At 63.3% G+C, this 111,806-nt stretch carries 105 protein-coding genes, 3 tRNA genes and 1 riboswitch (2 of these 109 only partly in view); of the genes, 61 read left to right on the top strand and 47 right to left on the bottom strand.

What is annotated here, in order from left to right; genetic code table 11:
- Nucleotides 1-118, bottom strand: the 5' end (the start) of a protein-coding gene (locus MNR02_RS15785; RefSeq protein WP_241947452.1) for a pyrimidine 5'-nucleotidase. It extends 578 nt beyond the left edge of the window; only the first 118 of its 696 coding nucleotides appear in the window; its start codon is at nucleotides 116-118; its stop codon lies off the left edge, out of view.
- 101 nt (nucleotides 119-219) lie between these two features.
- Here MNR02_RS15785 and MNR02_RS15780 point away from each other — a divergent pair, with 101 nt between their 5' ends.
- A complete protein-coding gene (locus tag MNR02_RS15780; RefSeq protein ID WP_241947451.1) occupies nucleotides 220-1,122 on the top strand; it encodes a DMT family transporter in 903 nt (300 codons plus the stop codon).
- Between the two features lie 32 nt (nucleotides 1,123-1,154).
- Here MNR02_RS15780 and argB read toward each other — a convergent pair whose 3' ends face one another.
- Entirely contained in the window at nucleotides 1,155-2,042 is an 888-nt protein-coding gene (gene argB, locus MNR02_RS15775; RefSeq protein ID WP_241599909.1) for an acetylglutamate kinase, read from the bottom strand.
- Between the two features lie 251 nt (nucleotides 2,043-2,293).
- Here argB and MNR02_RS15770 point away from each other — a divergent pair, with 251 nt between their 5' ends.
- Entirely contained in the window at nucleotides 2,294-2,926 is a 633-nt protein-coding gene (locus tag MNR02_RS15770; protein ID WP_241947450.1) for an anti-sigma factor domain-containing protein, read from the top strand.
- A gap of 27 nt (nucleotides 2,927-2,953) precedes the next feature.
- On the opposite strand, the gene MNR02_RS15765 is transcribed toward MNR02_RS15770, so the two are convergent.
- Nucleotides 2,954-4,981, bottom strand: coding sequence for a methyl-accepting chemotaxis protein (locus MNR02_RS15765; protein WP_305854489.1), 2,028 nt, complete (start codon nucleotides 4,979-4,981; stop codon nucleotides 2,954-2,956).
- A gap of 153 nt (nucleotides 4,982-5,134) precedes the next feature.
- Here MNR02_RS15765 and MNR02_RS15755 point away from each other — a divergent pair, with 153 nt between their 5' ends.
- Nucleotides 5,135-5,860 carry a sulfate transporter family protein gene (locus MNR02_RS15755; protein ID WP_241947449.1) on the top strand — a complete coding sequence of 242 codons (726 nt, stop codon included), beginning with the start codon at nucleotides 5,135-5,137 and terminating at the stop codon, nucleotides 5,858-5,860.
- Nucleotides 5,861-5,919: 59 nt separating this feature from the next.
- Here MNR02_RS15755 and MNR02_RS15750 read toward each other — a convergent pair whose 3' ends face one another.
- A complete protein-coding gene (locus MNR02_RS15750; protein ID WP_241947448.1) occupies nucleotides 5,920-7,233 on the bottom strand; it encodes a glutamine synthetase family protein in 1,314 nt (437 codons plus the stop codon).
- Complete coding sequence (locus tag MNR02_RS15745) at nucleotides 7,223-8,125, bottom strand: MurR/RpiR family transcriptional regulator (RefSeq protein WP_241947447.1); 903 nt, start codon at nucleotides 8,123-8,125, stop codon at nucleotides 7,223-7,225. The genes MNR02_RS15750 and MNR02_RS15745 overlap by 11 nt, the downstream gene beginning before the upstream one ends.
- Before the next feature lie 156 nt (nucleotides 8,126-8,281).
- Here MNR02_RS15745 and MNR02_RS15740 point away from each other — a divergent pair, with 156 nt between their 5' ends.
- From MNR02_RS15740 to MNR02_RS15700, 9 genes are all read left to right on the top strand, one after another.
- The gene (locus MNR02_RS15740; protein WP_241947446.1) at nucleotides 8,282-9,097 is read left to right on the top strand and encodes an N-formylglutamate amidohydrolase; all 816 of its coding nucleotides are present in this window, start codon (nucleotides 8,282-8,284) and stop codon (nucleotides 9,095-9,097) included.
- Nucleotides 9,087-9,737: an isochorismatase family cysteine hydrolase gene (locus MNR02_RS15735; RefSeq protein WP_241599920.1), complete on the top strand. Its 651-nt coding sequence runs from the start codon at nucleotides 9,087-9,089 to the stop codon at nucleotides 9,735-9,737. Before MNR02_RS15740 ends, MNR02_RS15735 begins: the two co-directional genes overlap by 11 nt.
- A 123-nt stretch (nucleotides 9,738-9,860) precedes the next feature.
- Nucleotides 9,861-11,030 (top strand): ABC transporter substrate-binding protein, encoded by a 1,170-nt coding sequence (locus MNR02_RS15730; RefSeq protein ID WP_241947445.1) that lies wholly within the window; start codon nucleotides 9,861-9,863, stop codon nucleotides 11,028-11,030.
- 52 nt (nucleotides 11,031-11,082) lie between these two features.
- Nucleotides 11,083-11,817, top strand: a complete 735-nt coding sequence (locus tag MNR02_RS15725; protein WP_241599924.1) for an ABC transporter ATP-binding protein — start codon at nucleotides 11,083-11,085, stop codon at nucleotides 11,815-11,817.
- Nucleotides 11,810-12,517 carry an ABC transporter ATP-binding protein gene (locus MNR02_RS15720; protein ID WP_241947444.1) on the top strand — a complete coding sequence of 236 codons (708 nt, stop codon included), beginning with the start codon at nucleotides 11,810-11,812 and terminating at the stop codon, nucleotides 12,515-12,517. The genes MNR02_RS15725 and MNR02_RS15720 overlap by 8 nt, the downstream gene beginning before the upstream one ends.
- Nucleotides 12,518-12,520: 3 nt before the next feature.
- Nucleotides 12,521-13,411, top strand: coding sequence for a branched-chain amino acid ABC transporter permease (locus MNR02_RS15715; RefSeq protein WP_241947443.1), 891 nt, complete (start codon nucleotides 12,521-12,523; stop codon nucleotides 13,409-13,411).
- A 12-nt stretch (nucleotides 13,412-13,423) separates the two neighbouring features.
- Nucleotides 13,424-14,452 (top strand): branched-chain amino acid ABC transporter permease, encoded by a 1,029-nt coding sequence (locus MNR02_RS15710; RefSeq protein ID WP_241947442.1) that lies wholly within the window; start codon nucleotides 13,424-13,426, stop codon nucleotides 14,450-14,452.
- The gene (locus MNR02_RS15705; RefSeq protein ID WP_241947441.1) at nucleotides 14,449-15,120 is read left to right on the top strand and encodes a cysteine hydrolase family protein; all 672 of its coding nucleotides are present in this window, start codon (nucleotides 14,449-14,451) and stop codon (nucleotides 15,118-15,120) included. Before MNR02_RS15710 ends, MNR02_RS15705 begins: the two co-directional genes overlap by 4 nt.
- 11 nt (nucleotides 15,121-15,131) lie before the next feature.
- The gene (locus MNR02_RS15700; protein WP_241947440.1) at nucleotides 15,132-16,445 is read left to right on the top strand and encodes an aspartate aminotransferase family protein; all 1,314 of its coding nucleotides are present in this window, start codon (nucleotides 15,132-15,134) and stop codon (nucleotides 16,443-16,445) included.
- 15 nt (nucleotides 16,446-16,460) lie between these two features.
- Here MNR02_RS15700 and nth read toward each other — a convergent pair whose 3' ends face one another.
- Entirely contained in the window at nucleotides 16,461-17,225 is a 765-nt protein-coding gene (gene nth, locus MNR02_RS15695) for an endonuclease III (RefSeq protein WP_241947439.1), read from the bottom strand.
- A gap of 22 nt (nucleotides 17,226-17,247) precedes the next feature.
- Between nth and MNR02_RS15690 the strand changes: the two genes are divergently transcribed.
- The 3 genes from MNR02_RS15690 (at nucleotide 17,248) to MNR02_RS15680 (ending at nucleotide 19,483) form a co-directional block, all read left to right on the top strand.
- Complete coding sequence (locus tag MNR02_RS15690) at nucleotides 17,248-17,763, top strand: DUF2244 domain-containing protein (RefSeq protein WP_241599937.1); 516 nt, start codon at nucleotides 17,248-17,250, stop codon at nucleotides 17,761-17,763.
- Between the two features lie 67 nt (nucleotides 17,764-17,830).
- Nucleotides 17,831-18,703: a bifunctional helix-turn-helix domain-containing protein/methylated-DNA--[protein]-cysteine S-methyltransferase gene (locus MNR02_RS15685; protein WP_241947438.1), complete on the top strand. Its 873-nt coding sequence runs from the start codon at nucleotides 17,831-17,833 to the stop codon at nucleotides 18,701-18,703.
- 114 nt (nucleotides 18,704-18,817) lie between these two features.
- A complete protein-coding gene (locus MNR02_RS15680) occupies nucleotides 18,818-19,483 on the top strand; it encodes an OmpA family protein (RefSeq protein ID WP_134647933.1) in 666 nt (221 codons plus the stop codon).
- A 6-nt stretch (nucleotides 19,484-19,489) separates the two neighbouring features.
- Here the strand turns inward: MNR02_RS15680 and MNR02_RS15675 are convergent, their stop codons facing one another.
- Entirely contained in the window at nucleotides 19,490-19,957 is a 468-nt protein-coding gene (locus MNR02_RS15675; protein WP_241948895.1) for a group III truncated hemoglobin, read from the bottom strand.
- Between the two features lie 58 nt (nucleotides 19,958-20,015).
- Nucleotides 20,016-20,840, bottom strand: a complete 825-nt coding sequence (locus MNR02_RS15670; protein ID WP_241947437.1) for a lipo-like protein — start codon at nucleotides 20,838-20,840, stop codon at nucleotides 20,016-20,018.
- 119 nt (nucleotides 20,841-20,959) lie between these two features.
- Between MNR02_RS15670 and mbfA the strand changes: the two genes are divergently transcribed.
- Nucleotides 20,960-21,943, top strand: a complete 984-nt coding sequence (mbfA, locus tag MNR02_RS15665) for an iron exporter MbfA (RefSeq protein ID WP_241599947.1) — start codon at nucleotides 20,960-20,962, stop codon at nucleotides 21,941-21,943.
- A 264-nt stretch (nucleotides 21,944-22,207) separates the two neighbouring features.
- On the opposite strand, the gene pheT is transcribed toward mbfA, so the two are convergent.
- From pheT to infC, 6 genes are all read right to left on the bottom strand, one after another.
- Nucleotides 22,208-24,634 (bottom strand): phenylalanine--tRNA ligase subunit beta, encoded by a 2,427-nt coding sequence (pheT, locus tag MNR02_RS15660; RefSeq protein ID WP_241947436.1) that lies wholly within the window; start codon nucleotides 24,632-24,634, stop codon nucleotides 22,208-22,210.
- Between the two features lie 24 nt (nucleotides 24,635-24,658).
- Nucleotides 24,659-25,744 (bottom strand): phenylalanine--tRNA ligase subunit alpha, encoded by a 1,086-nt coding sequence (gene pheS, locus MNR02_RS15655; RefSeq protein ID WP_241947435.1) that lies wholly within the window; start codon nucleotides 25,742-25,744, stop codon nucleotides 24,659-24,661.
- Nucleotides 25,737-26,600, bottom strand: a complete 864-nt coding sequence (locus MNR02_RS15650) for a lipopolysaccharide kinase InaA family protein (RefSeq protein ID WP_241947434.1) — start codon at nucleotides 26,598-26,600, stop codon at nucleotides 25,737-25,739. Before MNR02_RS15650 ends, pheS begins: the two co-directional genes overlap by 8 nt.
- A gap of 86 nt (nucleotides 26,601-26,686) precedes the next feature.
- Complete coding sequence (gene rplT, locus MNR02_RS15645) at nucleotides 26,687-27,091, bottom strand: 50S ribosomal protein L20 (protein ID WP_069060325.1); 405 nt, start codon at nucleotides 27,089-27,091, stop codon at nucleotides 26,687-26,689.
- Nucleotides 27,092-27,130: 39 nt separating this feature from the next.
- Entirely contained in the window at nucleotides 27,131-27,334 is a 204-nt protein-coding gene (gene rpmI, locus MNR02_RS15640; RefSeq protein WP_134647921.1) for a 50S ribosomal protein L35, read from the bottom strand.
- Nucleotides 27,335-27,563: 229 nt separating this feature from the next.
- Nucleotides 27,564-28,100, bottom strand: a complete 537-nt coding sequence (infC, locus tag MNR02_RS15635) for a translation initiation factor IF-3 (RefSeq protein WP_241600696.1) — start codon at nucleotides 28,098-28,100, stop codon at nucleotides 27,564-27,566.
- 237 nt (nucleotides 28,101-28,337) lie between these two features.
- On the opposite strand from infC, the gene MNR02_RS15630 reads away from it, so the two are divergent.
- Entirely contained in the window at nucleotides 28,338-29,156 is an 819-nt protein-coding gene (locus tag MNR02_RS15630; protein ID WP_241599955.1) for a carboxylesterase, read from the top strand.
- 115 nt (nucleotides 29,157-29,271) lie between these two features.
- Nucleotides 29,272-29,889 (top strand): transglutaminase-like cysteine peptidase, encoded by a 618-nt coding sequence (locus tag MNR02_RS15625; protein ID WP_241947433.1) that lies wholly within the window; start codon nucleotides 29,272-29,274, stop codon nucleotides 29,887-29,889.
- 81 nt (nucleotides 29,890-29,970) lie between these two features.
- Here MNR02_RS15625 and MNR02_RS15620 read toward each other — a convergent pair whose 3' ends face one another.
- Together MNR02_RS15620 and MNR02_RS15615 are read right to left on the bottom strand one after the other, a co-directional pair.
- Complete coding sequence (locus tag MNR02_RS15620) at nucleotides 29,971-30,630, bottom strand: peroxiredoxin (protein WP_160870173.1); 660 nt, start codon at nucleotides 30,628-30,630, stop codon at nucleotides 29,971-29,973.
- A gap of 257 nt (nucleotides 30,631-30,887) precedes the next feature.
- On the bottom strand, nucleotides 30,888-31,469 hold the full coding sequence (locus MNR02_RS15615) for a YigZ family protein (protein ID WP_241947432.1): 582 nt from the start codon (nucleotides 31,467-31,469) through the stop codon (nucleotides 30,888-30,890).
- Between the two features lie 151 nt (nucleotides 31,470-31,620).
- Here MNR02_RS15615 and MNR02_RS15610 point away from each other — a divergent pair, with 151 nt between their 5' ends.
- A complete protein-coding gene (locus tag MNR02_RS15610) occupies nucleotides 31,621-31,824 on the top strand; it encodes a hypothetical protein (protein ID WP_241947431.1) in 204 nt (67 codons plus the stop codon).
- Nucleotides 31,825-31,833: 9 nt separating this feature from the next.
- Here MNR02_RS15610 and MNR02_RS15605 read toward each other — a convergent pair whose 3' ends face one another.
- Entirely contained in the window at nucleotides 31,834-32,835 is a 1,002-nt protein-coding gene (locus MNR02_RS15605; protein WP_241599964.1) for a glycoside hydrolase family 5 protein, read from the bottom strand.
- 216 nt (nucleotides 32,836-33,051) lie between these two features.
- Here MNR02_RS15605 and MNR02_RS15600 point away from each other — a divergent pair, with 216 nt between their 5' ends.
- Complete coding sequence (locus tag MNR02_RS15600; RefSeq protein WP_241947430.1) at nucleotides 33,052-34,860, top strand: ABC transporter ATP-binding protein; 1,809 nt, start codon at nucleotides 33,052-33,054, stop codon at nucleotides 34,858-34,860.
- An 82-nt stretch (nucleotides 34,861-34,942) separates the two neighbouring features.
- Here MNR02_RS15600 and polA read toward each other — a convergent pair whose 3' ends face one another.
- The gene (polA, locus tag MNR02_RS15595) at nucleotides 34,943-37,930 is read right to left on the bottom strand and encodes a DNA polymerase I (protein WP_241599969.1); all 2,988 of its coding nucleotides are present in this window, start codon (nucleotides 37,928-37,930) and stop codon (nucleotides 34,943-34,945) included.
- A gap of 376 nt (nucleotides 37,931-38,306) precedes the next feature.
- Between polA and MNR02_RS15590 the strand changes: the two genes are divergently transcribed.
- The 5 genes from MNR02_RS15590 (at nucleotide 38,307) to MNR02_RS15570 (ending at nucleotide 44,359) form a co-directional block, all read left to right on the top strand.
- Complete coding sequence (locus MNR02_RS15590; RefSeq protein WP_241947429.1) at nucleotides 38,307-38,747, top strand: MarR family winged helix-turn-helix transcriptional regulator; 441 nt, start codon at nucleotides 38,307-38,309, stop codon at nucleotides 38,745-38,747.
- A 132-nt stretch (nucleotides 38,748-38,879) separates the two neighbouring features.
- The gene (locus MNR02_RS15585) at nucleotides 38,880-40,271 is read left to right on the top strand and encodes a dipeptidase (RefSeq protein ID WP_241947428.1); all 1,392 of its coding nucleotides are present in this window, start codon (nucleotides 38,880-38,882) and stop codon (nucleotides 40,269-40,271) included.
- Between the two features lie 191 nt (nucleotides 40,272-40,462).
- Nucleotides 40,463-41,410 carry a lysylphosphatidylglycerol synthase domain-containing protein gene (locus MNR02_RS15580; protein WP_241599975.1) on the top strand — a complete coding sequence of 316 codons (948 nt, stop codon included), beginning with the start codon at nucleotides 40,463-40,465 and terminating at the stop codon, nucleotides 41,408-41,410.
- 98 nt (nucleotides 41,411-41,508) lie between these two features.
- Nucleotides 41,509-41,976, top strand: a complete 468-nt coding sequence (locus tag MNR02_RS15575) for a BA14K family protein (RefSeq protein WP_241947427.1) — start codon at nucleotides 41,509-41,511, stop codon at nucleotides 41,974-41,976.
- Nucleotides 41,977-42,133: 157 nt separating this feature from the next.
- Nucleotides 42,134-44,359 (top strand): transglycosylase domain-containing protein, encoded by a 2,226-nt coding sequence (locus MNR02_RS15570; protein WP_241947426.1) that lies wholly within the window; start codon nucleotides 42,134-42,136, stop codon nucleotides 44,357-44,359.
- 15 nt (nucleotides 44,360-44,374) lie between these two features.
- On the opposite strand, the gene MNR02_RS15565 is transcribed toward MNR02_RS15570, so the two are convergent.
- On the bottom strand, nucleotides 44,375-44,971 hold the full coding sequence (locus tag MNR02_RS15565) for a hypothetical protein (protein ID WP_241947425.1): 597 nt from the start codon (nucleotides 44,969-44,971) through the stop codon (nucleotides 44,375-44,377).
- A gap of 188 nt (nucleotides 44,972-45,159) precedes the next feature.
- Here MNR02_RS15565 and dnaK point away from each other — a divergent pair, with 188 nt between their 5' ends.
- Complete coding sequence (gene dnaK, locus MNR02_RS15560) at nucleotides 45,160-47,061, top strand: molecular chaperone DnaK (protein ID WP_241599990.1); 1,902 nt, start codon at nucleotides 45,160-45,162, stop codon at nucleotides 47,059-47,061.
- A 241-nt stretch (nucleotides 47,062-47,302) separates the two neighbouring features.
- The gene (dnaJ, locus tag MNR02_RS15555) at nucleotides 47,303-48,436 is read left to right on the top strand and encodes a molecular chaperone DnaJ (RefSeq protein WP_241599992.1); all 1,134 of its coding nucleotides are present in this window, start codon (nucleotides 47,303-47,305) and stop codon (nucleotides 48,434-48,436) included.
- A 52-nt stretch (nucleotides 48,437-48,488) separates the two neighbouring features.
- Here the strand turns inward: dnaJ and MNR02_RS15550 are convergent, their stop codons facing one another.
- Nucleotides 48,489-48,725, bottom strand: a complete 237-nt coding sequence (locus MNR02_RS15550) for a hypothetical protein (RefSeq protein WP_241600000.1) — start codon at nucleotides 48,723-48,725, stop codon at nucleotides 48,489-48,491.
- Between the two features lie 97 nt (nucleotides 48,726-48,822).
- Here MNR02_RS15550 and MNR02_RS15545 point away from each other — a divergent pair, with 97 nt between their 5' ends.
- Complete coding sequence (locus MNR02_RS15545) at nucleotides 48,823-49,434, top strand: TetR/AcrR family transcriptional regulator (RefSeq protein ID WP_241947424.1); 612 nt, start codon at nucleotides 48,823-48,825, stop codon at nucleotides 49,432-49,434.
- 4 nt (nucleotides 49,435-49,438) lie between these two features.
- On the opposite strand, the gene MNR02_RS15540 is transcribed toward MNR02_RS15545, so the two are convergent.
- Complete coding sequence (locus tag MNR02_RS15540; RefSeq protein WP_241948894.1) at nucleotides 49,439-50,059, bottom strand: HAD-IA family hydrolase; 621 nt, start codon at nucleotides 50,057-50,059, stop codon at nucleotides 49,439-49,441.
- A gap of 46 nt (nucleotides 50,060-50,105) precedes the next feature.
- Between MNR02_RS15540 and MNR02_RS15535 the strand changes: the two genes are divergently transcribed.
- The 3 genes from MNR02_RS15535 to MNR02_RS15525 are packed head-to-tail and all read left to right on the top strand — an operon-like array spanning nucleotide 50,106 to nucleotide 52,198.
- Complete coding sequence (locus tag MNR02_RS15535; RefSeq protein WP_241947423.1) at nucleotides 50,106-50,282, top strand: hypothetical protein; 177 nt, start codon at nucleotides 50,106-50,108, stop codon at nucleotides 50,280-50,282.
- A gap of 36 nt (nucleotides 50,283-50,318) precedes the next feature.
- Nucleotides 50,319-51,443 (top strand): DNA replication/repair protein RecF, encoded by a 1,125-nt coding sequence (recF, locus tag MNR02_RS15530; protein WP_241947422.1) that lies wholly within the window; start codon nucleotides 50,319-50,321, stop codon nucleotides 51,441-51,443.
- Nucleotides 51,440-52,198 (top strand): molybdopterin-synthase adenylyltransferase MoeB, encoded by a 759-nt coding sequence (locus tag MNR02_RS15525; RefSeq protein ID WP_241947421.1) that lies wholly within the window; start codon nucleotides 51,440-51,442, stop codon nucleotides 52,196-52,198. The genes recF and MNR02_RS15525 overlap by 4 nt, the downstream gene beginning before the upstream one ends.
- A gap of 3 nt (nucleotides 52,199-52,201) precedes the next feature.
- On the opposite strand, the gene MNR02_RS15520 is transcribed toward MNR02_RS15525, so the two are convergent.
- The gene (locus MNR02_RS15520) at nucleotides 52,202-53,206 is read right to left on the bottom strand and encodes a D-glycerate dehydrogenase (protein ID WP_241947420.1); all 1,005 of its coding nucleotides are present in this window, start codon (nucleotides 53,204-53,206) and stop codon (nucleotides 52,202-52,204) included.
- 195 nt (nucleotides 53,207-53,401) lie between these two features.
- Between MNR02_RS15520 and MNR02_RS15515 the strand changes: the two genes are divergently transcribed.
- Nucleotides 53,402-53,926, top strand: a complete 525-nt coding sequence (locus tag MNR02_RS15515; protein ID WP_370879939.1) for an SH3 domain-containing protein — start codon at nucleotides 53,402-53,404, stop codon at nucleotides 53,924-53,926.
- Here the strand turns inward: MNR02_RS15515 and MNR02_RS15510 are convergent.
- Nucleotides 53,919-54,911 carry an adenosine kinase gene (locus MNR02_RS15510; RefSeq protein WP_241947419.1) on the bottom strand — a complete coding sequence of 331 codons (993 nt, stop codon included), beginning with the start codon at nucleotides 54,909-54,911 and terminating at the stop codon, nucleotides 53,919-53,921. The genes MNR02_RS15515 and MNR02_RS15510 overlap by 8 nt on opposite strands.
- A 119-nt stretch (nucleotides 54,912-55,030) precedes the next feature.
- Nucleotides 55,031-55,600, bottom strand: a complete 570-nt coding sequence (gene efp / locus MNR02_RS15505) for an elongation factor P (protein ID WP_241600026.1) — start codon at nucleotides 55,598-55,600, stop codon at nucleotides 55,031-55,033.
- 163 nt (nucleotides 55,601-55,763) lie between these two features.
- Here efp and epmA point away from each other — a divergent pair, with 163 nt between their 5' ends.
- Nucleotides 55,764-56,819 (top strand): EF-P lysine aminoacylase EpmA, encoded by a 1,056-nt coding sequence (epmA, locus tag MNR02_RS15500; protein ID WP_241947418.1) that lies wholly within the window; start codon nucleotides 55,764-55,766, stop codon nucleotides 56,817-56,819.
- Nucleotides 56,816-57,871 carry a lysine-2,3-aminomutase-like protein gene (locus tag MNR02_RS15495; protein WP_241947417.1) on the top strand — a complete coding sequence of 352 codons (1,056 nt, stop codon included), beginning with the start codon at nucleotides 56,816-56,818 and terminating at the stop codon, nucleotides 57,869-57,871. The genes epmA and MNR02_RS15495 overlap by 4 nt, the downstream gene beginning before the upstream one ends.
- Nucleotides 57,872-57,890: 19 nt before the next feature.
- Here the strand turns inward: MNR02_RS15495 and yihA are convergent, their stop codons facing one another.
- From yihA to rpmH, 4 genes are all read right to left on the bottom strand, one after another.
- Nucleotides 57,891-58,544 (bottom strand): ribosome biogenesis GTP-binding protein YihA/YsxC, encoded by a 654-nt coding sequence (gene yihA, locus MNR02_RS15490; RefSeq protein ID WP_241600041.1) that lies wholly within the window; start codon nucleotides 58,542-58,544, stop codon nucleotides 57,891-57,893.
- Nucleotides 58,545-58,704: 160 nt separating this feature from the next.
- Nucleotides 58,705-60,504, bottom strand: a complete 1,800-nt coding sequence (gene yidC / locus MNR02_RS15485; protein ID WP_241947416.1) for a membrane protein insertase YidC — start codon at nucleotides 60,502-60,504, stop codon at nucleotides 58,705-58,707.
- Nucleotides 60,504-60,896, bottom strand: a complete 393-nt coding sequence (gene rnpA / locus MNR02_RS15480) for a ribonuclease P protein component (RefSeq protein ID WP_241600056.1) — start codon at nucleotides 60,894-60,896, stop codon at nucleotides 60,504-60,506. The genes yidC and rnpA overlap by 1 nt, the downstream gene beginning before the upstream one ends.
- A gap of 32 nt (nucleotides 60,897-60,928) precedes the next feature.
- Nucleotides 60,929-61,066, bottom strand: a complete 138-nt coding sequence (rpmH, locus tag MNR02_RS15475) for a 50S ribosomal protein L34 (RefSeq protein ID WP_037405882.1) — start codon at nucleotides 61,064-61,066, stop codon at nucleotides 60,929-60,931.
- 410 nt (nucleotides 61,067-61,476) lie between these two features.
- Between rpmH and MNR02_RS15470 the strand changes: the two genes are divergently transcribed.
- From MNR02_RS15470 to MNR02_RS15455, 4 genes are all read left to right on the top strand, one after another.
- A complete protein-coding gene (locus tag MNR02_RS15470; RefSeq protein WP_241600059.1) occupies nucleotides 61,477-63,480 on the top strand; it encodes a methyl-accepting chemotaxis protein in 2,004 nt (667 codons plus the stop codon).
- Nucleotides 63,481-63,668: 188 nt separating this feature from the next.
- Nucleotides 63,669-65,138, top strand: a complete 1,470-nt coding sequence (locus tag MNR02_RS15465) for a sensor histidine kinase (protein ID WP_371746683.1) — start codon at nucleotides 63,669-63,671, stop codon at nucleotides 65,136-65,138.
- Nucleotides 65,139-65,261: 123 nt separating this feature from the next.
- Nucleotides 65,262-65,338, top strand: a tRNA-Arg gene (locus MNR02_RS15460).
- 227 nt (nucleotides 65,339-65,565) lie between these two features.
- Nucleotides 65,566-66,822 carry an alpha/beta hydrolase gene (locus MNR02_RS15455; protein WP_241947415.1) on the top strand — a complete coding sequence of 419 codons (1,257 nt, stop codon included), beginning with the start codon at nucleotides 65,566-65,568 and terminating at the stop codon, nucleotides 66,820-66,822.
- Nucleotides 66,823-66,862: 40 nt separating this feature from the next.
- On the opposite strand, the gene MNR02_RS15450 is transcribed toward MNR02_RS15455, so the two are convergent.
- Nucleotides 66,863-67,669, bottom strand: a complete 807-nt coding sequence (locus tag MNR02_RS15450) for a phosphodiesterase (RefSeq protein ID WP_241947414.1) — start codon at nucleotides 67,667-67,669, stop codon at nucleotides 66,863-66,865.
- A gap of 130 nt (nucleotides 67,670-67,799) precedes the next feature.
- Here MNR02_RS15450 and MNR02_RS15445 point away from each other — a divergent pair, with 130 nt between their 5' ends.
- Entirely contained in the window at nucleotides 67,800-68,834 is a 1,035-nt protein-coding gene (locus MNR02_RS15445; protein ID WP_241947413.1) for a proline racemase family protein, read from the top strand.
- A 166-nt stretch (nucleotides 68,835-69,000) separates the two neighbouring features.
- Nucleotides 69,001-69,642, top strand: coding sequence for a FecR domain-containing protein (locus MNR02_RS15440; RefSeq protein WP_241947412.1), 642 nt, complete (start codon nucleotides 69,001-69,003; stop codon nucleotides 69,640-69,642).
- Nucleotides 69,643-69,661: 19 nt separating this feature from the next.
- Here MNR02_RS15440 and MNR02_RS15435 read toward each other — a convergent pair whose 3' ends face one another.
- From MNR02_RS15435 to MNR02_RS15425, 3 genes are all read right to left on the bottom strand, one after another.
- Entirely contained in the window at nucleotides 69,662-71,503 is a 1,842-nt protein-coding gene (locus MNR02_RS15435) for a CHASE2 domain-containing protein (protein ID WP_371746754.1), read from the bottom strand.
- Nucleotides 71,504-71,519: 16 nt separating this feature from the next.
- Complete coding sequence (locus MNR02_RS15430) at nucleotides 71,520-72,224, bottom strand: Crp/Fnr family transcriptional regulator (protein ID WP_241947410.1); 705 nt, start codon at nucleotides 72,222-72,224, stop codon at nucleotides 71,520-71,522.
- A 98-nt stretch (nucleotides 72,225-72,322) separates the two neighbouring features.
- Entirely contained in the window at nucleotides 72,323-72,511 is a 189-nt protein-coding gene (locus tag MNR02_RS15425; protein WP_241600074.1) for a hypothetical protein, read from the bottom strand.
- A gap of 188 nt (nucleotides 72,512-72,699) precedes the next feature.
- Between MNR02_RS15425 and MNR02_RS15420 the strand changes: the two genes are divergently transcribed.
- From MNR02_RS15420 to MNR02_RS15405, 4 genes are all read left to right on the top strand, one after another.
- Entirely contained in the window at nucleotides 72,700-73,125 is a 426-nt protein-coding gene (locus MNR02_RS15420) for a DoxX family protein (protein ID WP_241947409.1), read from the top strand.
- Nucleotides 73,126-73,255: 130 nt separating this feature from the next.
- A complete protein-coding gene (locus MNR02_RS15415) occupies nucleotides 73,256-73,954 on the top strand; it encodes an orotate phosphoribosyltransferase (protein WP_241600078.1) in 699 nt (232 codons plus the stop codon).
- Nucleotides 73,955-74,017: 63 nt separating this feature from the next.
- Nucleotides 74,018-74,947, top strand: a complete 930-nt coding sequence (locus tag MNR02_RS15410; RefSeq protein WP_241947408.1) for a carbohydrate kinase — start codon at nucleotides 74,018-74,020, stop codon at nucleotides 74,945-74,947.
- Nucleotides 74,948-75,020: 73 nt separating this feature from the next.
- Entirely contained in the window at nucleotides 75,021-76,106 is a 1,086-nt protein-coding gene (locus MNR02_RS15405) for a glycosyltransferase family 1 protein (RefSeq protein ID WP_241947407.1), read from the top strand.
- A 62-nt stretch (nucleotides 76,107-76,168) separates the two neighbouring features.
- Here MNR02_RS15405 and pgi read toward each other — a convergent pair whose 3' ends face one another.
- Both pgi and MNR02_RS15395 read right to left on the bottom strand, forming a co-directional pair.
- Nucleotides 76,169-77,794, bottom strand: coding sequence for a glucose-6-phosphate isomerase (gene pgi, locus MNR02_RS15400; protein ID WP_241947406.1), 1,626 nt, complete (start codon nucleotides 77,792-77,794; stop codon nucleotides 76,169-76,171).
- 117 nt (nucleotides 77,795-77,911) lie between these two features.
- Nucleotides 77,912-79,612, bottom strand: a complete 1,701-nt coding sequence (locus MNR02_RS15395; protein WP_241947405.1) for a long-chain-fatty-acid--CoA ligase — start codon at nucleotides 79,610-79,612, stop codon at nucleotides 77,912-77,914.
- Nucleotides 79,613-79,956: 344 nt separating this feature from the next.
- Here MNR02_RS15395 and MNR02_RS15390 point away from each other — a divergent pair, with 344 nt between their 5' ends.
- Nucleotides 79,957-81,102: an AI-2E family transporter gene (locus MNR02_RS15390; RefSeq protein ID WP_241947404.1), complete on the top strand. Its 1,146-nt coding sequence runs from the start codon at nucleotides 79,957-79,959 to the stop codon at nucleotides 81,100-81,102.
- Nucleotides 81,103-81,124: 22 nt separating this feature from the next.
- Here the strand turns inward: MNR02_RS15390 and MNR02_RS15385 are convergent, their stop codons facing one another.
- The 4 genes from MNR02_RS15385 to MNR02_RS15370 all read right to left on the bottom strand — a co-directional run bounded on the left by MNR02_RS15385 (nucleotide 81,125) and on the right by MNR02_RS15370 (nucleotide 83,539).
- Entirely contained in the window at nucleotides 81,125-81,847 is a 723-nt protein-coding gene (locus MNR02_RS15385; protein WP_241947403.1) for a 3-keto-5-aminohexanoate cleavage protein, read from the bottom strand.
- A 76-nt stretch (nucleotides 81,848-81,923) separates the two neighbouring features.
- The gene (locus tag MNR02_RS15380) at nucleotides 81,924-82,265 is read right to left on the bottom strand and encodes a hypothetical protein (protein WP_241947402.1); all 342 of its coding nucleotides are present in this window, start codon (nucleotides 82,263-82,265) and stop codon (nucleotides 81,924-81,926) included.
- Nucleotides 82,266-82,377: 112 nt separating this feature from the next.
- Nucleotides 82,378-82,453: transfer RNA gene (locus MNR02_RS15375), tRNA-Thr, on the bottom strand.
- A gap of 123 nt (nucleotides 82,454-82,576) precedes the next feature.
- Entirely contained in the window at nucleotides 82,577-83,539 is a 963-nt protein-coding gene (locus MNR02_RS15370) for a nitronate monooxygenase family protein (RefSeq protein WP_241947401.1), read from the bottom strand.
- 434 nt (nucleotides 83,540-83,973) lie between these two features.
- On the opposite strand from MNR02_RS15370, the gene MNR02_RS15365 reads away from it, so the two are divergent.
- A complete protein-coding gene (locus tag MNR02_RS15365) occupies nucleotides 83,974-85,107 on the top strand; it encodes a biotin transporter BioY (protein ID WP_241947400.1) in 1,134 nt (377 codons plus the stop codon).
- Between the two features lie 62 nt (nucleotides 85,108-85,169).
- Here the strand turns inward: MNR02_RS15365 and ppk2 are convergent, their stop codons facing one another.
- Entirely contained in the window at nucleotides 85,170-86,051 is an 882-nt protein-coding gene (ppk2, locus tag MNR02_RS15360; RefSeq protein ID WP_241947399.1) for a polyphosphate kinase 2, read from the bottom strand.
- Between the two features lie 144 nt (nucleotides 86,052-86,195).
- Here ppk2 and phoR point away from each other — a divergent pair, with 144 nt between their 5' ends.
- The 8 genes from phoR (at nucleotide 86,196) to phoB (ending at nucleotide 94,004) form a co-directional block, all read left to right on the top strand.
- Nucleotides 86,196-87,494, top strand: coding sequence for a phosphate regulon sensor histidine kinase PhoR (gene phoR, locus MNR02_RS15355; protein WP_371746682.1), 1,299 nt, complete (start codon nucleotides 86,196-86,198; stop codon nucleotides 87,492-87,494).
- 189 nt (nucleotides 87,495-87,683) lie between these two features.
- A complete protein-coding gene (locus tag MNR02_RS15350) occupies nucleotides 87,684-88,718 on the top strand; it encodes a PstS family phosphate ABC transporter substrate-binding protein (RefSeq protein WP_241947398.1) in 1,035 nt (344 codons plus the stop codon).
- A complete protein-coding gene (locus MNR02_RS15345) occupies nucleotides 88,718-88,882 on the top strand; it encodes a hypothetical protein (protein WP_241947397.1) in 165 nt (54 codons plus the stop codon). Before MNR02_RS15350 ends, MNR02_RS15345 begins: the two co-directional genes overlap by 1 nt.
- A gap of 1 nt (nucleotide 88,883) precedes the next feature.
- Nucleotides 88,884-90,368, top strand: a complete 1,485-nt coding sequence (gene pstC, locus MNR02_RS15340) for a phosphate ABC transporter permease subunit PstC (RefSeq protein ID WP_241947396.1) — start codon at nucleotides 88,884-88,886, stop codon at nucleotides 90,366-90,368.
- Nucleotides 90,365-91,693, top strand: coding sequence for a phosphate ABC transporter permease PstA (gene pstA, locus MNR02_RS15335; protein WP_241947395.1), 1,329 nt, complete (start codon nucleotides 90,365-90,367; stop codon nucleotides 91,691-91,693). Before pstC ends, pstA begins: the two co-directional genes overlap by 4 nt.
- A gap of 13 nt (nucleotides 91,694-91,706) precedes the next feature.
- Nucleotides 91,707-92,522 (top strand): phosphate ABC transporter ATP-binding protein PstB, encoded by an 816-nt coding sequence (pstB, locus tag MNR02_RS15330; protein ID WP_241600110.1) that lies wholly within the window; start codon nucleotides 91,707-91,709, stop codon nucleotides 92,520-92,522.
- Nucleotides 92,523-92,572: 50 nt separating this feature from the next.
- On the top strand, nucleotides 92,573-93,301 hold the full coding sequence (gene phoU, locus MNR02_RS15325; RefSeq protein ID WP_134647811.1) for a phosphate signaling complex protein PhoU: 729 nt from the start codon (nucleotides 92,573-92,575) through the stop codon (nucleotides 93,299-93,301).
- Nucleotides 93,302-93,320: 19 nt separating this feature from the next.
- Nucleotides 93,321-94,004 carry a phosphate regulon transcriptional regulator PhoB gene (gene phoB, locus MNR02_RS15320; RefSeq protein WP_134647809.1) on the top strand — a complete coding sequence of 228 codons (684 nt, stop codon included), beginning with the start codon at nucleotides 93,321-93,323 and terminating at the stop codon, nucleotides 94,002-94,004.
- Between the two features lie 126 nt (nucleotides 94,005-94,130).
- Here phoB and MNR02_RS15315 read toward each other — a convergent pair whose 3' ends face one another.
- Nucleotides 94,131-94,670, bottom strand: coding sequence for a GcrA family cell cycle regulator (locus tag MNR02_RS15315; protein ID WP_241947394.1), 540 nt, complete (start codon nucleotides 94,668-94,670; stop codon nucleotides 94,131-94,133).
- Nucleotides 94,671-95,094: 424 nt separating this feature from the next.
- Between MNR02_RS15315 and MNR02_RS15310 the strand changes: the two genes are divergently transcribed.
- The 3 genes from MNR02_RS15310 (at nucleotide 95,095) to MNR02_RS15300 (ending at nucleotide 98,415) form a co-directional block, all read left to right on the top strand.
- Nucleotides 95,095-96,285: an aspartate aminotransferase family protein gene (locus MNR02_RS15310; RefSeq protein ID WP_241947393.1), complete on the top strand. Its 1,191-nt coding sequence runs from the start codon at nucleotides 95,095-95,097 to the stop codon at nucleotides 96,283-96,285.
- 29 nt (nucleotides 96,286-96,314) lie between these two features.
- On the top strand, nucleotides 96,315-97,226 hold the full coding sequence (argF, locus tag MNR02_RS15305) for an ornithine carbamoyltransferase (protein ID WP_241947392.1): 912 nt from the start codon (nucleotides 96,315-96,317) through the stop codon (nucleotides 97,224-97,226).
- Between the two features lie 196 nt (nucleotides 97,227-97,422).
- Nucleotides 97,423-98,415 (top strand): Hsp33 family molecular chaperone, encoded by a 993-nt coding sequence (locus MNR02_RS15300; RefSeq protein WP_241947391.1) that lies wholly within the window; start codon nucleotides 97,423-97,425, stop codon nucleotides 98,413-98,415.
- A gap of 94 nt (nucleotides 98,416-98,509) precedes the next feature.
- Here MNR02_RS15300 and apaG read toward each other — a convergent pair whose 3' ends face one another.
- A complete protein-coding gene (apaG, locus tag MNR02_RS15295; protein WP_134647799.1) occupies nucleotides 98,510-98,902 on the bottom strand; it encodes a Co2+/Mg2+ efflux protein ApaG in 393 nt (130 codons plus the stop codon).
- Between the two features lie 121 nt (nucleotides 98,903-99,023).
- Nucleotides 99,024-100,208 carry an O-succinylhomoserine sulfhydrylase gene (locus tag MNR02_RS15290; protein WP_241947390.1) on the bottom strand — a complete coding sequence of 395 codons (1,185 nt, stop codon included), beginning with the start codon at nucleotides 100,206-100,208 and terminating at the stop codon, nucleotides 99,024-99,026.
- A gap of 43 nt (nucleotides 100,209-100,251) precedes the next feature.
- Nucleotides 100,252-100,330: riboswitch (SAM riboswitch) on the bottom strand.
- 78 nt (nucleotides 100,331-100,408) lie between these two features.
- Between MNR02_RS15290 and MNR02_RS15285 the strand changes: the two genes are divergently transcribed.
- A complete protein-coding gene (locus MNR02_RS15285) occupies nucleotides 100,409-101,515 on the top strand; it encodes a 2'-deoxycytidine 5'-triphosphate deaminase (RefSeq protein WP_241948891.1) in 1,107 nt (368 codons plus the stop codon).
- Nucleotides 101,516-101,536: 21 nt separating this feature from the next.
- On the opposite strand, the gene MNR02_RS15280 is transcribed toward MNR02_RS15285, so the two are convergent.
- Both MNR02_RS15280 and MNR02_RS15275 read right to left on the bottom strand, forming a co-directional pair.
- Nucleotides 101,537-102,739 (bottom strand): cytochrome-c peroxidase, encoded by a 1,203-nt coding sequence (locus MNR02_RS15280; RefSeq protein WP_241947389.1) that lies wholly within the window; start codon nucleotides 102,737-102,739, stop codon nucleotides 101,537-101,539.
- Entirely contained in the window at nucleotides 102,739-105,399 is a 2,661-nt protein-coding gene (locus MNR02_RS15275; protein ID WP_241947388.1) for a hypothetical protein, read from the bottom strand. The genes MNR02_RS15280 and MNR02_RS15275 overlap by 1 nt, the downstream gene beginning before the upstream one ends.
- Before the next feature lie 320 nt (nucleotides 105,400-105,719).
- Here MNR02_RS15275 and MNR02_RS15270 point away from each other — a divergent pair.
- Nucleotides 105,720-105,793 (top strand) — tRNA-Gly (locus MNR02_RS15270).
- Nucleotides 105,794-105,824: 31 nt separating this feature from the next.
- Here the strand turns inward: MNR02_RS15270 and MNR02_RS15265 are convergent.
- Nucleotides 105,825-107,768 carry a glycosyltransferase family 2 protein gene (locus MNR02_RS15265; protein ID WP_241947387.1) on the bottom strand — a complete coding sequence of 648 codons (1,944 nt, stop codon included), beginning with the start codon at nucleotides 107,766-107,768 and terminating at the stop codon, nucleotides 105,825-105,827.
- Between the two features lie 56 nt (nucleotides 107,769-107,824).
- On the opposite strand from MNR02_RS15265, the gene MNR02_RS15260 reads away from it, so the two are divergent.
- Nucleotides 107,825-108,706, top strand: coding sequence for a transporter substrate-binding domain-containing protein (locus MNR02_RS15260; RefSeq protein WP_371746681.1), 882 nt, complete (start codon nucleotides 107,825-107,827; stop codon nucleotides 108,704-108,706).
- An 8-nt stretch (nucleotides 108,707-108,714) separates the two neighbouring features.
- On the opposite strand, the gene MNR02_RS15255 is transcribed toward MNR02_RS15260, so the two are convergent.
- Entirely contained in the window at nucleotides 108,715-109,377 is a 663-nt protein-coding gene (locus MNR02_RS15255) for a helix-turn-helix transcriptional regulator (protein ID WP_241947386.1), read from the bottom strand.
- A gap of 94 nt (nucleotides 109,378-109,471) precedes the next feature.
- Nucleotides 109,472-110,377, bottom strand: coding sequence for a DMT family transporter (locus MNR02_RS15250; RefSeq protein WP_241947385.1), 906 nt, complete (start codon nucleotides 110,375-110,377; stop codon nucleotides 109,472-109,474).
- 255 nt (nucleotides 110,378-110,632) lie between these two features.
- Here MNR02_RS15250 and MNR02_RS15245 point away from each other — a divergent pair, with 255 nt between their 5' ends.
- On the top strand, nucleotides 110,633-111,806 hold the 5' portion of the coding sequence (locus MNR02_RS15245; RefSeq protein ID WP_241600132.1) for a CHASE3 domain-containing protein. 323 nt of this gene lie beyond the right edge of the window; the window shows 1,174 of its 1,497 coding nt (coding positions 1-1,174); its start codon is at nucleotides 110,633-110,635; the stop codon falls past the right edge of the window.

The raw sequence follows: 111,806 nt of genomic DNA, 5'->3' as shown, positions 1-111,806 counted from the left end.
TCATGTTCTTGTCGATCTGGGCGAAGAGATCGACGTGATGCGGATAGAGCGTGTTGTCGAGGTCGAAGACCCAGTCACGCACATGGGCGAAGTCGGCTTTGTTCGGAAGATCGGTCATGGCTGCCTTATGCCATGGGCCCGCGCGGCGGCAAACGGAAATTTCAGGCACCGCTTTCGCCGGAGATGGATTTGCCGAAACCGCCGTGCTAGCGGCAGTGCATGGAACTCTGGATCCCCATCACCATCGCCGCCGCCTTCCTGCAAAACCTGCGCTCGGCCCTGCAGAAGCATCTTCAGGGCTCGCTTGGTACGCGCGGCGCGAGCTTCGTGCGGTTCGGCTATGGTTTCCCGCTGGCAATCCTCTATGCGCTTTCGTTGCACTGGATCGCCGGCCTGGCGTTTCCGGCGCTCAACTGGACCTTTGCGGTCTGGGCGGTGATCGGCGGCCTCGCGCAGATCTTCGCGACGATGCTGCTCGTCTATCTGTTCTCGCTGAGGAATTTCGCCGTCGGCACGGCCTATTCCAAGACGGAGCCGGTCCAGGCGGCGATCTTCGGTTTCATCCTGCTCGGCGAGCGCATCACGCCCGGCGCAGTCGTCGCCATCATCGTCGGGGTTATCGGGGTCATGCTGATCTCGGTCGCCCGGTCGCCGCTGTCCTGGCGCAACACTTTCGCGGCGCTGACCGGCCGCACCGCCCTGATCGGCATCGCCTCGGGCGGTGTCTTCGGCGTGTCGGCAGTCGCCTATCGCAGCGCCGCCCTCTCGCTGGACGGGCCGGGGCCTATCATGAACGCGGCCGTGACGCTCGCCTGCGTGACGACCTTCCAGACGGCCTTCATGCTGATCTGGATGCTGTGGAAGGACAAGAACGAGATCGTTCAGGTGCTGAAGAGCTGGCGCTCCTCGTCGCTGGTCGGCATTACCGGCGTCATGGGCTCGGCCTGCTGGTTCACGGCCATGAGCCTGCAACAGGTGGCCTATGTGCGCGCACTCGGCCAGATCGAGCTGGTCTTCACCTTCATGGCCTCCTACTTCCTTTTCCATGAGCGGGTGAACCGCACGGAAGTGGCGGGATGCCTTCTCATCGTCTGCGGCATCCTCGGCCTGCTCTTCTGGTAGACCCGGCGGCGCGTTGCCGCCGGTGAGAGCCGTCAGGGCACGATCAGCGTGCCGGCGCCATGCTCGGTGAAGAGTTCGAGAAGCACCGAATGGGCCGTTTTGCCGTTGAGGATGACCACGCCCTGGACACCGGCCTTGATGGCATCGATGCAGGTCTCGACCTTCGGGATCATGCCGCCGGAAATGGTGCCGTCCTTGATGAGCGCGCGGGCCTGCGCCACCGACAGTTCCTTGATGAGCTGGCCATCCTTGTCGAGCACGCCGGGAACGTCCGTCAGGAAGAGCAGGCGCGTGGCGTTCAGCGAGCCGGCGATGGCGCCCGCGAAGGTATCGGCGTTGATGTTGTAGGTATGGCCGTCGCGGCCGGGGGCAACAGGCGCGATGACCGGGATCATCTCTGACTTGGCAAGCAGGTCGATCAGCGTGCGGTCGACTTCCACCACCTCGCCGACGAAGCCGAGGTCCAGAACGCGTTCGATATTGCTGTCGGGATCGGTGACGGTCTTCTTGGCCTTTTCGGCGAAAACCATGTTGCCGTCCTTGCCGCACAGGCCGATCGCCCATTCGCCGGTCTGGTTGATGAGCGCGACGATCTCCTTGTTGATCGAGCCGGCCAGCACCATCTCGACAATCTCGACCGTCCTCTGGTCGGTGACGCGCAGGCCGCCTTCGAACTTCGATTCGATGCCCATCTTGGTCAGCATGGCGCCAATCTGCGGGCCGCCGCCGTGCACGACGATCGGGTTGACGCCGGACTGCTTGAGAAGCGCGATGTCGCTGGCGAAAGCCTTGCCGAGCTCCGGGTTGCCCATGGCGTGGCCGCCATATTTCACCACGATGGTCTTGTTCTCGTAGCGCTGCATGTAGGGCAGGGCCTGAACGAGCAGGCGGGCTTGGTTTTCGCTTTCGGATTGGGACATGGCGGCCTCTCGGGAATGGGTGGGCGCCTGTTTAACGCATGTTTTGTGACGATGGAATGATCCTCTTTTCACAATGCGGCGGCGGGCGCGAGAAAGCGCCTTTCACAGCTGCGGCGTCGATGGCGCAATGGCGATGGGAAGATTATGATGTCCATGCGTGTCTGCTATGGGAAAATGCATCCGCGCGTTCCTATATGAGAGAAAACCACCGTTGCGCGCCATCCGCGCGAACCGAGAGAGTGCAGGAAGCGATGACGGCATTCGGCCGAGATATGGGAGAGACCCGCTGCGACGAAGTGATCGCCGGTGAATATGTGCTCGGCGCGCTTTCCCAGGAGGATTGCCGCAAGGTCGAGGCGCGGCTGGCATCCGACCGCCGCTTTGCCGCAATGGTCGGCCGCTGGCAAGAAACGCTCTTGACCTTCAGCGACGACACGCCGCCGCATACCGCGCCCGATGGCGGCCTCGGCGGTCACCGGCAGGTGCTGCATATGGGCCCGTGCGATGCGGTGTTCACCGGCAAGGTTTCGGGTGGGTGCTGGAATTCCCTCGGCTTCTGGCGCGGACTTGCCTTCGCGGGCCTTGCTGTTGCGGCCGGCCTCGTCCTGTCCCTCGGGGGCTTGCTCACGCAACGGCCCGTCGGTGCCGGCCGGCTCGTTTCCGACGCGGCCGGCGAGGGAGCCGCAATCGACCATTTCGTGCATTATGAAGAAACCAACGGCGCGCTCCGCCTCACGCCGGTTTCCGATGCGAATGAGAAAAAGCGTGCGCTCGAAGTCTGGCTGAAGAAGGAAGGCGAGGCGCCAGTGTCGCTGGGCGTTCTGCCTCATAAGGCCGGAAGCGCGCTCATCCTGTCACGATCCGGCGAGCCGCCTGAAAAGTGAGATGGGGACGGTGGATCGCCGGACTTCTCAGAACTCTTCCCAATCCGCATCCGATCTCTTCTCCTGATGTGCGCCGAATGCGCCGGCGAGCTTCTCGCTGAGTGCGAGCGCGGGAGAGGTGACGGGACGGGACTGGCTGGAAGCCGCCTTGACGTTCCATTGGCCCGGGGATTTGCGAACCGCCGCAGGCTGGGGTGTGACAGGCATCGACGGCGTCGTGGGGACGACGTGAAGATGCGGTGCCTGCACGGTTCGGCTTGACGCCGCCGCGCCGCCGACATTGAAGCGGCCGATCAGAGCGTTGAGTGCCTGCACTTCGGCGGCTAGGCCGTGGCTTGCGGCCGTGGTCTCCTCGACCATGGCAGCATTCTTTTGTGTGCCCTGGTCCATGCTGTTGACGGCTGTGTTGATTTCCTGAAGGCCCACCGACTGTTCGCGCGCCGCCTCGACGATGGCCGCAACGTGGCTGTTGATCTCCTGCACTTCGGTGACGATGGTCTGCAATGCGCGACCGGTGTCGCCGACCAGGGAGACGCCGGTGCGGACCTGCTCGCCCGAAGTGGTTATCAGCGACTTGATTTCCTTGGCGGCCTTGGCCGACCGCTGGGCCAGTTCGCGTACTTCCTGCGCCACGACTGCAAAGCCCTTGCCGGCCTCGCCTGCGCGGGCGGCTTCCACGCCGGCGTTCAGCGCCAGAAGGTTGGTCTGGAAGGCGATATCGTCGATCACGCCGATGATGCTGGTGATCTCGCTGGAGGATTTCTCGATTTCATGCATGGCCGCGACAGCGCGGCGCACGATTTCGCCAGATTTTTCCGCGCCCGTGCGCGTTCGCGAAACGAGGTCTCCGGCTTCTTCCGCACGCCGGGTCGAATCCTTGACAGTGGTCGTGATCTCTTCCAGCGCGGCGGCGGTCTCCTCGACGGAAGCGGCCTGCTGTTCCGTGCGGCGCGACAGGTCGTCGGCCGCCGAGCGGATCTGGCTTGCGCCCGCATCGATGGCTGCGGCGTTCTCGCCCACTTCGCGCAGTGCATCGCTGAGGCGCGAGACGGAGGCGTTGAAGTCCGCCCGCAGCCGGTCGAGGTCGCCCTCGAAGGGCACGTCGATGCGGCAGGTCATGTCTCCGGCGGCGAGCTTGCCTAAAGCGTCTGCAAGGCTTGCGACCGCCTGCTGGACCTGACCGCTGTCACGGGTGCGTTCCGCCTCGCGTGCCTGTCGCTCGCTGTCGGCGCGGTGGCGGTCGTCTTCGGCCTGGCGCTCGAGACGCTGGCGCTCGGCGGCATTGTCGCGGAAGACGGCGACGGTGCCGGCCATGTCGCCGATCTCGTCCTTGCGGCCGGCGCTGGGGATGGTGACGACCGTATCGCCTTCCGCCAGCCGCTTCATTGCGCCGGCAAGGCCGTTGAGCGGTCGCACAACGCGTCGGTTGACGAGGAAAATGGCAGCGATGGCGAGGCCCATCGCGGCGGCGAGCGAGGCCCAGGTCAGCGCGAAGGCGGAACCTTCCTCGCCGCGTGCGGTCTCGATCGTCTCGTCCGTCACGCTCTGGGTGTGCGCCACGAGCGCGTTGAGCGCTGCGGTGATCGCATCGGCACTTGCCTTCATCGACCCCTTGTAGATGTCGAGCGCCGGTCCCTTCGCGCCGATTGCGGAGAACTGCACGAGCTTGCCGGCTTCTTCGAGATAGGTCGTCAGCGTCGCCTTGATGGTGTCGATCCCGGCGATTGCCGCGGCGTCGCCGCTGTTGTCGGCCGCATGGGTCTTCACCATGGCATCGAAGGCTGCGGTGCGTTCCTTGATACGCGCCTCGATGCGGCCGATCTCGTCCGGGTCCATCGAAAGCAGATGTTCTGCGTAGATCGCGTTGAGATCGGAGAAGGCGTGGCTCAGCTGCAGGATCGCGCTCAACTGCGGCATGCGGTCGGTGCCGATGCGCTCGATATGGCCGGTCATCGCCGATAGCGAGCGGAAGGCAACCGCGCCTTGCAGCGCCCCCAGAACGACCATCAGAAGGAAGAGCGCCGGCAGGAGCCTGCTGATCCGGACATTGTGCATGACAGTTCCCTGGTTTTCTCGAAGACGCGCTTTGTGCGGTTGCGCGAAAGTCTAGGGCCCGTCCTTTAACGCGGCCTTAATGGAGCGTTCTCATCTCCTGCCTTGCCGGCCGGTTTTCCCCACCCTACATGCGAGGTCGAACAGGAGTTTTCGATGATCCTCGACGCCGCGCGGCTTGCGCTTGCCAACCTCTTCGCCCCCGAAACGCGTAGCGTCTTCTGGAAGGTTCTGGGCCTGACACTCCTCGCCCTCATCGTCGTGTGGTTCGGGCTGCGCGAAAGCTTCATCGCCTTCGCCTGGCCATGGCTGCAAGGCGCGTTCATGCCTGACCTGCCGCAATGGGCCGGCTGGCTCACTTTCGTGTTCGGCATCGTCGCCAGCATCGGGCTTGCGCTCGGCCTGGCGCTGCTGCTGGCCCCAGTGACCGCCATCATCGCCGGCTTCTTCCTCGACGACGTCGCCGAGGTCATCGAGAAGCGGGACTATCCAAACGAAACGCCGGGCGTTCCCTTACCGATGGGGCAGGCGATTGCCGGCTCGGTCAAATTCCTCGGCATCGTTCTCGTCGGCAATCTCATCGCGCTGTTTCTGCTGTTCATCCCGGGCGTCAATCTCATTGCCTTCTTCGCTGTCAACGGCTACCTGCTCGGCCGGGAATTCTTCGAGTTTGCCGCCATGCGCTATCGCTCGCCCCAGGAGGCGCGGCTGTTCCGGGAAAAGCACTTTTCCACGGTGCTGATCGCCGGCCTGCTGGTCGCGGCTTTCCTGGCGATCCCGATCGTCAACCTTTTGACCCCGCTTTTCGCCGCCGGCCTCATGGTGCACCTGCACAAGGCTTTGAGCCGCAAGGACCCCGGCTTCGCGCTTCCGCAGGCATGATAAAGGAAAAGCCGGCACAGGATCGTGCCGGCTTTTCGATCGTCAGATGGCGGTTCGGCTCAGTAGGCGTCTTCGTACGCCGCGCAGATCTCCGCCTGGGTCTTGCCCGCGAGATAGGCGATCTCGCCCTCCTTGTGCTTGACATAGACGTCCGCGAAGCCCTCCGGGAACCAGCCGCAAACGGTCTCGTTGCCGCGGAACCTCTGCAAAGCCGCTTCCAGCGTCTGCGGCAGGCGGACATAGCCACGGGCGGCAAGTGCATCCGTGCCGAGAAGTGAAAGATCTTCCTGCGTTGCCTCCGGCACGGCAAGGCCTTCCTCGATGCCCTGCACGCCGGCATGGACGATGGCGGCAAGCGCCAGATGCGGGTTTGCCGCACCGTCCGCCGCACGGAATTCGAAGTTGAACTGCGCGGCGCGGGCGATATCGCTGATATCGGAGACCGGGCAGATGCGCACCGAGGCCTCGCGATCGCGGAAGCCGAGATTGTTGAAGGCAGCACTCCAGCGATGCGGCGTCAGCCGCAGGTAGGAAACGACGCTCGGTGCGGTGATCGCGATGATCGAATCGAGATATTTCAGGATGCCGGCGACGAACTTGCCCGCGACATCCGAGAGCTCGTGCTTGCCAGCGGGATCGTAGGTCACGGGATTGCCGGACGCGTCCAGCATGCTCATGTGGACATGCACGCCATTGCCGACGCCGGCCGGATCGCGGATCGGCGTGAAGGTCGGATCGTAGCCGAGCTCGCGCGCGACGAGGCCGACGATCTCCCGCGTGATGATGGAATGGTCGGCGATGGTCACGCCCTTCTGCGGGCCCATCGTCACCTCGAACTGCCCGGCGCCGAACTCCTTGAGGATCGTGTCGGGCGTCACGCCGGCCGTGCGCATGCCGGCGATGATCGCCTCGCAGAAATGACGCTCCCGCTGGAAGCCGCCCAGCGTGAAGGCGCCGCCGACCTCTGACACCAGATGCTTGATCTGGAATTCATGTTCGAAGGCGCCGTAGAGCGTCACGCCCGCCACCTTTTGCAGGCGCTCGAGCGCGCCTTCGAGGATGGAGCGCGTGCAGAATTCCCACGGCCTGCCGTCGGTATAGCGGATGTTGCCGAGCACGAAGTTCTCGTTCGGCGCGCCTTCCTCGCTTTCGATGCTGACGCTGGTTGCCGGATCGGGAATGAGCACGAGGTCGCCCAGCGAGCCGAAGGGGCTTTCGGCGATGGCGTCGAAGCAGGTGATCTGGACATTGGTCGGCGTCCAGCCCACGCCGCGCTTCAGGCGCTTTTCCATCTGCGCCAGCGGAAAGGCCTTGCCCCGCACCTTGCCGGAAAGGTCGCCGCAGCAGGCAACCATCATTTCTTCACGTTTCATCGTCGTCCCCGTTGATCGTATCCTGGTCGTAGCCCGGCATGGAGAAGCGTACGCCGTCCCAATCCCTGATGCGTTTCTGTGTCGCCTCCCAATCCGCCTCGGAGACGCGCACGATCAGCGCCTCGACGAGAACGATTGCGGCCGCCACCGTATCCCAGGCCGTGCCGGCCTCGATCGGCAGGGCGACGATGTGGTCGGCGCTGCGGGCGGCCGGCGACATCCACTTGTCGGTGATCACGACGATGGTGGCGCCACGCGCCTGCGCGATCGTTTCGGCAAGGCGTGCGAGGCTGAGCTGGTAGCGCCGGAAATCGAACAGCAGCACGACATCCTTCTTGCGCATGCGCAACACATGTTCCGGCCAGAACTCCGGATTGTCGGACATGTGGTAGATGCCGCTGCGGATCTGCCGCAGATGGATCGACAGGAAGGACGCGACATTGTCGCTGACACGGCCGCCGAGCAGGAAGATGTTGCGCGAGGGATCGGCGATCAGGTCGGCGAGGATATCGAACTGCGCCTGCGAGACGGTTGCCGCCATCTCCTGCGCGACGGAGGCGATGCGCCGTACATATTCCGACAGGAATTCCGAATGGCCGACCGGCGTTTGCCGCGTCTTCAGGTCGAGCGGTGAACGCTGCCCTTCCTTCAGCTCGGCGATGAGCTGACGTTGCAGATCCTGGAAGCCGCTGCAGCCGATCTTGCTCACGAAGCGGGTGATCGAGGGCGCGCTGACGCCGGTTTTCGCCGCCAGTTCCTGAATGTTCTCGAGCCCCGTGAAGGGGTAGTCGGCAAGGATGGCATTGGCGATCTTGCGCTCGCTGGCGGTCAGCTGCCCGGCCGCCTCCCGGATCCGCGTGCGGACCGTCGTCGACGATTTCCCATCGCTCATAAGTGTGTTCCCGTTATTGGGGCCGGATATTTGCGCCGTGAAAAAAATTAGTCAAATGGAAAAATCGGATTGACTATGATTGGAAAATTTCTTTGACTGGCTGTCATCGAAGCTCACGTTTCGGCCCAAGCCGATACGTTCGACGGATACCATTTCATGCTCAGTCTTGCAGATAGCGACATGTCCAGATTGCTGAATGCTGGCGACCCGGACCCCGTGGAATGGATCAACGCGACCGGGCGTTCGCCCATCTTCCTGACCTGCGAGCATGCCGGCCGCGCCGTGCCGGCCGCACTTGGCGATCTCGGTGTCGCGTCCGCGGAAATGGACCGGCACATCGCCTACGATGTCGGGGCCGAGGGCCTTGCCCGTCGGCTTGCGGAACGGCTCGATGCCGCTCTCATCCTCCAGCGCTACAGCCGTCTGGTGATCGACTGCAACCGCCCGTTCGAAGCGGAAGACTGCGTTCTCAAGCAGAGCGACGGCACGCTCATTCCGGCCAATGCCAATGTTTCCGACGCCCAGCGGCGCGGCCGTTTCGTGGAAATCCACCAGCCTCTGCATGAGGCAATCTCCGTTGCGCTGGAACGGCGGCAGGCGGCTGGCGGGCCGCTTGTCCTCGTTTCGGTGCACAGCTTCACGCCCGTCATGCGCGCCACCGGCGCGGTCCGCGATTTCGAACTTGGCCTGCTCTACAACAGGGATGCGCGCTTTGCCGAACGGCTTGCGGAAACCTTCAGCGCAGCGAATGCCGACGTGACGGTCAAGCTCAACGCGCCGTATCACGTTGACGATGTCTCCGACTACACCATCCCGGTGCACGGTGAACGACGCGGCATTCCGCATGTGCTCATCGAAGTGCGCAACGACCTCATCCAAGACGCGAGCGGTCAGGAGGCATGGGCCGAGCGCCTTGCCGGTCCGCTTCTCCTCGCAGCCCAAAGCCTTGAAGGATCTTCCGATGGCCGCTGACCATCCCTCCACCCGCAACCTGCCGCTCGATCCGGCCGCGTCCGCCATCCTCTTCATCGACGTGCAGAACTTCTCCGTGCGCCGTGACGGCGGCGAGTTCAAGGACGTCTCCGACGCCGATATCGAGGGCAAGTACGGCTACTATTTCAAGCGCATCCATGAGGTCGCCATCCCGAACATGCAGCGCCTGCTTGCCGGCTTCCGCAAGGCCGGCATCGAAGTGCTGCACACGACGATCGAAAGCCTGACGAAGGACGGCCGCGACCGCAGCCTCGATTACAAGATCACCGGCTTCAACGTGCCGAAGGGCTCGTGGGACGGCAAGGTCATCGACGAGCTGGAGCCGCTGGAGGACGAGATTGTCTTGCCGAAGAGCTCGTCGAGCGTGTTCGTCTCCACCCATGTCGATTACATCCTGCGCAATCTCGGCGTGCGGCAGATCGTGCTCTGCGGTCTCCTGACCGACCAGTGCGTGGAATCGGCGGTGCGCGATGCCTGCGACCTCAACTACCTCGTGACGCTCGTGCCCGATGCCTGCGGCACCTATTCGCAGGAGCGGCACGACTTCTCGATCAATGCGATCAAGGGCTATTGCCGGCAGATTTCGACCGACGATCTGCTCAAGGAAATCGGGCAGTAAGCGGCCCGGCACAGTTACGCGACGGGATCAACCAAGGAGCTTTCAGGCGGGCCGCACAAAACAAGAAAAAGGCCGGACCGCATGCCATTCACAGCCGCAAGGCATTCATCAAGGGGAACGATCATGATGAAAACATCCAAATTGCTTCTGGCGGCGGGCCTCGTGCTTGCCTCTTCCTCTGCATTTGCAGACGACGACAAGATCGTCATCGGCGGCGCGCTTTCGATGACGGGTATCCAGGCCCCGCTCGACACGCCCGGCTTCAACGGCGCGCAGGTCGCAGTCAAATACCTGAACGACAATGGCGGCGTGCTCGGCAAGAAGATCGAGTTCATTAACATTGACGGCAAGTCCGACCCGGTCACGGTCGGCAACGTCGCCGTCGAACTGATCGACAAGGGTGCCCAGGTGATCGTCGCACCCTGCGATTTCGATTTCGGATCACCGGCCAGCCGTGAAGCGCAGTCCGCCGATATCGTCGGCATTTCGACCTGCGCCTCCGATCCGCTTTATTCCTCGTGGTCGCTCGGCGACAAGCAGTTCACGCTCTCCATGTGGAACACCACGATGGGCGCGACGGCTGCCGATTTCGCGTTTAAGGAAAAGGGCTGGAAGACGGCTTATGTCGTGACCGATCAGTTCATTGCCTACACCAAGTCGCTCTCCAAGTACTTCGTCGAGCAGTTCAAGGCTGACGGCGGCGAAATCCTGCTGGAAGACACCTATACGAACGGCGACAACAACTTCTCCGCCCAGCTTTCGCGCCTCCAGGCGCTCGGCAAGAAGCCCGACGTCATCTTCGTTTCGTCCTACGGCACGGATATCGGCGTGATCATCCGCGCTTTGCGTGAAGTCGGCTACGATGCGCCGGTTCTCGGTGGTGACGCCTATGACGATCCGGCCATGCACGAAGCGCTCGGCGAGAAGTTCGGCAACGACGTCTATTTCGTCACCCACACCTGGATGGGCGCAGGCGCCGATCCGGAGATGGAAAAGTTCATCGGCCTCTACAAGGAGATGTTCGGCAAGGACCCGGATACTTCCTTCGTTTCGACGGGCTGGGACACGATCATGATGATCGCTCAGGCCATTACGGCGGCCGGCACGACAGAAGGTGCCGCACTGGCCAAGGCGCTTGAAGACGGCAATTTCAAGCTGCTCACCGGCGAACTTGACTATGGCACGGCCGAAGAGGGACACGTCCCGAACAAGGCCGCCGCGGTGATCGAACTCAAGGCCGGCAAGCCGAGCTTCGTTGGCTGGCGCAAGCCGGAATCCCTGCCGAAGCCCTGATCCCTGCCGTTCGGGCCGGCGCATCAGCCGGCCCATACTTTTCGGAAAAGCCATGTCTGAAGCACGTCTCGCGGTAAATGACGTGTCGGTGGAATTCACCGGCCTCCGCGCTCTCGACCATGTCTCGCTGTCCGTCGCCACCGGCGAGGTTCTCGGCCTCATCGGGCCGAACGGATCCGGCAAGACGACGATGATCAATGCGATCACCGGACAGGTGAAGCTCGCCGGCGGCACGATCACCGCCGGCGACGTCACGCTGTCGGGTCTGTCGCCGCGCGATATTGCGCTGGCCGGCGTCAGCCGCTCGTTCCAGATCGTGCGCCTGTTCAACGGCATGACGGTGCTGGAGAATGTGGAGGCCGCGGCCCTCGCCAAGGGTGTTTCCCGCGCCGTCAGCACCGAGCGCGCGGTCAGGTTGCTCGATGAACTCGGCCTGACGGACAAGGCGGATGAGCTCGGCGAGAGCCTGAGCTACGGCGACAAGCGTCGCGTCGAGATCGCCCGGGCGCTGGCCGCCGAGCCGCGCTTCCTGCTGCTCGACGAACCGGCTGCCGGCATGAACGATACCGAAACCGAGACATTGCTGCACACATTGTCCGAGCTGCCGAAGACCCGAGGCCTTGGCCTCATCATCATCGACCATGACATGGGTCTCATCATGCGACTCTGCCACCGCCTGCACGTCCTGGCCTCCGGCCGCACCATCGCCGAAGGAGACGCCGCACACGTGCGCAGTCATCCGGCTGTTGTGGAAGCCTATCTCGGAAAGGGGGCGGCCCATGCTTGATGTGCGCGAGCTCTCCGTCAGCTATGGCACGATTCGCGCGGTGCGCGGCATCAGCTTCACCGTGGGCAAGGGCGAACTCGTCAGCCTGCTCGGCGCAAACGGCGCGGGAAAGTCATCCACCATCAAGGCGATCGCCGGCGCGCTGAAGACCTCCGGCGGCGCAGTCACGCTCGAAGGCAAAGACATCACCTCGGCCAATCCCGAGCAGGTCATCCGTGCGGGGCTTGCCACCGTACCGGAAACCCGCGACGTCTTCCCGGACCTGACCGTCGCCGAGAACCTGATGCTCGGTGCCTATATCCATCGCCGCGACCACGCCGGCAACCGCCAGAACCTCGACAGGCTGCACACGCTCTTCCCGCGCCTTTCCGAGCGCGCTTCTCAGGCGGCGGGCACGCTGTCCGGCGGCGAACAGCAGATGCTGGTCATCGCCCGCGCGCTCATGGCGCGCCCGAGCGTGCTGCTTCTCGACGAACCCTCGCTCGGTCTGGCACCCGCCATCGTCGAACGCATCTTCGAGATGATCGAGACGCTGAAAAAATCCGGCCTGACCATCCTGCTCGTCGAGCAGAACGTGAACCAGGCGCTCGCCGTCGCCGATCGTGCCTATGTCATGCGACTTGGCGCGATCGTCGCGTCCGGCACGGCAGACGAGATCCGCTCCACCAGCGATCTCAGCGCACATTACCTGGGAGGCTGATCCATGGCTTTCGCGATCCAGTTCCTCATCGACGTGCTCAGCCTCGGCGGCGCCTATGCGCTGATGGCGCTTGGTCTTGTCATCATCTACGGCATCCTGCGGCTGGTGAACTTCGCCTATGGCGAACTCATCATGGTCGCCGGCTATACCATGTTCCTGACGAGCGGCTCCGGTCTGCCCTGGCTGCTCATGGCGGTTCTCGCCGTTGCGATGGCGGTCGTCTTCGGCATCCTCACCGACTACGTCGCCTTCCGCCCGGTACGCGCGAAATCGGTGACGGCGGTGCTGATCACCTCTTTCGCTTTCTCGAACCTGTTGCAGAACGCGGCCCTGCTCTTCATCTCACCGCGTCCGCGCAATGTGCCGCTGCCCGACATCTTCTCGCAGACGGTCTCGATCGGTGGGGCAATCACGCCGGTGCGCAATCTCATCACCATCGCCGCCTCCATCGTACTGCTTGCCGCCGTTGCCTTCCTGATGCGCAAGACGACGCTCGGCATCGCGATGCGCGCGGCCGCCACGAACTTCACCATGGCACGCATGCTGGGCGTTCCGGCCAACCTCATTATCTCGTCGGCTTTCGCGCTGTCGGGTTTCCTGGCCGGCGTCGTCGGTCTGCTGTGGATCGGGCGTATCGGCACGGTCGTGCCAGGAGTCGGTCTCGAGCCGCTGCTCGTCGCCTTCATCGCCACCGTCATCGGCGGAATGCGCAGCCTGCCGGGTGCGGTGGTCGGCGGCTTCCTTCTGGCGCTGATCGACACCACGCTCAACTACACCCTGTCGCAGGACCTCCTGAAGTTCCGCGATGCCTTCACCTTCAGCCTTGTGATCCTGATCCTGCTTTGGCGGCCCGAGGGCCTCATCAAGGGTCCGGCCAGCGGCCAGCGGACCTGAGGAGCGGAACCCATGAAACAGTCCTATCTCACCGCCCTCATCCTGATCGCCGTCATCGCCGTGATTGCCGTCGGCAGCCAGATGCTCGGCATCAGGCTTTACGACCGCATCGCCACAAACCTCCTGATTTCGCTTGTTCTGGTCGTCGGCCTGCAAACCTTCATGGGCAATTCCGGCCTGCTATCCTTCGCCCATATCGGCTTCATGGGGCTCGGCGCCTACACGTCGGCGGTGCTGACGATCCCGGCCCAGATGAAGGGCATGGCGCTGCCGGATCTCTATGAGTTCATGAAGGTCGTTGAAATCTCGCCGATGCTCGCCATGCTGGCCGCCGGCGTGGTCGCGGCCCTCGTTGCCGCCGTCGTCGCCTATCCTCTGATGCGGCTTTCGGATGCGGCCGCCGTCATCACCTCCTTCGCACTCCTCGTCGTGCTCTACACGGTCATGAACAACTGGAGCGCGCTCACCAACGGCCCACGCACGCTGTTCGGCCTGCCCAAGACGACGGAGATGCCGATTGCCGCGATCGTGGCCGCGATCGTGGTGGTGGTCGCACTGGCCTTCAAGGAATCGCGCACAGGCAAGCTGCTGCGCGCCTCGCGCGAAGACGAGGTCGCTGCGGCCGCGCTTGGCGCGAACATTCCGCACCTGCGCTGGCGCGCCTTCATCCTGGCGGCCTTCATCGCCGGTATCGGCGGTGCGCTGTGGGGGCATTTCATCACGTCCTTCGCGCCCAAGGCCTTCTATCTCAAGGAGACCTTCCTCATCATCACCATGCTGGTGATCGGCGGCGCCAACACCGTCACCGGCGCGGTTGCCGGCACGGTCCTCATCACAGTCGCCTATGAGGGGCTGCGCGGCACGGAAGCGGCGCTCAATGCCGGGTCCTCAGGTTCCGGCCAGGTCATCGGCCTGACGGAGATCGTGCTCGCGCTCGCGATGATCGCGGTAATGATCGTCCGGCCGGGCGGTCTCTTCCCGAACCGCGAGATCGGCCACATCCTCACCCGCAGCCGCCGAAAGAAGGAGAAGACTGCATGACCTGGAAAACCGCCTATCGCTCCTTCTACTATGCGAATGCCGAAGAGCCCGACGATATCGTGCTCGATCCGGAAACGACGGCGCTGCTCGTCATCGACATCCAGAACACCTATCTCGATCCCAAGGACACGCCCGAGGAAACCGCGCGCTGGCAGCCGTTCTACGACCGCATGCGCCAGACGGTCATCCCAAACACGGCCCGCCTGATCGATGAGTGCCGCAAGCGCAAGGTGGAGGTGATCTTCGCGCGCATCGCCTGCCTGAAGCCCGATGGCCGCGACCGTTCGCTGAGCCAGAAGAAGCCCGGCTTCAACTACCTGCTACTACCCAAGGATCTGCCCCAGGGGCAGGTGGTGCCGGAACTTGAGCCGCGCGCGGACGAGATCGTCATCACCAAGACGACGGACAGCGCCCTGACCGGCACGAACCTGCGGCTTATCCTGCACAATATGGGCATCAAGGATGTCATCTGCTGTGGCATCTTCACCGACCAGTGCGTCTCCTCGACCGTGCGCAGCCTCGCCGACGAGAGCTTCGGCGTCGTCGTCGTGGACGATTGCGGTGCGGCCGCGACCAACGAACTGCACAAGCGCGAGCTTGAGATCATCAACATGATCTACTGCCACGTCGTCCAGCTCGACGAGGTCCTGACCTTCTTCAAGAAGTAAAGGGAAAGCCCATGTCCGGCCTCTATGCGCGTGAACGTCAGTCGGTTTCCTGCATGGCGCATCTGCGGTTCTTCCCGCAGGCGGTCGTCGGGGGAAGCGGTGCGTATCTCACGGCAGACGACGGGCGGAGGCTTCTCGATTTCGCCGCATCCTGGGGTGCCGCGAGCCTCGGGCATTCCCACCCGGCGGTGCGGGCTGCGGTCGACCGTGCGCTCTCCGATCAGGCGGGAGCGAGCTACCTTTCGTCGGCGAACGAAGCCTGCGTGCTGCTTGCCGAAAAGCTCCTGTCGCTGGTGCCGGAGCGCGCGCGTGGCCGCGTCTGGTTCGGCCATTCCGGCTCTGATGCCAACGAGACCGTCGCGCGCATGGTGGTCGCGGCAACCGGCCGGTCCCGCATTCTCGCCTTCGACGGCGCCTATCACGGCGGCACGGTCGGCTCCATGGCGGTCTCGGGGCACCCGGCGCAACAGGGCACCCGCGCTGACGGCCTGACGCTCGTTCCCTATCCCAACAGCTATGCCGCGGATACGCCGCAGGCCGCGAGCGAGGCAGCCCTTGCCCATCTCGACCGGCTTTTCGAAACCGAGGTCGCGCCGGACGAGATCGCAGCCTTCTTCATCGAACCCATCCAGTCCGACGGCGGCATGCTGGTGCCGCCGGACGGTTTCTTCAGGGCCGTCGAGGAGCGTTGCCGCAGGCACGGCATCCTCATCATCTCGGACGAGGTGAAGGTGGGGCTTGGCCGCTCGGGGCGCTTCAACGCCTTCGAACATTCCGGCATCGAACCCGACATCGTCGTCTTCGGCAAGGGCCTTGGCGGCGGTTTGCCGATCTCCGCCGTCGTCGGGCCGGAAGCGATCATGAATCACGATGTGGCATTCTCGCTCCAGACCGTGCACGGCAATCCGGTCTGCGCGGCGGCCGCACTTGCCGTGCTGGAGACCATCCAGCGCGAACGCCTGACTGAGAATGCCGCCAGAACCGGTCGCGTGCTGCGCGACGGTCTGGATGCGCTCTCCCGGCGCCACGCCTTGATCGGCGATGTCCGCGGGCATGGCCTTGCGCTCGGCGTGGAACTGGTCGGCGATCGCGCCAGCCGCGCGCCTGCAACGCGGGAGACCGCCCTGACGGTCTACCGCGCCTTCCAGCTTGGGCTCGTGCTCTATTATGTCGGTGTGCGGTCGAATGTGCTGGAATTCACGCCGCCGCTCACGCTGACGGAGAGCGAGGCGCGCGAAGGCCTCGCCATTCTCGACCAGGCCCTCGCCGATGTCGCTGCGGGGCGGGTTGACGACACCTTGCTTGCGGATTTCTCGGGCTGGTAGCGTCCCTCTCCGCGATTAAGGCGTGGGGCCGTATAGCTGGGGCGGCAGTTCCACGAGCGGGGCCGGAACGTCGCAGGTCTTTTCAGGAGCCTTGCACAGATCAGCGATGACGCAGCGCTCGCATTCGGGCTTGCGCGCCTTGCAACAGTAACGTCCGTGCAGGATCAGCCAGTGATGGGCGTGGTAGAGATACTCGTCCGGGATGAGACGAACGAGCTTGTCCTCCACCTCGTCGGGCGTCTTGCCGGGCGCAAGGCGCAGGCGGTTGGCGATGCGGAAGATATGCGTGTCGACCGCCATGGTCGATTGCCCGAAAGCCATGGACAGCACGACATTGGCCGTCTTGCGTCCCACACCCGGCAGCATCACCAGTTCCTCGCGGGTGCGCGGCACGTCGCCGCCGAAGCGATCTATCAGCATCTGGCTGAGCGCGATCACGTTCTTGGCTTTGTTGCGATAGAGACCGATCGTCTTGATGTATTCGCGCAGCTTCTCCTCGCCCAGCGCCAGCATCTTCTGCGGCGTATCGGCCACCTTGAAAAGCGCGCGTGTCGCCTTGTTGACGCCGGCATCGGTGGCCTGTGCGGAGAGTGCGACGGCGACCACCAGCGTGAACGGGTTCACATGCTCGAGTTCACCCTTCGGCTCCGGCCGCTGGATGGAAAAGCGGCGAAATATTTCGCGCAGTTCGTCCTGCGAATAAAGGCTCTTCGGCCGTGCGGGCACTTTGCGGCGGGCAGGGGCGGGGGCTCTCGATTTTTTGATCTTTCCGTTTTCCATGATGCTTCTATAGTCATGCGCCATGACACAAGGCAACGCCGACACGAGCATGGCCGACATGAGCATGAACGAGCGCCCGGTCTTCTCGGCCGAGCTTCATCCCTATCGTTCGCTCGGCCGCCACGGGCATCGCATCTTCTTCCTCATCGCCGGCGTTCTCAGCCTTGCGCATGTGGCCGTCTTCCTGATTTCGGGCGCGTGGCCGGTCGCCCTGTTCTTCGGCCTCGATTTCCTCGTTCTCTTCGGCGCCTTCTGGCTCAACAACCGGGCGGCGAAGGCGCGCGAACTGGTGTCGCTGTCACGCACCAGCATCTCCATCCGCAAGATCAGCGCGTCCGGCCGCGAGACGCAATATGCCTTCAACCCGTTCTGGGCGCGCTTCCTCGTTTCCCGCAAACCGAAGATAGGCATCACGGCCATGCATGTGCGCGGCAATGGGCGCGAGACCGATGTCGGCACCTTCCTGCCGCTCGATGACCGCGAGCGCTTCGCCTCGGCCTTTTCGGGTGCGCTCGCCCGCGTGAAGCGCGGTTACTGACCGGTCGGCAGGAAACGGGTGGCGGCCACGCTAACGGCGTGCTTTTCTGGCGGCACAGGAGAAGACCATGAACATTGCCGCGACCTTGCAAACCGATATCACGCCCGATGGCCAGGACTACGCGACCGTCCGACAGGTCATCGAGATGATCACCGAGGACTACCGTCAACAGCCGGGTCTGGAAGACATTGCCGCCCGTCTCGGCCAGTCGCCGAGCCAGCTGCAGAAGACCTTCACGCGCTGGGCGGGCCTTTCGCCCAAGGCCTTTCTCCAGGCTGTGACACTCGATCATGCCAAGCGCCTGCTGCGCCAGGAGGCGCTGCCGCTGCTCGAAACGAGCTTCGAAGTCGGCCTGTCCGGCCCCGGACGGCTGCACGACCTCTTCGTCACGCATGAAGCCATGTCGCCGGGCGAGTGGAAGGCGCGGGGCGCGGGGCTAACGATCCGCTACGGCCTGCATCCGTCGCCCTTCGGCACAGCGCTCGTAATGATCACCGACCGCGGACTTGCTGGCCTTGCCTTCACCGACGAGGCGGGCGGCACAGATGCCTTCGAGGATATGTCGTCCCGCTGGCCGAATGCTCATTATGTCGAGGATGCCGAGGCAACGGCGGCGTATGCGGCCCGCATCTTCGATCCCGCGCGCTGGAACCCGGAGGAGCCGCTGCGGGTCGTGCTGATCGGTTCTGATTTCCAGGTTCGCGTCTGGGAGGCGCTGCTGCGTATCCCGATGGGTTGCGCCGTCACCTATTCGTCGATCGCCGAAAAGCTCGGCCAGCCGACGGCCTCGCGCGCCGTGGGTGCCGCGGTGGGCCGCAACCCGATCTCTTTCGTCGTGCCCTGCCACCGCGCGCTCGGCAAGAGCGGCGCGCTGACCGGCTATCACTGGGGCCTGACACGCAAGCGCGCGATGCTCGGCTGGGAATCGGGCCGGGCCTGACGGCGACCGCGAAGGGTGATGTCTGCCCGAAATGGCGCGACGGCCGCCCCTCTTTCATGTTCCCGCCGCAATCGTTAGGTTGAAGCAGAATCATCGAAGTCTCCGGGGACCCACATGTACAAAAAGGCTCTGCTTGTCGCACTTGCCGCGACTTATCTTTCCGCCTGCACGACGACCGATCCCTATACGGGCGAGCAGAAGGTTTCCAATACGGCGGGCGGTGCGGCCATCGGCGCCGGCATGGGCGCCGTCGCCGGCCTCCTCGTCGGCAACAATCCGGTGCAGCGCCGCAACGCGGCCCTGATCGGCGCCGGTATCGGCGCGCTGGCCGGCGGTGCCATCGGCAATTACATGGACACGCAGGAATCCGAGCTGCGTGCGCAGCTCCAGGGCACCGGCGTTTCGGTCACGCGTAACGGCGACCGCATCATCCTGAACATGCCCTCGAACGTGACCTTCGCGACGGACCAGGATCAGGTCATCCCGCCGTTCTACCCGACGCTCGATTCGGTTGCGACCGTGCTGCGCAAGTTCGACAAGACGCTGATCGACGTCGACGGCCATACCGACTCTGTCGGCAATGCCGGTTACAATCAGGATCTGTCCGAACGCCGCGCCAATTCGGTGGCCAACTACCTGGCCGCACGCGGCGTCGATCCCCGCCGCATGTCGGCCATGGGCTACGGCCTTACGCGTCCGATCGCCTCCAACGCATCGGAAATGGGCCGCGCGCAAAACCGTCGCGTCGAAATCTCGATCTCCCCGCTTCGTCAGGGTTAAAGGGCGTCAGGCGCGCCTGAGCGCCGGATCGTCGTCGGCCGGGTTGTAGAAGAGCGAGAGCACCAGGCTCTTTGCGATTCGCTCGGCCGTCGCCATGAACCAGGCCTTCGCCTGGGGCGAGGGCGCGATGTCGTCGAGCGTGGCGGAGAACAGGCCGAGCCAGGTTTGGAAAAGCGGCGGGTTCATGCCCGCAACGCCCTGATGCGCCATGACAGGCTTGCCGCCATAGCCGCCGTCCTTGAAGGCGACGGCAGACCAGAAACGGTTCATCTTTTCCATATGCTCCGGCCAGCGACCGGCAAGCGGCCCGTCGAAGACCGGGCCAAGCTCCGGATGAGCCCGCACGCGGCCATAGAACGTGTCTACCAGCAGCGGAATGAAATCGGCGGTGATGCCAATGGCATGCATCTCGGTTTCCGCGCGGGCCCGGATGGCGGCGAAATGGGACTGGCGGTCGGATTTTTGCTCTGTCATGTCGGCAAGATAGGTGCCGCGCGCGACCTTCGCAATCCGGCCGATCGCCGCAGAAGGTTCAGGGTCCTTCGCGTCCCGGCGCCCATTCCAGCCGTTTGTAATCGAAACCATATTTCAATGTCGGCTTCACGATCTCGAAATAGGGTGAGAGGTCGAAGTCGCGCGGCGTATAGAGCGAGTGGTGGCGGATATGCAGGATTTCTTCCCTGGAATAGGGTGAGGTCGCCGCCGCCCGGCCGGGCGCCCGCGTGACCTCCGGCAGGATCGGATAGCGGATCGACTCGAAAGCCTGTGCGATCAGCGTCGAGCAGATCGCCCGCGTCGGATCTCCCGAGCCGAAGGCGATCATGCGGCGACGCCAGCGCACCGGCACGGGCGGCGTCGGCAAGAAATAGCGCAGCATGTCGGTGATGTTCTTCAGGTCGTATTTGAGCCCGAGACGCGAGATCATGAAGCCGACCAGCGTATCGCGGTCGTCGGGCGTCAGCCCCACCGGGCGACAGATGCGCGTGTTGTAGGTTCGGTACTTGGTGAGCGGCACCGCCACGCAGCCTTCGCCGATATTGACCTCGATAAGCTGCGGCCGTTCCATCGCCGGCCGCGCCGCCTGGTCGAGCGTCAGCGGGATCTCGTCGCCGACGAAGAGCGCCGCATGGGACCAGGTCGACTGTGTCAGATACTTGATCGCCGCCGAGACCTTCTGGTTGCCCTCGACCAGAAGCACGTCGCCGGGGCGCAGCGTGCGCGACAGCGTTTCGGGATCGGAAGGCGTGTAGGGCTCATAGCCTGATGTCTGGCTTTGAAGCCGGTCGGCGACATGGCGGCCGAGACGATCGAGCAGCGTGTCGCGGCTTGTGGAAAGCGGCTTCAATCCGGCGGTCACGTCTCGTCCCTTACTGTCATACCGGCGCCACTCTAGCCCCTGGCCTGACCGCATGTCGAGCTTGACGCCGATATGGCAATTCCTATATTTAGAATAATTCTAAACTGGAATGACCGCCGATGTTCTCCCGTCTCCTCCGCCCTGGAAAACGCAGTCTCGAATCGCTCAGCGAGCAGGAAATCCTGGCACTCGCCATCTCCTCGGAAGAGGATGACGGGCGCATCTACCTCGCCTATGCCGATGCCCTGCGCGAAGCCTATCCCCACTCGGCCCGCGTCTTCGAGGAGATGTCGGCCGAGGAAAGCCATCACCGCCAGATGCTGATCGATCGTCACATCTCCCGCTTCGGCGACCGCATCCCCCTGGTACGTCGCGAGTTCGTGCGCGACTTCCCGGAGCGAAAGCCGGACTGGTTGATCGGCAACATGTCGCTGGACGCCATCCGCGCGCAGGCGGAAGCCATGGAGGCATCCGCGCATCAATTCTACCTGACGGCCGCCGCCCGCACGCAGGATGCCGCCACGCGCAAGCTGCTGGGCGATCTGGCGCTGGCGGAGAAGTCGCATGAATCGCTTGCGCGGCGGCTCGGCGAACAGCACACGCCGGCCGATGTGAAGACGCAGGAAGACCAGACGGCACGCCGGCAATTCATCCTGACCTATGTGCAGCCCGGCCTGGCCGGGCTGATGGACGGATCGGTCTCGACGCTTGCGCCGATATTCGCCGCCGCCTTCGCCACGCAGGACACCTGGCAGACTTTCCTTGTCGGCCTGTCGGCATCCGTCGGTGCGGGTATTTCGATGGGCTTCACGGAAGCCGCCCATGACGACGGCAAATTGTCGGGACGTGGTTCGCCGATCAAGCGCGGCTTGGCCTCAGGCATCATGACGGCGCTGGGCGGTCTCGGCCACGCGCTGCCCTACCTGATCCCGAACTTCATGCTGGCGACGAGCATTGCCGTCCTGGTGGTGTTCGTGGAGTTGTGGACCATCGCCTTCATTCAGAACCGTTATATGGAGACCCCGTTCCTGCGCGCGGCGATGCAGGTGGTGCTAGGCGGCAGTCTCGTTCTGGCAGCCGGTATCCTTATTGGAAATGCATAGGGACAAGAGCCGCCTTCAGCGGCGCGTCGTCCGGTTCATGTCGCGCACGACCCAGCGGTAGAAGAGATAAACGCCGAAGGCCATCAGGGCCAGCGGCAGAAGATTGGCTACAGAATCCATTTCGACCTCAATTTACCTCCCTGCGAGGCAATTAAGCGGTCGTTAACCAGACTGCAATGCCGAAAACGGCGATAGAGCGTTCACAAAACGCGACTATCGTTCATGAAACGCAAAACGGGGCGTTGCCGCCCCGTTTTGTTGTCATCAGGCACGCAACGTGCCGCCGGTGGTTTTCACCACATTGCCGACGATCCTTGTCGTCAGCGCCTCGAAATCCTCGTCCGTCAGCGTCTTGTCGACCGGCTGAATGACGACCTCGATGGCGACGGACTTCTTGCCCTCGCCAAGCGAAGCGCCCTCGAACACGTCGAAGACATTGACCGCGGCGATCAGCTTGCGATCGGCGCCCGTCGCGGCGCGCACGATGGCGCCCGCTTCCACCGTCTTGTCGACGACGAAGGCAAAGTCGCGCTTCACGGCCTGGAACGGCGAGAGGTCGAGTGCGGGCTTGGTGCGCGTCGCCTTCTTTTTCGGTTCCGGCATGGCATCGACAAAGATCTCGAAGCCGCAAAGCGCGCCGGAGACGTCGAGCGCGCCGAGGGTCTTCGGATGGAACTCGCCGAAATAGCCGAGCACGATCTTCGGACCCATCTTGATGGTTCCCGATCGGCCCGGATGGTACCAGCCCGGCGCGCCCGGCTCGATCTGCACATTGCCCATCGGCAGGCCGCAGGCCTCGATCACGGCAAGAGCGTCGGCCTTTGCGTCGAAGACATCGACCGGCTTGCCGCCGCCCTTGGCGGCATTCGACCATAGGCGGCCGGAACCGGCGAGCGTCGCCGTGCCGCGCCGCACACCGCCGGCCACGCGGCGCTGGCCCTCGGGGCGGTCGTTCTCATAGGTACCCGAGACTTCGAACAGTGCGACGTCCCCGTAACCCTTGTCGGCATTGCGCTGGGCGGCTGCGAGCAGGCCCGGCAGCAGCGAGGGACGCATGTCGGACATATCCGATGCGATCGGGTTCGACAGCGCCAGCGACGGCGCGCCGCCGCCGAACAGCTCGGCATGGGCCTTCGGAATGAAGGACCATGTGACGGCTTCCAGCATGCCGCGTGCGGCAAGCGCCCGCTTGGCGAGGCGCGTGCGGATTTGCAGCGTGGTCAGGATACGGCCGTTGACCGCGGCATGGCTTTCGAGCGGCGCCGGCTTGATGTTGTCGACGCCGTGGATGCGCATGACCTCTTCGACAAGGTCCGCCTTGCCATCGACATCCGGGCGCCAGGAGGGGACGGCGACCGAAACACGCTCGCCCGCGCCGGTCACTGTGAAGCCGAGACGGGTGAGGATGTTGGTGCTTTCGGCTTCCGAGACGTCGAGGCCCGTCAGGCGCTTCACTTCCGAGAAGGGAAAGTCCACGACCTTGGCGGTGTAGCCCTTGTAACCGACGACATCGGTCCTGGCCGGCGTGCCGCCGCACAGTTCCAGCACCAGTTCGGTAGCGCGCTCGAGGCCGGGTACCATGTATTCCGGGTCCACGCCGCGCTCGAAGCGATAGCGGGCATCGGTGATGATGCCGTGCGAACGGCCGGTCTTGGCGATGTTCATCGGATCCCAGAGGGCCGATTCGATCAGCACATCCACCGTGTTTTCATCGCAGCCCGAATGCTCGCCGCCCATGATGCCGCCGATGGATTCGACGCCGTTGTCATCGGAAATGACGACATTAGCCGGATTCAGCGTGTATTCGCGCGTGTCGAGCGCCATCACTTTCTCGCCCTCGGCGGCGCGGCGAACGACGAGATCGCCCTTCACCTTGGCCGCGTCGAAGACGTGCAGCGGGCGACCCTGGTCGAAGGTCATGTAATTGGTAATGTCGACGAGCGCGTTGATCGGGCGGAGGCCGATGGCGATAAGCCGCTGCTGCATCCAGCGCGGGCTTGGCCCGTTCTTGACGCCGCGCACGAGGCGCAGCGCAAAGCCGGGGCACAGATGGTCATCACCGCCAAGCTCCAGCTTCACCTTCACCGGCGTCTCGCCTTCGACCTTGAAGGACGGTGCCTTCGCTGTCTTGAGGGTGCCGAGGCCGGCAGCGGCGAGGTCGCGGGCGATGCCGTAGATGCTTGTGCAGTCCGGACGGTTCGGCGTCAGGTTGATCTCGATGACTGGATCGTCAAGGCCGGCATAGCCGGCATAGCTCTGACCCACAGGCGCATCCGCCGGAAGCTCGATGATGCCGTCGTGGTTGTCGGAAATCTCAAGTTCCTTTTCCGAGCACATCATGCCGCGGCTTTCGACGCCGCGGATGTTGCCGACGGAAAGCGTGACATCGATGCCGGGCACATAGGTGCCGGGCGCGGCGAAGGCGCCGATCAGTCCGGCGCGTGCGTTCGGCGCACCGCAGACGACCTGGATCGGATCGCCCTTGCCTGTATCGACCATCAGCACGCGCAGCTTGTCGGCGTTGGGATGCTGTTCAGCCGAAACGACCTTGGCGATGACAAAGGGCTTGAACGCCGCCTTGTCGTCGACCTCTTCCACTTCAAGGCCGATCGCCGTCAGCTTCTCGCAGATTTCGTCGAGCGAGGCATCGGTGTCGAGGTGGTCCTTCAGCCAGGAGAGCGTGAATTTCATGGTTGGTTTCTCCTTGGATGCCGGTTACGCGCTCAGGCCGCCGAACAAAGTCGGCATGTCGAGCGGACGGAAACCGTAGTGGCTGAGCCAGCGAACATCGGCGTTGAAGAAGTCGCGCAGGTCGGGCATGCCGTATTTCAGCATGGCGATGCGGTCGAGGCCCATGCCCCAGGCAAAGCCCTGGTATTCGTCCGGGTCGAGACCGCCGGCGCGCAGCACGTTCGGGTGAACCATGCCGCAGCCGAGGATTTCCATCCAGTCGGTGCCTTCGCCGAACTTGACGATCGGGCCCGAAGAGCGGTCGCACTGGATATCGACCTCGAATGATGGCTCGGTGAAGGGGAAGAACGACGGGCGGAAGCGCATGGTGACGCTGTCCACCTCGAAGAAGGCCTTGCAGAACTCTTCCAGCACCCAGCGCATGTTGGCGACATTCGCCTTCCTGTCGACCACCAGGCCTTCGACCTGGTGGAACATCGGCGAATGGGTCGCGTCACTGTCCTGGCGGTAGGTCTTGCCGGGGATGATGATGCGGATCGGCGGCTTTTGCGCTTCCATCGTGCGTATCTGCACGGGCGAGGTGTGCGTGCGCAGCACCTTGCGATCGCCGTTCTCGTCCGCCGGGAAGAAGAACGTGTCATGCATCTCGCGGGCCGGGTGGCCCTCGGGGAAGTTCAGCGCCGTGAAATTGTAGTAGTCGGTCTCGACATCGGGGCCCTCGGCAATCGAGAAGCCCATGTCGCCGAAGATAGCGGTGATCTCGTCGACGATCTGGCTGATCGGATGGATGCGGCCGCGCTCGGCGGGCGACGAGCGGACCGGCAGGCTGACATCGACGGTCTCGGCCTTGAGGCGTGCGTCGATGGCTGCGTCACGCAGCGCTGTCTTGCGCTCGTTGATCGCGTCGGTCACACGCGTTTTCAACGCGTTGATGGCCGCGCCGCGCGTCTGGCGCTCTTCCGGCGACATGGTGCCGAGCGTCTTCAGGAGTTCGGAGACGGAGCCTTTCTTGCCAAGTGCGGCCACGCGCACGGCTTCGATAGCCCCTTCGTCGGAGGCGGCTGCGACATCGGCCAGAAGCCCGGATTCCAGTGTTTCGAGTTCAGTCATCTTTACCTGCTTTGCTTGCATCGGCCGCGCGAGGGGCCAGGAGAACCTCGGACAGATAGCCGGTTGCGGCGAGGAAGCGCCGCAGATCACTACCCATGTGAACGCGCCCGATCAATCGGGTCGGCGACAAAAACTTGGCCAGGAACCGCATCATCGTCGCAAGCGCCGCCTCGGTTTCAGGCGGTGCGGTGGCGCGCCACGCGGCATAGGCCTGCCGGGCCGTCGCTTCGCCCAGACGGGCGCGATCCGTCAGCTGGAGAAACAACAGCCACAGGTCACGGGCCTGGGCATCGGCAAGCGGCATTGCGGCCTCCGGCTCTTCCTCGAAATCCATGAAGCCGATGCCATCGCCCGCCACGAAGAAATCGCGGGGGTGGGGCCGGCCGTGGCACAGGCCCTTGGCGTGCAGTGCGCCGAGATCGGCGGCGCATCGCACGAGCAGCGCATCGTGGGCGGCGGGGTCGGTGTCGCGCAAGGCATCCAGGCGCGCCGTCACGGTCGGCGCGACGTCGGACAGCACCAGCGCATTGCCGGAGGCGTAAAGCACCTGCGGCACCGGTACGCCGTGAGCGGCGAAAGTCTCGATGCGGCGGATCTCACGGGCGATCATGCCCTTGCTGTCGAGCGCGGGGGAGGGGCGCAGGAAGGGCAGGCGGAACAGGTTCGCCAAGCTCGTCTGTGCCTTCGTCCAGATGGGCGGCCGTTCCGTGCCGTAACGCTTGATCCAGACGGCGCCGAACGACAGGTCGACGCGCTCTACCCGGCGTGTCTCGCGGGTCAGCGCGGCAAGCAGCACCTCGATGTCCCCATCGGTCATATGGGGGATATTGCCGAGCGCGGTATGCCTGCCATCCATGGTTAGAATCCTGCGGTCCAAAGAAAAACCCGCACCGGTTCCCCGGCGCGGGTTTCACAACGAATGAAAGTGGTTGTGAGCGCCGGTTAGTTTACGGCGGCCTCAAACTCGTTCTTCGTGCCGGCGTCCTTGAGGTATTCCAGAGCCTTCTTGGAGGCAGCGACGAGCGCGCCGAAAGCTTCGGTCTCATGGATCGCCATGTCGGACAGGACCTTGCGGTCAACTTCGATGCCAGCCTTGTTCAGGCCGTCGATGAAGCGGCCATAGGTCAGGCCATGCTCGCGGACGGCAGCGTTGATGCGCTGGATCCAGAGAGCGCGGAAGTTGCGCTTGTTGACCTTGCGGTCGCGGTAGGCGAACTGCTTCGAACGATCAACCGCAGCCTTGGCGGCGCGGATGGTGTTCTTGCGGCGGCCGTAGAAACCCTTGGCGGCCTTCAGCGTCTTCTTGTGCTTGGCGTGCGAGGTGACGCCGCGTTTTACACGTGCCATGTCATGATCTCCTTAACGTATCAAATTGCTCGAGAAGTCTCAGAGACCGTTCGGCAGGTAGTTCTTGATGACCTTCTTGCCATCGGCTTCGGCCAGCACCATGGTGCCGCGCGCGTCGCGAATGAACTTGTTGGTACGCTTGATCATGCCGTGGCGCTTGCCGGCTGCGGCGGCCAGGACCTTGCCCGATGCGGTGATCTTGAACCGCTTCTTGGCAGACGATTTCGTCTTCATCTTGGGCATTTTGCTACTCCATTCTTCTTGAATTCGAGCCGCGTGACGATGCACGGCTCCAGCGTAAAGAACGGCCACGGCATGCCCTGCCGGACCGTTCGGACGGCGGCTTGTAACCGATGTCCTTTAAAAGCGCAACCGGAATCCGCTCATGCTGCGGGTCCGGCGGCGCAGAAATGGAAAAGCCGCCCCGGAGGGCGGCTTTGATCCGTTCAGCGCGGCGCGCCGAGGAAGGGGCTCACCGCGGGGCGAGCACCATCATCATCTGGCGTCCCTCGAGCTTCGGCTCGGCTTCGACCTTTGCGATCGTCAGCGTGTCTTCCTTGACCTGCTGGAGAAGCTTCATGCCAAGTTCCTGGTGGGCCATTTCACGGCCGCGGAACTTGAGCGTCACCTTCACCTTGTCGCCTTCTTCGAAGAAGCGGTTCATCGCCTTCATCTTCACGTCATAGTCGTGCGTGTCGATGTTCGGGCGCATCTTGATTTCTTTGATCTCGACGATCTTCTGCTTCTTGCGCGCTTCGGCAGCCTTCTTCTGGTTGGCGTATTTCAGCTTGCCGAGGTCAAGGATCTTGCAGACGGGCGGTTCGGAGTTCGGCGCGATCTCCACGAGATCGAGGCCGGCCTCTTCAGCCATACGGAGCGCCTGATCGGTGGGGACGGTGCCGTGGTTCTGGCCTTCGGCATCGATGAGCTGGACGCGGGGAACCCGAATTTCCCTGTTGGAACGCGGCCCGTCCTTGACGGGGGCTTCCGCTTTGAATGGTCTGCGAATGGTCGTGTTCTCCTCGAACTGTTTCGAAAGGGTATGAATCTGCGCGTCGACCAGGACATTTGCCCGCCTGCCGGCGTTTTCTCGGCAATGTGTTGATCGCGCTTATGAAGTCAATAGCACGGCGCGTGGAAAAAATCACCACCTGTCCTTGCGCTTGCGAATCTGGTCTAGGTCTGGCGCAAGGGCCGGTTTCGGGGGTGGTTTTTCGCAGCCGGGGCGCAAGAACGGGAGATAGGCATGACGGGCACGAACGACAATGGGCAGGCGGCGGAATTCATCACGGTCGGCACCGGTGAAGCGGAACGACACATCGCCATAGCCCTCCAGTCGCCCGCTGCGGGCAACGGCCTCGCGCACTTCGTCTGGCTCGGCGGCTACCGGTCGGACATGTCCGGCACCAAGGCTGTCGAGCTCGCCGGCCTTGCCGCCCGCCTCGGCACCGGCTGCCTGCGCTTCGACTATTCCGGCCACGGCGCATCCGGCGGCGCCTTCGTCGACGGCACGATTTCGCGCTGGCTGGAGGAATCGCTGGCGGCCATAAGGCACGCGGCCGGCGCCATCGGTGCCCGGCGCATCGTTCTCGTCGGCTCGTCGATGGGCGGCTGGATCGCGCTGCGCGCCGTCGCCGAGCTTGCCCGGCAGAGTGACATCGAGATCACCGGCCTCGTGCTGATCGCGCCGGCGCCGGATTTCACCTCGGAACTGATAGAGCCGAACCTGACAGACACCGAGCGGACGGCGCTGGCAGAGCGCGGCCAGTTCGAGGAGCCGACACCCTATGGCCCCGATCCGAACATCTACACGCTCAAGCTTATAGAGGACGGCAGGAAGAACCGCGTTCTGACGGGCGCCATCGAGACCGGCTGCCCGGTCCATATCCTGCAGGGCATGGCGGACCCTGATGTGCCCTATTCCCATGCCGTACGCCTGATGGAGCATCTGTCCGGCGATGATGTCGTCCTGACGATGATACGTGATGGCGACCACCGCCTGTCGCGGCCGCAGGATATCGCCAAGATCCTGGAGGCTGCCGAAACGCTGGCACGCGGGCAATAGCCGCCGGCGTGTCGCGCCGGTCACATCTTAACCATATTCCAGCATCGCCAATTCTGATGATTGACGAGAGGGCCGACTGACCGTTAACTCTTTATTAACGATAAGGGGACGGTTCATGGCACGAATGATTGGTGCAAAGGCTGGGACTGCGGCGTTTCTGGCGCTTCTCGTTTCTTCTTCCTCGGCCTTTACGGCGCCGGCATCGGCGCTCTCCATGAAGACAGGCGGCGTAACCTCCCAGCCGATCGGCCATTACGAATTCTGTCAGAGCCACAAATCCGAATGCCGCGCCGGCGCGCGTAACCAGGCGCCCGCCAAGGCCACGGAGTTCGGTTGGGCGACGGTCCGCCAGATCAATGCCCGCGTCAACCGCGACATCACGCCGATGACGGACAAGGAACTCTACGGCAAGGACGAGTTCTGGACCTATCCCGGCGACGCCGGTGACTGCGAGGACTTCGTGCTCCTCAAGCGCCGCATGCTCATGGAAAAGGGTTTCGCGGCGGGGGACCTGCTGATCACCGTGGTGCGCAAGCCCGATGGCGAGGGGCATGCCGTTCTGACCCTGCGCACCACGCAGGGCGATTTCATCCTCGACAATCTCAACAACGACGTGAAGCTCTGGACCGAGACGTCCTACCGCTATCTGAAGCGTCAGGCCTCGTTCCACGCCGGCCGCTGGGTCTCCATCGAAAATGGCGACGCCGTCATGGTCTCGTCGGTCGGCCAATAAGACCGTTCGTTTCAAAGTATCCCGAAAAGAAAAAACCCGCCGTTCAGGCGGGGTTTTTCGTATTGCGGTGACGGCCCGATATCAGGCGGCGGGCTGCTTGGTCTTGCGCAGGTAGGGCAGCACCGTGTCGAAGGAGCCGAAGCGCGCGATGGCATCCTCGTTCGAGACAGCCGCGGTGATAATTACATCGTCGCCCTGCTGCCAGTTGGCCGGGGTGGCGACCTGGTGCTTGCTGGTGAGCTGGATCGAATCGATGGCGCGCAGGATTTCGGGGAAGTTGCGGCCCGTCGTCATCGGGTAGGTGAGGATCAGCTTGATCTTCTTGTCGGGACCGATGACGAAGACCGAGCGGACCGTGGCGTTGTCGGCGGGCGTGCGGCCTTCCGAGCTCTCGCCGGCAGCAGCGGGCAGCATGTCGTAGAGCTTGGCGACGGCCAGATCCTTGTCGCCGATCAGCGGATAATCCACGTCAAAGCCGGTGGCGGTGCGGATATCGGCCTTCCACTTGGCATGGCTTTCGACCGGATCGACGGAGATGCCGATGATCTTGACGCCGCGCTTGCGGAATTCGCCCTCGATGCCGGCCATTGCACCCAGTTCGGTGGTGCAGACGGGCGTGAAATTCTTCGGGTGCGAGAAGAGAACCGCCCAGCCGTCGCCGATCCACTCATGGAAATTGATGGTGCCGGCAGTGGTTTCGGCGGTGAAGTCCGGAGCGATATCGTTGATGCGAAGGCTCATGTCTCGTCCTCTTTGTCTTGCGGGATCGCAGGCGCAGGCCCGCGAAAGTGTAACCGTGGCGGTAGATAGACCGAAAAATCGCGATTGCCTATAGCGGTATCACGTCATTCTGGCCGTGCCGGGGGCCGGAACTTTTCGTCATTTCAAGTGGTTGGAAGAAGGCTTTCGGCGAGACACGGCCGACGCGCCAAACCTTTCCACCAGGCTAGCCTTCGGTGGAAAGGCGATTTTATTTTGCCTTTTGGATCAGATGGCGCTCAGGCGTCAAATTCGGCCCGGCCGCTCGTCAGGTCGATGACGAGGCGACTCGTTTCCTCGGCCTGTTCGGCCGGGACACGGAAGAGAAGCGTTGCGCCGCTCTCATGAAACACTTCATCGTCCATCAGGACCCCCGGCAGGGCGGCAAGCCGGGCCTTGACGAGCGCAAGATCGGAGAAGCCGAGCGAGACGGCAAGGGCAGCGCGTTCGACATATTCCGTCTTGGCAGCCGCGCGCAGGCAGAGCGCCGCCGTGCCGCCATAGGCGCGGATGAGGCCGCCGCTGCCGAGAAGGATGCCGCCGAACCAGCGCGTCACCACGACCAGCGTCCTGTCCAGCGCCTGTCCGTCGATGGCCTGCAGGATCGGTTTTCCGGCCGTGCCGCTCGGTTCGCCGTCGTCGCTGAAGCGGTAGGCCTGGCCGATGCGCCAGGCCCAGCAATTGTGGTTGGCGGAGGGATCGGAAACCTCGGCCAGCCGCGCCTTCGCTTCCGCCTCGGTGTCGACCGGGCAGGCAATGGCGAGGAACCGGCTCTTGCGGATGTCCTGCTCGAAGCGTTCGGTCTGGTCCAGAGTGTACAAACGGTGGTTTCCGGTGGCGTTCGCCGTCTCGTAACGCTTGGCGGCATGCGGCATCAAGGGCTGAATAGATTACAAATTTTATGGACTATTGACAGCCGCCACGTTTTTGCCATGATGATGACCGGATCTTAACCAGAACGGAAGCGATGGCATGATGTATCTCGGTGGCGTGACGCTCGGCTACTTCAACCTCTATCCGGTCGGCTTTCAGCCGAAGACCGAGGATGCGCGGTATGCCGCCAATCCCGGCGAGAAAGACGCTGCCGATGGAATGCAGGAGCCCCTGCCGCTCGAAGGCAGCCGCCTTTCCTCGTCCCGTCGTCCGGTGCATTGGCCGACCCACGTCTTCTTCTGAGAGCCATCTTCAGGGAAGCGACGGGCAGGTTCCCGGTTTTGCGGGCAGCGCACCGCCGCTCATGAGGGCAGCCAGCTGCGGGCGGTCGCCATCGGCGGTGGGTTGGATATTGAGCGGCTCGCTGGCCGGCCACCAATCTCCCGCCGCCCAATAGGTCCAGCCGGTCCATACGGCGTTTTCGCGATGGACCAGCGCGGTCATACGGGCGAGACCGTCAAGGCAGGCCGGCTCGGCCGATCCGCCGAATTCTCCCAGAAAGCCGCGCTTGCCGTTGCGCTTCAGCCAGTCGGTGAAGCGCTCCAGCGCCTTCACGGCATCGTCGGCGCGCTCGCAGGTGCTCGCCTTGCCGGAGAAATCGCCATCCAGATATTGGTGGACCTCGTAAGCGTTGTTGTCGGCCGGGTCCTGGATGCCGAGCATGACCGTGCCGTTGGCGCCGCCGTCCCGTTCCTCTTCCCAGCTGTGCGCGCCACTCCAGATCGTGCCGGGCACCAGCACGAGGTTGGTCGCGCCGGTTTCGCGGATCGCGGCGATGGCTGCGTTCGCGGAAGCCAGCCATTGAGTTGCCGGCACGTCGTGCGGCTCGTTCATCAGCCCGAACTGGACGCCCGCATCCTGCTTGTAGTCTACCGCGAGTCGGCTCCAGAAATCGGCGAAGGCGCTATCAGGCACGGCGGCCGAGCCGATCTGCTGGTCACCGTAATAGGCATAGTTGTGCGGGTCGAGGATAACGGTCATGCCGGCCTTGCGCAGGGCCTTCACCGTATCGGACAGGCGCTTGCGCTCCGCCTTGTCGAAGTTTCGGTTGAGCCGCGGCTGAAGGCGTTCCCATTTGAACGGCAGGCGCGCGGCATTGAAGCCCTTGTCCGCGAAATAGGTGATCGTCTCGTCCGACGGATAGGCGTAGTCCTTGCCGTAGGTGCCGCGCCCCTGGCCGAATTCCGCGCCCGCGAGGTTGACGCCCGAAAGGCAGGCCGCGTTCGCCTGAAGGGGAATTGCAATTGCCGTCATAGCAGCCACCAACCGAAGAACCGGCGTTGTACCGGATGGGGATCGCATGCCTTTTCTCCGTGCCATTCGTCGCGGGGATAACACTCCGATGGCCTTAAGGCGACGTTAAGGCGCGCGGCGTGCCGGCAAACAGGATTAAGAGATTGCAACCGCCGGTCCGCCCGGTTAGAGGCGGAAGCCTCCACGCCTCGTCCGTTGCCGACAACAGGTTGCCTTATGTCCGTTTCCCCGCCCTCAGCACCATTCTCCTCCGGCAAACGCCATCCGCTGCGGGTGCTGCTTTCGCTCGTCAGCGAGGAGAAGGGCCGCGTCGTCAGGGCGGTTGCCGCGTCGGTCATCAACAAGATCTTCGACGTGATGCCGGAAATCCTCATCGGCATCGCGCTGGACGTTGTGGTGCGCGGCAAGGATTCCTTCGTGGCGCAGGTCGGCATCACCGATCCCGTACATCAGCTGACGCTGCTCGGCATTGCCACCTTCCTGATCTGGTTCGGGGAATCGCTCTTCGAATATTTTTACCAGATCCTGTGGCGCGGCCTGGCGCAGGACGTGCAGCATCGCCTGCGTATCCTATGCTACGACCATGCCCAGCATCTGCCCACGAGCTTCTATGAGGAGAACCGGTCGGGCGATCTGGTGGCCGTCTTGAACGACGATATCAACCAGCTCGAGCGCTTCCTCGACCGTGGCGCCAACGAGCTGATCCAGACCTTTGCCGCTGTCGTCCTCGTCGGCGCGGTGTTCTTCATCATCAGCCCGCTGATCGCCGTCGTCGCGTTCACCCCGGTTCCGGCAATCATTGCCGGGGCCTTCTGGTTCCAGCGCCGCGCGCAGGCGCGTTACGATGCGGTGCGCGCGCGCGCCGGCGGTCTTGGCGCGCGGCTCACCACCAACCTGCAAGGTCTCCAGACCATTCGCGCCTTCGGTGCCGAGGCCCGCGAGACCGCGGCCTTGAGCAAAGAAAGCCGGGCTTATGTCGACGCCAACCGGGCGGCGATCCGCGTCTCCTCCGCCTTCATCCCGATCATCCGCATGGCGATCCTCTCGGGTTTCCTCGCCACCTTCCTCATCGGCGGCTGGCTGACGCTGACCGGCCAGATGCAGGTGGGCGCCTATGGCCTCCTCGTCTTCCTCACCCAGCGCCTGCTCTGGCCGATGACCCATCTCGCCGAAATCGCCGATCTCTACGAGCGCGCCATGGCCTCGACGCGCCGCATCCTGCGCCTGCTCGATGAACCGCGCGGCGAGCCCCACGGCGCGCACGACGCTTCGGTTTCCGGCCGCTTTGAACTGGAAGGCGTCGGCTTCCGCTATGCGACGAGCCCGGGCGGCGTCACCGATATCAATCTTGCGATCCGGGCGGGCGAAACGGTCGCGCTGGTCGGGCCGACTGGCAGCGGAAAGTCGACACTCATCAAGCTGCTCGGCCTGTTCATCCGCCCGCAGAAGGGCGCGATCCGCCTCGATGGCGTGCCGCTTGCGGACTGGTCGGGCGAGCGCCTGCGCAGGAGCATGGCCTGGGTGCCGCAGGAGGTGACGTTGTTCTCCGGCTCCATCGCCGACAACATCGCCTATGGTAAGCCGTCAGCGAGCCGCGAGGAGGTCGAGGCAGCCGCCCGGCTTGCCGAGGCCGACGGCTTCATCCGTGCGCTGCCGGACGGCTATGAAAGCCAGATCGGCGAATATGGCCAGAAGCTCTCTGGCGGCCAGCGCCAGCGCATCGCGCTTGCCCGCGCATTGCTGATCGATCCCGCCATTCTGATCCTCGACGAGGCCACGAGCGCGGTCGACAACGAGACCGAGGCGGCGATCCAGCGCTCGCTCGCCAAGATGAAGGGCAAGCGCACCGTCATTCTCGTGGCGCACCGGCTGAGCACGGTGGTCCATGCCGACGCCATCCATGTGATGGACGACGGCCGCATCATCCAGTCCGGCCCGCACGACCGGCTCGTCGAATGCCCCGGGCTTTACCGCACGCTCTGGAACATCCAGACAGGGCACGCCGAGATGAACGAGACGGCCTGATAATCCCCACCCCGCTGCGGCGACCTTCGCTCCGCTTGCGGGGGAGACGGAGCCGGCAGGCGGATGAGGGGCAACCGTCCCTTCAGTGCGCCTCGTCCCAGTTATGGGCCGCGCGCGCATCCACCTTCAGCGGCACCTTCATGGAAAGCGCCGGCATCGAGGCGTTCTCCATGACGTCGACGACGACGGGGATCGTCTTTTCGACTTCGCCGTCCTCGACTTCGAAGATCAGTTCGTCGTGTACCTGCAGCAGCATGCGGGCCGAAAGGCCGGCGGCGGCGAGCGCAGGTTCCATCTTCACCATGGCGCGGCGGATGATGTCGGCGGCCGAACCCTGGATGGGCGCGTTGATCGCGGCGCGCTCGTTGAAGGCGCGCACCGATGGATTGGACGACTTGATTTCGGGATAGTGCGCGCGGCGGCCGAAGATCGTCTCGACATAGCCGTGCTCGCGCGCAAAGGCTTTCGTGCTGTCCATGTAGTCCTTGATGCCCGGAAAGCGCTCGAAATACTTCTTGATGTACTCGCCGGCTTCCGAGCGCTCGATGGAGAGCTGGTTGGCAAGCCCGAAGGCCGAAATGCCGTAGATGATACCGAAGTTGATCGCCTTGGCGCGCCGGCGCACTTCGCCCGGCATGCCCTCGACCGGCACGCCGAACATTTCCGACGCCGTCATCGCATGAATGTCGATGCCATCGGCGAAGGCCTGCTTCAGCTGCGGAATTTCCGCGACATGGGCGAGCACGCGCAGCTCGATCTGGCTGTAGTCGGCCGAGACCAGCTTGTTGCCCGGCGTCGAGACGAAGGCCGTGCGAATCTTGCGGCCTTCCGCCGTGCGAACCGGAATGTTCTGCAGGTTCGGCTCGGAGGAGGAGAGGCGGCCGGTCGTCGTGGCGGCGAGTGCATAGGACGTGTGCACCCGCTTGGTTTCGGGATGCACGAACCCAGGCAGCGCGTCGGTATAGGTGGATTTCAGTTTGGTGAGCTGGCGCCAGTCGACAATCTTGCGCGGCAACGGAAGGCCCTGCGCAGCGAGGTCTTCAAGCACCTGCGCGGAGGTGGACCACTGGCCGGTCTTGGTCTTGGAGGCGCCTGGCAAGCCCATCTTGCCGAACAGGATGTCGCCGAGCTGCTTGGGCGAGCCGATATTGAAACGTTCGCCGGCCAGCTCGTAGATTTCCTCTTCGAAACGGGCGGCGCCCTGGGCCAGTTCGCCGGAAAGGCGAGACAGGACCTGCCTGTCGACGGTGATGCCGCGCTCTTCCATGCGCGCGAGAACCGGCACCAGCGGACGTTCCAGCCGTTCGTAGACGGTCGTCATTCGGTTTGCTGCCAGACGCGGCTTCAGCACGTGCCACAGGCGCAGCGTCACGTCGGCATCCTCTGCCGCATAGGCGGTGGCGCGGGCAATGTCGACCATGTCGAAGGTCTGCGCACCCTTGCCCGACCCGGCGACGTCCTTGTAGGCGATCGGCTTGTGGCCGAGCCAGCGTTCCGAAAGCGTGTCCATGCCGTGCGTGCCGGCGCCCGCATCGAGCGCATAGGACATCAGCATCGTGTCGTCGAAACTCTGCATGGTGATGCCGTGCCGGCGCATGACGAGGTAGTCGTATTTGAGGTTCTGCGCGACCTTCAGGACCGACGGATCCTCCAGCAGCACCTTCAGCCGTTCGAGCGCCGCCCGGATGGGGATCTGCCCCTCGGCGAGCCCTCCGCCGAGCAGGTCGCCAACACCGGTCTTGTGATTGAGCGGCACGTAGCAGGCGCGGATGGCCGCGCCGGTCGGATCCTTCGCATTATCGGCGATGGCCAGCGAGAAACCGCAGAGCTCTGCCTGCATCGCGTCGAGCGAAGTGGTCTCCGTGTCGAAGCCGACAAGACCGGTTTCCCGCGCGGCGGAAATCCAGCGGTCGAGGGCGTCGAGATCGCGCACAGTCTCGTAAGACGCATGATCGATCGGCGCGGCGGAGAAGCGCTCGGCACGGCCGCGGGCGAGAGCGGAAGGCGTGTTGGCATCCCCACCGGCAGTGGGCAGCAGCGTTGCGGCCGCTTCGGCGGCCGTCTCTTCGCCGTCAAGCTGAAGTGCCGGGCCGGCGACGTCACCCTTGTCGAGATCGGGCCCATGGGCTTCCGCACCCCATTCGACCGGCACGTTGGCTGCGTCGATGGCGCCCGCATCGCAATCGCAGGCTTCGGCGACGCGACGGGTGAGCGTGGTGAACTCCATGGCCTTCAGGAAAGCGATCAGGCGCGGGCCGTCCTGCGGGTGGAGGATGAGTTCGTCGAGCGTCGTGTCGAGCGGTGTGTCCGTCCTGAGTGTTACGAGCTGGCGCGAGAGAAGGACGAGTTCGCGGTTCGCAATGATATTCTCGCGGCGCTTGACCTGCTTGATCTCTTCCGCGCGGGCCAGCAATGTATCGAGGTCGCCGTATTCTTCCAGCAGCTGGGCCGCGGTCTTCGGGCCGATGCCGGGCACGCCTGGCACGTTGTCGGTCGAATCGCCCGTGAGCGACTGGAGGTCGATCATCTTCTCCGGCGGTACGCCCCATTTCTCGATGACCTCGGGAATGGAGATCTGCTTGTCCTTCATGCCGTCATACATCGAGACGTTCTGCGTCACGAGCTGCATGAGGTCCTTGTCGGACGAGACGATGGTCACGTCGGCTCCGTCAGCCTCGGCAAGCCGGGCATAGGTCGCGATCAGATCGTCGGCCTCGTAGCCTTCCTTCTCGATGCAGGGCAGGTTGAAGGCGCGGGTCGCATGGCGGATGAGGCCGAACTGCGGAATGAGGTCTTCCGGCGGCGCGGTGCGGTTTGCCTTGTATTGGTCATAAAGTTCGTTGCGGAAGGTCTTTGACGAATAGTCGAAGATCACGGCGAAATGGGTCGGCGTCACGCCTACATCTGTATTCCGCGCATCCTTCAGCAGCTTCCACAGCATGTTGCAGAAACCCGAGACGGCATTGACCGGCAGCCCGTCCGATTTGCGGTTGAGCGGCGGGATGGCGTGGAAGGCGCGGAAAATGAAGCCGGAGCCGTCGACGAGGAAGAGATGATCACCTTTTTTCATGGGGTGAATGGATAGCGCGGGCGGCTTTCCGCGTCCATCTTTCATTGCGCCTGGAAGGGCCTTTCACAGGGCTGAAAAGCCTCACGCGAACGTTACCAATTTGTAATTCTCGCGGGGACTTGGCTCCCTTGAAAAGCCACATTCGGAGGCACAATTATCTATCAACGGCACCTGATCAAGCCGTTGTCTGGCACACGGCCTGTCCCCCGCCGCGCCAGACAAAGGACAAAGGCCTCATCCCCCTCTCCGGGCCTTTGTCCATAATTCGAAGAAGCCGCCGCGACAAGCCTCCTGTCGTCGGCGGCTTTTCGTTTTTGGGTTCGTGGATCGCAGGCTATCCATTGTCTTCCGCCCTGAACCGGCATAGCGTTCGTGCATGGACTTTGACCGGACGGCGTCGGCAGCATACCTCGCCAATCTCCTGGCGAAGGCGGCGTCCCGTGCCCTCCAGGCACTGGCGGACGGGGCCGGCTTCGCCCCGGGGCAGTTGCCCGTCCTGCTCGAATTGTGGAACGGCGACGGTCTCACACAGCGCGAACTTCTCGACCGCCTCGACATCGAGCAGGCGACGATGGCCAACACCCTGGCCCGCATGCAGCGCGACGGCCTGATCTCGCGCCGGCGCCATCCCAGCGACCGGCGCGCGCAACTCGTTTTCCTCACGCAGCGCGGCAAGGCCCTGCGCGATACGGCCATGACGGCGGCCAGCCAGACCGAGGACGCTCTCTTCCAGGGATTCCGTCGTTTCGAGCGCGAGCTTCTGCTAGAGTACATGCGCATGCTGCTTGCCAATCTCGGCCGCGATCCGCGCGTGTGAGCGTCGCGGAAACGTCATACGATTTGCCCTCTCCGACGCGATCGGTCTAATGTCGGCATGAACACATCTGATTTGCCGCATGAAGGCCCGGGCGTCTCCGCTTGCGGCGCGGTATTCTCCGGGGATTCTACCATGACCAATATTCTGCCCGTCCTCGATCACGCCATTGCCGGTGTCCCGGCCAGCCTCGAACGCCTGTTCGAGCTGGTGCGCATCAAGTCCATTTCCACCGATCCGGCCTTCAAGGCGGAGTGCCGCAGGGCGGCCGAATGGCTGGTGGCGGAACTGCGCTCGCTCGGCTTCGACGCGACGGTGCGCGACACCCCCGGCCACCCCATGGTCGTCGCCCATCACGAAGGTGCCAAACCCGATGCGCCGCATGTTCTGTTCTACGGCCACTACGATGTGCAGCCGGTCGATCCGCTGAACCTTTGGGATCACGATCCCTTCGAGCCGGCGGTGCGTGAGTCCGCCGGCGGCCGCCGCGTCATCACCGGCCGGGGTACGTCCGACGACAAGGGTCAGCTTATGACCTTTGTCGAGGCCTGCCGCGCCTATAAGGAAACGGTGGGCGCATTGCCCTGCCGCGTTTCCATCCTCTTCGAAGGCGAGGAGGAATCCGGCTCTCCGTCGCTGAAGCCGTTCCTCGAGGCGAATGCCGCCGAGCTCAAGGCCGACTTCGCGCTCGTCTGCGATACCAATATGTGGGACGGCGATACGCCGGCCATCTCGGGCGGGCTGCGCGGCCTGGTCGGCGAGGAGATCGTCATCAAGGCCGCCGACCGCGACCTGCATTCCGGCTATTTCGGCGGCGCGGCCGCAAACCCGATCCATATCCTCACGGAGATCCTCGCCGGCCTGCATGACGAGACGGGGCGCGTCACGCTGGATGGTTTTTACGATGGTGTCGAGGAGACGCCTACGCAGATTAAGGCTGCCTGGGAGACGCTCGGCAAGACTGCTGAAAGCTTCCTCGGCGAGGTCGGTCTTTCCATTCCCTCGGGTGAAAAGGGCCGTTCCGTGCTTGAACTCACCTGGGCGCGTCCGACGGCCGAAGTCAACGGCATTACCGGCGGCTATACGGGCGAGGGGTTCAAGACCGTGATCGCGGCGGAAGCCTCGGCAAAGGTGTCCTTCCGCCTCGTCGGCAAGCAGGACCCGGCGAAGGTGCGCGATGCCTTCCGTGCCTATGTGCGCGCCAAGATCCCGGCCGATTGCTCGGTCACGTTCCACGCCCATGGCGGCTCGCCGGCAATCCAGCTGCCCTACGATTCGACGCTGCTGAACAAGGCCAAGTCGGCGCTTTCCGACGAGTGGCCAAAGCCCGCCGTCATCATCGGCATGGGCGGATCGATCCCTATCGTTGGTGATTTCCAGAAGATGCTCGACATGGATTCGCTTCTCGTCGGCTTCGGCCTGGCGGATGACCGCATCCATTCGCCGAACGAGAAATACGAGCTGCGCTCCTTCGAAAAGGGTATCCGCTCCTGGGTGCGGATTCTCGCAGCGCTCGCCGCACGTTGACGCAGATGTGATCACGAAAAGGACCGGCTTTAATCGCACACGGGTAAAGACTGGCCTACGGACAAGAGAAAGCCTGCATCGCCGCGTGCGATGACAGGCCCGGAAAATGGGGAAAGGATGAGGATGGCGTCACGATGGATCGCGAAAAACCCTTGCCGCAACAGGATGATGCCGGCAGGAGGCGAGGCAGGATGAAGCGTTTGAAGAAGTTCTTCTGGCCGCTCGTCAGCACGCTCGCCATCGCTCTGTCCATCTACATTCTCTACAAGGACCTGCGCGGTCTTTCCCTTGAGGAATTCATCGCCAGCATCCACGCCATCCCCACATCCGGCTGGCTTCTCGCCTGTGTCGCAACGCTTGTGGCCTATGCGGCGCTTGCGGCCTACGACCATCTCGCGCTGGAGCATCTCGGCCACCGCATATCGCTGTGGTACATCACGGTCACCTCCTTCACGACCTACGCGTTGTCACACAATATCGGCGCTTCGGTGTTCTCGGGCGCGCTGGTGCGCTACCGCGCCTATACGTCGAAGGGGCTGACGGGATCGGAGGTCGGCGTCCTCGTCGCCTTCTGCTCCTTCACCTTTGCGCTTGGCACGGTGATGCTCTTCGGCCTCGTCCTGGTGCTTGAACCCGAGATCATCGAGCGCTTCGCCGATTTTCTTCCGCTGGAGGCAGCCTATTCGACGGGCTTCGTGATCCTGGCGCTGGTAGCCCTCTATGTGGTGGGCAGTCTTGTGGGTTTCCGACCGATCAACACCCGGTGGCTGAAGCTTGAATATCCCAAGCCCTCGCTGGTCTTCCGCCAGCTCTTCATCGCGCCCATCGAGTTGATCGGTGCGGCTGCGATCATCTATTTCGTGCTGCCGACGGAAGGCAATCCAGGCTTCTTCGTGATTCTCGGCATCTTCCTGGCGTCCTTTTCGGTGGCGCTCCTGTCGCATGCCCCCGGTGGCATTGGCGTGCTCGAACTGGTCTTCATTGCCGGCCTGCCGGATATGGATCCGGCTTCTGTGCTCGCCGCACTCGCCGTCTTCAGGCTGTTCTACCTGATCATCCCGTTCATCATGGCGCTGGTCGTGATCCTGATCTATGAGCGGTCCCGTTATCTTGCGCGCGTGCGGGAGGGCGAAGACTAGGCAGGATCTTTCCGGTTCATACTGCGTTCATTCGAATTATTTCATTATATGAAACGTCTAGAACAACATGAAGAACTACGAACAGTAGGGAGACCGCCATGAAGACATCGATCAAGACCGGCCTGTCCGCAGTCATGGCAGCAGCCATGTTTGCAACGTCCTTTGTGGCCGCGCCGGCCGTCGCCATGCCGCTGCCCAAGGCCGGCGTTTCGCAATCCACGGACGTCGAGCAGGTGCAGTACTATCGCGAGCGTCATTATCGTGACCGCCGTGCATGGCGCGAGGATCGTCGTGGCTGGCACAATGGCCACCGCGGTTATCGTGAACATCGTCGTGGCTATCGCCGTCATTCCGATGGCTGGTGGTATCCGCTGGCTGCGTTCGGTGCCGGCGCCATCATCGGTGGTGCAATCGCCAATGACGGTTACTCGCGTCCGCGCGAAGCGGGTATCAACCCGCGCCACACCGACTGGTGCTTCGCACAGTACCGCTCCTACCGGGCTTACGACAACACGTTCCAGCCCAACTATGGCCCGCGCCGCGAGTGCCTTTCGCCTTACTATTGAGGCAGTTTCTCCGGGCGGCCTTCGGGCCGCCCGATCTCTTCACGCCGATTTGGCTCAAAGTCACGGTGACGTGTTCACCGCTTCTTAACGACCCCTTAAATCGCCGCATTTAAAGTTCATCGGACGACAACGTTTCCGAGGGCATCTCCGACCGCTTATGGCATCCAACCGAAAATCCCAGCGCATCGAACCGTCTTTTCGGGGTTCCGGACGACGAGACGACGACGATGACTTCCACGTCGGCGCCGAGGATCGTGTTGTCGATGGGGGCCGCAAGGCCCGCGGTAAAGCCCAGAAGACGTCGCGTGAAAAGCGCGCCTCGTCGCGCCGGCGCGACACGTCGGGCGGCTTTTTTGGTCTTATCCGTCGCCTGTTCTACTGGTGCATCGTACTGGGTATCTGGGGCGCGATCGGCGTCGGCGGCCTCGTGCTCTATTACGGCGCGCGCATGCCGAGTGCCACGAGCTGGGCCATTCCCGACCGGCCACCGAACATCAAGATCCTGGCCGTCAACGGTGACGCCATCGCAAACCGCGGAATGACCGGCGGCGAGGCGCTGTCGCTGGAAAACATGTCGCCCTACATTCCTCAGGCGGTGATCGCCATCGAGGACCGGCGCTTCTATTCGCATTTCGGCATCGATCCGCTGGGGCTTGCCCGCGCTATGCTGACGAACGTCACGTCCGGCCGCATGGTGCAGGGCGGCTCGACGCTCACGCAGCAGCTCGCAAAGAACATGTTCCTCTCGCCCGACCGCACGCTGGAGCGCAAGGTGCAGGAAGTGCTGCTCGCCATTTGGCTCGAGCACAAATACAGCAAGGACCAGATCCTTGCGATGTATCTCAACCGCGTCTTCTTCGGCTCGAATTCCTATGGCGTCGAGGCCGCCTCGCGGCGCTACTTCAACAAGTCGGCGCGCGACGTGAACCTCGGCGAGGCGGCGCTTCTCGCCGGTCTGCTCAAGGCGCCGTCGCGCCTGTCGCCCGCCCGCGACCCGGAAGCCGCCGAAGCCCGCGCGCAGGTGGTGCTCGGCGCGATGCGCGAGGAAGGTTTCGTTACCGACAACGAGATCAAGACCGCCATGTCGCAGACGCCTGCGCGGGCGAAGAGCTATTGGTCGGGCGCCCAGTACTATGCCGCCGACATGGTGATGGCGCAGCTGCCGGGCATGATCGGCGACATCAAGGAAGACCTGGTCATCGATACGACCATCGACCTTGATCTGGAAAAGAAGGCCGAGGAGACGCTCACCGCCCTGCTCGACAAGAACCGCGCGAAATCCAACGCCTCTCAGGCCGCCCTCGTTTCCATCGACGGCACGGGCGCCATTCGCGCGCTGGTCGGCGGGCGGGATTATGCCACGAGCCAGTTCGACCGCGCGTCCAAGGCCAAACGCCAGCCCGGCTCCGCCTTCAAGCCCTTCGTCTATGCCGCAGCGCTTGAAGCGGGGCGTTCGCCGCTGTCGGTGCGCAACGACGCGCCTGTCCGTATCGGCAACTGGACGCCCGAGAACTATGATCAGAAATACCGCGGCGAGGTAACGCTCACCTCCGCGCTTGCCCATTCTCTGAACACGATTGCGGCCCAGCTCGTCATGGAGGTCGGCCCGAACGATGTCGTCAAGCTTGCGCGCCGGCTCGGTATCGAATCGGAGTTGCAGGCCAATGCCTCGATTGCGCTCGGCACGTCCGAAGTCACCCTGGTCGAGCTGACCTCCGCCTATGCCCCCTTCATGAACGGTGGTTACAAGGCGACGCCGCACATCATCCGCCGCATCTCGACCGCCGAAGGCAAGGTGCTCTACGAGAACACCTACGACAATCCGCCCCGCGTTCTCGAACCCAACATCGTCTCGATGATGAACGGCATGATGATGCGGGTCATAACCGAGGGCACGGGCAAGGCCGCGCGCATTCCCGGCTGGCAGGCGGCGGGCAAATCGGGCACGACGCAATCCTTCCGCGATGCGCTCTTCGTCGGTTATACCAGCAACCTGACGACGGGCGTCTGGTTCGGCAACGACAACGGCGATTCGATGAAAAAGGTCACCGGCGGCGGGCTTCCTGCGCAGGCCTGGAGCCAGTTCATGACCGCTGCCCATGCCGGGCTCACACCCTCGCCGCTCTTCGGAACCGCGGGCGGCGATCCCTTGCAGGAAGGCACCCAGCCGGTGCCGCAGGAAGGCGGCGACGAACTGTTCGACGTCATCTCCCGCACGCTGGGCGTCGACGAGCGCCCGGCAGAAGGTGGCGCGGCTGTCGCGAGCGAACAGACGGGCGCGGTACCTTTCGACGATGGCATGACGCCGCCTGCCGATGTGGGCGAACAGCGCCAGCCGGCCACGCGGCGCACGACGCTGCTGGATGTGCTTCTGGGGGGCTAACGGCCGCCGCCTACTCTATCCGTAAGCTATAGTGACATTTGTTTTTCTATTGGTGGCTGGTGCGGGAATCCATTCCTCTGCATAAGGTCCGACCCCGGTCCGCGGCAACCTGATTTGGAGCGCGCGAAGCGTCGCCTCCCTTGCTATTATCTCATTGGCGGGTATCAGCCCCTCGATCGTCTCGTAAGCTTGCGGCGTTGGTTTCCAGTTCGGTTCGCGCCTGTGAACTGCCCGCAGCGCCTCCTGCATTCGGCTCGTGCTGACGGCCAGTCGCGCCTCTTGCGCGGGCGTGATGGGTTGCCATCTGCCGAGAATGCGCACCTTGCCGCTGCCGCGCGGACCGCGGGGATTGACGAGGATGGGGCGGTCTCCATCGCTTTCAGCTGTCCATTGTCCTCCATCGGGATTTCCCGCCGGGATGCGCGGCTGGTCGACGCGGAAGCCCGCCTTCAGATGGAGGGACAAGGTGAGCGCGCGCATTTCGACATGGAGCGCTGCGTACTGGTAGCGTGATTGTAAAAGATCGGAGTCGTCGGGATCAGGTTTACGCGCAATGGCTTGAATCGCGCCCGCGATTGCGCTTGATTGCAGCGTGCGCGCACGGGCCGGCAATCCTGCGCCGGATGTGCTGATTTTGCGAGCTTTGCGGCGTCGCGATGTCTTGCAGTCGTCTGGAGGGGTCCTTATATACCCCGCAAGGCTACGGATAAGTCCGGGGCTTTCGCTAAGACCATACCATTAGGGGCTGCCAAAAGAATGCCTGAATGGGTTCCGGCAGTTCGCTTGAAGGAGAGAATGACATGGCTAAAGTAATCGGTATCGACCTCGGGACGACCAATTCCTGCGTATCCGTCATGGACGGAAAGGACGCGAAGGTCATTGAGAATGCAGAGGGCGCGCGTACGACCCCTTCGATCGTCGCCTTCAACGATGATGGCGAGCGCCTGACCGGCCAGCCGGCAAAGCGCCAGGCCGTCACCAATCCGGAAAACACCCTCTTCGCAGTGAAGCGCCTCATCGGCCGCCGCTACGACGACAAGCTCGTCGAGAAGGACAAGGGCCTTGTTCCCTACAATATCGTCAAGGGCGACAATGGCGATGCCTGGGTCGAGGCACAGGGCAAGGGGTATTCCCCCTCGCAGATTTCCGCGATGATCCTTCAGAAGATGAAGGAAACCGCTGAATCCTATCTCGGCGAAAAAGTCACGCAGGCCGTCATCACGGTTCCGGCCTACTTCAACGACGCGCAGCGCCAGGCAACCAAGGATGCCGGCAAGATCGCGGGTCTTGAAGTTCTCCGCATCATCAACGAGCCGACGGCTGCGGCACTCGCCTACGGCCTCGACAAGAAGGACGGCAAGACCATCGCCGTCTACGACCTTGGTGGCGGCACGTTCGATATCTCGGTTCTGGAAATCGGCGACGGCGTCTTCGAAGTGAAGTCGACGAACGGCGATACCTTCCTCGGCGGTGAAGACTTCGACATGCGTCTGGTCAACTACCTCGCCGACGAATTCAAGAAGGATCAGGGCATCGACCTGAAGAACGACAAGCTCGCTCTGCAGCGCCTCAAAGAAGCTGCCGAAAAGGCCAAGATCGAACTGTCCTCCTCGCAGCAGACCGAAATCAACCTGCCGTTCATCACGGCCGATGCTTCCGGTCCCAAGCACCTGACGATGAAGCTGACCCGCGCCAAGTTCGAAGCTCTTGTCGATGACCTCGTCCAGCGCACCGTCGCACCGTGCAAGGCAGCCCTCAAGGATGCCGGCGTCACGGCGGCCGAGATCGACGAAGTCGTTCTCGTCGGCGGCATGAGCCGCATGCCGAAGGTGCAGGAAGTCGTCAAGCAGCTGTTCGGCAAGGAGCCACACAAGGGTGTGAATCCGGATGAAGTGGTCGCCATGGGCGCCGCCATCCAGGCCGGCGTTCTGCAGGGCGATGTCAAGGACGTTCTGCTTCTCGACGTGACCCCGCTGTCTCTCGGCATCGAAACGCTGGGCGGCGTCTTCACCCGTCTGATCGAGCGCAACACGACGATCCCGACGAAGAAGTCGCAGACCTTCTCGACCGCCGAAGACAACCAGTCGGCCGTGACCATCCGCGTCTCGCAGGGCGAGCGTGAAATGGCTGCCGACAACAAGCTGCTCGGCCAGTTCGACCTCGTCGGCATTCCGCCGGCACCGCGCGGCATGCCGCAGATCGAAGTCACCTTCGACATCGACGCCAACGGCATCGTGCAGGTCTCGGCCAAGGACAAGGGCACCGGCAAGGAGCACCAGATCCGCATCCAGGCTTCCGGTGGTCTGTCCGACGCCGACATCGAGAAGATGGTCAAGGACGCCGAAGCCAATGCCGAGGCCGACAAGAAGCGCCGTGAGGCTGTCGAGGCGAAGAACCAGGCCGAAAGTCTGATCCACTCGTCTGAAAAGTCCCTCAAGGACTACGGCGACAAGGTCACGGAAGCCGACCGCAAGGCCATCGAGGACGCGATTGCCGAGCTCAAGACCGCTGTCGAAGCATCCGAGCCGGACGCCGAGGACATCAAGGCCAAGACCAACACGCTCATGGAAGTTTCCATGAAGCTCGGTCAGGCCATCTATGAGGCGCAGCAGGCCGAAGAGGCCGCTTCCTCGGGTGATGCCGGCGACAACGTCGTCGACGCCGATTATGAGGAAGTCAAGGACGACAAGAAGTCGGCCTAAGCCTCCAGAGATGCCGGCCGCGTTTTACGCGGCCGGTGCAATTGGATAGCAGGAAGGCGGAAGTCAGCGCGAAGGGAAACAAGGCACCATGATTACTCCCGTTTTTCGCGGCGACGATGTCATGGCCTTCCCTTCGCCGGCTTCCGCCTTTTTGCATGCGCGTTTTTCGCTCGCGCAGGCTAAGGCAAGCTTCCAGGTCCATAACAAGAAGACCGTTCCCACGAAACGGACGTGAACCCGAATGGCAAAAGCTGATTTTTACGAGACGCTGGGTGTCTCCAAGACCGCCGACGAGAAGGAGCTGAAAAGCGCCTTCCGCAAGATGGCGATGAAGTTTCACCCGGACAAGAATCCCGGCGATGCTTCAGCCGAACAGAAGTTCAAGGACGTCAACGAGGCCTATGAGACGCTCAAGGACCCGCAGAAGCGCGCGGCCTATGACCGATACGGCCACGCCGCCTTCGAGCAGGGCGGCATGGGCGGTGGCGGCTTCGGCGGCGGCGGTTTCCAGGGCGGCGGCTTCTCCGACATCTTCGAAGACATCTTCGGCGAGATGATGGGCGGCGGTCGCCAGCGTCGCTCCTCAGGCGGGCGCGAACGCGGCGGCGACCTGCGCTACAACATGGAAATCTCGCTGGAAGAGGCCTACGCGGGCAAGACCGCACAGATCCGCGTACCGACGTCGATCACCTGCGATGTCTGTTCCGGCTCTGGCGCCAAGCCGGGCACCAGCCCCAAGACCTGCGCGACCTGCCAGGGATCGGGTCGCGTGCGCGCCGCACAGGGCTTCTTCTCCGTCGAGCGCACCTGCCCGACCTGTCATGGTCGCGGCCAGACGATCAGCGATCCCTGCACGAAGTGCCACGGCAACGGCCGCGTCACTGAAGAGCGCTCGCTGTCGGTCAACATACCCTCGGGCATCGAGGACGGCACGCGCATCCGGCTGGCCGGGGAAGGCGAGGCAGGCCTTCGTGGCGGCCCGGCGGGCGACCTCTACATCTTCCTGTCGGTGAGGCCGCACGAGTTCTTCCAGCGTGACGGTGCTGACCTCTACTGCGCCGTGCCGATCTCCATGACGACGGCAGCGCTTGGCGGCACCTTCGATGTCGCGACGCTCGACGGCACGAAGTCGCGGGTATCGGTGCCGGAAGGCACGCAGGCCGGCAAGCAGTTCCGCCTGAAGGGCAAGGGCATGCCGGTTCTGCGTTCCTCGCAGGTCGGTGATCTCTATATCCAGATCCAGATCGAGACGCCGCAGAAGCTGACCAAGCGCCAGCGGGAATTGCTCAAGGAGTTCGAGGAGATTTCCTCGAAGGACAACAATCCGGAATCGTCGGGTTTCTTCGCCCGGATGAAGGAATTCTTCGACGGCTGAGCCGTATTGAAAGACAAGCAAAAAGCCGGGGTGCGACGCGCCTCGGCTTTTTTTATGCCGCCCTTAGAATGAAGTTCGAGAAACGCTTCTGCACGAAGGGCGAGACGACGAACACGATGGAGAAGACCATCACGGGCGCGATGACAGCCGTACGCTGCCAGATCGTCCAGCGCTCGGTCAGCGGCAGGACGATATAAAGGATCGTCGTGATCAGCGGGTAGACGGGCACCAGCATGGCGAGGGCGAGGTGCAACTTGGAAAGCTTGCGGGGAACGGATGTGTCGGACATGGGAGGACCTTTATGGAACGGAACGTTTCGTTTATATGGAAACGAAACGTTCCGTTCAAGTGCCTACTGTGCTAGAAACATAAAAAAGGAAAATGCCATGCCCGAGACAGAAAACAGCCCGGCTCGCCGCTCGATCGGCGCCACCCGCAATCCGGCAAGTCAGGAGGCCATTCTGGCTGCTGCTGAAGCTGTGCTTCTGGAAAACGGCCTGAACGGCTTCTCCATCGAGGCGGTGGCCAAGCGCGCGCGCGCGGGCAAGCCCACCATCTATCGCTGGTGGCCTTCGCAGGCGGCCCTTCTGCTGGATGTCTACCACAGCCGCAAGCACATCAATTTCCTCTTTCCCGATACGGGCAATGTGCGAGATGATCTGCGCGCCTATCTTTCGGGCCTGCTGAAGACTTGGCGCGAACACACCAGCGGCGCGGTGTTCCGCAGTCTGGTGGCGAAGGCGCAGGGCGAGCCGGCGGCGCTGGCCGCGCTTTCTGCCTACATGGCAGACCGGCGCGCGCAGAGCGGCGAAATTATCAAGACGGCGCAGGCGCGTGGCGAAGTACGTGCGGATGCCGATCCCGAGCTGATGACGGAGATACTGGCGAGCTTCGCCTGGGGTCGCCTGTTGACGGACAGGCTCGACGTTTTGGACAAGGACATCGACGCCGTCGTCGACGCCATCCTTACCGGGATTGCGGCAAGCCCATCCGCTTGAACACTCAGCCGGCCGTGTGCACGAGCCGCAGCGTTCCATCGCTGGCGACGAGAGGGGCCACGCCGAGGTAGTTCGCGAGCTGCGGGTGGCTCGTTTCGAGCGGATGGTCGTGTGTGGCAGTGATCACTGCGACATTCGCGCCGGCGCTCTCCCCGGCAAGGATGCCGGCGAGCACGTCTTCGAACACCAGGCAATCGGCCGGATCGAAGCCAAGCCGCGCGGCACCGAGCTTGTAGCCATCCGGCGCTGGCTTGCCCTTGGTGACATCCTCAGACGTTACAAGGACATCCGGCAGCGGAATACCGGCGGCCGCAAGGCGGCGGCGGGCAAGGGCTACGGGGGCCGACGTCACGATGGCCCAGCGATCCCGAGGCAGGGCCGTCAGGAAGGCAATGGCGCCGGGCAGGGCAACCACGCCCTCCACGTCCTCGATTTCCTGCCGCTCGACCTCCAGCGCCTCCGCAGCCGCATCAACGCCCGGCAGTCCCAGTTGCGTAATGGTATCGATGCCGCGCTTGCCATGCATCATCGGCAGGAAGGTCGGCACGTCCAGCCCATGCTTCAGCGCCCAGCGCGACCAGACACGTTCGGCAGCAGCGATGGAATTGATCAGCGTGCCGTCCATGTCGAAGAGGAAAGCCGAGAAGCTGCGATCGAAAACGGGTGTGGCGTTGAGCAAGACAGAAACCTGTTGGCTGGGAGAGGAGGATGCAAGGCGCGGGCCTTTCGATTACCCGCTTGGGGCCGCGCAGGCAACCTTTCTTGCGTTATCGGCCGGGCCGGACTTGGTTGCGGCCGGCCACGACACCATCTTTCTGTTATTGCCCGATGAATATGCCCGCAAGTGATTCCACTCGCGCGAAAAATACTCTAGCTCTCAAGCCATGCCGCACAAGGTTTCCCTTTCCCGCCTCAAGCTCACGGATTTTCGCAATTATGCGAGCCTGTCGCTGCCGCTCGACGGCCGGCATGTCGTGCTGACAGGACAGAACGGTGCGGGCAAGACGAACCTCATGGAAGCCGTGTCGTTGCTGTCGCCCGGCCGCGGCCTGCGCCGCGCCGCCTATGGCGATATCCCCCGCGCCGGAAGCGCGGGTGGCTTTTCTGTCTTTGCCACGCTCGACGGCATGTCGGGAGAGGTGGATATCGGCACCGGCACGGAAGGCGGCGAGGAGGGGCAGGCGCGCAGGCTTCGCCTTAACGGCACGCCTGCCCGCACCGTGGACGAGCTTCTGGATCATCTGCGCGTGGTCTGGCTGACGCCCTCGATGGATGGCCTGTTCACCGGCCCCTCCGCCGACCGGCGCCGGTTTCTCGACAGGCTCGTGCTGTCGCTCGATCCCGAGCATGGCCGTCGGGCCGCGGATTTCGAAAAGGCGATGCGCGGCCGCAATCGTCTCCTGTCCGAGCCGCGGCCCGATCCCGCCTGGCTGTCAGCGCTGGAAAAGCAGATGGCCGAGCTTGGTATCGCCATGGCCCATGCGCGCCACGAACTCGTGGGGCTGCTGTCCGGCCTCGTCGAGGCGGCGCGCGATGATGGGCCGTTTCCGTCGGCCACGATGCGGCTGTCGGGCTTCCTGGACGAGGAATGGCAGCGCCCTGCCTATGAGATCGAGGATATCTATCTCGGCCTGCTGCAGGACGGCCGTTACCGCGATGCTGCCGCCGGCCGCACGCTGGAAGGTCCCCACCGTGCCGACCTCCTCATTCGCCACCGCGAAAAGGACATGGAGGCCGAACGCTGCTCGACGGGGGAGCAGAAGGCACTGCTCGTCGGCCTCATCCTGGCCCATGCGGGGCTTGTCGGCGGCATGACCGGCCATGCGCCGGTATTGCTGCTCGACGAGATCGCCGCCCATCTCGATGAAGGCCGCCGCGCCGCACTGTTCGACCGCGTCGATGCGCTCGGCGGCCAGGCCTTCATGACCGGCACGGACCGGTCTATGTTCGATGCGCTCGGCGAGCGCGCCCAGTTCCTAACCGTCTCGAACGGAGGCATTCTGCCATGACCGATCCGCTGAGCCCCGAAGAGATAGACCGTTACCGTCGCCATATCGTGCTGGCCGAAATCGGCGGTGCCGGCCAACAGAGGCTGAAGCAGGCAAATGTCCTTGTTGTCGGCGCAGGCGGGCTGGGCGCGCCGGTCATCCAGTATCTTGCCGCCGCCGGCATCGGCCATATCGGCGTCATCGACGACGACACTGTTTCGCTCTCCAACCTCCAGCGGCAGGTGATCCACGATACGGCGGGTCTCGGTGCGCCGAAGGTTGAGAGTGCGGCGGCTGCGGTCGCTCGCCTCAACCCGCATGTCCGCTTCACCGGCATCGCGGAACGCCTCACCGTACAGAATTCCGCGGACTTGTTAGCCGGCTATGATCTTCTGGTGGACGGTTCCGACAATTTCGATACACGCTACACGTCCGCCGATGCGGCCGAGACCGCTGGCATCCCGCTGGTCACCGGCGCGGTCGGTCGTTTCGATGGTTCGCTGACGGTGCTTAAACCCTACGAGGCCGGCGCGGACGGTACGCTATATCCCGGCTACCGCGATCTCTTCCCCACGGCCCCGCCGCCGGGTGTCGTGCCCGCCTGCGCCGAAGCCGGCATTGTCGGCGCGCTGACGGGCGTCATCGGCACGCTGATGGCGATGGAGGTGATCAAGCTCGTCACCGGCGCTGGCGAGCCGCTGATCGGCCGCCTGCTGCTCTATGACGGACTGGCGGCCCGGTTCGAAACGCTGAAATACAAAAGGCGGCGCGCCTAGAGATCACACCCGCCCCGGCAGCACGCGATCCGGCGGGCGATGGCCGTCGAAGAAGGTGCGGATGTTGATGACGACCTTCTCCCCCATGTCGACGCGGCCTTCGATCGTGGCCGAACTCATATGCGGCAGCAGCACGACCTTGCCTTCCGCCGCCAGCTTCAGAAGCTTCGGATTGACCGACGGCTCGTTTTCGAACACGTCGAGGCCTGCGCCGGCAATCTTGCCCTCGCGCAGGCACTTGATCAGCGCCGTCTCGTCGATAATGCCGCCGCGCGCCGTGTTGACGATGTAGCTCGTCGGCTGCATCAGCTCGAGCCGGCGGGCCGAAAGCAGATGGTAGGTCGCAGGCGTCGAGGGGCAGTTGACCGACACGATATCGACGCGCGCCAGCATCTGGTCGAGGCTGTCCCAGTAGGTCGCCTCCAGCGCATCCTCGGTGTCCGGACGAACGCGGTTGCGGTTGTGATAGTGGATGGAGAGGCCGAAGGCCTTGGCGCGCTTGGCGACGGCCGTGCCGATGCGGCCCATGCCGACGATGCCGAGGCGCTTGCCCCAGATGCGCCGGCCAAGCATCCAGGTCGGCGACCAGCCGGCCCATTCACCCTTGCGGTCTGTGAGGATGCGCGCACCTTCGGCAAGGCGCCGGGGCGCCGCCAGAATGAGCGCCATCGTCATGTCGGCGGTGTCCTCGGTCAGCACGTTCGGCGTGTTGGTGACCGTAATGCCGCGCCTTGCGGCCGCTTCCACATCGACATTGTCGACGCCGTTCGAGAAGCAGGCGATGAGTTTCAGCTGCGGGCCCGCTTGCTCGATGAGCGCGGCATCGATCCGGTCGCCCAGCGTGGGTACGAGAACATCCGCGCTTTTGACCGCCGCGACCAGCTCGGGCTGGGTGCGCGGCGTGTCGTCTATGTTGAGTTCAGCGTCGAACAGTTCGCGCATCCGTGTCTCCACCACCTCGGGAAGGCGGCGGGTGATATAGACCTTCGGTTTTTTCTTCTGGGTCATGGGATGTTCCGGCGTCCTGTTGACGGGTCCTTAACCAAGTTGGGCAAGGATTGCTTCATCAGGGGCATTTTCTACCAGACCCGGTCGCGAAGACAATCCGCTCAGGGAGCGGTCCCCGCGATTTGCCGCAGCGTGCCGGTTCTGAAGCCCGATGCCCTCCTCTGTTCGTGCGGATTTGCCATGCGTAACCTTGTCATGCGTTTCAGCCTCGCCACCCTCGCGGGTATCCTCGTTTCCGTCGCCGGCATCCAGATGGCCCATGCGCAGGCGGCAAAGGGGCCAAGCGGCTTGCCGTTGCCGCGCTTCGTGAGCCTCAAGGCCAAGAGCGTGAACCTGCGCGTCGGCCCCAGCGTCGATTACGCTGTCGCCTGGCGCTACATGAAGTCGGGCGTGCCTGTGGAGATCATACAGGAATATGATAACTGGCGCCGCATCCGCGATGCCGACGGCACGGAAGGCTGGGTCAACCAGGCGCTGCTGTCGGGCGAGCGCACCGCCGTCACCGCGCCCTGGATGCGCGGCAAGGGTGAGGATGTCTTCGTCAACATGCGTCGTGAAGCGCTGCCCAATGCGACGATCGTCGCGAAGATCCAGCCCGGCGTCGTCGTGAAGGTCGGCGAATGCAATGGCGACTGGTGCCGCGCCGAGGCGGAAGGCGCCGCCGGATGGGTCTCGCAAAACGAGATCTGGGGCGCCTATCCGGGCGAAGCCTTCAAATAAGACCGGCCTTTCGGGCTTCTTCCGAAAGCGACAGCAACGGGCGGGGCCCGACCTGCTGGATAACGAGCCCGGCGGCAAGGCTGCCGAGCCTGCCGCAATCGGCAAGTGTGCGGCCGGCCGTATATCCATAGAGGAAGCCGGCGGCGTAGAGATCGCCTGCACCCGTCGTGTCGACCACGCGCGTGATGTCGATTGCGTCCACCTTCGTGCGTTCGCCCTTCGTCAGGATGATGGAGCCTTCCTCGCTCATGGTCACCGCAGCAAGCCGGCAGTCCTCGGCAATACGCGTCAGCGCCTCTTCGAAATCCTCGGTCTCGTAAAGCGCAAGCGCCTCGGCCTTGTTGGCGAAGACGATGTCGACCGTGCCCGAGCGCATCAGGTCGAGGAACTCGCCGCGATAGCGATGGACGCAGAAGCTGTCGGACAGCGTCATGGAGACTTCGCGGCCATGGGCATGCGCGATGCGGGCGCATTCGCGGATCGCATCCTTGGCGCGCGGCGGATCCCAGAGATAACCCTCGAAATAGGTGACCTTTGCCTCGGCGACGACCTGCTCTTCCACATCTTCCGGTCCAAGCTCCACGCAGGCGCCGAGATAGGTGTTCATCGAACGCTCGCCGTCCGGGGTGACGAAGATCATCGACCGCGCGGTCGGCGGTGTGGTGGCGAGTGGTTTCGTTTCGAAGTGCACGCCCTGGGCGCGGATGTCGTGAATGAAGATGTCGCCGAGCTGGTCGTTGGCGACCTTGCCGAAATAGGCGGCCTTGCCGCCGAAGCTGGCAACGCCCGCGGCCGTGTTGCCGGCGCTGCCGCCGGAGGCCTCCAGTGCCGGTCCCATGCGCGAATAGAGCAGTTCGGCCCGCTCGGCATCGATGAGGTTCATCGCGCCCTTGATGATGTCATTGTCCGTGATGAAGTTCTCGTCGCAGCGCGCGATGATGTCGACGATGGCATTGCCGACCGTCAGCACGTCGAATTTGGTCATGCGGGAATCCCGTCTTCGTTGTGAAAGCCGGAGTCGGGTCTTACCGGATTTTCCGGAAGTTGAAAGCAAAAAGGCCGCCACACCGTTTCCGGCGGGCGGCCTTTCCTGAAAGAAACCGGTCAGTCCTTGGCGCGTTCCACGTACGAACCGTCTTCGGTGGCGATGACGACGCGGGTGCCGGCGGTGATGTGCGGCGGAACGAGCGTGCGAATTCCGTTCGACAGGATCGCCGGCTTGTAGGAGGACGAGGCCGTCTGGCCCTTCACGACCGGCTCGGTTTCGACGATTTCGAGCGTAACGTGGCGCGGCAGGTCGATGGCGATGGCAACGCCCTCATGCACCGACAGGACAACCGTCATGCCTTCCTGGAGATAGGCCTTGAGGTCGCCGATATCTTCGACCGACATGGTCAGCTGGTCGTAGGTTTCCGGGTTCATGAAGTGGTAGCCGTCGCCGTCCTCGTAGAGGAAGTTGTGCTCGCGGTCTTCCACGAAGGCGCGCTCGACCTGCTCGGTCGTGCGGTAGCGTTCGGAGACCTTCACGCCGTCGGAGATGCGGCGCATGTCGACCTGCGTGACCGGCGTGCCCTTGCCCGGATGGAAGTTCTGTGCCGTCAGCACGACATAGAGCTTGCCGTCGACGTCGAGCACATTGCCCTTACGGACGGAAGAAGCGATGATCTTTACCATAAGTCTTCCTTGTAACTGAATGGACCGCGTCGTAGAGGACCGTCGCACGACGTCTTCCCCGAGCGCCTGAAAAAGCGTTTTCGGGGCCGCAACTATCCTATATTCCGGCAAAACACCAGTCTCCGCCGCCGTCTGGTCCCAAGAAACCTGTCATGGAAACGCCATGAACCTGAAGCCCTCGCCCTGGTGGACGCCCGATGTCCATGCCGATCGCCGGCCGTTCCTGCTGGCGCGCAACCGTATCCAGGCGGCGTTGCGCGGCTGGTTCGCAGCGCGTGAGTTCATCGAGGTCGATACGGCGACGTTGCAGGTCTCGCCGGGAAACGAGGCGCATCTGCATGCCTTCGCAACGACCGCTATCGGTCATGCGGGTGAGAAAACGCCGCTTTACCTGCACACCTCACCGGAATTCGCCTGCAAGAAGCTGCTGGCATCAGGCGAAAGACGCATTGCCTGCTTTGCCCATGTCTATCGCAACCGCGAGCGCGGGCCGCTGCATCACCCGGAATTTACGATGCTGGAATGGTATCGCGCCGGCGAGACCTATGACGTGCTGATGGAGGATTGCGGCGCGCTTCTGAAGCTTGCCGCCGACGTGGCAGGCGTCGCGCAACTCACCTATCGCGGCGCGACCTGCGATCCCGATCTTGCGCCCGAACGGCTGACGGTGGCCGATGCCTTCCGGCGCCATGCCGGTATCGATCTCCTCGCCACCATCGATCCCGATGGCGCGACCGACCGGCAAAGGCTTGCCGCGGCCATGCGGTCCGCCGGGCTGCGCGTTGCCGAAGACGATACCTGGGCGGACCTCTTCAGCCGCGTGCTGGTGGAGAAGGTGGAACCCGAACTCGGTTTCGGCCGCGCAACGATCCTCTGCGAATATCCCGTTGCCGAAGCCGCCCTTGCCCGTCCCGCCCCGCATGACCGGCGCGTCGCCGAGCGGTTCGAACTCTACGCCTGCGGCGTGGAACTGGCCAATGCCTTCGGGGAATTGACGGACGCCGCGGAGCAGCGCCGCCGCTTCGAGCTGGAAATGGCGGAAAAGGCCCGCGTCTACGGCGAGACCTATCCGCTCGACGAGGATTTCCTCGCCGCGCTCGCCATCATGCCGGAAGCGAGCGGCATCGCGCTCGGCTTCGACCGTCTCGTCATGCTGGCCACGGGCGCCCAGCGCATCGACCAGGTGATCTGGGCGCCGGTCGCGGAGACGGCACAGTGACCGCGCTGCGCGGCCTGACGACGGTCGCCGAACTCGCGGAAGCCGGCCTTGTGCCCGAAGCGAAGCGAGCCGATGCGGCGAGGGTTGCGGAGCGCTATGCTGTTGCGGTGACGCCCGCGCTCGTTGCCCTGATCGATGCCGACGATCCCTTGGATCCGATTGCGCGGCAGTTCGTGCCTGACGCCGCCGAACTCGTCACCCTGCCGGAGGAACGCGCCGATCCCATCGGCGACCTCGCCCACAGCCCCGTCGAGGGTATCGTGCACCGCTACCCGGATCGCGTTCTGCTCAAGGCGGTGCATGTCTGCCCCGTCTATTGCCGCTTCTGCTTCCGCCGCGAGATGGTCGGGCCGGAGGGGCTGGGCACGTTGTCCGCCAAGGCGCTGGACGCGGCCATCGCCTACATCGCCGAACGGCCGGAAATATGGGAAGTGATCCTGACGGGCGGCGATCCGCTTGTGCTTTCGCCGCGACGCCTCCAGGCCATCATGGAGCGGTTGGGTGCAATCGCGCATGTGAAGATCGTGCGCTTTCACACCCGCGTCCCGGTCGTCGATCCCGCCCGCGTCGATGCCGCGCTCATCGACGCGCTGAAAGCCTCCGGCAAGACGACCTATGTCGCGCTTCACGCAAACCATCCGCGCGAATTCACGGCGGATGCGCGTGCCGCCATTGCCCGCATCGTCGATGCCGGCATGGCCATGATCAGCCAGACGGTGCTGCTGAAAGGCGTCAACGACGATGCCGATGTACTGGCTGCGCTGATGCGCAGCTTCGTCGAGAACCGGGTCAAACCCTATTATCTGCATCACCCGGACCTTGCGCCCGGCACTGCGCATTTCCGCCTGACGCTTGCCGAGGGCAGGGCACTGGTCGAGAGCCTGCGCGGCCGCGTCTCCGGTCTCTGCCAGCCGGCCTATATCCTCGATATCCCGGGCGGGCACGGCAAGGTGCGCGCGGATTCCATGGCGGTGGAAGAGGCGGATGACGGCTGTTTCCGCCTGCGCGATTTCCGCGGCGACGTGCACGCCTATCCGCCGCAGGCAGACTGAGGCGCGCAGGCCGGATTGATCAACGCGCGATCGCCGTCAGGATGGCATTGCGCAGATCATCGAGCCCGCGGCTCTTTTCCGATGATGTCGCCAGCACTTCTGGATAAGCGGCCGGGTGCTTCAGGATCTGCTGCCGGGTTTCCTCGATGAGGCGCGGCACGCCGGCATCCTTGATCTTGTCCGTCTTGGTCAGCACGATCTGGTAGGAGACGGCGGCCTTGTCGAGCAGCGCGAAAACCTCCTCGTCGTTCTTCTTGACGCCGTGGCGGCTGTCGATCAGCACATAGACGCGCTTGAGCGTGGAGCGGCCGCGCAGATAGTCGAAGACGAGCTTGGTCCAGGCATCCACCTGTTCCTTCGGCGCCTGGGCGTAGCCGTACCCCGGCATGTCGACGAGCGCCATGGGCGGAAGGTCATCTGCCGCACCGGAAAAACCATCCGGCACGAAGTAGTTGAGTTCCTGCGTGCGGCCGGGCGTATTCGAGGTGCGCGCGAGCCCCTTGTGGCCGACGAGCGCATTGATTAGCGACGACTTGCCGACATTCGAACGCCCGGCAAAGGCGATCTCCGGCGGACCCTCTGGCGGCAGGAATTTCATGGCCGGCACGCCGCGGATGAAGATCCACGGACGTCCGAAGAGGGGCTTTTCGCCGGGCGTCGTCGTCTCGGTCATTGCGTCCTGCCTTTGTTTCAGGCCCTCCGCTTCCCGGTTTTGGCCGAGAATGTCAAGCGCGACGCTGCCACCACAGCGCGGTGCCGAGCGAGAGAAGTAGCGCCGCGCAAAAGAAAACCCGGCGCGAGGCCGGATTTTGCAATCGTCGCCTGACCAGTCGTCAGGATGGTTTCGGTTTCTTGCTGAACAAGCCCTTGAGATTGTCGAACAGCTCGATCTTCACGCCCTGGCGCTTCATGATGATCGCCTGCTGAATGATCGAGAGCGTGTTGTTCCAAGCCCAGTAGATCACGAGGCCGGCCGGGAAGGTCGCCAGCATGAAGGTGAAGACCAGCGGCATCCAGGTGAAGATCATCGCCTGGGTCGGATCCGGCGGCGTCGGGTTCATGCGCATCTGCAGGAACATGGTGATGCCCATGATGATCGGCCAAACACCGATCATCAGCATGTGCGGCACCGCGAAAGGCAGCAGGCCGAACAGGTTGAAGATCGAGGTCGGATCAGGCGCGGACAGGTCCTGAATCCAGCCGAAGAACGGTGCATGGCGCATCTCGATGGTCACGTAGATGACCTTGTAGAGCGCGAAGAACACCGGGATCTGCAGCAAGATCGGCCAGCAGCCGGCCAGCGGGTTGATCTTCTCTTCCTTGTAGAGCTGCATCATGGCCTGTTGCAGCGCCATGCGGTCGTCGCCGTGCTTGGCCTTCAGCTCCTCCATCTTCGGCTGCATCTTCTTCATGTTCGCCATGGAAGCGTACTGCTTGTTGGCGAGCGGGAAGAACAGGCCCTTCACGACGATCGTGGTGATCAGGATCGCGATGCCGAAATTGCCGAAATAGCGGAAGAAGAAGTCCATCAGCTGGAACATCGGCTTGGTGAAGAACCAGAACCAGCCCCAGTCGATCATCAGGTCGAACTGCGGGATCGCATAGGTCTTCTCGTACTGGTCGATGATCGGCACTTCCTTGGCGCCGCCGAAGAACAGGTTCTTGACTTCGATCGTCTGGCCCGGCGCGACGGTGATGTCGTCCTGGCGATAATCCGCCTGGTAGCGCGAACGGCCGTCGGTGAAGTGCGAGAAGCGCGTCTCGTAAGGTGTGGCCTGCGGCGGTACGAGCGCCGTCGCCCAGTACTTGTCTGTGATGCCGAGCCAGCCGCCGGTCGCCTTGCCGGGCGTGACGGTCGTGTTGTCCTCGGTCTTGCTGTACTTCACTTCCTGCAGGCCGAGGTCGCCGAGCACGCCGATGAAGCCTTCGTGCAGGACGTAGACCGACGGATCGGTCGGCTTGAAGAAGCGCGTCGAGCGGCCGTAGGGCGACAGCGCGATGGCCGCATCCGTGCGGTTCTCGATGCTGTCGTTGATGGTGAACATGTAATGTTCATCGACCGAGATCGTGCGGGTGAAGGTAACGCCCTTGTCGTTGGTGAAGGTCAGCTTCACCGGGGTCGTCTGCGTCAGCTTGCCGGAGCCGTCCTGCGTCCACACCGTCTGGGGCCCCGGAACAGTGCCGGTCGCATCGCTGCCGACATAGCCGATTTCGGCAAAGTAGCCGTGTTCGGTCTCAGCCGGGCTGAGCAGGGTGATGATCGGGCTCGACTTGTCGACCGTCTCGTGAAATTCCTTGAGCTTCAGGTCGTCGAAGCGCGCGCCCGTCAGGTTGATGGAGCCGGAAAGCGCGGGTGTGTCGATTTCGACGCGCGCGGATTTCGCAAGCGCGGTATCACGCGCCTCGGTGGCCGTGCCTGTCGCCGTCGCGCCGGGCAGCGTTCCGCTCGTGCTCACCGCAGGCGTGGTGCCGTCGGTCGTCGTCGTTGTCTGCTGCTGTGTCTGGGTGGCCTGCTGGGCTTCCAGCGCGGCGCGATCCTTTTCCAGCTTCGGGTTCACATACAGGAACTGCCAGGCGACGAGGATCAGCACGGACAGTGCGATCGCCACGAAATAATTGCGGTTCTTTTCCATCACTCTTTCCCGGGAGCAGCTGAGGATTGCTGCCGCTTCTGTTTCTTACCTGTTGCGATCCGGTCTTTCAGGCTCGCTTTTAGGGTTTTGAAGGGCGCGTGTAACACGTCCCGTCTGGCGACAACCACATAGTCGTGTCCGGGCTCCATTGCAAACCCGGCGGATAGCCGCACCGCCTCCTTGAGGCGGCGGCGCATGCGATTGCGCTCGACGGCGTTGCCATGCTTCTTCGTAACGGTGAAGCCGACGCGAGGGGGCTCCTCCGGCATCTGCCGGTCGCGCACTTCGAGAAGGAACAGCTGTCCCCTGCGGCGCTCGCCCTCGCGCACAAAAAGAAACTGCGGACGGCTTTTCAGCCGTCCGACAGTGGATTTTCCAACAGTTTTCGTCATATGCCCGTCGCCTCTGTTCGGGCAAGCACGGCTTAGGCCGAGAGACGAGCGCGACCGCGTGCACGGCGAGCGGAGAGGACCTTGCGGCCGCCCTTCGTTGCCATGCGGGCACGGAAGCCATGACGACGCTTGCGAACAAGCTTGGAGGGTTGGTAGGTACGCTTGGACATTTATTTAATACCGCGGTGTGCGGCCCTTCTTGGGTTTGCGTTTTAGCAAGCAGCGTTTCTGTCCGGCAACGGTTATCCCTCACGGGAAGCCGAGCTTTCCGAACGTGGCCGGCTTATAAGGGCAAAAACGGTCGAAAGTCAATTGTGGGCCTGACGTCGCGCTGCCGGTCCAAGTCGTTAATGCTGTTTCCCTCAAGGGTTGTGAAACGTCGCGGCTGTTTAGTGGGCTGAGCGTCGCGTGATGAAAATCTCCGCAGGTATTCACTAAGTACCCGTCTTCAAAGACCTTCAGGCCGAAAATGAGGGGATTTTCATCAAAATCTAATTAACCTTTGAAACTTACATTTCTCCCCGAGGGGGTGAGCTGGATCGTGCCATCTTGCCGTTCCGCTTACCTATTGGAGTATGACGTGAAAATACGGGGAAAGATCTATCTCATCGTGGGCATGATGGGGCTCGTTTCTGTGCTTGTTGGTGGAATCGCCGTTCATGTGGTGTCCGAATACAGCGCCAAGCTCGGCCGGTATCAGAACGCCTCCGACCGCGCCTTCCTGGGCGAGCACCTGAACCGCCAGGTCACGGCCGTCGTGATGGAAGCCCGTGGCATCTATGCCTCCAAGGACAGCGAGAGTGCGAAGAAGTTCGCCGACGGAATCAGCAAGGAACTCGACGGCATCGACAAGACGCTGAACGACTGGCGTCCGCTCGTGCCTGAATCCCAGAAGGCCGCCTTCGATGCGGTCGTCGCCCGTGCTGCCGAATTCCGCACCTTCCGCTCGGAAACGGCACGCCTTGGTACGCAGGTTTCACCCGTTGCCGCAAACGAGCAGGGCAACAACGAGAGCAACCGCGCCAACCGCAAGGCTTTCCAGAAGGAAATCGACGCCGTCGTCGAAACCGATAACGCCAATCTGAGCGCGATCAAAAGCGACGTCGCCGCATTCGAAACGCTCATGCTCACCCTGGTTCTGGGAACGATCGGCGTTGGCCTGGCCGTCGGTGGCGGTGCAGCCTTCTACATCGCGACCAACGAGCTGAGCCGTCCGATCCAGAAGGTCACGGACACCATGAACCGTCTTGCCGGCGGCGATCTCGCGACCGAAGTGCCCTATGCCGGCCGTCAGGACGAGATCGGCGAGATGGCAGCCGCGGTGGCCGTCTTCCGCCAGAACGCCATCACCGTGCGCGATCTCAATGCGCAGGAACAGGTTCTGCGCGAGAAGAGCGCCGACCTCCAGTCCTCCATCGCCACCGTCGTACATGCCGCGGCAGCCGGTGACTTCTCCTCGCGCATCAACAAGGACTACGACAACGACGACCTCAACCGGTTCGCGCGCAGCGTCAACGAACTCGTGGCCGGCGTTGAGGAAGGCATTGCCGAAACCCGCCGCGTCATCGGCGCGCTGTCCGAGGGCGATCTCACGCAGACCATGAGCGGCAGCTTCCGCGGGGCGTTCGCCGAACTGCAGCAGAACGTCAACGCGACATTGGCCACGCTCCAGCGCACGATGCGTGAGGTGCGTTCGTCCACCGATGCGATCAACGCCAATTCCGGCGAGCTGCGCACCGCATCCGACGATCTGTCGAAGCGCACCGAACAGCAGGCTGCGGCCCTTGAGGAAACCTCCGCTGCACTCGACGAGATCACCGTCGCCGTGAAGAACTCGACGGATCAGGCAGGCGAGGCGAGCCGCATGGTCGCCGAGGCGACGCAGAGCGCCAAGCAGTCCGGCACCATCGTGCGCAATGCCATCGATGCCATGGGCCGTATCGAGCAGGCTTCGTCGGAGATCAGCCAGATCATTTCCGTGATCGACGAGATCGCCTTCCAGACCAACCTGCTGGCCCTTAATGCCGGTGTCGAGGCTGCCCGCGCGGGCGAGGCCGGCAAGGGCTTCGCTGTCGTCGCGCAGGAAGTGCGTGAGCTCGCACAGCGTGCCGCCAGTGCGGCCAAGGACATCAAGGGGCTGATCACCAAGTCTTCCGACGAGGTGTCCGTCGGCGTCAAGTACGTGCAGGAAACGGGTGCGGCACTGACCGACATCGAGGGGCGCGTCGTGACCATCAACGATCGCATCCACTCGATTGCCACGGCCGCCCGCGAGCAGGCGACAGGGCTCCAGGAAGTCAGCACCGCCATCAACCAGATGGATCAGGTCACCCAGCACAATGCCGCTATGGTCGAGGAGACCTCGGCCGCGACCCACAAGCTCAAGGCGGAAGCCGACGGCCTCGCCGACCTGGTCGCCCGCTTCCGCACCGGCGACGCGCTCCAGCGCATCGCTGTCGCCCGCACGGAGACGCGCCCGGTCGAATCGCCGGCCCGGCGCATGATGGGCAATGTCGCCCGCGCCTTCGGCGGCGGTGGCGCTGCATCGGCCGCCGCGGTCCAGGAGAACTGGGAAGAATTCTGATCGAAGGCTGAAGCCATCTCAAAATCGAACGCGGCGGTCGCAGGATCGCCGCGTTTTTCATTGCTCGGCGCTCCGTTGGAAAAATTGCCGTAATCTCCTATAATTGGCTCGCGGTCGTTATCGAGAACGCGCCGCCGAGCGGTGCCTGTGTGGTGGCGCATCGTGTGGCCGGGCCCGGGAGTTGAGACATGGTGGACAGAGACGGAACGCCGTCCTTGGCCGAGATGCCGGTGCCGAAAGTCGGCTTTCTGTCGGGGCTTTCCGGCAGGCTCCTCCTCGTGACGGCGATTTTCGTTCTGATCGCTGAAATCCTGATCTTCGTGCCTTCGGTCGCCAATATGCGGCTGATGTGGCTGCGCGACCGGCTGAACACCGCCGCTGCCGCGAGTGTCGTCATTGAAGGCCTGCCGGATCAGGAGCTGCCGCGCTCCGTGCAGCAGGAGACGCTGTTGGCGACGGGCGCCAAGGCGATCGTGCTTAAGAAGGCCGATGCCTCGCGTATGGTCGCCGCGATCGATATGCCGCCGACTGTGGACGCGCAATATGATCTGTCGGATGTCTCGACGCTCACCGCCGTTTACGATGCCTTCGATACGCTGCTTTTCGGCGGCAACCGGGTCATCCGCGTCTACGGCCCCGTGGGAGAGACGACGACGCGTATCGAACTGCTTCTCGACGACGGCGCCCTGCGCCGTGCCATGTTGCGCTACGCGCGCAACGTCTTCTTCCTCTCCCTGTTCATTTCGCTTGTTACGGCCGCCCCGATCTTCTTCGCGCTCAACCGACTGCTGATCCGCCCGGTGCGTGGCATGACGGCCAATATCCGCGAATTCGCCGCCGATCCGTCCAATCCCGCCCGCGTTCTGCGTCCGTCCGGCGGGCGCGACGAAATCGCCGTCGCAGGCATCCACTTGGCGGCCATGCAGCAGACGCTGCAACGCACGCTGAAAGAACAGAAGAACCTCGCGGACCTCGGTCTCGCGGTTTCGAAAATCAACCACGACATGCGCAACATCCTGTCCTCGGCGCAGCTCATGTCCGACCGCCTGTCGGATGTCGACGATCCCGTGGTCAAGCGCGTTGCGCCGAAGCTTCTGCGCAGTATCGACCGCGCTGTCGGTTATACGAACGAGGTCATGTCCTATGGCCGCATGCGCGAGCCGGAGCCGCGCCGCCGATTCGTTTCGCTGCGGCCGCTGGTGCAGGAGGTCTCCGAGGTGCTCGCACTGGATGCGCGCGGCGACATCGATTTCGTCGTGGAGGTCGAATCGGCCCTTCAGGTCGATGCGGATGGCGAGCAGCTCTTTCGTGTCATCCACAATCTCTGCCGCAACGCGGTCGAGGCGCTGTCGCAGGAAATTTCCGCCGCGCGCCGCACAGTCATCGTCACGGGTCTGCGCACCGGCAGCGTCGTGTCTATCGCTATCGAGGACAACGGGCCCGGCATGCCGCAAAAGGCGCGCGAGAACCTGTTCAAGGCCTTCCGGGGCTCTGTTCGCTCCGGCGGGACGGGGCTGGGCCTTGCGATCGCCCGCGAACTGGTGCTTGCGCATGGCGGCACGATCGCGCTTGTGGAAAAGGTCACGCCCGGCACGCTCTTCCGCATCGAGCTTCCTGACCGTCCCGTCCCGCTGGATGCCTTCCGCCACCGCGCGTAACCTCGTCAGCACGAGGTGCCGCAATGAAAAAAATACATTTTTCTCCGAAAGGCGCTTGCAATAACCCGAAGCACCCTTTAGAGAACCGCCTCGCAGCCGGGCAATAAACCCGCCACTGCCAGCGCACCCGTAGCTCAGCTGGATAGAGCACCAGACTACGAATCTGGGGGTCAGGAGTTCGAATCTCTTCGGGTGCGCCATTCTTCCAATCGACATTCTGCAAGCCGGTGACCGATGCGCTTCTTTGCGCGTTCGTTCACCAATGCAGCTTTTCCGCCCGTGACCGATATGTCACGGGGACGGTTCCTTGCGCGACTGTGAGCGCGCGCCCGCATGCCTTCTCTTCAAAAGCGCCCGCTGCTCGGCTAAGCAGGAGCGAGCGGAGCTTTCAGGCGCCGGCGAAACGGGAAAGTGAAGGAAGCGGGACATGACGAACCGCGAGGTGCCGCGCATGTTGCGACGTGTGATATTCGCCGGGCTCATCGTGCTGGCCGGCTGTGCCGGTCGGCCGGAGGGTGTTCTGGTGCCGAGCGGAACGGTCACCCCGGGCGTATCCACCGTCGATCTGCTGGTTGCGACCACGCGCGCGCCCTCCAGCCAGCCCGGCGTTCTGTTTTCCGGCGAGCGCGGCTCGGAGCTGGCGCTCAGCGACATCGTCGTGTCGATACCGCCCGATGACAGGCGCAAGGTCGGCCAGGTGCAATGGCCCAAGAAGCTGCCCGCCGATCCCATGAAGGATTTTTCCACGGTCAGCGTGAAGCCGGTCGATGGTGCGAAGTCTGCTCGCCTCTGGCTCGGCCGCAATCTGCCGAAGAGCCGCCGGGTGCTGATCTTCGTGCACGGCTTCAACAACCGTTATGAGGACGCCGTCTACCGCTTTGCGCAGATCGTGCACGACTCCAAGACCGATGCGGCACCGGTGATCTTCACCTGGCCCTCGCGCGCCAGCATCTTCGATTATTCCTACGACAAGGAAAGCACCAACTATTCGCGCGATGCTCTGGAGGAGTTGCTGCGGGCTGCCGTCAACACCCCACAGGTCGGTGAAATCACCATCATGGCGCATTCCATGGGCACCTGGCTTGCCGTGGAAACGCTGCGCCAGATGGCGATCCGCGACGGTCGCGTGCCGAAGAAGATCCAGCAGGTCATTCTCGCGTCGCCCGATCTCGACGTCGATGTGTTCGGCCAGCAGATGCGGGCCATCGGCAAGGACAGCAAGGATCGCCCGAATTTTACTCTCTTCGTCTCTCGCGATGACCGCGCGCTGACGCTGTCGCGCCGCATCTCCGGCAATATCGACCGGCTCGGCCAGATCAATCCGGCCGAAGAACCCTACCGGACCATGCTGGAGAAGCAGGGCATTACCGTGCTCGACCTGACGGCGCTGAAATCCGGCGACCGCCTCAACCATGGAAAATTCGCCGAAAGCCCGGAGGTGGTTCGCCTCATCGGCAATCGCCTGATCGACGGCCAGTCGGTAACGGATTCCGAGGTCGGTCTCGGCGAGCGCCTCGGCGCGGTCGCTCTTGGCACGGCGCAGACGGTCGGCAGTGCCGCGAGCATCGCGGTCTCGACACCTATCGCCGTCTTCGATCCGGTGACGCGCCGTAACTACGAAGATCAGTGGCGACGCCTCGGCAATTCCGTCGAAGACACGACGACAACCGCCGTCGGGCAGTGATGCGGCGGGGCCGTTCGGGGCCTGCTTGCCTGAACCGCCGTCAGGCGATTGCCACGTCGCGCCCGGCGATCTCGTAGTCCTCGGTGTGGACCTGAAGCCCTTCCTGCGTCACGACGACGATGCCGTAGGCGGCAGGCTCGTCCACCGAAAGCGAGGTGTCGGGCGTGTCGAACGGCATCGGCTCCTGATGCACGGGGCTCTTGAAGATGGAGAAGGGAATGCCGCGATGCGACCCGCCGATCGTGCGATGCACGTGGCCGGCGAAGATGTGGCGGACATTGCCGTGTTTCAGCACCAACTCGTAGAAGGCATCCTCGTTGCCCAGGCGAATGGCGTCCATGCCGGTGAAGCCTGTCTCGTGCGGCGGGTGGTGCATGAAGATGAGCACGGGCCGCCCGCCCGCGCCGGCCAGCGCCCGGTCGAACCAGGCGAGGCGCGTTTCGCACAGATAGCCGGCATGGCTCATCGGATAGTCGTAGGGCGGAGCAAACAAGGTGTCGAGCAGCACGACGCGGCAGTCGTCGAAATCGATCACCTGCTGGATGAAGCCGTGTTCGTCCGGCTGCACACGGGAAAAGCTTTCCAGAAAACGCGCGCGATGATCGTGGTTGCCGATGGTGATAGCGGCCGGCGGCGTCATCAGCGAGAGAAGGTCCCGCAGGCGCTCGTAGGACGGCTGGTCGGCGCGATGCGTCAGGTCACCCATGAAGATCACCCGGTCGGCATCCGCATGATAGCGGTTGACGTGCTCGATGCCTGCAAGCAGCCTGCCGTACGGGTCGAGGCCGATGATCGTGGCGCCTTCGGGCACCATGTGCAAGTCGGTGAAAACGATGAGTTTTGTCATGGAGAATCCCGTGGCGCGCAGACCACTTTCGTAGCGTGCAAACCGGCAGCATGAAAAGCGGTTGGAACGGGCGACAATCTGATATATCAGACTAGGAGAGCCGGCCAGCCGGTGGAGCGGAGATATCGATATGAGATGGAAGCGCACGATCCAGCTGCTGGACGTTCACTGCGAAGGCGAAATCGGCAAAGTGGCGATCGGCGGTGTGCCGAAAATCCCCGGCAACACGATCGCCGAGCAGCTCAATCACATCAACACGGTCGACGACAGCCTGCGCCGCTTTCTCTGCCTCGAGCCGCGCGCGGCGGCGACAGGCTCCGTCAATCTGCTGTTGCCGGCCAAGCGCCCGGAGGCCGATGCCGGCTTCATCATCCTCCAGGCCGATCAGGCGCATGCCTCGTCGGGCTCGAATTCGATCTGTGTCACGACGGCGCTCCTGGAATCCGGTATCGTCGAGATGAAGGAGCCGGAGACGGTCGTCGTGCTCGATACCGCCGCCGGCCTCGTCAAGGCGACGGCGACCTGCCGTGACGGGCGCTGCGAAAAGGTCCGGCTCACCATGGTGCCCTCCTTCGTCGAGGCGCTGGACGTGGAGATCGACACGCCCCATTGGGGCCGCGTGCGCTTCGATATCTCGTACGGCGGCATCTTCTATGCGCTTGTGGATGTCGATCAGATCGGCACCAAGATCGAAAAGGCCAATGCCCGCGCGCTGGTGGATGCCGGCATGGTACTGAAGGATCTCATCAATCGTTCCATGAAGGTCGTGCATCCCGAGATTCCCGAGATCAGCGGCATCGCCTATGTGATGTTCCGCGATCGCGATCCTGATGGTCTCGTGCGCACCGCCACCACCATGTGGCCCGGCCGCGTGGACCGCTCGCCCTGTGGCACCGGCAATTCCGCCAATCTTGCCACGCTTCACGCCCGCGGCCTCGCCAAGGTTGGCGATACGTTCCGCTCGCGTTCGATCATCGGCACGGAATTCGAGGTCGGACTGGAGGCGGAGGCCATGGTTGCCGGCCGCCCTGCGATCATTCCCAGCATTACCGGCCGCGGCTGGACCTTCGGCCTGCACCAGATTGCGCTCGACCCGACCGATCCCTTGGCAAACGGTTTTGCCATGACGGACACCTGGGGCCCGCAGGCCGGCGAGATCGTCTGACCGGACGCGAGCTTTAGCGTCTGGTGAAACGGTTGCTGTCTCCGTGGAAACAGAGGGCGCGGCCGGATCGGCGCATAAGGAGATGGCCCAAGCGGGTTGGGCGGTTGACGCCGCCGCCGCCATCGGTTCAAGTCCGCGCCACGTATATCGAAGCGAAAGACATGTCATGAGACCGTCCCATGCACTGAACCCACGCCTTTTCGGGCGACGGCTCTTCCTGGCCGGCGGGGCGCTGACGCTCATGGGGGCCGGGGTCGGAGCGGCGCAGGCCAATACCGTCATCGGCAAGGCCGTCAAGATCACCGGCGATGTGACGCGCCGGCAGGCCGGCCATCTGGAGGGCCTGAGCGCTGGCGCGAGCCTGATGGACCGCGATTTCGTGGCGACCGGCAAGGAGAGTTTCGCGGCCCTGGCGCTGGGCGACGATACGAGCCTGCTTCTTGGCAGTGAGACAGAACTGCTGATCGACAGCTTCATCGCCGGGCAGGGCGGAACGATCGAGCTCGGCACCGGCCAGATGATGTTCGACCGTGCCGAGGGGCTTACCAAGATCGATTTCAGCATGCGCACCGCCTTCGGCATGATCGGCGTGCGCGGCACGAAATTCTTCGCCGGCCCGAGCCGTGATGCGGCCTTCGCCGTCTTCGTGGAACACGGGCTGGTCGAGGTCACTGGCGATGGCGTGACACGTCAGGTCGGCCGCGGCGAGGGCGTGGATTTCGCTGCACCCGGCGCCGCACCCACGGCCGTGGCCCGATGGGGCCAAGCGCGCATCCGCGAAGCCTATGCCAGTGTAGGGGCCGGATAAGGCTGCGAACGCAAATATTCTAGTCGAGCGTGAACAGCGCCATCGTCCCGAAGCCGCGGATTTCGTGGCTGCCGATGGGACGGAGTGTTCGACTGGCTTCGCTCGCGGCGCGCGGGCCGATGCAGATCTGCGTGCCCAGGAACTTGTTGGCGTCCTGCAACCGCGCGGCGAGGTTCACGGCATCGCCATGGGCCGTATAGTCGAGCCTGCCGCCCGCACCGACTTCGCCCAACACGGCGATGCCCGTCTCGATGCCGATGCGGGTCCGGCCGAAGGCCTGTTCGAGGAACAGCGGCCGGTGGCGCATCTCTTCGGTCAGCGCGCGGATTTCGTCGGCGCAGGCCAGCGCCTTGTCGACATGGCCTTCCAGATCATCAGGCGCGTTGAAAAGAGCATGCACCGCATCGCCCACCACCTTGTCCACCATGCCGCCGTGGCGGGCAACGAGCGCGTTGACCTCGGCGAAGTAGATGTCGAGCAGTTTGACGAGATCGTGTGGGCCTATCTTCTGCGCCAGTGCAGAGAAGCCCTCGATATCGGTAAAAAGCGCCGTCACCTGCCGTGCCTCGCCCGCCACACGCCCCATGTCGGGATTGTCGATATAGCGCGAGACGACCGATTGCGGCAGATATTGCGCAAAACGCTGCCGGGCTGTCGCTTCCGCGCGCCGAACATGGGCGTATTGCATGAGGCCGGTGACGAGCGCGGCCGTGGCAACGATAAGCGATACGCCGATCGCATCGGAAAGCAGGCCGGTTCGCTCGTAGAGCAGCACCGACGCGCCGAAGATGAGTCCGATCAGGCCGAGGCCGGAAACCGCGGCGCCGAGCGGCCGAAGACGCGCCGCCGCAAGCGCCGCGGCTGCACCGGCAAACAGAGCAAAGCCGGCTTCGACGGGGGGCAGAAGCGGATCGCGCGTCGGGATGTGGCCGGTCAGGATGGCGTCCGCCAGGTCGGCGTGGATCTGCACGGATGGCTCGAGCGGCATCGAAGCGCTGGTGCGCAGCCCACCCAGATTGGGCAGGCTGCTGCCGATCAGCACGACCTTGCCGGCAAGCTTCTCCGCAGGCACTGTGCCGGCCACCACATCGGCGGCGGAGAAGGTACGTGCCGCGATGGCCCCGGCACCGCTTGCAACGAAGCGCAGGCTGCCGTCCTCATCGAGCCGCAGGACGCGGCTGTCATGGCGAAGCCAAGCCGGCTTGCCGCCCAGCACGGGTGTTCGCGCCCCCGCTGCAAGCCGGGCCACCTCCACGCCAAGCGCGGGATAGGCTGCATTCCCGACGATCGCATAGGCCTGCACACGTCGAACCACCGCATCCTCGTCCCCGACGAGGAAGGCGGCTGCCGCTGCCGATGAGCGGTCCTGAAGGAAGGTGCATGAACTTTCCGTGCCCTCGACGAACCAGAGGTCCGGCACGTCGACGGGCCGGTGCAACGCAAGCTTCGGTACGGGGCGCGGCGCACCATCGAGCGTTTCGCCGATCAGGAAGCCGAGGACGGTCGGCACCTTGCCGATGGCCTGCGCCAACGCCGCATTGGCGGGCACGTCAGGCGCGCAATCCGTACTGAAGATGAAGTCGAAGGCAATGGCGGCGGGTTTGGCGGCCGCAAGCCTTTCGACAAGCGTTGCCGTCTCGGCCCGTGTCCAGTCGCGGTTCGGCACGCTCTGGAAGGCCTTGCGGTCGATATCGACGACGACGATGCGGTCGCTTCGGGTGGCCGGAACCGCCTGGGTGAGCGCGTCGAAATAGAATTCGCGCTGCCGCTCCAGCGCCGTCTCGCCCAGGGCAAGAAGCGCCAGCGCGCCGGCAAGGCTGGCAATGAGGCCAGCGGCGAGGGACCTGTATCTCTTTGCGATCATTGCTTTCGGCAGCCTAGTCGTCGTCCGGCTCTGCTATGCCGTAAAGCCGTCTGACATGGCACTGGATGATGCCGTCCTTGCGCCGGATGGCGCCGGCTTCCTCCAGCGCGAGGATCGAGCGGTTGATCTTCGGTCGGCTCGCGCCGAGAATGCCGGCGATTTCAGTCTGGCTCAGTGCGATCTGGAGATTGGCGCTGTCAGGCAGTTCCTCTCCGTGGATGTTGCGCAGCGTAGCGAGGAAGAAGCGGGCGACCCGTGCATCGAGGTCGTAGAGCGCGATTGTTTCCAGCTGTTCCGTCGTTTCGCGCAGCTTGGTGCAGAGATAGTGGATAACGGCCTGTGCGGCCGCCGGGTTGCGGGCGAGCAGGTCGAGGAAATCGCGCTTTGCGATGACATAGCCTTCCGTCGCCACCGCCGCGGTCGCATCCGCCGAACGCGGCTGGCCGTCGAGGATCGCCATCTCACCGAGCACGGCGCCCGGTTCGAGTTGACGCAACGACAGTTCCTTGCCCTGTGGCGTGATGAGGGAGAGCTTGATGCGGCCGGTGACAAGCACGATGAGATAGGTGCCCTCGTCGCCGCGCTGGAAGATCACCGTTCCCGCCGGCCATTTGCGATAGGTCGCGATCGCAGCGATCTCGCCGATCGTCTCCTTGCTGAAACCCTCGAAAATCGGAAAGGAACGCCAGAATGCGGCACTCTTGTTGATCTCGTTCATGTCCGCGGCCCCCGGCCGGCGCCAAATGCGCCACCCGGCGGAAATCTTCGCCCAGCAGCCGGGCGCTTGCAACAGAAAAGAACGTGCCCTGGCGGCTGCTATCCGCAGATGCGCACGCGCTTCGTGACGGGCCTTCCATAGGCATCCGCCGTTCGGATGCGCTTGGTGATGCAATTCTGCTGATAGTGCCCGTAATAGCCTTCGCCGTAAGAAGCGTCCGCGTGGCTGGCTGGAGTGAAGGGGAACAAGACGCCGGCAAGGGCGAGGGCGAGCAGGGTGGGACGCATGATCTCTCCTGAAAGGGCAGGCGGTATGCACCCTTCTCGCATGGTCCCATGTGCCGCTCTGTTCCGGCGGGAACAGAAGTTCGTTCTCAAAAAGTGAACAATCTGTCTTCCGAACGACCGGCTAGCTTGACGAATGAAAGCTGCTATCTCTGTCGCCAACGCAAACAACGAAGCTTCAGGAGCTTTCCATGCCGCAAAACGCCGTCGTCCTCGTCGGACGCATCCTCCTCGCCCTCATGTTCATCACTGCGGGCTATCCCAAGCTGCTCGATCCCGCCGGCACCGCCGGCATGATCGCCGGTGCCGGCCTGCCGGCCGCGACCGCGCTCGCCTACATTGCCGGCATCTTCGAACTCGTCGGCGGCCTCTTCATCCTCGTCGGCTTCCAGACGAAGATCACGGCCTACCTGCTCGCCGCCTTCTGCGTGTTCACCGCACTCACCTTCCACAGCGGCGCTATCAACATTCCGGATTTCCCGGAAGGCGCAAACGGCCTGCTCACGGTCTTCAACGGCCTGATGATGTGGAAGAACATCACGATTGCCGGTGGTTTCCTCGTGCTTGCCGCCTTCGGCCCCGGTTCGCTCTCGGTCGACGCCCGCCGCGCCGCCTGAACCCGAACACCCGTCTGATCCTCCAGAAACCCTTCCCGCTCCCCGGGGAGGGTTTTTCGTTGTCTCAACGCTGGAAAGCCGACACTCTTGCTGCTATGCGCACGGGGATAGAACCCTGCGGGAGATGCCGATGTTTTCCAATTCCTTTCCGGACCGAGACGTGATGGCGGAGCTGATGGCCCGCATGCTGTGGGAGATCAAGGCGGTCCATTTCCGCCCGGAAGAACCCTACAAGCTCGCCTCCGGCATGGCCTCCCCGGTCTACATGGATTGCCGCAAGCTGCTGTCCTATCCGCGCATCCGCTCGGCCATCATGGATTTCGCCGCCGCGACCCTTACCCGCAATGTCGGCTTCGAGCGTATCGACGTGATCGCCGGTGGCGAGACGGCCGGCATTCCGTTCGCCGCCCTCCTTGCTGATCGCCTCAGCCTGCCGATGATCTATGTGCGCAAGAAGCCCAAGGGCCACGGCCGCAATGCGCAGATCGAGGGCGTGATGGCAGAAGGCGCGCGCGTGCTCGTCATCGAGGACCTCGTAACGGTCGGCGGCTCCATGTTCACCTTCATCGACGCGATCCGTGCCGCCGGCGGCGTGGTCGATCACGGCATGTCGCTGTTTTACTACGGCATCTTCAAGGAAGCCGAGGCGCGCTATGCCAATGGCGGCGTGAAGCTGCATCATGTGGCGACCTGGCGGGATGTTCTGGCCGTGGCGCGTCAGGAAAAGCTCTTCGATGACGCGACGCTCGCCTCCGTCTCCTCCTTCTTCGATGCGCCACTGGCCTGGTCGGCCGCCCATGGTGGTGTCTCGGAACTGCCGACATCCTAAAAAGCGCTGGCGCTTTCCGCCGCGATTGTTTAAATCGATTGAAATTCGGTTGGAGGAATTTCGATGATCCTGTGTTGTGGTGAAGCGCTGATCGACATGCTGCCGCGGACGACGACGCTCGGTGAAGACGCTTATGCGCCCTATGCCGGTGGCGCGATCTTCAACACGGCCATCGCGCTCGGCCGCCTCGGCGTGCCCACTGGCTTCTTCACCGGCCTGTCCGATGACATGATGGGCGATATCCTGCGCAAGACGCTGCGTGAAAGCGGCGTCGACTACAGCTATTGCGCAACGCTGTCGCGCCCGACAACGGTCGCCTTCGTCAAGCTGGTCGATGGTCATGCCACCTACGCCTTCTATGACGAAGGCACAGCCGGGCGCATGATCACCGAAGCCGAGCTGCCGGCGCTGGGGGATACGTGCGAGGCGCTGCATTTCGGCGCGATCAGCCTCATTCCGGAACCCTGCGGCACGACCTATGAGGCGCTCCTGAAGCGCGAACACGGAAAGCGCGTCATCTCGCTCGATCCCAACATCCGCCCCGGCTTCATCAAGGACAAGGACGCGCATATGGCCCGGATCCGTCGGATGGCGGCGATGGCCGATATCGTCAAGTTCTCCGACGAGGATCTCGCCTGGTTCGGTCTTGATGGCGATGAGGATGCCCTGGCCCGCTACTGGCTGCACCACGGCGCCAAGCTCGTCGTCGTAACCCGTGGCGCCGACGGCGCCGTCGGCTATACGGCGGAACACAAGGTGACGGTGCCGAGCGAACGCGTCAGCGTTGTCGATACGGTTGGTGCTGGCGATACCTTCGATGCCGGCGTGCTGGCCTCGCTCAAGATGCAGAACCTGCTCACCAAGCAGCAGGTGGCCAGGCTCGAGCAGGAGCAGATCGCCAAGGCGCTGGCGCTCGGCGCCAAGGCTGCGGCCGTCACCGTCTCCCGCGCGGGCGCCAATCCGCCCTGGGCAAACGAGATCGGGCTCGCCTGAGCGACATCCCGCTAAGGGGAGCCGCTTGGCACCCCTTCATCCCCCTGTCATCGCGGCATGGTCAAAAGGGGCCATGCTCGATCACACTGCTTCAGATTCGCTTGTACCTGTCCCGACAAATGGCCGGGCGTCCACCGTGCTCGTCGTCACCGATGCCTGGCGCCCACAGCTGAACGGCGTCGTGCACACGCTGGAGGAACTGGCGCGGTCCATGGCGGAGGAGGGGGTCGAGGTCGTCTTCCTCACGCCGGAAAAGTTCGCGACCGTCCCGCTGCCGTCCTACCCCGAAATTCGGCTGGCGCTTGCCTCCTCGCGGCGCGTGCTGGCCGAGATCGAGGCAATCGCGCCCGACTATATCCACATAGCCACCGAGGGCCCGCTCGGCATGGCGGCGCGCCGTGCCTGTCTCAGCCGCAGGCTGCCCTTCACGACGGCCTATCACACGCGTTTTCCTGAATTCATCAGCGCCCGCCTGCCCATTCCCGAAAGCTGGAGCTACTGGTGGCTGCGCCGTTTCCACAATGCCGGTGAAGGCATGATGGTGGCGACGAAGTCGCTCGGCACGGAAATGGCGGCGCGCGGTTTCGTGCGCATCAAGCGCTGGTCGCGCGGCGTGGATACCAAGCTGTTTGATCCCGCCAAACGTCGCGATCTCGGACTGCCAAGACCGATCTTTCTCAATGTCGGGCGTGTCGCGGTGGAGAAGAACCTTCCGGCCTTCCTAGGTCTCGACCTGCCAGGCAGCAAGGTCGTGGTCGGCGATGGGCCTGATCTCGCCATTCTGCGCCAGCGTTATCCCGATGTGCACTTCCTCGGCCGCAAGACCGGCGAGGATTTGGCGCGCGTCTACGCCTCGGCCGATGTCTTCGTCTTCCCGAGCCGCACGGATACGTTCGGCAATGTCATGCTCGAGGCGCTTGCCAGCGGCGTTCCCGTCGCCGCGTTCCCGGTGACGGCCCCGCGCGACGTGTTGGGTGATGCCGGCGTTCTTTCGGAAGATCTGCGTGAAGCAGCACTCGCCGCTCTCGACATCCCCAAGGATGTCGCGCTCAGCCGGGCCGCGACCTACAGCTGGCGTGCCTGCGCGCTGGAGTTTCTGGGCAATCTCGCCCGCGTGCCGCGCGGTTCCTTCGCGGCACGCCGCTTCAGCCTTCGCTAGGCATTTCCAGGCGAAGCGGGATCGCTTCGGCATCGGACAATGCGGCAAAACAGAAAGCCGGATTACTTCGCCGCCCTCAGCAGTGCGGTGACAAGGCCGGCGGTCGAGGAATCGTGGCCTGCGGCACTCTCCTTACCCTCGACGACTGGCAGTAGGCCCGTCGCGAGCTCCTTGCCCAGCTCCACGCCCCACTGGTCGAACGAGTTGATGTTGAAGAGCGCGCCTTCGACGAACACACGATGCTCGTAGAGCGCGATCAGCCGGCCGAGCGCGAAGGGCGTCAGGCTGTCGTGGACCATGGTGATCGACGGGCGGTTGCCGGAGAAAACGCGGTGCGGCGCGATCCGGTCGGCCTTCGCCTCGTCCATGCCCTTGGCGGTGAGCTGCGCCTTGGCCTCGGCGAAAGTGCGGCCCTTCATCAGCGCTTCGGACTGCGCCAGGCAATTGGCGATCAGCAGCTGGTGCTGGTGGCGCAGGCTCTTCTCGTGGCCGTTGGCCGCGATCATGAATTCGGCCGGAATGATGGCCGTGCCCTGATGGATCAGCTGGTAGAAGGCGTGCTGGCCGTTCGTGCCGGGTTCGCCCCAAACGACCGGGCCGGTCTGGCCTTCGACGGGCGTGGAATCCATCGTCACCGACTTGCCGTTCGATTCCATGTCGAGCTGCTGAAGATAGGCCGGGAAACGCGACAGCCGCTGGTCATAGGGCAGGATCGCGCGCGAGGGGTAATCCAGCACGTTGCGGTGATAATAGCCGATCAGGCCGAGCAGCATGGGGATGTTTTCGCGGATCGGCGCGGTGCGGAAATGGGTGTCGATGGCATGGCCGCCCGCCAGGAAATCGGCAAAGTTCTCCTTGCCGATAGCGATCATCAGCGGCAGGCCGATGGCCGACCAGATCGAGTAGCGCCCGCCGACCCAGTCCCAGAAGCCGAAGACGCGTTCGGCGCCGATGCCGAAGGCCGCGACCTTGTCGAGCGCCGTCGAGACCGCGCAGAAGTGGCTGCCGACCGCGGCCTCGCCCAGCGCGTCGGCGATGAACCTGCGCGCCGTCGCGGCATTGGTCATCGTCTCGATGGTGGTGAAGGTCTTGGACGCGACGATGAAGAGCGTCGTTTCCGCGTCGAGCAGCTTCAGCGTATCGGCGATATGCGCGCCGTCGATATTGGAAACGAAGTGCAGGCGCGGGCCGTCGTGATAGGGTGCCAGCGCCAGCGTCGCCATGACGGGGCCGAGGTCCGAGCCGCCGATGCCGATATTGACGACGTCCGTGATCTTCTTGCCCTTCGCGCCTTTCAGGGCGCCGGAGCGCACGCCGTCGGAAAACGCACCCATGGCATCAAGCACGGCATTGACGTCGGGCATGACATCCTTGCCCTCGACGAGGACGGGCGTGTTGGCGCGGTTGCGCAGCGCCGTATGCAGCACGGCGCGCTCTTCGGTGATGTTGATGATCTCGCCCGCAAACATCGCGTCGCGCTTCGTCTCGACGCCGGCGTTTCGGGCAAGCTCTTCCAAGCCGTCCAGCACGGCGTCGTTCACCGCGCATTTGGAGAAATCAAAGAGAAAATCTTCGACTGTGATGCTGTAGCGGGAGAACCGTTGCGGATCGGCCGCGAAGGCCGCCCTTATGTCTGTGGCATTGGTCTCGCGAACGATGGATTTCAGCTTTTCGACAAGCGCGTTCATCGGCGTGTTCCTCGGGCCTTGGGACGATGCCGGTTAGCTAGTCGCTTTGGAGGGCGCAAATCAAGACCGCAAACGCGCCTTCCGCGAAAAAATTAAATCGGTTTAACCGGGGCTGTGTCAGCCCCGGAGGTCCTTGCGCAGGATCTTTCCGACATTGGATTTCGGAAGGTCGGCGCGGAATTCGATGAATTTCGGCCGCTTGTAGTTTGTCAGGTTGGCGACGCAATGGGCCTTCACGTCGGCCTCCGTCAGGGCCTCGTCCTTCTTGACGACGAAGAGTTTCACGGCCTCGCCGGAATGTTCGTCGGGCACGCCGATTGCCGCGCATTCCAGCACGCCGGCCAGCGACATGGCCACTTCCTCCACTTCGTTGGGGAAGACGTTGAAGCCGGAGACGAGGATCATGTCCTTCTTGCGGTCGACGATCTTGGTATAGCCTTCCGAGGTCATGAAGCCGACATCGCCGGAGCGGAAGAAGCCGTCCGGCGTCATCACCTTTGCCGTCTCGTCTGGCCGCTGCCAGTAGCCGGCCATGACCTGCGGCCCGCGAATGCAGATCTCGCCGACCTCGCCGAGCGCCAGCGTCTTGCCCTCGTCGTCGCGGATCTCGATATCGGTGGAGGGTAGTGGCAGGCCGATCGTGCCGGTGAAATCGGGGCTGTCGAAGCGGTTCGCGGTGGCGACCGGCGAGGTTTCCGACAGGCCGTAGCCTTCGGTCACCGCGCAGCCCGTGATCTTCTGCCAGCGCTCCGCAACCGGCCGCTGCACCGCCATGCCGCCGCCGAGCGTCAGCACGAGCTCGGAGAAGTCCAGCTTCTCGAAGTCGGGGTTGTTCATCATGGCATTGAACAGCGTGTTGAGGCCGGGAAAGATGTGGACGCGGTACTTGCCCAGTTCCTTGATGAAGGCCGGGATGTCGCGCGGATTGGCGATCAGCACGTTGTGGCCGCCGAGCGCGATGCCCATCAGCCCGTTCACGGTGAGTGCGAAGATATGGTAGAGCGGCAACGCACAGACGAAGACGAGCTGCTCGGGCCGCTTCTTGATGCGGAAGACCGGCTCGATCCACAGCTTGATCTGCTCCATGTTGGAAAGCAGGTTGGCATGGGTGAGTGTCGCCCCCTTGGATATACCCGTCGTGCCGCCGGTATATTGCAGGAAGGCCGTATCGCCAGGCGAAATGCCCACCGGCTTCAGGCTGTTTTGCGCCCCCTGGCTCATGACCTGCTTGAAAGGTGTGTGTCCCGGAAGCGACCACGCGGGCACGAGCTTCTTGATCCTGCGCACCACGAGATTGACGATCAGCCCTTTCAGACCGAGCATGTCGCCCATCGTCGTGACGACGACGTGGCGAACGGCGGTGCGCGCGACGACCTGTGCCACGGTGCCGGCGAAATTCTCCAGCACGAACAGCGCCTTGGCGCCCGAATCCTTCAGCTGGTGTTCCAGCTCGCGCGGCGTGTAGAGCGGATTGACATTGACCACGACGAGACCGGCGCGCAGAATACCGAAGATCACAACCGGGTTCTGAAGGATATTGGGCATCATGACCGCGACGCGGTCGCCCTTTTCCAGCCCCTGCGCCTGCAGCCAGACCGAGACCTTTTTGGAGGCTGCGTCGAAGTCGCGGAAGGTGAGCGTCTTGCCCATGCTGGTGAAGGCCGGGCGGTCGGCGAAGCGGGCGCAGCAGCTTTCCACCAGAGCGCCGATCGATGAATGGCCAAGCGGTGCGATCGTTTCGGCCATGCCCTCGGGATAGGAGGCAAGCCAGAAACGGCCGGACGCTTCGGTGGATGGCTTCTGTTCAATGGCCGACATGGGGTTCCTCCTCGTGGGCGCGTGGGGCATCGTCCGTCCTGCGGTCACCGCATGGTCCTCCAACCGTCCGGTGCGAACAAGATGATGCTTTTGGCGGGCGCCATCAAGCACCATGGCTATCTTACATTGACGTAAACGTCAACAATCGCCCGTCTCGTGCCCGATAGCTTTTTCGTGAGGCCGCCCGGCTGCGGCGTCTCACCACGCCAGCGATGAAAAAACCACGTATATGTTTAACATTCTTCGGATAGACCTTATCTAGAGGCCCGGCCTGCACGGCCCCAATGGAGTAGACGAGTTTGCCGCAATCGGAACATCGCAGAAATGAGCCCCGGCTGATCGGTATGGCGCGCCCGAGCGGAGCGGCGCTCATCTCGCCGACATCGGCGGCGCGCTGGCTGCTTGTCCTCGTCGTGCTGGCCGGCATTTACTTCTTCCATGGTTTCGTGGTCCCGGTTCTGGCGGCCCTCGTCATTGCCTTCGCCAGCTGGCCGCTCTATTCGCGCCTGCTCGCACAGGTCAATGGCAACCGCACGCTCGCCGCCTCCATCGCGATCCTCCTCATTCTCGGCTTCATCATCGGGCCGATCATGATCGCGTCGACCTATGCCTTCCACGAAATCCGCGAGTGGATCGGCTGGGCGGTCGAGACCAATCGCACGGGCGCGCCTACGCCGGACTGGATCGGCGCGCTGCCTGTCATCGGCGGCTGGCTCGATATGCAGTGGACGCGCTTCCTCGATCATCCCGGCGCCATCGGCGAACTGACGCAGATCGTCAGCGGCGCCAATATCGGCAACATCTACCGCGTGGCCCTTGCGGCCGGCGGCAAGGCCTTCGGCCTCCTGCTCGCCATGCTGTTCATGCTGATTGCCCTGTTTTTCATCTATCGCGATGGCCAGTCCTTCGCCGCCCAGGTGGATCGTCTCGGCGAGCGTATCCTGCCGATGCGCTGGGAGCGCATCTCGCGCATTGTTCCCGCTACCATCAGCTCCACCGTCACGGGCATGACGCTGATCGCCATCGGCGAGGGTATCGTGCTTGGCGTCGCCTACTGGATCGCTGGCGTGCCCTCGGCCGTCACGCTTGGCGTTCTCACCGGCGTCATGGCGCTGTTTCCGGGCGGCGCGCCGCTCTCCTTCACGCTGGTCTCGATCTATCTCGTGTCCAGCGGCTCGCCCATCGCCGGCCTCGCGCTGTTCATCTGGGGCTCGGTGGAACTCTTCATCGTCGACAAGACGCTGCGGCCGCGCCTCGTCGGTGGTCCGATCAAGCTGCCCTTCCTGCCGACCTTCTTCGGCCTGATCGGCGGCGTGAAAACCATGGGCTTCCTCGGCCTGTTCATCGGCCCCGTGCTGATGGCGCTGCTGGTCGCGATCTGGCGTGAATGGATTCGGGAGATCGAGGCCACGGATCCGCCCGCCGCAATCCGCCTGGACGCCCGCCCGCAGACGCCGGACCTGCCTGAACGTGGGCGCAACGCCAGCTGACGATGCAGTTTTGCCGCGTCGTTTACGCTGCGCTTCGGCGATAGATGGCAGCGGCCGCGCCGACCAGTTCGGCATTTCCGGATGCCTGTTCGCCGTTCACGAGCAGGCGCCCGTCTTCCAATCCGATGCGGGTGGACCAGTGTTTCCGGTGTGCCTGTGCAACGAAGTGCCAGACAGTCGCGTCGAAACCGTGAAGCAGGATCGGCCGGACAATATTGGCGCTTGCAAGAACGCGCTCGATACCATCGGCAATCGCATCGGCCCTGGCGAAATCCTGCTCCTCGATCTCTATGAGGATGCGAAAGATGCGGTGGCTGTCTGCAAGTGAAGCGAACCGTTCGGCATCGGCAATGGTGGCCAGCCCCGCCTCCACGCCGACACCGATATGATGCAGCAATCCGATGACGGCGGGCGCATCCGGCTCCGACAGATTGACCGAGGCATAGTCGGGCAGCACGCGCCAGCGGGAGATGCAGTCCCGCGTCCGCTCCACGTCGCCCTCGATCCAGGCGCCCGTCGATACGCCGATGAGCGTTCTCGGGCAGGCGCGTCGCACGGCCAGCATCGTTTCATCGTTGGCCGCCAGGCTTTCGCGTCCGTCGGCACCGCGCGGGTGGATGTGCAACTCAGCCGCGCCCGCCGCAATACAGCCCGCGCCGTCGGCGGCCATGGCGTCTGCGGTAGTGGGCAAGCGCGCATGGTAGTCGTGGGGCCGTGCCCCGTTCAAACAGGCCTGTACGATCATCGCAAGCTCCGTGTAACTGCGTCAGTCTAGCGGCGTCCGCACGGTTCGCAAGGTGGCGGGGCCCCGCTAGGATGTTTCAGGGGGCGGCGTCCTTCCCGCCTTTCGCTGTCCAGTAATGCTCGACGATTTTCTGCTGATTGCCGATGAGATGGCCCGCGATGACAGGGTCGCCACCCGTCATACGCTCGGCATCGGCGCCGCACAGAAGCAGGAACATGCGTTGGTGCACGACGGCGGCAAAATAGTCCTGCGGCGGTGGAGCCTCTGACGTCTGGTCGCTTTTCCAGGCCTCCTCCACCTCTCGCGCAGCACCCTCAACCGCTGCCAGGACGGCATCCATCATCCGCGCCTGGGCATTCTCCACGATATCGTTGGCGCGCCGTTGTTCAGGCGTGGGAATAGGGCAGGTGTCGCTCATACGAGGAGGCTCCTGTAAAGGGGACGATCGAGTCTAACAGTTTACCGGATTTAACCACCAACTGCGTCTGCCTGACGGCAAGTCGAAATCATAAATGTTTTGGGGAGGAAGATGGTGCCGCTTACGTGACTCGAACACGTGACCCCGTCATTACGAATGACGTGCTCTACCAACTGAGCTAAAGCGGCCTTCATGGTCCCGAAGCGTGCCGGGACCGGAATGGGTGCGCTGATAACCGCTATGCGCGGAGATTTCAAGCGGTGAGTTTCAACTTCCGCATTTTTCCCCGCGCCATCTGGTGCGCGCCCGCTTCAGCCGGCAGCGATGCGGGCCTTGGTGGCGGCATATTCCCGCTCCAGGCGCGCGACGAGTTCGGCCGTCGGGGTAACGGACTGGACGGCGCCGATGCCCTGGCCGCAGCCCCAGATGTCCTTCCACGCTTTGGCCCCTGATGTTGCCGTCTCGAAATCCATTTTCGAGGGATCGGCCTCCGGCAGGTGATCCGGGTCCATGCCGGCGGCGGCGATGGAGGGTTTCAGGTAGTTGCCGTGAATGCCGGTGAAATAGTTGGAATAGACGATGTCGGCGGCGGCGCTGTCGACGATCATCTGCTTGTAGGCATCGCTGGCGCGGGCTTCTGTCGTGGCGATGAAGGGCGAGCCGATATAGGCCATGTCGGCGCCCATCGCCTGGGCCGCAAGAATGGCGCCGCCGGTGGAAATGGCACCGGAAAGCAGCAGCGGGCCGTCGAACCATGCGCGGATTTCCTGGACGAGTGCGAAGGGCGAGAGCGTGCCCGCATGGCCGCCCGCACCGGCTGCGACGGCGATCAGGCCGTCGGCGCCCTTGCGGATCGCGGAGCTTGCATGGCGATTGTTGATGACGTCATGCAGCACGATGCCGCCATAGGAGTGGATCGCAGCGTTCACTTCAGGCACCGCCCCCAGCGAGGAAATGACGATGGGCACCTTGTACTTCACGCACATCGCGAGATCGTGCTCCAGCCGCTTGTTGGAGCGGTGGACGATCTGGTTGACGGCAAATGGCGCGGCCGGGCGATCGGGGTGTTTCGCATCATGCGCCGCAAGGGCTTCCGTGATCTCGGCCAGCCACTCGTCGAGCTGCGATTCCGGGCGCGCGTTGAGCGCGGGAAAGGCGCCGACCACCCCGGCCTTGCATTGCGCGATGGTCAGTGCAGGGTGCGAGATGATGAAGAGCGGTGCCGCGACAACGGGCAGGCGCAGCTTGTCCTTGAGGATCGCGGGCAGGGCCATGAAGACGTCCTTCTTTGACGTTTACGAAAACGTCAAAAGGATAGCAGTGGGAATGCGCCGTGAAAAGAGGTTGAAGGCGGACGGGTAAAGGGGCGTTAGTCGGTAGCAGGCCCGAGAGCACCGGCAAGCGCCGTGCCTCGCCGATCTGGGCTCTCTGGCGATGTGGCCGGCGTGATCGCGCCGGTGTGATCCCGCTGAACCGATCCGCTGCGCGCCCAACCCGATTCGCGTTTGTGGCGGCTTGGAGCGATGGCGGCTCGCGTGCTGCGGGCTCCAGCGCAGCTTATCCCCGGAGAAGGAGGGCGGTTCGGCTGCCGAGACTTGCGAAAATTCTCGTCAAACGTTACGCAAAAACCAACAAAAGCCGGAAAGTGAAGCTCTTTCCACAGATGTGTTTGACCGCGGCGGGGAGCGGTCGCCGAGAAGGATCGGACGTGAGCGGACTGGAAGCGGCAATCAGAAACGCGCTGGCGCGCTCGGAACGCGCCAATGCCGAGGTGCGCGCACGCATCTACCAGTCGGCGCGCAACGCCCTGGAGGCGGGCCTGCGCAAGCAGGACATCAACGATCCTGAGGCGGTGGCCGCGCAACGCCATCGGCTCGAGGCGACGATCCGCCAAATCGAGACGGAAGAGCGAGCGCAGGCCGGTGCCGCCGCACGCGAGGTCCGGGCGGAGCCGCGGGTCGAGATGCGGCCCGAACCGGAGATGCGCGCCGAGCGTGATATCCGCCGTGAGCCGACGCTGGATGCCGAGCCGCGCATCGAGCCGGAGCGCAGGGCGCCGGAAGGCGATATGGGCGCGATACGTCCCGAGCGCATGGAGCGTCTCGGTGAAGGCGGTTCGACGACGACGACGGCGACTGCCGCCTCTGCTAGCCAGCCCTCCGATTTCCGCCCGGAGCGCGTCGCCAAGGCGCGCAAGCGCCGGGGGCGGCTGTTCTCCTTCCTTCTCGTGCTCGCAACGCTCATCGCGGCATTCGGCGCGCTTGCCTGGTGGGTGCGGTCGAGCGGCCTGCTGGATGACCTGCAGGACGACTCCAGGCCGCCGGCGCGGGTTTCGGCGGAGGATTTCTCCGGCGAGGACCCGATCAAGAAGGCGCTCGACACGCAAAGCCGCTTCACCTCCGATTGGCGCTCGGTCTTCGCGCCGGGCGATGTCGCAAAGCTTTCCGCCGGCGCGGCCGGACGTTTCGAATCGGTCAGCACCAGCGACGGGCAGGCTGTGCGCATCACCTCGACAAACCCGGAGCGTGCCGGCGCGGTGCAGATAGAGGTATCGCCGGAGGTTCTGGGCGAGATGGGCGGCAAAACCTCGACGATCGCGCTTACCGTGCAGGCTGCCGGTGACAAGCCGGTGCAGGTGGCCGTGGAATGCGATTTCTCCACCATGGGCGGCTGCGGGCGTCATCGCTTCACGGTGTCGGAGCGCACGGATATTCTGTTTCAGGTGGAGTTCGACCGCTCGCTTTCGCCGAGCGAGCCGGGCCATCTGCTGCTCAACAGCGACATTGCCGGCGGCGGCGCGAGCGTGAACCTTTACGCCGTTCGTATTCTGCCGGGTGAATAAGCAGCGGACCGAATCGCGGTAAGGCGCGGGACGGTCCCGCGCCTTCGCAGATTTTCGTCGGCCTACTTTACGAAGTCGGCCCCCGTGCCGACGATCTTGTCATCGATCTCGCCGATCGCCTTCTTGTCCTTGCCGTCATAGTCGAGCGTCTTGAGGATGTGGCGGATCAGGTTGATGCGCGCGCGCCGCTTGTCGTTGGCGCGGATCACGGTCCAGGGCGCGTGGTCCGAATGCGTCTCCTTCAGCATCCGGTCGCGCTTTTGTGTGTAGTCGTCCCACTTGTTGAGCGCGGCAATGTCCATCGGCGAGAGCTTCCAGACCTTGAGCGGATCGTGCTGGCGATCGTGAAACCGTTTCAGCTGCATCTCCCGGCCGATATTGAGCCAGAACTTGAAGAGATGGATATCGTCCGAAACGATCATCTTCTCGAAGCGCGGCGTTTCCTTGAGGAAGCGTTCGTATTGCTCGGGCGTGCAGAAGCCCATGACCGGTTCGACGCCGGCGCGGTTGTACCAGGAGCGGTCGAACAGCACGAATTCGCCCGATGTGGGGAAGGTGGCGACATAGCGCTGGAAATACCATTGGCCGCGCTCGGTCTCGGTGGGTTTGGTGAGCGCGACGATGCGCGCGGAGCGCGGGTTCATGTAGGACATGGTCGCATGGATCGCGCCGCCCTTGCCGGCCGCGTCCCGGCCCTCGAACACGGCCATGATGCGTTTTCCGGTCTTCTGTTGCCAGAACTGTACCTTGACCAGTTCGATCTGGAGCAGCTTTAGCGTCTTCTCGTATTCCTTGTTGTCGAGCTTCTTTTCATAGGGATAGTCGTCGGAGCCGAAGGCCTTCTCCTCGATCCAGTCGGGCAGCACGGGATTGTCGATGTCGAACACCCGCTTCTTGCCGTTGATATCCAGTTCGACAGACCGGTTTTCGGCCACTTCCGCCATCGTTTGCTCCTTCGGGTACAGACCGCGGCGCGCGCCGCTTCTTCGAAAGGTGGCCATAAGCGCATTGCGAATTCAAGCGCACCGTGAAAAACATGTCATGAAATCGCGCTATCCATCGAGAATCGGCGGGGCGCGGAGGCTGAGATGCTTGCAAGGGAATGGGTGGCGGTGACGGATCAGCGGACGGTCCTCGGCTGGCTGGCAACGCAACTGTGGGGCGAACGCGTTCTGATCGCCTCGGCCATCTTTGTCGGCTTCGTGATGTGGCTTGCCGGCCTGCATCTGGGCTGGGTGTCCTTCACCGTGCTCCTGCTCGTCATTGCCGGCCTGGTGCGAACCGACCGGCGCGCCGCCGAAGGCAATGCGCGCACCATGGCGGTGCCGGCTGTTGCGGTGCCCGAAAACGATGCCGTCGCTGCCGGGCAGGACGATCTGTCGGCCATCGCCGCCGTCCTGGGCGCGCTGGATGCGCCGGCTCTGCTGATTTCCGCCCGCGAGACCGTCAGACTGCAGAACCGTGCCGCAGAGGCGGTCTTCGGGGCTATTCCGCTCGGAAGCGATCTTGCAGGGCGCATCCGCGCACCCGGCATCCTCGACATGGTCCGCGAAGCCCTCGCGACAGGCCAGCCGCGCGAAACGGAGCATGCCGAGCGCCTGCCGTCCGAGACGGTCTATGTGGTCCGTATTGCCCCTCTGGCCGAAAAATCCGGCGAACCGCTCTGGCTCCTGACCTTCCGCGATGTCTCGCAGGCCCGCCGTATCGATCGCATGCGGTCCGATTTCATCGCCAATGCCAGCCATGAACTGCGCACACCGCTCGCCTCGCTGCGCGGCTTTATCGAAACGCTGCAAGGCCCTGCAAAAAACGATGCCAAGGCCCACGAGCGCTTCCTTGGCATCATGCATGAACAGGCCACGCGCATGAGCCGGCTTGTCGATGACCTCCTGTCGCTTTCACGCCTCGAGTTGCGGTCGAATGTTGCGCCCGATCAAACCGTCGATCTCGTACCGTTGATCGCCCATGTTCGCGACAGTCTGCAGCCGCTGGCCTCGGAGCTCGGCGTCGACATCGTGCTCGACCTGCCCGCCCATCCCGTTCTCGTCGCGGGCGAGCGGGACGAACTCGTCGAGGTTTTCGAGAACCTCATCGAGAACGGCTGCAAATATGGCCAGGATGGCAAGCGCGTCGACGTGGCGCTCTCCGGCGGCACGGGCGGGGCGCCCGTCGAGGTTTCCGTCAAGGATTACGGCCCCGGCATTCCTCCTGAACATGTGCCGCGCATCACAGAACGTTTCTACCGGGTTAATGTCGAGGCCAGCCGGTCCAAGAAAGGCACGGGCCTTGGGCTTGCGATCGCCAAGCATATCCTTACCCGCCACAAGGCACGCCTCGTGGTGCGGTCCGAGGTGGGCAAGGGAACCGTATTCACGGTCAAGTTCTGACACAAACTGTCACGACGTATCGGTCCTGTCTGGAATAAGCGATTATTTTCAGGTGTTTACACTGTCACAAATGTTTCGCGAAACTGACATAAAAGGGATGGCGATCGGGGCGTAGAGAGAAGCCGCCGGTCAGCGGCAGAGAGCGCCAGACGAGCGCTTCCCACATATGTCCTCTTCGGGAGAACCCAGATGAAATCTCTTAAGCTCACAGTTGCGGCGCTTGTAGCCTCCGCCGCATTCGCAGGCGTTGCCGTTGCGCGCGACCAGGTCCAGATCGCCGGCTCCTCCACCGTTCTTCCCTATGCCAAGATCGTCGCCGAGACGTTCGCCGAGACCTATCCGGACTTCAAGACCCCGATCGTCGAATCCGGCGGCTCTTCCGGCGGCCTGAAGGAATTCTGCAAGGGCGTCGGCCCGAACACCATCGACGTCGCCAACTCTTCGCGTCCGATCAAGGAAAGCGAAGTCGAGGCCTGCAAGGCCGCTGGCGTCACTGAAATCCAGGAAGTGAAGATCGGCTATGACGGCATCGTCTTTGCAACCGACAGCGGCAATGCCGATCTGAAGCTGGTTCCGAAGGATCTCTATCTCGGCCTCGCCGCTGAAGTCGTCGTTGACGGCAAGCTGGTCGCCAATCCCTACAAGAAGTGGTCGGAAGTCAACAAGGACCTTCCGGACGCCGAAATCGCCGCCTACATCCCGGGCGAAAAGCACGGCACGCGCGAAGTCTTCGAAGAAAAGATCCTGGCCGCCGGTTGCAAGGATGCCGGCGCGCTTGACGCGATCAAGGCGGCCGTTTCCGACGAAAAGGAACAGCACGCCAAGTGTGTTGCCGTTCGCAAGGACGGCCTGGCCGTCGATATTGACGGTGACTACACCGAAACGCTGGCCCGTATCGCTGCCAACAAGTCCGGCATCGGCGTCTTTGGCCTGTCCTTCTACGAAAACAATGCCGACAAGCTGAAGGTCGCCACCGTCAACGGTATCGTTCCGTCGACCGAGACGATCGCTTCCGGCGAATACCCGGTTTCGCGCCCGCTGTTCTTCTACGTCAAGAAGGCGCATCTCGGCGTCATCCCTGGCCTGAAGGAATATGTCGAGTTCTTCACGAGCGACGACATGATCGGCCCCGACTCTCCGCTGGCGGAATACGGCCTCGTTGCCGCTCCGGAAGCCGAGCGGGAAGAAATCCGCAAGGCCTTCGCTGACGGCAAGATCATGTAATGACCTTGGGTCGCCGCGGCGGTTTGCGCCGCGGCGACCTCTGGCTTTCGGGCGGCGACGCCCACGTCATGTTCTTCGACCGGGAATGGGGCGCCCAGTCGAACGGTCGGGGCGAGCGATTTGGCACGCTCAGGGCGGATGATCTCGCCAGGAGACTTTCCTAAAATGAGTATTTCCTTTCTTTTGCTCATCATCGCCGTGATCGGCGTGGCGGGCTATCTTTTCGGAAGCTGGCGCGCCAACGCGCTTGCCGGCGGCAAGCTCTCGAGCCTGCATTCGCGTCCGGGCTACTACGGTTCCTTCGTCGCCATCTGGTCGATCCTGCCGGCTCTCGTCGTGATACTGGTCTGGATCATCGCAAGCCCGATCTACATCAGCTCGACGGTTCGCGGCGGCTTTCCTGAAGAGGTCAAGGCCACGTCGCAGGCCGAGCAGAACCTCGCCTACAACATGATCGGCGCCATTTCGCGCGGCCTGAACACGCTGTCGGCCCAGGAGCGCGAAGCGATGTTCCAGGACAGCGCGACCGCCCGCACCGTTCTGGCTGCCAAGGGTGTTCCGCTTGCGGCCGATCCGGCGCCGTACATGCTGACATCCGCCGACGATCTCAACCGCATGACGCAGGCGAGCAGCACCTTCCTGTCGATCCTCGTCATCATCGCGGCCCTTGCCGGCGCTTTCCTCTCCTATCGCGCCATTGCGCCGAAGTTCCGCGCTCGCAACCGCGTGGAGGGTGTGATGCTGGTCAGCCTCATCGCGGCGTCCTCCATCGCGATCCTGACGACGGTCGGCATTGTGGCCTCCATGGCGACGGAAGCCATCCACTTCTTCAACATGGTTCCGGCCTGGGAATTCTTCTTCGGAACGACCTGGGATCCGCGCTTCGCCGCAGCGGGCGCCACGGCGTCGGCCGGTCAGTTCGGCCTGATCCCGTTGCTTGCAGGCACGCTCTATATCGGCTTCGTCGCCATGCTGGTCGCCGTGCCGGTCGGTCTCTTCGCCGCCATCTACATGTCGGAATACGCCTCGCGGACCGTGCGTTCCATCGCCAAGCCGCTGCTCGAAGTGCTCGCGGGCATCCCGACCATCGTCTACGGCTTCTTCGCCCTTATCACCGTCGGCCCGTTCCTGCGCGATATCTCCGCACAGCTGAACGGCCTCGTCACGGGCAACTATGCGAGCTTCATCCAGGCGCAGAGCGTTCTGACGGCCGGTATCGTGATGGGCATCATGCTCATCCCCTACGTCTCCTCGCTGTCGGACGACATCATCACCGCAGTGCCGCGCGCCCTGCGTGACGGTTCGCTCGGTCTCGGTGCCACCCGCTCGGAAACCATCAAGCGGGTCATCATGCCGGCCGCACTGCCGGGCGTTGTCGGTGCACTGCTGATGACTGCCTCGCGCGCCATCGGCGAGACCATGATCGTGGTGCTCGCGGCCGGTGTCGCCGCCCGCATGCAGCTCAATCCGTTCGAGCCGATGACAACGGTGACGGTCAAGATCGTCAACCAGCTGACTGGGGACCTCGAATTCACCTCGCCGCAGACGCTGGTGGCCTTCGCGCTCGGCATCACGCTGTTCGCGATCACGCTTTGCCTGAACATCTACGCCCTCTACATCGTGCGCAAATACCGGGAGCAGTACGAATGAGCCAGGTCTCCACCAGCCCCTCCATGGCTGCCGTCGGCGCCTCCGCCAAGCCCGAACGCCGCGATATCGGCCTGCGTGGCCGCTATGCCGCCGAACGCCGCTTCCGCTTCTACGGCATGGCCGCAATCGCCTTCGGCCTCCTGTTCCTCTTCCTTCTGCTGTTTTCGGTCGTCTCCAAAGGCTACACCGCATTCCAGCAGACGATGATCACGATCCCGGTCGAGTTCTCGCAGCAGATCATCGACAAGAACAACGAGCGCGCCACCAATCCGCAGAAGCTCGTGACCGCGAACTACCCCGTTGTGGCGCGCAACGCGCTCGCCAAGGTGCTCGGCGTCAGCGAAGACGACCGCGCCGGCTTGAAAGCCGTCAACGGCATGATTTCCGACAGCGTGCGCGTGCAGTTGCGCAATCTCGTGACGGCCGATCCGTCGATCATCGGCACGACGCAGAAAGTCACCTTCCTGGCGCACGGCGATCTCGACTCCGCCTTCAAGGGGCAGATCGATCTCAGCGTGCCCGAAACGAACCGAAAGGTCTCCGACAAGCAGGTCGGCTGGATGAACCAGCTTGCCGAAAGCGGCGCCCTTTCCAAGCACTTCAACACCGGCCTCTTCACCAACGGCGCATCGAGCCGTCCGGAGGCCGCAGGCGTGGGCGTCGCCCTCATCGGTTCGCTCTACATGATGCTGATCGTGCTGGTGCTGTCGCTGCCGATCGGCGTGGCCGCCTCGATTTATCTCGAAGAGTTTGCCCCGAAGAACCGCTTCACGGATCTCATCGAGGTCAACATCAACAACCTCGCCGCCGTACCTTCCATCGTCTACGGTCTGCTCGGTCTCGCCGTCTTCATCAACTTTGCCGGCTTTCCGCGCTCGGCGGCGCTGGTCGGCGGTCTGGTGCTGACCCTCATGACGCTGCCGACGATCATCATCGCGACCCGCGCGGCGCTGAAAGCCGTGCCGCCGTCGATCCGTGCCGCAGCGCTCGGGCTCGGTGCCTCCAAGATGCAGACCGTGTTCCATCACGTCCTGCCGCTCGCCATGCCCGGCATCCTGACCGGCACGATCATCGGCCTTGCCCATGCCCTCGGCGAGACCGCGCCGCTGCTCCTCATCGGCATGGTCGCTTTCGTCGCCGACGTCCCGGCAACGCCTATGGACCCGGCAACGGCTCTTCCGGTGCAGATCTACATGTGGGCGAACGAGGCCGAGCGCGCCTTCGTGGAGCGCACGTCTGGAGCCATCATCGTGCTCCTCATCTTCCTCATCCTCATGAATGTCGGTGCGATCCTCCTGCGCCGCCGTTTCGAACGACGCTGGTAGAAGGACCGGTCATATGAACATGATGTCAGAAGCAGCAGTCGAGAAAGCCCTGGACAGACAAATGAACGACATTTCCTACAAGATGATCGGCAAGGACGTTTCGGTCTATTACGGCGAGAAGCGCGCCCTCTACGACGTGAACCTCAACGTCCGCGAAAACACCGTCACCGCGCTCATCGGCCCTTCGGGTTGCGGCAAGTCGACGTTCCTGCGCACGCTCAACCGCATGAACGACACGATCGACGGCTGCCGCGTGACCGGCCGCATCACGCTCGACAGCGACGATATCTATGATCCGAACATCGACGTCGTGGAACTCCGCGCCCGCGTCGGCATGGTGTTCCAGAAGCCGAACCCGTTTCCTAAGTCGATCTACGAGAACGTTGCCTATGGTCCGCGCATCCATGGCCTCGCCAAGGCGAAGGCCGACATGGACGCCATTGTCGAGCAGAGCCTGCAGAAGGCCGGCCTGTGGAACGAGGTAAAGGACCGTTTGCACGAAGGCGGCACGGGCCTCTCCGGTGGTCAGCAGCAGCGCCTGTGCATCGCACGCGCCGTCGCCGTCAGCCCGGAAGTCATCCTGATGGACGAGCCCTGCTCGGCGCTCGACCCGATCGCCACCGCCAAGGTCGAGGAACTGATCCACGAGCTGCGCACCAATTTCACGATCGTCATCGTGACGCACTCCATGCAGCAGGCGGCCCGCGTGTCGCAGCGCACCGCCATGTTCCACCTCGGCAACCTCGTCGAGGAGAACGACACCGACAAGATGTTCACCAACCCGGATGACCAGCGCACGCAGGACTACATCATGGGCCGCTTCGGCTGACGCTTTCGTCGCCATAGCCCCTGAAACCCGCGTGTATTAAGGACAGAACGATGTCATCGACCCATATTGTCTCGATTTACGACGAAGAACTGAAGTATCTCTCCCGCCGCATTTCCGAAATGGGCGGCACGGCCGAGCAGATGGTGGCGGATTCGGTTCGCGCCCTTGTTTCCGCCGATGCGGCGCTGGCCCAAAAGGTCATTTCCGAGGACGTGATCCTCGACAATGCCGAACGCCAGATCAACGAGAAGGCGATCGTCACCATCGCCAAGCGCCAGCCGATGGCGGCGGACCTGCGCGAAATCATGGGCACGATCCGCATTGCCGCCGAGCTGGAGCGCGTCGGCGATCTCGGCAAGAACACTGCCAAGCGCGTGATTGCCGTTCAGAGCTCGGGCATGCCGCGCAAGCTCGCCCGCGGTCTCGAGCATCTGGCCGAACTGGCGCTGATGCAGCTCAAGGAAGTGCTCGATGTCTTCGCTACTCGCTCGGTGGACAAGGCCAAGGCCATCCGTGAGCGCGACGACGAGATCGATGCGATCTACACCTCGCTGTTCCGCGAACTCCTGACCTACATGATGGAAGACCCGCGCAACATCACGCCCTGCACCCATCTCCTGTTCTGCGCCAAGAACATCGAGCGCATCGGCGATCATGCGACGAACATCGCCGAAACCATCTACTACATGGCGACGGGCTCCCAGCCCGAGGGCGAGCGCCCGAAGGACGACACCTCGACATCCGTCGTCACGGCCGATGTCTCCGAAGCTTCCGAGTAAACTGGATAGGGTTCGCTACATGGTGCCCAGAATAGCCGTCGTGGAAGATGAGGAGGCGCTGAGCGTCCTCCTGCGTTACAATCTCGAGGCGGAAGGTTTCGAGGTGGATACGATCCTGTCCGGCGACGAGGCGGAGATGCGCTTGCAGGAGCGCATGCCCGATCTTCTCATCCTTGACTGGATGCTGCCCGGTGTTTCCGGCATCGAGCTGTGCCGGCGCCTGCGCCAGCGGCCGGAAACCGAGCGCCTGCCGATCATCATGCTGACGGCGCGCGGCGAGGAGAGCGAACGCGTGCGTGGCCTGGCCACCGGTGCGGACGACTATGTGGTCAAGCCCTTCTCCACGCCGGAACTCGTCGCCCGCGTTCGGGCCATGCTGCGCCGCGCCAAGCCGGAAGTGGTTTCTACGGTCCTGCGCTGCGGCGATATCGAACTCGATCGGGAGACGCACCGTGTTCATCGCCGCACGCGTGAAGTGCGCCTCGGCCCGACGGAGTTCCGCCTCCTGGAATTCCTGATGACTTCGCCGGGCCGCGTCTTCTCGCGCTCGCAGCTTCTCGACGGTGTCTGGGGGCACGACATCTATGTCGACGAGCGCACGGTCGACGTGCATGTCGGCCGTCTGCGCAAGGCGCTCAACTTCGCCAACATGCAGGATGTTATCCGCACAGTCCGCGGCGCCGGCTATTCGCTGGAAACCTGAGCGAACGCAATTCCTCCCAAGGACGGAAATGGGCCCTTCGGGGCCTGTTTGCGTCTCGGCGTGCCACTTGCCGCACAAACGAAAACGGAGCCTTCCGGCCCCGTTTCTATTCTTCTGTCGCTAATGTCATCGCGCGCGGCGGCGCTCGGCCGAAGGCTGGTAGGCGAGGCGCTGGTGGTAGGTGCAATAGGGAGAGTTGTCAGGGGACTCGCAGCCGCAGAAATGGAAGTCGTCGTTCAGCGGATCGCCGATCGGCCACTTGCAGGTGCGCTCGGTAAGCTGCGTCAGTTCCAGCTTGCGCGACATCGGTACCACGACGTTCTTGCCGCTGATGACGACGGGCAGGTTCTCGGTCTGTACGTCGAAATCGGTTTCGACTTCGTCCTTGGTGAGCGCATTGCCCACCGGCCGGCTGACCGGGCGGGGGGCGTTGGCCGGGCGCGCTGCGAAGTTCGAGGGGCGCGGGGTGGTCGCCGCCGGGCGCTTCGGGCGGGCCGAAGCCGGCGTGCCGCCAGCCTTGGCGCGGCCCGGCAGGTTGAGCCGGTGCACCTTGCCGATGACGGCGTTGCGGCTCACGCCGCCGAGCTGCGCAGCGATCTGGCTGGCGCTGAGGCCCTCGCTCCAGAGCTTCTTGAGTTTCTCGACCCGCTCGTCTGTCCAGTTCATGCTCTCGTCTCCGTTCGGCGCTCGCTATGCAGGAATCCCTCATCGCGCCACGAACGAATTCGCAGCCTGAGCGCCCTAACTCTGGTGGTGACTAGTTCCGCCGCATGCAGTCTAGTAATTGGCCCTTAACCTAGAGTCCGGGGGACTCTGTGACAAGAGTCGGGGGAATCGGTGCGAATCGATTTCGGAGTTTTCCCCAACTTGCTGGTAGGGTGTGACTCGATAGCGACACTGTCCATGGATGCCGTGAATCCTCACCTTGCGGGAGGTTCAGTGCGATTTGGAGCTATGCATTTTATTGACATCACGACATGAAATGCAGATAGTGCAGCATGCCGCCGCAAGGCGGCTTTTGATTTTTCTGGCAATCGGAAAGTCAAGCCCCCGAATTTCTTTTCCGCATCCCTTTTGGAGGATACGCGCCATGGCCGATGCCGCGCCGCTCTATGAAACCTATATGCGTGCGCCGCTCCGGTTCACGCACGGGGAGGGCGTCTGGCTGATCGACGAGAAGGGCGACCGATATCTCGATTTCGCCGCCGGCGTGGCCGTCAGTTCGCTTGGGCATGGTCATCCCCATCTCGTTTCCGCGCTGAAGGAGCAGGCCGACAAGGTCTGGCACCTCTCCAACCTCTACGAGATTCCGGGTCAGGAAAGCCTCGGCCGTCGGCTGACGGACGCAACCTTCGCGGAAAAGGTGTTCTTCACCAATTCAGGTGCGGAAGCGCTGGAATGCGCGATCAAGACCGCGCGCCGATACCATTTCGCCAAGGGGCATCCCGGCAAATACCACATCATAACCTTCGAAGGCGCGTTTCATGGCCGCACGATCGCGACCATCGCCGCGGGCGGACAGGAAAAGTACATCGAGGGCTTCGGCCCCAAGGCGCCGGGCTTCCTGAAGGTTCCCTTCGGCGATATCGCCGCCGTAAAGGACGCGATCACCGAGGAAACCGCCGCAATCCTGATCGAGCCCGTTCAAGGCGAGGGCGGCCTCAGGCCGGTGCCGAAGGAGTTCATGCAGGAGCTGCGCCAGCTCTGCGACGAATACGGCCTGCTGCTCATCCTCGACGAGGTGCAGACGGGCGTTGGCCGCACGGGCCGCTTCTTCGCCTATGAGCATTCCGGCGTTGCGCCCGATATCATGGCAATCGCCAAGGGCATTGGCGGCGGTTTCCCGCTCGGTGCGTGCCTTGCGACGGCCGAAGCGGCATCCGGCATGGTGGCCGGCACGCACGGCTCCACCTATGGCGGCAATCCGCTCGCCATGGCCGTCGGCAATGCCGTGCTCGACGTGGTGCTCGCCGATGGCTTCCTGGAGCATGTGCGCGATGTCGCGCTGGTCTTCCGCCAGGGCCTCGCGGCGCTTCAGGACCGCTTCCCCGACATCATCGAGGATGTGCGCGGCGAGGGCCTGATGCTCGGCATCAAGGCGCGCATTCCGGTCGCCGATCTCCTGAAGGCGGTTCGCGCCGAAAAGCTGCTTGCCGTGCCGGCGGGCGACAATGTGCTGCGCCTTCTGCCGCCGCTGATCACCACGGCGGAAGATGCACGCGAAGGGCTCGCCCGCATCGAGCGGGCCGCCGAGAAGCTGAGCGCCGCCAAGGCTGCCTGAGCGCACAAGGGACTGGGACAGGATACATCATGGCCAAGCATTTTCTCGATCTTTCCGCCGTTTCGGAAAGCGATCTCCGCGTCATCATGGACGATGCGCATGCGCGAAAGGCCGCCAACAAGGCGGGCACCGAAGCCAAGCCTTTGGCCGGTAAGATGCTTGCCATGATCTTCGAGAAACCCTCCACCCGCACGCGCGTTTCGTTCGACGTCGGCATGCGCCAGCTCGGCGGTGAGACGCTGTTCCTGTCGGGCACGGAAATGCAGCTCGGCCGCGCCGAGACGATCGGCGACACGGCCAAGGTCCTGTCGCGCTATGTCGACGCCATCATGATCCGCACGACGGATCATGCACGCCTGCTGGAACTGGCGGAGCACGCCACGGTGCCGGTCATCAATGCGCTGACGGATCTCACGCATCCCTGCCAGATCATGGCCGATGTCATGACCTTCGAGGAGCATCGCGGTTCGAGCAAGGGCAAGACCTTCACCTGGACGGGCGATGGCAACAACGTGCTGCACTCCTTCGTGGAGGGCTCGGCCCGCTTCGGCTACACCATGAAGATGGCCGTGCCGATGGGTTCCGAGCCGGATGACAAGATCCTCAACTGGGCGCGCGACAACGGCGGCAATATCCTGCTCGGGCACGATGCCGAGGCGATGGTCGACGGTGCCGATCTCGTTGTTACCGACACCTGGGTTTCGATGAACCAGGAGCATCGCGCCCGCGGCCACAACATCTTCCAGCCCTATCAGGTCAATCCGCAGCTCATGGCGCGTGCCGGCAAGGATGCGCTCTTCATGCACTGCCTGCCCGCCCATCGCGGCGAGGAAGTCACCGACGAGGTTATCGACGGCCCGCAGTCGGTGGTTTTCGATGAGGCCGAAAACCGCCTGCACGCACAGAAGTCCATCCTCGCCTGGTGCTTCGGAGCCGTTTGAGGCCGTCTTGAAAAACGGCGCTGGCGGCACGATCTAGGGCCTATCGCAGAGGCGTCGCAAGGCGCTTTCACTGGCGCATGCCCGCCTGGTATGGAATGATCCCGGCCGGCAAATGCGCAATCACGATAGAGTGCTGCCCCAAGCGGCCGGGCCTGGCGCCCGCCGGTATCGCGGCGCGTGAAGGAGTAGAATGATGATGGCGGAAACCGCCCTGAAACTCGGTGAACCCGGCTATGCCGGCGATGACCACGTCCTGCCGTTCCAGGTCGAGGGCCTGGATGTGCGCGGCCGCGCCGTGCAGCTCGGCCCGATGCTGGATACCATTCTCGGCCGGCATGATTATCCCGCACCCGTGGCCCGCCTGCTGGCGGAAGCCATCGCGCTGACCGTGCTTCTCGGAACCTCGCTGAAATTCGAAGGCAAGCTGATCGTGCAGACCAAGGGCGATGGCCCGGTCGACCTGCTCGTCGCGGATTTCTCCGCGCCGCAGGATGTGCGCGCCTATGCGCGCTTCGATCAGGCCGCGCTCGATGCCGCCATCGCTGCCGGCGCGACCGAGCCGCATGAGCTGCTCGGCAAGGGCATCCTTGCCTTCACCATCGATCAGGGCGCGCATATGCAGCGCTACCAGGGCATCGTTCCGCTCGACGGCCATACGCTGGAAGAGATCGCCGGCGTCTATTTCCGCCAATCGGAGCAGATCCCGACCAAGGTGCGCCTTGGCGTCGCCGAGCTGTACGACCGTGATGCCGATGGCAAGGCGCGTCATCGCTGGCGTGCCGGCGGCATGGTCGCGCAGTTCCTGCCGCAATCACCCGAGCGCATGCGCCAGGCCGATCTTCCCGGCGGTGACGGCGACGACGCCGGCCACAGGATCGATGAAGATGATCATTGGGCCGAGGCCAAGGCCATGGTCGAAACAATCGATGCGGATGAGCTGACGGACCCGAATGTCGGCACCGAACGGCTGCTGTTTCGCCTGTTCCACGAGCGCGGCGTGCGGGTCTACCCGCCGCAGCAGGTCTTCGACCGCTGCTCGTGCTCGCGCGAAAAGCTGAAAGGTGTGCTGGCGGCGCTCAGTGCCGACGAGATCGCCCATACGGCGGATGAAAAAGGCGAGATCGCTGTCACCTGCGAGTTCTGCTCGACCACCTATCGCTTCGAAGCCGCAGAGGTTTTGCCGCAGTAGAAGCTGCGGCATCCCCTTCATCCGGCCTGTCGGCCACCTTCTCCCCTCGGGGAGAAGGGAGCGGCAGCCGGATGAGGGGGGCCCACCCCATCCCTCAATTCAGCGTGCGTGCCTGCCCCGGCGTGTCCAGCGAAAAGGCGGGAATGGCGACGTCGAAGGCTTCGCCGTTTTCCGCTTCCATACGGTAGCGGCCGAACATGATGCCGGACGGCGTTTCCAGCGGGCAGCCGGATGAATATTCATAGGTGTCGCCGGGCCTGAGCACCGGCTGTTCGCCGATCACGCCCGGCCCGTTCACCTCGTCCACCTGTCCGTTCTGGTCGGTGATGTGCCAATAGCGCGTCACCAGACGCACGGCGATGTCGGAGTGGTTGGAAATGACGACCCGGTATCCCCAGACATAGCGGCTGTCGTCGGGATCGGACTGATCGGCCAGATAATATGGCTCGACGGTCACTTCGATGTCGCGGGTCAGCGCACGATACATGGGCAAGCCTTGAACTTAACAACCCCTGCTATTCTACACGAATACGGTTTCGTCAAGGAGAAGCGCAAAGGGCACCGGCCTTGCAGCCGGTGCCCTCTTTCATTTTTCAATCCTGGCGGGATCAGGCTTGGACCTTGGAGAGCGCGCGGGCGAAATCCTCGATCAGGTCGTCGCTGTCCTCGATGCCGGCCGACAGGCGCACGGTGCCGTCAGAGATGCCGAGCTCGGCGCGCGCCTCGTCTGTCAGGTTCTTGTGCGTCGTCGTCGCCGGATGCGTGATCAGGCTCTTGGCATCGCCGAGATTGTTGGAGATCTTCACCACCTCGAGCGCATCCTGCAGCGCGAACGCCGCCTCCTTGCCGCCCTTCATCTCGAAGCAGACGAGCGTCGAACCGCCTGTCATCTGCTTGGCGATGATATCGGCCTGCGGATGGTCCTTGCGACCGGGATAGATCACGCGGGCGACCTGCGTCTGGTCGGCGAGGAAATCGGCGATACGGCTGGCATTCTCCGTCTGCTGCTTCACACGCAGCGGCAGCGTCTCGATACCCTTCAGCAGCGTCCAGGCATTGAACGGCGACATGGCCGGGCCGGTATGGCGGAAGTAGTCGTGCAGGTTCTCGTCGATCCACTGCTTGTCCGACAGAACGACGCCGCCGAGGCATCGGCCCTGGCCGTCGATATGCTTGGTGGCGGAGTAGACGACGACATGCGCGCCAAGCTCCAGCGGCTTCTGGAAGAGCGGCGTGGCAAACACGTTGTCGACCACCACCTTCGCGCCGATCTGGTTGGCGAGCTTTGCCACGCCTGCGATGTCGATGACCTCCAGGGTCGGGTTGGTCGGGCTTTCGAGGAAGAACACCTTGGTGTTCTTGCGGATCGCGCCTTCCCAGTTGGCGAGGTCGCGGCCGTCGATCAGCGTGCATTCGATGCCGTATTTCGGCGCAAGCGTTTCGACGACCCAGCGGCAGGACCCGAACAGTGCACGCGCGGCGACGATGTGGTCGCCGGCCTTGAGCTGGCAGAGGATCGCGGCGGATACGGCGGCCATACCGGAGGCGGTGGCGCGGGCGTCTTCGGCGCCTTCCAGCATGCACATGCGCTTTTCGAACATGTCGTTGGTCGGGCTGCCGTAACGGGCGTAGATGAAACCGTCCGTCTCGCCCTTGAATCGGGCTTCGGCCGCAGCGGACGTGTCATAGACAAAGCCCTGCGTCAGGAAGATGGCTTCGGCGGTTTCGCCGTGCTGGGAGCGGGTGGTTCCGCCGTGAACGAGTTGGGTGGCCGGGCGCCAGGACTTGCTCATGTGATCGTCGCCTTCAAACAAAAAAACCGGCCGCAAAAGCAAGCCGGTTTCGAACCCGGCCTTTTTAGCTACTTGTTTTACGTGGCTGCAAGCCGGCCGGCCAAATCACCACGGGATAATCTGCTAATACTGCGCGCCCGCGCTTGCGTCAATTGCCGGCATTTGGTTTTGTGCGGGGCTTCTGACGGGACGGTATGACTATGGCTTCTGTGGTGCGCAGCACGGGCATTCTGGCGGACAACGCCATCCGCGGCTTGTTCGAAAGCGGGCGGCTGAAAAGCGAAGCCGCGCTGGATGACGATCAGATCCAGCCGGCGAGCCTCGATCTGCGCCTTGGCGCCAAGGCGTTTCGCGTGCGGGCCAGCTTCCTGCCCGGCCCGTCCCATCTCGTCGCCGACAAGCTCGACCGCCTGCAGCTGCACGTCATCGATCTCAGCGAGGGCGCGGTGCTGGAAACCGGCTGCGTCTATATCGTGCCGCTGATGGAAAGCCTCGACCTGCCGGCCGAACTGGCTGCGTCGGCAAATCCGAAGAGCTCCACCGGCCGCCTCGATATCTTCACCCGCGTCATCACCGACCGGGCACAGGAATTCGACAAGATCCCGGCCGGCTATTCCGGCCCGCTCTATCTGGAAATCTCCCCGCGAACGTTCCCCATCGTGGTGCGCCGCGGCTCGCGCCTGTCGCAGATCCGCTTCCGCAAGGGCAATGCGCTTCTCAGCGAAAACGAGCTCACGGCGCTGCATGTCAGCGACACGCTCGTCGCCAGCGAAACGCCGAATGTCTCCGGCGGCGGCATCGCCCTGTCGATCGATCTCAAGGGCACGGGGCCGGACGGCCTGATCGGCTATCGCGGGAAGCATCACACTTCCGTCGTCGATGTCGATCGCAAGAACCAGCATGACATCTTCGACTTTTGGGAGCCGCTGTTCAGCCGCGGCCGCAACGAGCTGATCCTCGATCCGGACGAGTTCTACATCCTCGTTTCCCGAGAGGCCGTGCATGTGCCGCCGCTCTATGCGGCCGAGATGACGCCGTTCGACCCGCTGGTCGGCGAATTCCGCGTGCACTACGCCGGCTTCTTCGATCCCGGTTTCGGCCACGCGCCGGCCGGCGGTTCCGGCAGCCGCGCAGTGCTGGAAGTGCGCAGCCACGAGGTGCCCTTCATCCTCGAACACGGCCAGATCGTCGGCCGCCTGATTTACGAGCACATGCTCGAAGCCCCGGCAGGCCTTTATGGCTCAGGCCTCGGCTCCAACTATCAGGCCCAGGGCCTCAAGCTCTCCAAGCATTTCCGCGCGTCATAACGTAAGCACGCTGGCCAGTCCTCACAGGGCTTCCAGAAATGCCACCAGCGCGTCGCGCTCGCGCGCGGTCAGTGAAAACGGCTCCAGGAACGGCGACGTCATGCCGGCAAAGCGCATGAGCGGATTGTCGCGTTCGGCCTCGTTGCGCGCACTCGTCCTGCCGCCGCCGACTTCATAGAAGCGCACGACACGCCTGAGGTCACGGATAATGCCGTTGTGCATGTAAGGCGCGGTGCGGGAGATGTGCCGCAGGCTTGGCGTCTTGAAGCGCCCCACATCGAGAAGGCTGTTCGTGACCGTGTAGCGGCCGACATCCTCCCTTGGGCGCCCGAGAAAAGACAGCCCGAGATTATGAAACTTGTTGTCCGTCAGGAGAGGCCCGTTGTGACAGTTTGCACAGCCGCCTTTCGTGCGGAAGATATGCATGCCCCAGATCTGCTCATTGCTGAGCGCGCGATACTGACCTGAAAGGAAACGGTCCAGCCGTGTCGGCTCTTCGAGGGTGCGCTGGAAGGATGCCAGCGCATCGGCGACCTCAGCGGTGGAGGGCGCACCTCCATAAACCGATCGAAACGCCTCCTGATAATCGGCACGCTGCGCGATCCGCTCGACGACCGACGCGAGGTCGTGGTTGGCCATTTCGCGTGGGTCCGTCAAAGGCATCAAAGCCTGGGCTTCCAGGGTGTCGGCCCGCCCGTCCCAGAACAGCGGTGCCCGCAGCCCTGCATTGAACAGGGGCGGCGCATTGCGCGTTCCCTTGGCGCGATCATGGCCGAAGGAACTCTGCAGGCCATCACCCCAGCCGAGTTCCCGGTTATGACAGTTCTGGCAGGCAATCTGGCCCGAACGGGATAACATCGGGTCGCGAAACAGGCGAAACCCGAGCTGTGCTTTCTCAAGTTCCAGGCCCTCGGGCCGTGGCGGGATTGCGAGAGGCGCGAACGGCTCGGCCTCTATTCCGGGAAAGACCGAAACCGGCGGAAAATCCTCGACCGGCTGCCGATACAGTCCCGCCAGGATCACCAGGTCACGGTCGGATGGATCGCTGGGGAAGGCTTCAAGCAACACGCGTTCGCGCTGGTCCAGGGCGCGTGCTTCGATCAACGCGAAACGCTCTTCGCGGGCCGCTTCGCGTCCTTTGGCGAATTCCAGGAAGGCGGCCGTAAAAACGACCGCGGTTCCAATAGCCCAGAAGGCAATCAGCAATGGCAGAGGGCGGGTCATCAGAACGTCGCCTTCGCGCCAAGCCAGATGCTCCGCCCGGGAATCCAGGGTTGAGAGGACTTTGCAACCCGATTGCCCGTCTCGTTGAAAGCGTTTTGTACCTTCATTTCGAATTCGAGCGAACCATAGCTGGATTCGAATGCCTTGTAGGAAGCATTCAGATCGATCGTCGCAACGGGCCTGAAGTGGAAGTCCTCGTAGATGTCATGCAGGAGACCCAGACCTTCTGATCCCGCCGGCAGCTTGCACATGGCCGCTGCACTGGTTGAGGGGCTGCACTGCATGTCAGTGTTACGGACGCCGTCGTAGGATAGGTTCAGGTTACCCGAAACACCCAGGGTCAGCCGCTCATCGAACCAGGTCGTCACCAGGTCCATGGATGTCCTGACGGGAATATCCATATTCCCTCTCGCCATAGAGAATTCACCGAGGGAATAGGACTGGTCATTGTACCAGATCCGCGTGTCGGTCGGATCATCGAAATATCCGTTCGATGTTGTTCTCTCTTTCGACCATGTCAGGCTTCCGGAAAGGCGCACGGTCTCCATGTGACCCGACTGGACAGCCCATGTCTTTCCGTATTCGACGGATACTCCATGGTACTCGGAATCGCCATCATTCGTCAGTGTCATCTCCCTGCCGGTGGAATCGGGAGATTTCAGGTACTGATCTTTGCCCTGCCGGTACACGTATCGAACACGCATGTCGCCATCGGTCCAAGGATCCGTCCAGTCGACCCCGGCGGTGAATTCGTCGTTATGGGGTGTGTCGAGGTCAAGACCGGAAAACGTATAGTAACGTTGCGTACCCGCGCCGACCCAGTCGGAAACGATGCCGCTGGCGTTATGGGTGCGATTGTAGGCTCTTCCGAGCGGCTGCTGGTCGCGCACAGCGTAATAGAGTGAGTTAGCATTGTAGTAGCGGTTTACGCCAGCGGTAAATGAGAGATCCTCGCTCGCCAAAATCGTTGCGGACAAGCGTGGTGCAACGTTAAAGTTGCCGAAGAAACTCTCGTAACTTGCATGTACACCAGCTCTGACGTTCAACCAGTCCCACGTCTGGTCGAGTTCGGCATACATATCGATCGCCTCGATGGATACCTTGTTGTGATATGCTGGCGTGATCACCTTGATGTTTGAATATTGCTCATAGGAGCAGGCGATGTCGCCCGGAGCGCAGACAAAAGCAGGCACACGAGGCGTGCTGATCAGCGTTCTGTTCGCGGAATGGAGCGTGTACTCCTCTGCCCGACGATAGGCGTCGATCCTTCGGTAGTCAAAGCCGGTTGCGAATGTCCCGGCCAGAAAATCGCCATCGATATCCGCCTTGAAGCCGTTTTCCTGCTGCCCCTGCGCCTTGTTGCCGTACCCACCTTCCCGGCACAGTTGGGCAGTCCCTGTCAGACCTCCTGAGAGTGGAACGCGGCACCAAGACAGGAGGCTGGGATCGGTCGAATAGAACCAACTCGCGGGATTGTTGTTGTTGACGCTGGGTCTGGCCCAGACTGTCCGATAGATCGTCTCGTTCTCCCCGCCATCGTTAACGGTCTTCGATGTGTTGAAATAGGCTTTGGCGTCGAATTTGACGTTGGCGATCCCGAGGGGATCGAAGGCAAAGGCGGTCAGGTCGTTTTCCCAGCGCAGTTGTCCTGTAAAGCCCCTGTTCTGGCTCATGATCTGCGTGTCGCGATAGAAATAGCCGTCCCATTCCTGTTCGTAGTCGGTGTAGGACCCTTCCAGCGTGAAGACGCCGAGATCGGTGTCGTGCTTGCTGGCGAGGCGATAGAACTTGTTCTTGGAAAACTCCTCCGCCTCCTCGCTGTGGTAGCGGTAATCCTTGATCTTGTTGGTGTCGGCACCTGATTGGCTGTATTGTCCGATCAGCGCCCAGCTGTCTGTCAGCGGAACGTTGACGCTGGCGGAGGACTTGTAGCGATAGAATTCCGGTGGCGGGTTGTTCTGCGGATTGAGGCCGTCCCTCGTGCCCAGAACGAAGCTGGTCGTCTTGTCGCTCTCGAAGCCGTAGCTGAGCGAGCCGGTAACCCTGTCTGTCTTGGGTCTGGCGAGCGTGTAATCGACCACACCGCCCTGAAACTGACCGTAGCGGGCGGAGACGTTGCTATCCATCACGGTCGCGGCGTCGATGAAGTCCGCAGGCACGAACACGCTCTGTGAATGCAGGCCGAACACTTCATTGATGTTCGGCGTGTTCTCATACGTCCCGAGCGAGCCGCCGAAGGGCTCTTGCGACCCGGTGACATTGTTGATCCCGATGCCATTCAGGATGAAATTGTTCTCGTAGACTTTGGCGCCCGAGATCGAGACTTCGAGGGGCCGCAGGTTGATCATGTCCTGTCCATCGACGCCGGCGTCGTTGTCGGAATCGTTCTGGTACTGAACATTGGGAAGATTGCGCAGGATCGAGTTGGCGTCGCCAAACCCGTTGGACTTGTTCTGGATGACGACGCTCTCGAGCGACGTCGTTCCCGTATCCGAGGTCGCCTTGCCTCCAAGGCTGAGCCAGAGCGGACGCAGCTTGACGACGATCTGCTCCAGCACTGTCGGTGCATCCGATTGCGACGCGCCGTCCTGAGCGTTGACCGCAGAAACCGACAGGCTACCCAGCGTGCCGACAAGCAGGCAAGCGGATGCGTTCGCCACGCGACGTGGCGCCCTCGATATCGGATACATGTCTGAAAAGCCTCCGGAAAATTCGGCGTCATGGCGCCTCGGGGACTTCCATAATAAAACTTGCAATTATGAGTCAAGATTTAGTGCCGTAAATATGACTCAAAATTACCACTTTTCGTAACAAGGCGTGCTGTGGACGATTTTTGTTGTTTATCAGTCACCTAGGGTTGTCGTAATCAGCCGCCGCTCGTCTCGCTCGTCGGACATCCGTTCATATGGCCGACCGTTTGGCGCGGCTCGCTTGACACAATCCGCGAACTGTTGAATGGATGCGGCCTCGGCGCTGCCCTGCGGGTATGATGTAATGGTAGCCTGTCAGCTTCCCAAGCTGAACGCGCGGGTTCGATTCCCGCTACCCGCTCCAGCCGTGTTTCCCTGCATTCTTTGTCCTTGCTTCAGGAGCTTGTGCCGACCGCGGCTTCGGTTTTGACGGACGCCGGGCGGTGTGCGGTCTTGTTCCAGAAGAAGGGATTGCTGCGCAGTTCGCGAACGGCGCGCCAGGCGGCGCGAGAGGCGAGCAGCCAGTAGACGGGCGTCAGCATCCATTTTCGGCCGACAGCCGCCCGCTCGGGCGGCGTCATGCCCGCCCGTCCCAGTGCGACGAAGATGGCGTAGCTGCCAAAGATATTGGCCATATCCATGACGAACAGTGTCAGTTGCAGCGCGCCCACATTGTACGCCTGCCCCGATAGAAGCTGCCCGGTGATCAGGGCGATATAGGCGACGATCAGCGGGTGGGCGAGCGAGGACAGGATGAGCCCGCCGATCAGCACCTGGAAGACGATGCTGGCGCCGAGCCCCATTTCCCGGATCAGCATGGACGGTCGCCGCATCACCACCAGCCAGGTTTGCAGCCAGCCCTTGAACCACCGGCTGCGCTGGCCGAGCCAGGCATGCACCTCTGTCGGCGCCTCCTCGTAGGTCGGGCGGGTGAGCGTGCCGCAGCGATAGCCTTTCCGATAGAGACGCAGGCCGAGATCGGCATCCTCCGTGACGTTGAACGGATCCCAGCCGCCGACGGCCTGCAGGACGCGCGTGCGAAAATGGTTCGACGTTCCGCCGAGCGGCATCGGCATGCGCGCGGCGGCAAGGCGTGGCAACAGCACACGAAAAAGGCCGGCATATTCCAGCGCGAAGAGCGCGCTTACCCAGCTTTCCCGGGCATTGGTGATGACGAGGGGCGCTTGGAGGCAGACGGTCTCCGGCGGGCTGGCCTCGAACGTGCGCCAGGCTTCCTCCAGCTGCATAGGGTCGATGCGGTCCTCCGCGTCGTAGATCACGAGATACTCGCCGCGCGCAGCGCCCAGCGCATAGGTCAGCGCCTTAGGCTTGGTGCGCGGCCGGCCCGCCGGCACCGCCACCACCTCGTATTGCGGCCCGAGGCGCATGGCAGCCATCGCATCGAGCGTCTCCTGGTCGTCCGCCTCGCAGATCAGCTTGATGTCGAGACGGCTCGCCGGCCATTCAAGCCTGTTCAGCGTATCGATGAGTTGCGGAACGACCGCCGCTTCCCGGTAGAGGGCGACGAAAATCGAATAGATGGGACGACGGCCGGCGGGCGGTGCCGGGCGCAAACGTTTCTGTTGCCGTTTCGTGGCGACCAGCGCCACGAGGCGGATGAAGAACGTGGCGAAGAAGAAGAAGCTGAGGACGATGTGCAGGACAAGAAGGGCCGCTGTCGGCTCTGCGACGGCGAGAACAAGCGTCAGCGTGAGCGCTGCGCCGGTATAAAAGCCCTGCCGCCCCCACAGCGTGATGCGCGCGCTCGCTTCAGGCGCGCTGCCGAAGAGCTGGTCTATGCTTTCGCGCAGCCGCCGCTTTTGGCCGGCTTGCCACAGGGCGGACCGCACGGCCGATGGCGTCGTTGCCGCAAGCGTCATGCGCAGTCCCGGCGACTGCGCCAGCCGCTCCGCGAGATAGGTAAGTCGCGCCGCGCTCGGCACGATCGCGGTGATCGGCGGGCGGACGGGATGGCGCAGGCGAACGACGGTGGGATCGACAAGCTGGCTGTCGGCGCCCGCGATATCCTCGACCTGCGCGGGATCGAGCTCAGGCAGAAAGGGCAGATCCAGGATTTCGGCGAGCGCCTCGTAATAGGTGCTTTCGACGATCGCACCGTTGGCCAGAAGTTCGGCCTCCAGAGTCGTGCCGTTGCGGTTTGCCCGCACCAGCATGTTCGATATGAGCACCTTGGAAATCCCGAGCCTGCGGAAGAGACGCGCTTCCGTCAGGAACTTCGATGGAACGGATGGGTTTGGCGGCCGTGCTGCGTGACGTGCCGGCAGGATGCCGATTGCGGTGGCGAAAGCGATGTCGTCGGGATATTCTGCCAGTCGCATGCAGCCCTGCAGCCGCTTTCACGGCTGCCCCCTTTTGTAACCCCAAGTTGATTGTAATGTCGTCGCGCAAAATTTCATCCCCTAAAATTCAAGGGCTTTTGGCGCTTTGCCTGTCGATGATGGCAGCCGTGCCGTTGCCAGCCATTGCGCAGGAACGCAGCGCGGTCGATCTGCCGATCCTGTTCGACACGCGCGAGCGCATCGCCCGTCCGGATCTCTCGGGTATCGTGCGGTTGCGGTTCCTAACGACGGTGGATTTTCCGCCGTTCAACTTCATCGACCAGACGGGCAAGCTCGCCGGCTTTCATGTCGATCTCGTGCGCGAGATCTGCCGCGAATTGCAGCTTACCGATAAATGCCAGATTCAGGCTGTGACTTTCCCGGAACTTGAAACGGCGCTGCGCGACGGCAACGGCGAGGCCATCGTGGCTGGCGTCGCGGTGACGGCGGACCTGCGCAAGCGCTTTGCCTTCTCGCGTCCGTTCATGCGCCTTCCAGCCCGTTTTGCTGTCGCAAAGGCGCGGTTGCCATCAGGTGAAACGGCGGCGGCGCTCGACGGCAAGGCCGTGGGGGTCGTTGCGGCAAGCACCCATGAGGCCATGCTGAAGGCCTTCTTTCCCCGAGTGACGGCGCAGGCCTTCCCCGATCGCGCGGCCCTGCTTGCGGCATTGAAGGACGGTAAGGTCGATGCGGTCTTTGGTGACGGCATGCAGCTCGCGTTCTGGACGAGCGGTTCGGAATCGGCCGGTTGCTGCCGCCTGTTCGATGGCCCCTATCTTTCCGAGATGTTCCTTGGCGAGGGGCTGACGATCATGGTCCGCAAGGAGGACGAAGCCCTGGCCGGGGCCATGGATCACGCTCTGCTGGCTCTGTCGCGCAGCGGCCGCCTGCAGGAAATCTACCTGCGCTATTTTCCCATAAACCTCTACGGAGGGTGAGGCGGCGGCTACTGGCTCGCCCAGATGATGCGGGCGATCCAGTCGACCTCTTCCATGTCGAAACTGCGGTTCGGATGTTCGGGGTTGAGCGACAGGAGTTCGATGGCGCGCGGGCTCTGGCGGTGGAGCATCTTGGCCATGACCTCGCCCTCCCGTGTCTTGACGACCACCCGGTCGCCCCGGCGCACCTGCGCACCCGGCTCGACGATCAGGATATCGCCGTCGCGGTAGAGGGGCAGCATGCTGTCGCCCTGTACCTCGAGCGCATAGACGCCGGGCTTTCGGTCTGGAGAGGCAGGGAATTCCACCACATCCCAGCCCTGGCCGGCGGGAAAGCCGCCATCGTCGAAAAAGCCGCCGGCACCGGCCTGTGCGAAGCCGAGCAGCGGTATCGTGCCGGTTTGCGGCGGAAAGGCGCCCTGCGGCAGGCCGCTGTCGCGGCCCGTATCGCCCAGCGCGAAGAACTCATCGATGGTCGCGGATGTCGCGTCCAGCACCTTGGCGATGGATTCCGTCGAGGGCCAGCGCTGGCGACCGTCGGCCCCCTGCCGCTTCGACTTGTTGAAGGATGTCGGATCGAGCCCGGCGCGGCGGGCAAGCCCGGACGGGGAAAGACGATTTCGCTCGGCGAGGGCGTCGATCGCCGCCCATATCCGGTCATGGGAAAACATACTGCGAAAACCCTGCCAAGGCGTTGGACCAGCCAAAGCCAGTCCGATGAGGCGGACTATAGCGAAGGACGTTTTTCGAGTAAAGAAAAAAGGATTATATTCCTTTTTCGTGTCTGGCGCGGTTTTCCGCTGCGGTGCGCCTGGCTACGACGCTCTCGCGCCAGACGGTGAAAATGCCGGCGCTCACCACGATGGCGGAGCCCAGGACCATGTTCACATTCAAGGTTTCGCCGAAGACGGAGACGCCGATGATCGCCGCCATGACCACCTGGAGATAGGTGAGGGGCTGCACGGCGGCAGCATTGAGCAGGTCGTAGGCGCGGATGAGGAAGTAATGGCTGGAAATGCCGGTCACACACAAGAGCCCCATCCAGAGCCAGTCGACGGGTGCAAGATCGACCCAGAAGAAGGGGCCGATCAGCGAAAGCGCCGCGGCGCCGGCAAGGCCGGTATAGAGAAAGCTCGTCAGAGAGGAATCGTCTCGGCTGGCAAGGCGTGTCGTGATCGCATAGAGCGCAAACATCAGCGCGGCCGCCAGCGGCATGAGGACGCTGGAGTTGAACGCGCTGTCCGTGGGGTTCACGATGATCAGCACGCCCACGAGGCCCACCGAGATCGACGTCCAGCGCCGCCAGCCCACGCGCTCACCAAGCAGCGGCATGGACAGGAGCGCGACGAAGATCGGTCCGGACGCCAGGATTGCCTGCGTGTGCGCAAGGCCGACGACGTTGAAGGCCGTGATGACGACGACGATCTGGAGGGCGAGCAGCGTGCCGCGCAGAATCTGGAGGAATGGACGTTTGGACCGGATGGCGACCCCCACCCCGCCCGAGCTGCGCGCGGCCATGATCAAGGCGAAGCCCGCGAACGCCCAGAAGCGCAACATGGCGATGAAGATAGGCGAATAGAGGCCGCCGAGATGTTTTGAAATGGCATCCTGAAGGCTGAAGATCAGGATTGCGAGCAGGGTGAAAACATAGCCGAGTCGTTTGGAGTCCATGTAATTGCGCTTATACCCGCAGCGCGGCCCTTGCACGCCGAAACTGCGCGAAGCGGATATTTCATGCCCGGTATGGCCGGCAGGAAATTTTTCCTGAGCCTATGGTGGTCTGCCTTGTCAGCACTATATTCCTGCGTCACACACGCTGTCGCAGTCTTTCAAAAGAATCCGCGCGTTACGCTGATCCGCTGTTTTCAATCCGGCGGCGGAGCGATAATGTCCACCGCAAATGAAGCGGCGAAACCGGGGGGTGGAATGCCGATATCGAACGCCGCATTCGTGCGCTCGACCATAATCCTGTTCATCGCCGGCGTTTTCGCGCTGCTTGGCATTGTCGGTACATCCTTGTGGCTTGTCAGCAAGGTGCAGTCCTACTTCACGGGCTTCGTCGAACAGCGCGAGGCGCGCCGTGCGTCGGCCGATCTTCTTTCCATCCTCAAGGATGCGGAAACCGGACAGCGCGGGTTCATCATCACGGGCGACGCGGCATTCCGTGCACCCTATGACGAGGCGCTGCGCGGGGTCGCGGAGCAGAAGCAGGCCTTTGCCGACAAATTGGCCGGTCTGCCCGAATATGCTGACGATGCGCAGCGCGTCGAGCAGCTCGTGGTCGAAAAGCTCGACGAACTGGCCGGCACCGTCGAACTGATGCTGCAGGGGCGCCAGGCTGAGGCGATTGCACAGGTCAAGACCGACCGCGGCCGCGTGCTGATGGACGAAATCCGTGATCGCCTCGGGTCGATCATGGACGACGCGGACGAGCAACTGCGCAAGGGCGTGGTGGATACGCTGTGGTCGGCGGGTGCCCTGAAATGGACGACGGTGATCGGCGCGATCGCCATCATCACCGTTCTGGGCGGCGCCATCATCATCATCGTGCAATATACCCGCGACAACCTCGCGGCGCGGCGTGAGGTGGAGCAGCTGAACGCCACGCTGGAAAAGCGCGTGGACGAGCGGACCGAAGAACTGATCCGCGCCAACCAGGAGGTCCAGCGCTTCGCCTATATCGTCACGCACGACCTGCGTGCGCCACTCGTCAACATCATGGGCTTCACCAGCGAGCTGCAGGCGTCGCTCGCCTCCATCCAGAGCTACGTGCTGGCCGACGGCAAGACGCCCAGCGAGGCTGATATTCTCGAGGCGCGCCGTGCGGCGGGCGAAGACCTGCCGGAGGCGATCGGCTTCATCCGTTCCTCCACCAAGAAAATGGACGGGCTGATCAATGCCATTCTGAAGATTTCGCGCGATGGCCGCCGCGAGCTCAAGATCGAGCGCGTCAATCTCCGGGATCTCGTCGAGGCCGGCGCGTCGGCGGTCAATCATCAGGTGAGCGAAGCCGATGGCGTCATCACCATTGCCGACAACCTGCCGACGGTGGTCTCTGACCGGCTTTCGCTGGAGCAGGTATTCGGCAACCTGTTCGACA

This window comes from Shinella sp. H4-D48 (genome assembly GCF_022637395.1).
Lineage (GTDB): Bacteria > Pseudomonadota > Alphaproteobacteria > Rhizobiales > Rhizobiaceae > Shinella > Shinella sedimenti.
This window is presented reverse-complemented; position numbering and strand designations above follow the sequence as displayed.

Bases quoted from the DNA above. Each gene is read 5' to 3' on its own strand.
- MNR02_RS15780 (WP_241947451.1), top strand. From the start codon at position 220: ATGGAACTCTGGATCCCCATCACCATCGCCGCCGCCTTCCTGCAAAAC.
- argB (WP_241599909.1), bottom strand. From the start codon at position 2,042: ATGTCCCAATCCGAAAGCGAAAACCAAGCCCGCCTGCTCGTTCAGGCC.
- MNR02_RS15770 (WP_241947450.1), top strand. From the start codon at position 2,294: ATGACGGCATTCGGCCGAGATATGGGAGAGACCCGCTGCGACGAAGTG.
- MNR02_RS15765 (WP_305854489.1), bottom strand. From the start codon at position 4,981: ATGCACAATGTCCGGATCAGCAGGCTCCTGCCGGCGCTCTTCCTTCTG.
- MNR02_RS15755 (WP_241947449.1), top strand. From the start codon at position 5,135: ATGATCCTCGACGCCGCGCGGCTTGCGCTTGCCAACCTCTTCGCCCCC.
- MNR02_RS15750 (WP_241947448.1), bottom strand. From the start codon at position 7,233: ATGAAACGTGAAGAAATGATGGTTGCCTGCTGCGGCGACCTTTCCGGC.
- MNR02_RS15745 (WP_241947447.1), bottom strand. From the start codon at position 8,125: ATGAGCGATGGGAAATCGTCGACGACGGTCCGCACGCGGATCCGGGAG.
- MNR02_RS15740 (WP_241947446.1), top strand. From the start codon at position 8,282: ATGCTCAGTCTTGCAGATAGCGACATGTCCAGATTGCTGAATGCTGGC.
- MNR02_RS15735 (WP_241599920.1), top strand. From the start codon at position 9,087: ATGGCCGCTGACCATCCCTCCACCCGCAACCTGCCGCTCGATCCGGCC.
- MNR02_RS15730 (WP_241947445.1), top strand. From the start codon at position 9,861: ATGATGAAAACATCCAAATTGCTTCTGGCGGCGGGCCTCGTGCTTGCC.
- MNR02_RS15725 (WP_241599924.1), top strand. From the start codon at position 11,083: ATGTCTGAAGCACGTCTCGCGGTAAATGACGTGTCGGTGGAATTCACC.
- MNR02_RS15720 (WP_241947444.1), top strand. From the start codon at position 11,810: ATGCTTGATGTGCGCGAGCTCTCCGTCAGCTATGGCACGATTCGCGCG.
- MNR02_RS15715 (WP_241947443.1), top strand. From the start codon at position 12,521: ATGGCTTTCGCGATCCAGTTCCTCATCGACGTGCTCAGCCTCGGCGGC.
- MNR02_RS15710 (WP_241947442.1), top strand. From the start codon at position 13,424: ATGAAACAGTCCTATCTCACCGCCCTCATCCTGATCGCCGTCATCGCC.
- MNR02_RS15705 (WP_241947441.1), top strand. From the start codon at position 14,449: ATGACCTGGAAAACCGCCTATCGCTCCTTCTACTATGCGAATGCCGAA.
- MNR02_RS15700 (WP_241947440.1), top strand. From the start codon at position 15,132: ATGTCCGGCCTCTATGCGCGTGAACGTCAGTCGGTTTCCTGCATGGCG.
- nth (WP_241947439.1), bottom strand. From the start codon at position 17,225: ATGGAAAACGGAAAGATCAAAAAATCGAGAGCCCCCGCCCCTGCCCGC.
- MNR02_RS15690 (WP_241599937.1), top strand. From the start codon at position 17,248: ATGACACAAGGCAACGCCGACACGAGCATGGCCGACATGAGCATGAAC.
- MNR02_RS15685 (WP_241947438.1), top strand. From the start codon at position 17,831: ATGAACATTGCCGCGACCTTGCAAACCGATATCACGCCCGATGGCCAG.
- MNR02_RS15680 (WP_134647933.1), top strand. From the start codon at position 18,818: ATGTACAAAAAGGCTCTGCTTGTCGCACTTGCCGCGACTTATCTTTCC.
- MNR02_RS15675 (WP_241948895.1), bottom strand. From the start codon at position 19,957: ATGACAGAGCAAAAATCCGACCGCCAGTCCCATTTCGCCGCCATCCGG.
- mbfA (WP_241599947.1), top strand. From the start codon at position 20,960: ATGTTCTCCCGTCTCCTCCGCCCTGGAAAACGCAGTCTCGAATCGCTC.
- pheT (WP_241947436.1), bottom strand. From the start codon at position 24,634: ATGAAATTCACGCTCTCCTGGCTGAAGGACCACCTCGACACCGATGCC.
- pheS (WP_241947435.1), bottom strand. From the start codon at position 25,744: ATGACTGAACTCGAAACACTGGAATCCGGGCTTCTGGCCGATGTCGCA.
- MNR02_RS15650 (WP_241947434.1), bottom strand. From the start codon at position 26,600: ATGGATGGCAGGCATACCGCGCTCGGCAATATCCCCCATATGACCGAT.
- rplT (WP_069060325.1), bottom strand. From the start codon at position 27,091: ATGGCACGTGTAAAACGCGGCGTCACCTCGCACGCCAAGCACAAGAAG.
- rpmI (WP_134647921.1), bottom strand. From the start codon at position 27,334: ATGCCCAAGATGAAGACGAAATCGTCTGCCAAGAAGCGGTTCAAGATC.
- MNR02_RS15630 (WP_241599955.1), top strand. From the start codon at position 28,338: ATGACGGGCACGAACGACAATGGGCAGGCGGCGGAATTCATCACGGTC.
- MNR02_RS15625 (WP_241947433.1), top strand. From the start codon at position 29,272: ATGGCACGAATGATTGGTGCAAAGGCTGGGACTGCGGCGTTTCTGGCG.
- MNR02_RS15620 (WP_160870173.1), bottom strand. From the start codon at position 30,630: ATGAGCCTTCGCATCAACGATATCGCTCCGGACTTCACCGCCGAAACC.
- MNR02_RS15610 (WP_241947431.1), top strand. From the start codon at position 31,621: ATGATGTATCTCGGTGGCGTGACGCTCGGCTACTTCAACCTCTATCCG.
- MNR02_RS15605 (WP_241599964.1), bottom strand. From the start codon at position 32,835: ATGACGGCAATTGCAATTCCCCTTCAGGCGAACGCGGCCTGCCTTTCG.
- MNR02_RS15600 (WP_241947430.1), top strand. From the start codon at position 33,052: ATGTCCGTTTCCCCGCCCTCAGCACCATTCTCCTCCGGCAAACGCCAT.
- polA (WP_241599969.1), bottom strand. From the start codon at position 37,930: ATGAAAAAAGGTGATCATCTCTTCCTCGTCGACGGCTCCGGCTTCATT.
- MNR02_RS15590 (WP_241947429.1), top strand. From the start codon at position 38,307: ATGGACTTTGACCGGACGGCGTCGGCAGCATACCTCGCCAATCTCCTG.
- MNR02_RS15585 (WP_241947428.1), top strand. From the start codon at position 38,880: ATGACCAATATTCTGCCCGTCCTCGATCACGCCATTGCCGGTGTCCCG.
- MNR02_RS15580 (WP_241599975.1), top strand. From the start codon at position 40,463: ATGAAGCGTTTGAAGAAGTTCTTCTGGCCGCTCGTCAGCACGCTCGCC.
- MNR02_RS15575 (WP_241947427.1), top strand. From the start codon at position 41,509: ATGAAGACATCGATCAAGACCGGCCTGTCCGCAGTCATGGCAGCAGCC.
- MNR02_RS15570 (WP_241947426.1), top strand. From the start codon at position 42,134: ATGGCATCCAACCGAAAATCCCAGCGCATCGAACCGTCTTTTCGGGGT.
- dnaK (WP_241599990.1), top strand. From the start codon at position 45,160: ATGGCTAAAGTAATCGGTATCGACCTCGGGACGACCAATTCCTGCGTA.
- dnaJ (WP_241599992.1), top strand. From the start codon at position 47,303: ATGGCAAAAGCTGATTTTTACGAGACGCTGGGTGTCTCCAAGACCGCC.
- MNR02_RS15550 (WP_241600000.1), bottom strand. From the start codon at position 48,725: ATGTCCGACACATCCGTTCCCCGCAAGCTTTCCAAGTTGCACCTCGCC.
- MNR02_RS15545 (WP_241947424.1), top strand. From the start codon at position 48,823: ATGCCCGAGACAGAAAACAGCCCGGCTCGCCGCTCGATCGGCGCCACC.
- MNR02_RS15540 (WP_241948894.1), bottom strand. From the start codon at position 50,059: ATGGACGGCACGCTGATCAATTCCATCGCTGCTGCCGAACGTGTCTGG.
- recF (WP_241947422.1), top strand. From the start codon at position 50,319: ATGCCGCACAAGGTTTCCCTTTCCCGCCTCAAGCTCACGGATTTTCGC.
- MNR02_RS15525 (WP_241947421.1), top strand. From the start codon at position 51,440: ATGACCGATCCGCTGAGCCCCGAAGAGATAGACCGTTACCGTCGCCAT.
- MNR02_RS15520 (WP_241947420.1), bottom strand. From the start codon at position 53,206: ATGACCCAGAAGAAAAAACCGAAGGTCTATATCACCCGCCGCCTTCCC.
- MNR02_RS15515 (WP_370879939.1), top strand. From the start codon at position 53,402: ATGCGTTTCAGCCTCGCCACCCTCGCGGGTATCCTCGTTTCCGTCGCC.
- MNR02_RS15510 (WP_241947419.1), bottom strand. From the start codon at position 54,911: ATGACCAAATTCGACGTGCTGACGGTCGGCAATGCCATCGTCGACATC.
- efp (WP_241600026.1), bottom strand. From the start codon at position 55,600: ATGGTAAAGATCATCGCTTCTTCCGTCCGTAAGGGCAATGTGCTCGAC.
- epmA (WP_241947418.1), top strand. From the start codon at position 55,764: ATGAACCTGAAGCCCTCGCCCTGGTGGACGCCCGATGTCCATGCCGAT.
- yihA (WP_241600041.1), bottom strand. From the start codon at position 58,544: ATGACCGAGACGACGACGCCCGGCGAAAAGCCCCTCTTCGGACGTCCG.
- yidC (WP_241947416.1), bottom strand. From the start codon at position 60,504: ATGGAAAAGAACCGCAATTATTTCGTGGCGATCGCACTGTCCGTGCTG.
- rnpA (WP_241600056.1), bottom strand. From the start codon at position 60,896: ATGACGAAAACTGTTGGAAAATCCACTGTCGGACGGCTGAAAAGCCGT.
- rpmH (WP_037405882.1), bottom strand. From the start codon at position 61,066: ATGTCCAAGCGTACCTACCAACCCTCCAAGCTTGTTCGCAAGCGTCGT.
- MNR02_RS15465 (WP_371746683.1), top strand. From the start codon at position 63,669: ATGGTGGACAGAGACGGAACGCCGTCCTTGGCCGAGATGCCGGTGCCG.
- MNR02_RS15455 (WP_241947415.1), top strand. From the start codon at position 65,566: ATGACGAACCGCGAGGTGCCGCGCATGTTGCGACGTGTGATATTCGCC.
- MNR02_RS15450 (WP_241947414.1), bottom strand. From the start codon at position 67,669: ATGACAAAACTCATCGTTTTCACCGACTTGCACATGGTGCCCGAAGGC.
- MNR02_RS15445 (WP_241947413.1), top strand. From the start codon at position 67,800: ATGAGATGGAAGCGCACGATCCAGCTGCTGGACGTTCACTGCGAAGGC.
- MNR02_RS15440 (WP_241947412.1), top strand. From the start codon at position 69,001: ATGAGACCGTCCCATGCACTGAACCCACGCCTTTTCGGGCGACGGCTC.
- MNR02_RS15430 (WP_241947410.1), bottom strand. From the start codon at position 72,224: ATGAACGAGATCAACAAGAGTGCCGCATTCTGGCGTTCCTTTCCGATT.
- MNR02_RS15425 (WP_241600074.1), bottom strand. From the start codon at position 72,511: ATGCGTCCCACCCTGCTCGCCCTCGCCCTTGCCGGCGTCTTGTTCCCC.
- MNR02_RS15420 (WP_241947409.1), top strand. From the start codon at position 72,700: ATGCCGCAAAACGCCGTCGTCCTCGTCGGACGCATCCTCCTCGCCCTC.
- MNR02_RS15415 (WP_241600078.1), top strand. From the start codon at position 73,256: ATGTTTTCCAATTCCTTTCCGGACCGAGACGTGATGGCGGAGCTGATG.
- MNR02_RS15410 (WP_241947408.1), top strand. From the start codon at position 74,018: ATGATCCTGTGTTGTGGTGAAGCGCTGATCGACATGCTGCCGCGGACG.
- MNR02_RS15405 (WP_241947407.1), top strand. From the start codon at position 75,021: ATGCTCGATCACACTGCTTCAGATTCGCTTGTACCTGTCCCGACAAAT.
- pgi (WP_241947406.1), bottom strand. From the start codon at position 77,794: ATGAACGCGCTTGTCGAAAAGCTGAAATCCATCGTTCGCGAGACCAAT.
- MNR02_RS15395 (WP_241947405.1), bottom strand. From the start codon at position 79,612: ATGTCGGCCATTGAACAGAAGCCATCCACCGAAGCGTCCGGCCGTTTC.
- MNR02_RS15390 (WP_241947404.1), top strand. From the start codon at position 79,957: ATGGCGCGCCCGAGCGGAGCGGCGCTCATCTCGCCGACATCGGCGGCG.
- MNR02_RS15385 (WP_241947403.1), bottom strand. From the start codon at position 81,847: ATGATCGTACAGGCCTGTTTGAACGGGGCACGGCCCCACGACTACCAT.
- MNR02_RS15380 (WP_241947402.1), bottom strand. From the start codon at position 82,265: ATGAGCGACACCTGCCCTATTCCCACGCCTGAACAACGGCGCGCCAAC.
- MNR02_RS15370 (WP_241947401.1), bottom strand. From the start codon at position 83,539: ATGGCCCTGCCCGCGATCCTCAAGGACAAGCTGCGCCTGCCCGTTGTC.
- ppk2 (WP_241947399.1), bottom strand. From the start codon at position 86,051: ATGGCGGAAGTGGCCGAAAACCGGTCTGTCGAACTGGATATCAACGGC.
- phoR (WP_371746682.1), top strand. From the start codon at position 86,196: ATGCTTGCAAGGGAATGGGTGGCGGTGACGGATCAGCGGACGGTCCTC.
- MNR02_RS15350 (WP_241947398.1), top strand. From the start codon at position 87,684: ATGAAATCTCTTAAGCTCACAGTTGCGGCGCTTGTAGCCTCCGCCGCA.
- MNR02_RS15345 (WP_241947397.1), top strand. From the start codon at position 88,718: ATGACCTTGGGTCGCCGCGGCGGTTTGCGCCGCGGCGACCTCTGGCTT.
- pstC (WP_241947396.1), top strand. From the start codon at position 88,884: ATGAGTATTTCCTTTCTTTTGCTCATCATCGCCGTGATCGGCGTGGCG.
- pstA (WP_241947395.1), top strand. From the start codon at position 90,365: ATGAGCCAGGTCTCCACCAGCCCCTCCATGGCTGCCGTCGGCGCCTCC.
- pstB (WP_241600110.1), top strand. From the start codon at position 91,707: ATGAACATGATGTCAGAAGCAGCAGTCGAGAAAGCCCTGGACAGACAA.
- phoU (WP_134647811.1), top strand. From the start codon at position 92,573: ATGTCATCGACCCATATTGTCTCGATTTACGACGAAGAACTGAAGTAT.
- phoB (WP_134647809.1), top strand. From the start codon at position 93,321: ATGGTGCCCAGAATAGCCGTCGTGGAAGATGAGGAGGCGCTGAGCGTC.
- MNR02_RS15315 (WP_241947394.1), bottom strand. From the start codon at position 94,670: ATGAACTGGACAGACGAGCGGGTCGAGAAACTCAAGAAGCTCTGGAGC.
- MNR02_RS15310 (WP_241947393.1), top strand. From the start codon at position 95,095: ATGGCCGATGCCGCGCCGCTCTATGAAACCTATATGCGTGCGCCGCTC.
- argF (WP_241947392.1), top strand. From the start codon at position 96,315: ATGGCCAAGCATTTTCTCGATCTTTCCGCCGTTTCGGAAAGCGATCTC.
- MNR02_RS15300 (WP_241947391.1), top strand. From the start codon at position 97,423: ATGGCGGAAACCGCCCTGAAACTCGGTGAACCCGGCTATGCCGGCGAT.
- apaG (WP_134647799.1), bottom strand. From the start codon at position 98,902: ATGTATCGTGCGCTGACCCGCGACATCGAAGTGACCGTCGAGCCATAT.
- MNR02_RS15290 (WP_241947390.1), bottom strand. From the start codon at position 100,208: ATGAGCAAGTCCTGGCGCCCGGCCACCCAACTCGTTCACGGCGGAACC.
- MNR02_RS15285 (WP_241948891.1), top strand. From the start codon at position 100,409: ATGGCTTCTGTGGTGCGCAGCACGGGCATTCTGGCGGACAACGCCATC.
- MNR02_RS15280 (WP_241947389.1), bottom strand. From the start codon at position 102,739: ATGACCCGCCCTCTGCCATTGCTGATTGCCTTCTGGGCTATTGGAACC.
- MNR02_RS15265 (WP_241947387.1), bottom strand. From the start codon at position 107,768: ATGCGACTGGCAGAATATCCCGACGACATCGCTTTCGCCACCGCAATC.
- MNR02_RS15260 (WP_371746681.1), top strand. From the start codon at position 107,825: ATGTCGTCGCGCAAAATTTCATCCCCTAAAATTCAAGGGCTTTTGGCG.
- MNR02_RS15255 (WP_241947386.1), bottom strand. From the start codon at position 109,377: ATGTTTTCCCATGACCGGATATGGGCGGCGATCGACGCCCTCGCCGAG.
- MNR02_RS15250 (WP_241947385.1), bottom strand. From the start codon at position 110,377: ATGGACTCCAAACGACTCGGCTATGTTTTCACCCTGCTCGCAATCCTG.